This window comes from Micromonospora sp. NPDC007220 (assembly GCF_040634035.1).
GTDB classification, from domain to species: Bacteria; Actinomycetota; Actinomycetes; order Mycobacteriales; family Micromonosporaceae; genus Micromonospora; species Micromonospora reichwaldensis.
The window spans coordinates 1-115,343 of sequence record NZ_JBEYEU010000019.1 but is presented as its reverse complement, the minus strand read 5'-3'; the positions used below and the strand labels follow the sequence as shown (position 1 = coordinate 115,343).

78 protein-coding genes (1 of these 78 running past the window's edge) are annotated in these 115,343 nt (G+C 75.0%); 56 read left to right on the top strand and 22 right to left on the bottom strand.

Translation table 11 applies throughout. The features are described 5' to 3' along the window. The 7 genes from ABZ573_RS25255 to ABZ573_RS25225 all read left to right on the top strand — a co-directional run. On the top strand, nucleotides 1-13,533 hold the 3' portion of the coding sequence (locus tag ABZ573_RS25255) for an amino acid adenylation domain-containing protein (protein WP_358121436.1). The gene continues 768 nt to the left of window position 1, outside the view; the window shows 13,533 of its 14,301 coding nt (coding positions 769-14,301); the start codon falls outside the window, past its left edge; it ends in the stop codon at nucleotides 13,531-13,533. Next, nucleotides 13,533-14,516, top strand: coding sequence for an ornithine carbamoyltransferase (locus ABZ573_RS25250; protein WP_358121434.1), 984 nt, complete (start codon nucleotides 13,533-13,535; stop codon nucleotides 14,514-14,516). The genes ABZ573_RS25255 and ABZ573_RS25250 overlap by 1 nt, the downstream gene beginning before the upstream one ends. Then, complete coding sequence (locus ABZ573_RS25245) at nucleotides 14,513-15,841, top strand: MFS transporter (protein ID WP_358121432.1); 1,329 nt, start codon at nucleotides 14,513-14,515, stop codon at nucleotides 15,839-15,841. Before ABZ573_RS25250 ends, ABZ573_RS25245 begins: the two co-directional genes overlap by 4 nt. A gap of 56 nt (nucleotides 15,842-15,897) precedes the next feature. Then, a complete protein-coding gene (locus tag ABZ573_RS25240) occupies nucleotides 15,898-16,833 on the top strand; it encodes a TauD/TfdA family dioxygenase (RefSeq protein WP_358121430.1) in 936 nt (311 codons plus the stop codon). A gap of 25 nt (nucleotides 16,834-16,858) precedes the next feature. After that, on the top strand, nucleotides 16,859-17,665 hold the full coding sequence (locus ABZ573_RS25235) for an alpha/beta fold hydrolase (RefSeq protein ID WP_358121428.1): 807 nt from the start codon (nucleotides 16,859-16,861) through the stop codon (nucleotides 17,663-17,665). A 35-nt stretch (nucleotides 17,666-17,700) separates the two neighbouring features. Further along, nucleotides 17,701-18,879, top strand: a complete 1,179-nt coding sequence (locus tag ABZ573_RS25230) for a class I SAM-dependent methyltransferase (RefSeq protein WP_358121426.1) — start codon at nucleotides 17,701-17,703, stop codon at nucleotides 18,877-18,879. A gap of 237 nt (nucleotides 18,880-19,116) precedes the next feature. Continuing rightward, nucleotides 19,117-19,920, top strand: a complete 804-nt coding sequence (locus ABZ573_RS25225) for an SGNH/GDSL hydrolase family protein (RefSeq protein WP_151454649.1) — start codon at nucleotides 19,117-19,119, stop codon at nucleotides 19,918-19,920. 182 nt (nucleotides 19,921-20,102) lie between these two features. Here the strand turns inward: ABZ573_RS25225 and ABZ573_RS25220 are convergent, their stop codons facing one another. Further along, nucleotides 20,103-21,716, bottom strand: coding sequence for an RICIN domain-containing protein (locus ABZ573_RS25220; protein ID WP_358121424.1), 1,614 nt, complete (start codon nucleotides 21,714-21,716; stop codon nucleotides 20,103-20,105). 499 nt (nucleotides 21,717-22,215) lie between these two features. Here ABZ573_RS25220 and ABZ573_RS25215 point away from each other — a divergent pair, with 499 nt between their 5' ends. The 14 genes from ABZ573_RS25215 to ABZ573_RS25150 all read left to right on the top strand — a co-directional run bounded on the left by ABZ573_RS25215 (nucleotide 22,216) and on the right by ABZ573_RS25150 (nucleotide 48,092). Next, nucleotides 22,216-25,479 carry an amino acid adenylation domain-containing protein gene (locus ABZ573_RS25215; protein ID WP_358121422.1) on the top strand — a complete coding sequence of 1,088 codons (3,264 nt, stop codon included), beginning with the start codon at nucleotides 22,216-22,218 and terminating at the stop codon, nucleotides 25,477-25,479. Further along, nucleotides 25,476-26,534: a TauD/TfdA family dioxygenase gene (locus tag ABZ573_RS25210; protein WP_358121420.1), complete on the top strand. Its 1,059-nt coding sequence runs from the start codon at nucleotides 25,476-25,478 to the stop codon at nucleotides 26,532-26,534. Before ABZ573_RS25215 ends, ABZ573_RS25210 begins: the two co-directional genes overlap by 4 nt. Continuing rightward, the gene (locus ABZ573_RS25205; protein ID WP_358121418.1) at nucleotides 26,531-27,547 is read left to right on the top strand and encodes a TauD/TfdA family dioxygenase; all 1,017 of its coding nucleotides are present in this window, start codon (nucleotides 26,531-26,533) and stop codon (nucleotides 27,545-27,547) included. Before ABZ573_RS25210 ends, ABZ573_RS25205 begins: the two co-directional genes overlap by 4 nt. Continuing rightward, complete coding sequence (locus tag ABZ573_RS25200) at nucleotides 27,544-32,880, top strand: amino acid adenylation domain-containing protein (RefSeq protein ID WP_358121416.1); 5,337 nt, start codon at nucleotides 27,544-27,546, stop codon at nucleotides 32,878-32,880. Before ABZ573_RS25205 ends, ABZ573_RS25200 begins: the two co-directional genes overlap by 4 nt. Next, a complete protein-coding gene (locus ABZ573_RS25195) occupies nucleotides 32,873-33,625 on the top strand; it encodes a thioesterase domain-containing protein (protein WP_151457456.1) in 753 nt (250 codons plus the stop codon). Before ABZ573_RS25200 ends, ABZ573_RS25195 begins: the two co-directional genes overlap by 8 nt. Next, on the top strand, nucleotides 33,622-34,326 hold the full coding sequence (locus tag ABZ573_RS25190) for an alpha/beta fold hydrolase (RefSeq protein WP_132238353.1): 705 nt from the start codon (nucleotides 33,622-33,624) through the stop codon (nucleotides 34,324-34,326). Before ABZ573_RS25195 ends, ABZ573_RS25190 begins: the two co-directional genes overlap by 4 nt. After that, complete coding sequence (locus tag ABZ573_RS25185; RefSeq protein WP_358121413.1) at nucleotides 34,319-35,161, top strand: SDR family oxidoreductase; 843 nt, start codon at nucleotides 34,319-34,321, stop codon at nucleotides 35,159-35,161. The genes ABZ573_RS25190 and ABZ573_RS25185 overlap by 8 nt, the downstream gene beginning before the upstream one ends. Beyond that, nucleotides 35,158-37,977: an amino acid adenylation domain-containing protein gene (locus ABZ573_RS25180; RefSeq protein ID WP_327028793.1), complete on the top strand. Its 2,820-nt coding sequence runs from the start codon at nucleotides 35,158-35,160 to the stop codon at nucleotides 37,975-37,977. Before ABZ573_RS25185 ends, ABZ573_RS25180 begins: the two co-directional genes overlap by 4 nt. Beyond that, nucleotides 37,977-39,752 carry a condensation domain-containing protein gene (locus ABZ573_RS25175; protein ID WP_327028792.1) on the top strand — a complete coding sequence of 592 codons (1,776 nt, stop codon included), beginning with the start codon at nucleotides 37,977-37,979 and terminating at the stop codon, nucleotides 39,750-39,752. Before ABZ573_RS25180 ends, ABZ573_RS25175 begins: the two co-directional genes overlap by 1 nt. 12 nt (nucleotides 39,753-39,764) lie before the next feature. Further along, the gene (locus tag ABZ573_RS25170; protein WP_358121410.1) at nucleotides 39,765-44,741 is read left to right on the top strand and encodes an amino acid adenylation domain-containing protein; all 4,977 of its coding nucleotides are present in this window, start codon (nucleotides 39,765-39,767) and stop codon (nucleotides 44,739-44,741) included. Further along, entirely contained in the window at nucleotides 44,734-45,618 is an 885-nt protein-coding gene (locus ABZ573_RS25165; RefSeq protein ID WP_358121408.1) for an AzlC family ABC transporter permease, read from the top strand. The genes ABZ573_RS25170 and ABZ573_RS25165 overlap by 8 nt, the downstream gene beginning before the upstream one ends. Before the next feature lie 5 nt (nucleotides 45,619-45,623). Continuing rightward, on the top strand, nucleotides 45,624-45,953 hold the full coding sequence (locus tag ABZ573_RS25160; protein ID WP_132238343.1) for an AzlD domain-containing protein: 330 nt from the start codon (nucleotides 45,624-45,626) through the stop codon (nucleotides 45,951-45,953). Continuing rightward, complete coding sequence (locus ABZ573_RS25155; protein ID WP_358121406.1) at nucleotides 45,935-46,795, top strand: carbon-nitrogen hydrolase family protein; 861 nt, start codon at nucleotides 45,935-45,937, stop codon at nucleotides 46,793-46,795. Before ABZ573_RS25160 ends, ABZ573_RS25155 begins: the two co-directional genes overlap by 19 nt. A 121-nt stretch (nucleotides 46,796-46,916) precedes the next feature. Beyond that, nucleotides 46,917-48,092: a PLP-dependent aspartate aminotransferase family protein gene (locus tag ABZ573_RS25150; RefSeq protein WP_358121404.1), complete on the top strand. Its 1,176-nt coding sequence runs from the start codon at nucleotides 46,917-46,919 to the stop codon at nucleotides 48,090-48,092. A 21-nt stretch (nucleotides 48,093-48,113) separates the two neighbouring features. Here ABZ573_RS25150 and ABZ573_RS25145 read toward each other — a convergent pair whose 3' ends face one another. Continuing rightward, on the bottom strand, nucleotides 48,114-49,043 hold the full coding sequence (locus ABZ573_RS25145; RefSeq protein ID WP_151453923.1) for a diacylglycerol kinase family protein: 930 nt from the start codon (nucleotides 49,041-49,043) through the stop codon (nucleotides 48,114-48,116). 122 nt (nucleotides 49,044-49,165) lie between these two features. On the opposite strand from ABZ573_RS25145, the gene ABZ573_RS25140 reads away from it, so the two are divergent. Continuing rightward, a complete protein-coding gene (locus ABZ573_RS25140; protein WP_132238337.1) occupies nucleotides 49,166-49,486 on the top strand; it encodes a hypothetical protein in 321 nt (106 codons plus the stop codon). Further along, nucleotides 49,483-49,773 (top strand): hypothetical protein, encoded by a 291-nt coding sequence (locus ABZ573_RS25135; RefSeq protein WP_207914442.1) that lies wholly within the window; start codon nucleotides 49,483-49,485, stop codon nucleotides 49,771-49,773. The genes ABZ573_RS25140 and ABZ573_RS25135 overlap by 4 nt, the downstream gene beginning before the upstream one ends. Nucleotides 49,774-49,848: 75 nt before the next feature. Here the strand turns inward: ABZ573_RS25135 and ABZ573_RS25130 are convergent, their stop codons facing one another. From ABZ573_RS25130 to ABZ573_RS25115, 4 genes are all read right to left on the bottom strand, one after another. Then, entirely contained in the window at nucleotides 49,849-51,249 is a 1,401-nt protein-coding gene (locus tag ABZ573_RS25130) for a GH1 family beta-glucosidase (RefSeq protein ID WP_358121438.1), read from the bottom strand. Between the two features lie 25 nt (nucleotides 51,250-51,274). After that, nucleotides 51,275-52,114, bottom strand: a complete 840-nt coding sequence (locus ABZ573_RS25125; RefSeq protein ID WP_132238333.1) for a carbohydrate ABC transporter permease — start codon at nucleotides 52,112-52,114, stop codon at nucleotides 51,275-51,277. Beyond that, the gene (locus ABZ573_RS25120; RefSeq protein WP_327028784.1) at nucleotides 52,107-53,093 is read right to left on the bottom strand and encodes a sugar ABC transporter permease; all 987 of its coding nucleotides are present in this window, start codon (nucleotides 53,091-53,093) and stop codon (nucleotides 52,107-52,109) included. Before ABZ573_RS25120 ends, ABZ573_RS25125 begins: the two co-directional genes overlap by 8 nt. Nucleotides 53,094-53,159: 66 nt before the next feature. After that, on the bottom strand, nucleotides 53,160-54,458 hold the full coding sequence (locus ABZ573_RS25115; protein WP_151453920.1) for a sugar ABC transporter substrate-binding protein: 1,299 nt from the start codon (nucleotides 54,456-54,458) through the stop codon (nucleotides 53,160-53,162). 220 nt (nucleotides 54,459-54,678) lie between these two features. On the opposite strand from ABZ573_RS25115, the gene ABZ573_RS25110 reads away from it, so the two are divergent. The 4 genes from ABZ573_RS25110 (at nucleotide 54,679) to ABZ573_RS25095 (ending at nucleotide 61,159) form a co-directional block, all read left to right on the top strand. Beyond that, nucleotides 54,679-55,917: an ROK family transcriptional regulator gene (locus tag ABZ573_RS25110; protein ID WP_358121400.1), complete on the top strand. Its 1,239-nt coding sequence runs from the start codon at nucleotides 54,679-54,681 to the stop codon at nucleotides 55,915-55,917. A 174-nt stretch (nucleotides 55,918-56,091) separates the two neighbouring features. After that, complete coding sequence (locus ABZ573_RS25105; RefSeq protein WP_358121397.1) at nucleotides 56,092-58,719, top strand: discoidin domain-containing protein; 2,628 nt, start codon at nucleotides 56,092-56,094, stop codon at nucleotides 58,717-58,719. A 157-nt stretch (nucleotides 58,720-58,876) separates the two neighbouring features. Then, nucleotides 58,877-59,497, top strand: a complete 621-nt coding sequence (locus ABZ573_RS25100; protein ID WP_358121395.1) for a TetR family transcriptional regulator — start codon at nucleotides 58,877-58,879, stop codon at nucleotides 59,495-59,497. Nucleotides 59,498-59,563: 66 nt separating this feature from the next. Further along, nucleotides 59,564-61,159, top strand: coding sequence for an MDR family MFS transporter (locus ABZ573_RS25095; protein ID WP_151453916.1), 1,596 nt, complete (start codon nucleotides 59,564-59,566; stop codon nucleotides 61,157-61,159). 92 nt (nucleotides 61,160-61,251) lie between these two features. Here ABZ573_RS25095 and ABZ573_RS25090 read toward each other — a convergent pair whose 3' ends face one another. From ABZ573_RS25090 to ABZ573_RS25050, 9 genes are all read right to left on the bottom strand, one after another. Then, entirely contained in the window at nucleotides 61,252-62,175 is a 924-nt protein-coding gene (locus tag ABZ573_RS25090; protein ID WP_151453915.1) for an STM4011 family radical SAM protein, read from the bottom strand. Continuing rightward, on the bottom strand, nucleotides 62,172-63,494 hold the full coding sequence (locus tag ABZ573_RS25085; protein ID WP_358121393.1) for an STM4012 family radical SAM protein: 1,323 nt from the start codon (nucleotides 63,492-63,494) through the stop codon (nucleotides 62,172-62,174). Before ABZ573_RS25085 ends, ABZ573_RS25090 begins: the two co-directional genes overlap by 4 nt. Next, the gene (locus tag ABZ573_RS25080) at nucleotides 63,491-64,294 is read right to left on the bottom strand and encodes an STM4013/SEN3800 family hydrolase (RefSeq protein WP_327028779.1); all 804 of its coding nucleotides are present in this window, start codon (nucleotides 64,292-64,294) and stop codon (nucleotides 63,491-63,493) included. The genes ABZ573_RS25085 and ABZ573_RS25080 overlap by 4 nt, the downstream gene beginning before the upstream one ends. After that, nucleotides 64,282-65,421 (bottom strand): STM4014 family protein, encoded by a 1,140-nt coding sequence (locus tag ABZ573_RS25075; protein WP_192581343.1) that lies wholly within the window; start codon nucleotides 65,419-65,421, stop codon nucleotides 64,282-64,284. Before ABZ573_RS25075 ends, ABZ573_RS25080 begins: the two co-directional genes overlap by 13 nt. A 1-nt stretch (nucleotide 65,422) precedes the next feature. Next, the gene (locus tag ABZ573_RS25070; protein ID WP_327028778.1) at nucleotides 65,423-66,373 is read right to left on the bottom strand and encodes an STM4015 family protein; all 951 of its coding nucleotides are present in this window, start codon (nucleotides 66,371-66,373) and stop codon (nucleotides 65,423-65,425) included. 5 nt (nucleotides 66,374-66,378) lie between these two features. Then, nucleotides 66,379-67,251, bottom strand: coding sequence for an STM4015 family protein (locus tag ABZ573_RS25065; RefSeq protein ID WP_192581346.1), 873 nt, complete (start codon nucleotides 67,249-67,251; stop codon nucleotides 66,379-66,381). A 147-nt stretch (nucleotides 67,252-67,398) separates the two neighbouring features. Next, nucleotides 67,399-68,190 carry a shikimate dehydrogenase gene (locus tag ABZ573_RS25060; protein WP_358121390.1) on the bottom strand — a complete coding sequence of 264 codons (792 nt, stop codon included), beginning with the start codon at nucleotides 68,188-68,190 and terminating at the stop codon, nucleotides 67,399-67,401. 162 nt (nucleotides 68,191-68,352) lie between these two features. Further along, the gene (locus ABZ573_RS25055) at nucleotides 68,353-68,937 is read right to left on the bottom strand and encodes a hemerythrin domain-containing protein (protein ID WP_151453909.1); all 585 of its coding nucleotides are present in this window, start codon (nucleotides 68,935-68,937) and stop codon (nucleotides 68,353-68,355) included. After that, nucleotides 68,930-70,144, bottom strand: a complete 1,215-nt coding sequence (locus ABZ573_RS25050) for a hypothetical protein (protein ID WP_151453908.1) — start codon at nucleotides 70,142-70,144, stop codon at nucleotides 68,930-68,932. Before ABZ573_RS25050 ends, ABZ573_RS25055 begins: the two co-directional genes overlap by 8 nt. A 170-nt stretch (nucleotides 70,145-70,314) precedes the next feature. Here ABZ573_RS25050 and ABZ573_RS25045 point away from each other — a divergent pair, with 170 nt between their 5' ends. The 6 genes from ABZ573_RS25045 to ABZ573_RS25020 all read left to right on the top strand — a co-directional run bounded on the left by ABZ573_RS25045 (nucleotide 70,315) and on the right by ABZ573_RS25020 (nucleotide 76,301). Next, nucleotides 70,315-71,214 (top strand): alpha/beta hydrolase, encoded by a 900-nt coding sequence (locus tag ABZ573_RS25045; protein WP_151453907.1) that lies wholly within the window; start codon nucleotides 70,315-70,317, stop codon nucleotides 71,212-71,214. A gap of 194 nt (nucleotides 71,215-71,408) precedes the next feature. Further along, nucleotides 71,409-72,194, top strand: coding sequence for an ABC transporter ATP-binding protein (locus ABZ573_RS25040; protein WP_151453906.1), 786 nt, complete (start codon nucleotides 71,409-71,411; stop codon nucleotides 72,192-72,194). After that, nucleotides 72,191-72,913 carry an ABC transporter ATP-binding protein gene (locus tag ABZ573_RS25035; RefSeq protein ID WP_151453905.1) on the top strand — a complete coding sequence of 241 codons (723 nt, stop codon included), beginning with the start codon at nucleotides 72,191-72,193 and terminating at the stop codon, nucleotides 72,911-72,913. The genes ABZ573_RS25040 and ABZ573_RS25035 overlap by 4 nt, the downstream gene beginning before the upstream one ends. 26 nt (nucleotides 72,914-72,939) lie before the next feature. After that, nucleotides 72,940-73,818, top strand: coding sequence for a branched-chain amino acid ABC transporter permease (locus tag ABZ573_RS25030; protein ID WP_151453904.1), 879 nt, complete (start codon nucleotides 72,940-72,942; stop codon nucleotides 73,816-73,818). Then, the gene (locus tag ABZ573_RS25025; RefSeq protein ID WP_358121386.1) at nucleotides 73,815-74,930 is read left to right on the top strand and encodes a branched-chain amino acid ABC transporter permease; all 1,116 of its coding nucleotides are present in this window, start codon (nucleotides 73,815-73,817) and stop codon (nucleotides 74,928-74,930) included. The genes ABZ573_RS25030 and ABZ573_RS25025 overlap by 4 nt, the downstream gene beginning before the upstream one ends. A gap of 87 nt (nucleotides 74,931-75,017) precedes the next feature. Then, nucleotides 75,018-76,301 (top strand): ABC transporter substrate-binding protein, encoded by a 1,284-nt coding sequence (locus ABZ573_RS25020; RefSeq protein ID WP_327028775.1) that lies wholly within the window; start codon nucleotides 75,018-75,020, stop codon nucleotides 76,299-76,301. Nucleotides 76,302-76,367: 66 nt separating this feature from the next. Here ABZ573_RS25020 and ABZ573_RS25015 read toward each other — a convergent pair whose 3' ends face one another. Continuing rightward, nucleotides 76,368-77,588 carry an acetyl-CoA C-acetyltransferase gene (locus tag ABZ573_RS25015; RefSeq protein WP_327028774.1) on the bottom strand — a complete coding sequence of 407 codons (1,221 nt, stop codon included), beginning with the start codon at nucleotides 77,586-77,588 and terminating at the stop codon, nucleotides 76,368-76,370. A gap of 134 nt (nucleotides 77,589-77,722) precedes the next feature. Here ABZ573_RS25015 and ABZ573_RS25010 point away from each other — a divergent pair, with 134 nt between their 5' ends. From ABZ573_RS25010 to ABZ573_RS25000, 3 genes are all read left to right on the top strand, one after another. After that, nucleotides 77,723-78,490 carry an SDR family oxidoreductase gene (locus tag ABZ573_RS25010; protein WP_358121383.1) on the top strand — a complete coding sequence of 256 codons (768 nt, stop codon included), beginning with the start codon at nucleotides 77,723-77,725 and terminating at the stop codon, nucleotides 78,488-78,490. A gap of 103 nt (nucleotides 78,491-78,593) precedes the next feature. Next, entirely contained in the window at nucleotides 78,594-79,205 is a 612-nt protein-coding gene (locus tag ABZ573_RS25005; protein ID WP_121401380.1) for a TetR/AcrR family transcriptional regulator, read from the top strand. 97 nt (nucleotides 79,206-79,302) lie between these two features. Beyond that, a complete protein-coding gene (locus ABZ573_RS25000) occupies nucleotides 79,303-82,026 on the top strand; it encodes a LuxR C-terminal-related transcriptional regulator (protein WP_358121381.1) in 2,724 nt (907 codons plus the stop codon). 147 nt (nucleotides 82,027-82,173) lie between these two features. On the opposite strand, the gene ABZ573_RS24995 is transcribed toward ABZ573_RS25000, so the two are convergent. The 3 genes from ABZ573_RS24995 to ABZ573_RS24985 are packed head-to-tail and all read right to left on the bottom strand — an operon-like array spanning nucleotide 82,174 to nucleotide 85,376. Beyond that, nucleotides 82,174-83,247, bottom strand: a complete 1,074-nt coding sequence (locus ABZ573_RS24995) for a Zn-dependent alcohol dehydrogenase (RefSeq protein ID WP_327028772.1) — start codon at nucleotides 83,245-83,247, stop codon at nucleotides 82,174-82,176. Continuing rightward, entirely contained in the window at nucleotides 83,244-84,662 is a 1,419-nt protein-coding gene (locus ABZ573_RS24990; RefSeq protein ID WP_358121379.1) for an aldehyde dehydrogenase family protein, read from the bottom strand. The genes ABZ573_RS24995 and ABZ573_RS24990 overlap by 4 nt, the downstream gene beginning before the upstream one ends. Before the next feature lie 48 nt (nucleotides 84,663-84,710). Then, the gene (locus tag ABZ573_RS24985; RefSeq protein ID WP_327028770.1) at nucleotides 84,711-85,376 is read right to left on the bottom strand and encodes a TetR/AcrR family transcriptional regulator C-terminal domain-containing protein; all 666 of its coding nucleotides are present in this window, start codon (nucleotides 85,374-85,376) and stop codon (nucleotides 84,711-84,713) included. Between the two features lie 90 nt (nucleotides 85,377-85,466). On the opposite strand from ABZ573_RS24985, the gene ABZ573_RS24980 reads away from it, so the two are divergent. The 15 genes from ABZ573_RS24980 to tpx all read left to right on the top strand — a co-directional run bounded on the left by ABZ573_RS24980 (nucleotide 85,467) and on the right by tpx (nucleotide 101,479). Beyond that, nucleotides 85,467-86,615 carry an acyl-CoA dehydrogenase family protein gene (locus ABZ573_RS24980; protein WP_358121377.1) on the top strand — a complete coding sequence of 383 codons (1,149 nt, stop codon included), beginning with the start codon at nucleotides 85,467-85,469 and terminating at the stop codon, nucleotides 86,613-86,615. Nucleotides 86,616-86,629: 14 nt separating this feature from the next. Then, on the top strand, nucleotides 86,630-87,388 hold the full coding sequence (gene fabG, locus ABZ573_RS24975) for a 3-oxoacyl-ACP reductase FabG (protein WP_327028768.1): 759 nt from the start codon (nucleotides 86,630-86,632) through the stop codon (nucleotides 87,386-87,388). Nucleotides 87,389-87,423: 35 nt separating this feature from the next. Further along, a complete protein-coding gene (locus ABZ573_RS24970) occupies nucleotides 87,424-88,596 on the top strand; it encodes an acyl-CoA dehydrogenase family protein (RefSeq protein WP_151456679.1) in 1,173 nt (390 codons plus the stop codon). Further along, nucleotides 88,593-89,060 carry a MaoC family dehydratase gene (locus tag ABZ573_RS24965; RefSeq protein ID WP_151456678.1) on the top strand — a complete coding sequence of 156 codons (468 nt, stop codon included), beginning with the start codon at nucleotides 88,593-88,595 and terminating at the stop codon, nucleotides 89,058-89,060. The genes ABZ573_RS24970 and ABZ573_RS24965 overlap by 4 nt, the downstream gene beginning before the upstream one ends. Nucleotides 89,061-89,240: 180 nt before the next feature. Then, the gene (locus ABZ573_RS24960; protein ID WP_151456677.1) at nucleotides 89,241-90,053 is read left to right on the top strand and encodes a SigB/SigF/SigG family RNA polymerase sigma factor; all 813 of its coding nucleotides are present in this window, start codon (nucleotides 89,241-89,243) and stop codon (nucleotides 90,051-90,053) included. A gap of 285 nt (nucleotides 90,054-90,338) precedes the next feature. Then, the gene (locus ABZ573_RS24955; RefSeq protein WP_225852424.1) at nucleotides 90,339-91,484 is read left to right on the top strand and encodes a M20/M25/M40 family metallo-hydrolase; all 1,146 of its coding nucleotides are present in this window, start codon (nucleotides 90,339-90,341) and stop codon (nucleotides 91,482-91,484) included. 168 nt (nucleotides 91,485-91,652) lie between these two features. Beyond that, nucleotides 91,653-92,252, top strand: coding sequence for a nitroreductase family protein (locus tag ABZ573_RS24950; RefSeq protein WP_327031238.1), 600 nt, complete (start codon nucleotides 91,653-91,655; stop codon nucleotides 92,250-92,252). Between the two features lie 280 nt (nucleotides 92,253-92,532). Then, nucleotides 92,533-93,306, top strand: coding sequence for a thiamine biosynthesis protein ThiG (locus tag ABZ573_RS24945; protein ID WP_225852181.1), 774 nt, complete (start codon nucleotides 92,533-92,535; stop codon nucleotides 93,304-93,306). A gap of 14 nt (nucleotides 93,307-93,320) precedes the next feature. Then, nucleotides 93,321-93,596: a MoaD/ThiS family protein gene (locus tag ABZ573_RS24940; RefSeq protein ID WP_132238266.1), complete on the top strand. Its 276-nt coding sequence runs from the start codon at nucleotides 93,321-93,323 to the stop codon at nucleotides 93,594-93,596. Then, entirely contained in the window at nucleotides 93,596-94,330 is a 735-nt protein-coding gene (locus tag ABZ573_RS24935; protein WP_327028766.1) for an HAD family phosphatase, read from the top strand. The genes ABZ573_RS24940 and ABZ573_RS24935 overlap by 1 nt, the downstream gene beginning before the upstream one ends. Then, nucleotides 94,327-95,736 carry a glycogen synthase gene (locus tag ABZ573_RS24930; protein ID WP_151454558.1) on the top strand — a complete coding sequence of 470 codons (1,410 nt, stop codon included), beginning with the start codon at nucleotides 94,327-94,329 and terminating at the stop codon, nucleotides 95,734-95,736. Before ABZ573_RS24935 ends, ABZ573_RS24930 begins: the two co-directional genes overlap by 4 nt. Next, the gene (gene malQ / locus ABZ573_RS24925; RefSeq protein WP_151454559.1) at nucleotides 95,717-97,219 is read left to right on the top strand and encodes a 4-alpha-glucanotransferase; all 1,503 of its coding nucleotides are present in this window, start codon (nucleotides 95,717-95,719) and stop codon (nucleotides 97,217-97,219) included. The genes ABZ573_RS24930 and malQ overlap by 20 nt, the downstream gene beginning before the upstream one ends. After that, a complete protein-coding gene (treY, locus tag ABZ573_RS24920) occupies nucleotides 97,219-99,540 on the top strand; it encodes a malto-oligosyltrehalose synthase (protein WP_358121371.1) in 2,322 nt (773 codons plus the stop codon). Before malQ ends, treY begins: the two co-directional genes overlap by 1 nt. Continuing rightward, a complete protein-coding gene (locus tag ABZ573_RS24915) occupies nucleotides 99,537-100,772 on the top strand; it encodes an MFS transporter (protein WP_327028764.1) in 1,236 nt (411 codons plus the stop codon). The genes treY and ABZ573_RS24915 overlap by 4 nt, the downstream gene beginning before the upstream one ends. Before the next feature lie 179 nt (nucleotides 100,773-100,951). After that, nucleotides 100,952-101,479: a thiol peroxidase gene (gene tpx, locus ABZ573_RS24910; RefSeq protein ID WP_358121369.1), complete on the top strand. Its 528-nt coding sequence runs from the start codon at nucleotides 100,952-100,954 to the stop codon at nucleotides 101,477-101,479. 294 nt (nucleotides 101,480-101,773) lie between these two features. Here tpx and ABZ573_RS24905 read toward each other — a convergent pair whose 3' ends face one another. Both ABZ573_RS24905 and ABZ573_RS24900 read right to left on the bottom strand, forming a co-directional pair. Then, a complete protein-coding gene (locus ABZ573_RS24905; protein WP_358121367.1) occupies nucleotides 101,774-103,162 on the bottom strand; it encodes an FAD-dependent oxidoreductase in 1,389 nt (462 codons plus the stop codon). Between the two features lie 73 nt (nucleotides 103,163-103,235). Next, nucleotides 103,236-104,585: an acyltransferase gene (locus ABZ573_RS24900; protein ID WP_358121365.1), complete on the bottom strand. Its 1,350-nt coding sequence runs from the start codon at nucleotides 104,583-104,585 to the stop codon at nucleotides 103,236-103,238. A 346-nt stretch (nucleotides 104,586-104,931) separates the two neighbouring features. Between ABZ573_RS24900 and ABZ573_RS24895 the strand changes: the two genes are divergently transcribed. From ABZ573_RS24895 to ABZ573_RS24885, 3 genes are all read left to right on the top strand, one after another. Continuing rightward, on the top strand, nucleotides 104,932-107,940 hold the full coding sequence (locus ABZ573_RS24895; RefSeq protein ID WP_358121363.1) for a hypothetical protein: 3,009 nt from the start codon (nucleotides 104,932-104,934) through the stop codon (nucleotides 107,938-107,940). Between the two features lie 80 nt (nucleotides 107,941-108,020). Beyond that, entirely contained in the window at nucleotides 108,021-108,413 is a 393-nt protein-coding gene (locus ABZ573_RS24890) for a hypothetical protein (protein ID WP_151454566.1), read from the top strand. A 66-nt stretch (nucleotides 108,414-108,479) separates the two neighbouring features. After that, nucleotides 108,480-108,893, top strand: a complete 414-nt coding sequence (locus tag ABZ573_RS24885) for an SgcJ/EcaC family oxidoreductase (protein WP_132238240.1) — start codon at nucleotides 108,480-108,482, stop codon at nucleotides 108,891-108,893. Between the two features lie 117 nt (nucleotides 108,894-109,010). On the opposite strand, the gene ABZ573_RS24880 is transcribed toward ABZ573_RS24885, so the two are convergent. Next, the gene (locus ABZ573_RS24880; protein WP_358121361.1) at nucleotides 109,011-112,475 is read right to left on the bottom strand and encodes a BTAD domain-containing putative transcriptional regulator; all 3,465 of its coding nucleotides are present in this window, start codon (nucleotides 112,473-112,475) and stop codon (nucleotides 109,011-109,013) included. A gap of 381 nt (nucleotides 112,476-112,856) precedes the next feature. Here ABZ573_RS24880 and ABZ573_RS24875 point away from each other — a divergent pair, with 381 nt between their 5' ends. Together ABZ573_RS24875 and ABZ573_RS24870 are read left to right on the top strand one after the other, a co-directional pair. After that, nucleotides 112,857-113,525: a DUF899 domain-containing protein gene (locus ABZ573_RS24875; RefSeq protein ID WP_151454568.1), complete on the top strand. Its 669-nt coding sequence runs from the start codon at nucleotides 112,857-112,859 to the stop codon at nucleotides 113,523-113,525. Nucleotides 113,526-113,555: 30 nt separating this feature from the next. Continuing rightward, nucleotides 113,556-115,157, top strand: a complete 1,602-nt coding sequence (locus ABZ573_RS24870; protein ID WP_151454569.1) for an MFS transporter — start codon at nucleotides 113,556-113,558, stop codon at nucleotides 115,155-115,157. The last annotated feature ends 186 nt before the right edge of the window (nucleotides 115,158-115,343 follow it).

The following is a 115,343-nucleotide window of genomic DNA, read 5'->3' as shown; positions in this document are numbered from 1 at the left end:
AGTGGCCGGCCGTTCTCGGTCGACGCGCTGCGGGCCGCCGTGCGGGACGTGGTCGGCCGGCACGAGACGCTGCGTACCTCGTTCGACCTCACCGGCTACTCGGTGCCGCTGCAGCTCGTGCACGCCGAGGCGCCCGTCGACGTACGGGTGACGGAGCTGACCGGCGACGACGTCGAGGCGCGGCTGCGGGCGTACGTCGACGCGGAACGGGCCCGGCCCTTCGCGCTGGACCAGCCGGCGCCGCTGCTGCGGGTCGCCGCCCACCGCACCGACGAGCGGGGCTGGTGGCTCACCGTCGCCGTCAGCCACCTGGTCACCGGCGGCTGGGACCTGAACACCCTCCTGGTCGAGCTGATCGGCTGCTACGAGCGGCGCAGCGCCGGCATGGTGCCCGAGTCGCCCGAGCCGACCGCCGTCCGGTACGCCGACTTCGTCGCCGCCGAACTGGCCGCGCTCAAGGGCGGCGAGGACGAGGCGTACTGGCGGGGCATCGTCGACACCTACGCCGGCTTCACCACGCCGGACGGCTGGGGCCGCACCGACGGCCCGCGCGAGAGCCTGCGGACCCGGGTCAGCTACCAGGACCTGGAGCCGAAGCTGCGCGCGCTGGCGTCGACCCTCGACGTGTCGCCCAAGTCGGTGCTGCACGCCGCGCACCTGAAGGTGATGAGCCAGCTCACCGACCAGGGGCGGTTCTACACGGGCCTGGTGTGCGACGCGCGGCCCGAGGTGCGGGGCGCCGAGCGGGTGCACGGCATGTACATCAACGTGCTGCCGTTCGCGCACGCCCGGGGTGCCGGCACGTGGCGCGAGCTGGTGCGGTCGGTCTTCGACCGCGAGGTGGAGCTGTGGCCGCACCGGCGGTACCCGCTGCCGGCGGTGCAGCGGATGGCCGGCGCCGGGTCCCGCCCGATCGACGTCGTCTTCGACTACACCGAATTCCGCCGGGCCGGGGCGGTCGCCGACGAGTCCGTCGACTTCGAGGCCATCGCCGGGGAGGGCGGCACCGAGTTCGCCCTCCAGGTGACCGCCGCCGGCGGCTTCCTCGACCTGGTCGGCGACAGCCACGCCTTCGGTCCCGCCGCGCTGGCCCGGGTGGGGGCGATGTTCCGCGAGGTGCTGGCGGCGATGGTGGCCGACCCCGAGGGCGACGCGGTCGCCGTCCGCCTTCCGGCGGCCGAACGCGACGAGGTCGAGGGCTGGTCGTCCGGCGGCACCGCCGAGGTCGGCGGGTACGCCCCGGCGGCGTTCGAGGCGCAGGCGGCGCGGCGGCCGGACGCGGTGGCGATCACCTGCGACGGCACCCGCGTCAGCTACCGGGACCTGAACGCCCAGGCGAACCGGTTGGCGCACCACCTGCGGGAGCTGGGGGTGGGGCCGGAGGTCCTCGTCGGGGTGTGCGCCCACCGGTCGGTGGAGCAGGTCGTGGGGATGCTGGCGGTGCACAAGGCGGGTGGGGTGTACCTGCCGTTGGATCCGTCGTACCCGGCGGAGCGGCTGGCGTTCATGCTGGTTGACGCGGCGGCCCCGGTGCTGCTCACCACCGCCGAGCTGCGCGGTCAGCTCCCGGCGGCCGAGGCGGCCACCGTGCTGCTCGACGAGCCGGACGCCTGGGCGGGCCAGCCGGCCACTGACCCCGAGCCGGTCACCCACGCCGACAGTGGCTGCTACGTCATCTACACCTCCGGCTCGACCGGCCAGCCCAAGGGCGTCCTCGTGCCGCACCGGGCGCTGGTCAACCGCTCCGCGTACGCCGGCCGGCGGATCAACCGCCTCGACGAAGAAGCGGTGCTGCTCCAGAAGACCGAGATCGGCTTCGACGTCTCCCCGGCCGAGGTCTACGCGGCCCTGTCGGCGGGCGCCCGGATCGTGGTGGCCCGCCCCGGTGGGCACCGCGACCCCGCGTACCTGCGGGGGCTGATCGTCCGCGAGGGCGTCACCGCCGTCGAGCTGGTGCCGAGCATGCTGTCCGCGCTGCTGGCCGAGGGGATCGGCGGCTGCCGGTCGCTGCGGTCGGTGGCCGTCGGCGGCGAGGAGATCGCCGTCGACGTGGCGCGGGCGTTCCTGGCCGCGCTGCCCGGCTGCGAGCTGCACAACACGTACGGCCCGGCCGAGACCACGGTCGACGTCACGAGCTGGCTCTGCACCGCCGACGCCCTGGCCGGGCTGACCCGGGTGCCGCTCGGCACCCCGTTCACCAACCTCACCGTCCGGGTGCTCGACGAGCACCTGCAACCGGTGCCGGTCGGGGTGCGCGGCGAGCTGTGCATCGGCGGGACGGGGCTGGCCCGGGGCTACCTCGGGGCGCCCGGAACGACCGCGCAGCGGTTCGTGCCGGACCCGTACGGCGCGCCCGGAGCGCGGCTGTACCGCACCGGGGACGCGGCGGCGTGGCGGCCCGACGGCACCGTCGACTTCCTGGGGCGCATCGACTCGCAGGTGAAGCTGCACGGCGTACGCATCGAGCTGGGGGAGATCGAGACGGCCCTGCGCGGCTGCCCCGGGGTGACCGACGCGGTCGCCGCGGTCCGGGAGCAGGACGGCCGGCGCACCCTGGTCGGCTACCTCGTCACCGACGGCGGGCCCGCGCCCACCCCCGGTGAGCTGCGCGAACGGCTGCTGGCCGAGCTGCCCGAGGCGACGGTGCCGGCCGCGTACGTCACGATCGACGCCGTTCCCGTGGACCCGCACGGCAAGGTCGACCGGCGGCAACTGCCGGCGCCGGACGCGCGGTCCTACGCCCGGGGCCGCTACGAGCGGCCCAACGGCCCGGTGGAGTCGGCGATGGCCGGCGTCTGGTCCTGGGTGCTCGACCTCGACCGGGTCAGCGTCACCGAGAGCTTCTTCGACCTGGGCGGTGACTCGATGACGGCGGTGACCCTGGTCGGGTCGCTGCGCGCGGCCGGCCACGACGTCACCGTGCGGGACATCTTCGCGCACCGCACGATCCGCCGTCTGGTCACCGCGCTCGCCGAGGCCGACACCCCCAAGGAGGGGGCCTTTCGTCCCGTCGAGCCGTACGCGCTGATCGACGCCGCCGACCGGGCCAGGCTGCCCGGCGGCCTGGTCGACGCGTACCCGGCGACGCAGGCGCAGGTCGGCATGGCCGTGGAGATCCAGAAGGACCCCGAGAGGTCGCTGTACCACATCGTGCAGTCGATCCGGGTCGACGACGGGCGGCCGTTCGACGCCCGCGCGCTCCAGGCGACGGTCGACGCGCTGGTCGCCCGGCACGAGACGCTGCGCACCTCGGTCGACCTGACGGGCTACTCGGTGCCGATGCAGCTGGTGCGCGCGAGCGTCGCCGTGCCGGTCGCCGTGCACCCGGCCGCTGATCACGAGGAGCACCTGGCCGCCGAGCGGCGTACCCCCTTCGACCTGGACTCGGCCGCCGCGCTGCTGCGGGTCGCCGCGCACGCCGACGACGCCGGCGCCTGGTGGCTGACCCTCGCCGTGAGTCACCTGGTGACCGGCGGCTGGGACCTCAACGCCCTGCTCGCCGAGCTGCTCGGCGAGTACGCCCGGCGCAGCCGCGGCGGGGCGCCGAAGCAGGACGAGCCCCCCGCCGTCCGGTACGCCGACCACGTCGCCGGGGAGCTGGCGGCGCTGCGCTCGCCGGAGACCGCCGAGCACTGGCGGGCGGTGGTGACCGGGCGGCCGAAGCTGACCCTCCCGGACGCCTTCGGCGACCGGTCCGGCGCGGCGGCGGTCTGCCGGTACACGGTGGACGTCAACGACCTGGACGCGGCGCTCCGACGCCTCGCCAGCGACACCAACACCTCGGTCAAGGCGGTGCTGCACGCCGCGCACCTGAAGGTGATGAGCCAGCTCACCAGCGGGTCCGCCTTCTACACGGGCCTGGTGTGCGACGCGCGGCCGGAGGTGCGGGGCGCGGAGCGGGTGCACGGGATGTACATCAACGTGCTGCCGTTCCCGCACGCCCGCTCGGCGGGGACATGGCGGGAGCTGGTGCGGTCGGTCTTCGACCGCGAGGTGGAGCTGTGGCCGCACCGGCGCTACCCGCTGCCGGCCGTGGCGCGGCTGGCCGACGCCGGGTCCCGGCCGATCGACGTCGTCTTCGGCTACGTGGAGACCCGGCAGGACGGCGGCGCGGCGGCCGGGGCGCCGGGCGCTGGCACGGACCTCGTCGAGGTCGGCGGGCCCGGGGCCACCGAGTTCGGCCTGTCGGTCGGGGCGGGCGGCGGCACCGTCCGCCTGGTCAGCGACAGCCGGACCGCCGACCCGGCCGCCCTGGTGCGGATCGGGGCGATGTTCCGCGAGGTGCTGACGGCGATGGTGACCGACCCGGACGGGGACGCGGCGGCGCCGCGCCTGCCGGCCGGGGAGCGCGAGGAGATCGCCCGGTTCGCCCCGGGCCGGACCGTCGAGGTCGGCGGGTACGTGCCGGCGGCGTTCGAGGCGCAGGCGGCGCGGCGGCCGGACGCGGTGGCGATCACGGCCGAGGGCGTGTCGTTCTCGTACGGGCAGCTCAACGGCCGGGCGAACCGGTTGGCGCACCACCTGCGGGAGCTGGGGGTGGGGCCGGAGGTGCTGGTCGGGGTGTGTGCGCACCGGTCGGTGGAGCAGGTCGTGGGGATGCTGGCGGTGCACAAGGCGGGTGGGGTGTACCTGCCCCTGGACCCGTCGTACCCGGCGGAGCGGTTGGCGTTCATGCTGGCCGACGCGGCGGCCCCGGTGCTGCTCACCACCGCCGAGCTGCGGGCGCAACTGCCGCCGGTCGACGCCACGGTGGTGCTGCTCGACGAGCCGGACGCCTGGGCCGACCGCCCGCCGACCGACCCGGAGCCGCTCACCGACCCCGACAACGGCAGCGTCGTCATCCACACCTCCGGGTCCACCGGCCGCCCCAAGGGCTCGCTGCTGTCGCACCGGGCCCTGGTCAACCGGACCGGGCACGTCGGCGCGCAGGTCTACCGGCTGGACGGCGACGCCGTCGTGCTCCAGAAGACCGAGATCGGCTTCGACGTCTCCCCGGGCGAGGTCTACGCGGCCCTGTCGGCGGGCGCCCGGATCGTGGTGGCCCGCCCCGGCGGGCACCGCGACCCCGCGTACCTGTGCGAGCTGATGGCCCGCGAGGGCGTCACCACCGTCCACTTCGTGCCGTCGATGCTCCCGGCGCTGCTGGCCGAGGGGCTGGCCGGCTGCCGGTCGCTGCGGTCGGTGGCGGTGGGCGGCGAGGAGATCGGCGTCGACGTGGCGCGGGCGTTCCTGGCCGCGCTGCCCGGCTGCGAGCTGCACAACACGTACGGCCCGGCCGAGGCCACCGTCGACGTGAGCAGCTGGCAGTGCACCGCCGACGCCCTGGCCGGGCTGTCCCGGGTGCCGCTCGGCACCCCGCACCCGAACCTGCGGCTGTACGTCCTCGACGAGCGGCTCGACCCCGTGCCGCTGGGCGTGCCCGGCGAGCTGTGCATCGGCGGGACGGGGCTGGCCCGGGGCTACCTGGGCCGGCCGGGGCTGACCGCCGAGAGGTTCGTGCCGGACCCGTACGGCCCGCCCGGGTCGCGGCTGTACCGCACCGGGGACGCGGCGGCGTGGCGGCCCGACGGCACCGTCGACTTCCTGGGCCGGCTCGACTCGCAGGTGAAGCTGCACGGCGTACGCATCGAGCTGGGGGAGATCGAGACGGCCCTGCGCGGCTGCCCCGGCGTGGCCGACGCCGTCGCCGCCGTACGCGAGCACGACGGCCGCCGCACCCTCGTCGGGTACGTGCTGCCGACCCCCGGCGACGCACCGACCCCGTCCGGGCTGCGGGAGCGGCTGCTCGCCGCGCTGCCCGAGGCGATGGTGCCGGCCGCCTACGTCACCCTCGACGCCATCCCCAAGGACCCGAACGGCAAGGTCGACCGGCGCCAGCTCCCGGCCCCCGAGGCCGGCGCGTACGCGACCGGGGACTACCAGGCCCCGACCGGTGACGTGGAGGAGGAGATCGCCGGGATCTGGGCGCGGGTGCTCGGCGTGGCCCGCGTCGGCGTCACCGACAGCTTCTTCGACCTCGGCGGCGACTCGATGCTCGCGGTCACCCTCGTCGGCACGCTGCGCGCCGCCGGGCACCCCACCAGCGTGCGGGACGTCTTCGCCCACCGCACCGTACGCCGGCTGACCGCCGCGCTGACCGACGCCGACACCGACGAGTTCCGCCCGGTCGCCCCGTACGCGCTGATCGGCGCCGCCGACCGGGCCAGGCTGCCCGGCGGCCTGGTCGACGCCTACCCGGCGTCGCGCACCCAGCTCGGCATGCTTGTCGAGTCGGCCGTCAGCGGCGACCGCGCGGTCTACCACAGCGTCCTGGCCCACCAGGTCCGCGACGGGCGGCCGTTCGACGCCGGGGCGCTGCGCGGCGCGGTCCGCGCCGTGGTCGCCCGGCACGAGATCCTGCGCACGTCGTTCGACCTGGTCGGCTACTCGGTGCCGATGCAGCTCGTGCACGCCCACGCCGAACCCGACGTGCGCGTCGAGGACGGCCGGGGCGTCCCGGCCGAGCGGCACGCCGCGCTCTTCGCGGAGTTCATCGCCGTCGAACGGGCCCGCCCGTTCGACGTCGCCACCGCGCCGCTGCTGCGGGTCACCGCGCACGTGGACAGCGACGAGAGCTGGTGGTTCACCTTCACCATCTCCCACACCGTCACCGAGGGCTGGAGCAGCGCGCGGCTGGTCACCGAGGTGCTCGACTGCTACGCCGAACTGGCCGACGGCCGCACCCCGGCGTCGGCCGACGTGCCTCCCGTGCGCTACGCCGACTTCATCGCCGCCGAGATCGCCGCGCTGGAGTCGACCGCCGACCGCGAGCACTGGCGGTCGGTGTGGGACGGGCGTGCCCCGTTCACCCTGCCCGCCGGCTGGGGCGAGCCGGACGCGCCGGACGCCACGGTGGACGCCACGGTCGACTTCGCCGACCTGGACGAGGCACTGCGCGCCCTGGCCCGCGACACCGACGTGTCGGTGAAGGCGGTGCTGCACGCCGCGCACCTGAAGGTGCTCAGCCAGCTCACCGGCGAGCCGGGCTTCCACGCCGGCCTCGTCTGCGACGCCCGGCCCGAGGTGCTCGGCGCCGACGAGGTGCACGGCATGTACCTCAACACGGTGCCGTTCCCGTACGACCGGTCCGCCCGCACCTGGCGGGACCTCGTCGCCGCGGTGTTCGACCGGGAGGTCGCGCTGTGGCCGCACCGGCGGTTCCCGCTGGCCGAGATGCAGCGCGAGGCCGGCCACCGGCTGCTGCACGTCCTGTTCAACTACCAGGACTTCAGCCGCGCGACGCAGGGCGGCGACGGGTCCGGCCCGGTGATCACCGGCGCCGCCGGCGAGGGCGCCACCGAGTTCGACCTCTCCTGCTTCGCCCAGCGGGGCCGCTACGCGCTCTCCGCGCGGGCGGGACTGGTCAGCCAGGCCAACCTGGACCGGATCGCCGGCATGTACCGGGCGGTGCTGGAGGCGATGGTCGCCGACCCCGACGACGACTGCCAGGCCGTCTGCGTGCCCGGGGGCGAGCGCGACCGGCTGCTCGGCGTCACCGACCAGGGCGCCGACGAGCCGGTCACGGGCACCATGGTCGAGCTGTTCCAGGCCCAGCTGGCCCGCGATCCGCAGGCGGTGGCCGTGGTGGCCGGCGCCGTCGAGCTGACGTACGCCCAGGTCGACGCCGCCGCCAACCGGCTGGCGCACCACCTGCGCGCGGCCAGCGCCGGCCGGGAGACCGTCGTCGGGGTCTGCCTCGACCGGGACGCGGACCTGGTGCCCGCGCTGCTCGGCGTGCTCAAGGCCGGCGCGGCGTACCTGCCGCTGGACCCGGCCCAGCCTGCCGAGCGGATCGGCTACATGCTGGCCGACGCCGGGGCGCGGACCGTGGTGACGACCTCCGCGCAGGCGGAGGTGCTCGCCGGCTTCGACGGGCGGCGGGTGCTGCTGGACTCCGGCGACCTGGCCGGGCACCCGGAGACCGATCCGGGGATCGCCCGCGACCCCGACGACCTCGTCTACGTCATCTACACCTCCGGCTCGACCGGTCGGCCCAAGGGCGTCTGCGTGAGCGACGCCAACGTGCTGCGCCTGCTCGACGCCGCGCAGGAGCACTACGCGGTGGACGAGACCGACGTGTGGGCGCTGTTCCACTCGTACGCCTTCGACGTCTCCGTCTGGGAGCTGTGGGGGGCGCTGCTGCACGGCAGCCGGCTGGTGGTGGTGCCCCGCGAGGTGGCCCGCGTGCCGCAGGACCTGCTGGACCTGCTGGTGACGCAGCGGGTCACCATGCTGGCGCAGACCCCGACGGCGCTGCGCGGGCTGGTCCGGCTCGCCGCCGAGGACGCCCCCGGGATCCGGGAGCTGTCGCTGCGGGCGGTGGTCATCGCGGGGGAGAAGCTCGACTTCGCCGACCTCGCCCCGTGGGCGTCCCGCCTCGGGCTGGCCCGCACCGCGCTGGTCAACATGTACGGGATCACCGAGACCACCGTCTACTCCACCTACCACCGGATCACCCGGGCCGACCTGGCGCCCGGCGTGGGCAGCCGCATCGGCCGGCCGCTGTCCGGCGTGCGGATGTACGTGCTCGACCAGTACGGCCACCCGGCGCCCATCGGCGTGCCCGGCGAGGTGTACCTGGCCGGGCACGGGGTGGCCCGCGGCTACCTCAACCAGCCCGACCTGACCGCCCGGCGGTTCCTGCCCGACCCGTACGGCCCGGCCGGCAGCCGGATGTACCGCACCGGCGACCTGGCCACCCGGCTGCCCGACGGCAGCGTGGAGTTCCTCGGCCGCCTCGACGACCAGGTGAAGCTGCGGGGCTACCGGATCGAGCCGGGCGAGATCGAGGCGGCGCTGACCGCGCTGCCCGGTGTCGCGGAGGCGGTCGTCGTGCTGCGCGCGGACGACCCGGCCGACCCCCGGCTGACCGCGTACCTGGTGGCCGGCGACGGGGAGCCGCCGCAGGTCGCCGCGCTGCGCGAGCGGCTGGGACGCAGCCTTCCGGAGTACATGGTCCCGTCGGCGTTCGTGCTGCTGGAACAGTTGCCGCGCAACAACAGCGGCAAGCTGGACCGGCGGGCGCTGCCCGCCCCCACCGGCGCGACGCTGGCGGGCCGGGACTTCGTCGCCCCGGCCGGTCCGCTGGAGGAGCGCGTGGCCGCCGTCTGGGCCGACGTGCTGGGCCTGCCGGCGGTCGGCGTCACCGACGGCTTCTTCGACCTCGGCGGGCACTCCATCACGGCGCTGGTGCTGGCCGGCACGATGCGCGCGGCCGGGCTGGACGTGACGGTCGCGGACATCTTCCGGCACCCGAGCGTCCGGGCGCTCGGCGAGGTGCTGGCGAGCCGGGACGCGCCGGCGCCGACCGACCGCCCCGTCGAGCCCTTCGAGCTGGTTGCCCCCGCCGACCTGCCGCTGCTGCCGGCCGGGCTGGACGACGCGTACCCGCTGTCGCGGGTGCAGCTGGGGATGCTGCTGGAGATGCTGGCCGACAACGGCCAGAACCACTACCACAACGTCGTCTCGTTCCTGATCCCCGACGACGAGCCGTTCGACCTGGCGACGCTGCGGACCGCCGTCGCCGAGGTGGTGGCCCGGCACGACGTGCTGCGTACCTCGGTGGACACGAGCGGCTACTCGGTGCCGATGCAGCTCGTGCACCGCACGGTGGACGTCCCGGTCCGCACCCGCGACCTGCGCGGGGTCGCCGAGGCGGACCGGACGGCCCTGGTGCGCCGGCTCGTCGGCGAGGAGTACGCCGAGCTGTTCGACGTCGAGCGGGCGCCGCTGCTGCGGTTCACCGTGTGCCTGGAGACCGACCGGAGCTGGCGGCTGGTGCTCACCATCTGCCACGTCATCATCGAGGGCTGGAGCCTGCACGCCCTGGTGATGGAGATCCTGGACCGGTACCACGCGCGGCGGGCGGGCGCGGAACCCGACGTCACCGCCCCGCCCGGGGTGCGCTTCGCCGACTTCGTCGCCGGCGAGCTGCGCGCCCTGGACTCGGCGGCCGACCAGCGGTACTGGCAGGACGTGGTCGAGCGGCACCCGAGGTTCCTGCTCCCCGCCGCGTGGGCGCCGCCCGCGCCGGCCACCCGGGAGCCGTACACCGAGGTGGTGTCCTACGCGGACCTGGAGCCGCGGATGCGGGCCCTGGCCTCGGCGGCCCGGGTCTCGCTCAAGGCGGTGCTGCACGCCGCGCACCTGAAGGTGCTCAGCCAGCTCACCGACGAGCCGGCCTTCTACAGCGGGCTGGTCTGCAACACCCGGCCGGACGTGGTGGGCAGCGAGCGGGTCTACGCCATGTCGCTGAACACCCTGCCGTTCCCGCACGACCGGACGGCGGGCAGTTGGCGGGAGCTCGTCCAGCGGGTGCACGCCCGCGAGGCCGACCTGTGGCCGCACCGCCGCTACCCGGCGCCGGCCATCCGCACCCCCGGCCGGGGCGCCGGCCTGACCGACGTCTACTTCAGCTACCTCGACTTCACCGAGGTCGACGGCGGGCGCACCGCGCCCGTGGAGCGGATCGGCGCGAGCACCTCCGAGTTCGCGCTCGCCGTCGCCGCGGGCGCCGGCAGGCTCGAACTGAGCACCGACAGCCACGCCATGGGCCGGGCCGACGCCGCGCGGCTGGGCGGCATGTACCGGCTGGTGCTGGAGGCCATGGTGGCCGACCCCGACGGCGACCCCCGGGCGGCGTACCTGCCCGCCGGGGAACGCGACGACGTGCTGGTGGGCTGGAACGCCTCGGCCGTGCCCGGATGCGTCGACCTCGTCCCGGACCGGGTCGCGGCGCGGGCCGCCGCCACCCCCGACGCGGAGGCCGTCGACGGTACGACCTACGCCGAGCTGGACACGGCGGCCAACCGCATCGGCCACCACCTGCGCGGGGCGGGGATCGGCCCGGAGCGGGTCGTCGGGGTGCTGCTGGACCGGGGCGCCGACCTCGTCGCCGCCCTGCTCGGGGTGTGGCGGGCCGGCGGCGCGTACCTGCCGATCGACCCGGGGCACCCGGCCGAGCGGGTCGCCGCGATGCTCGCCGACGCCGGGGCGACGGTGGTGGTGACCTCGACCGGCCACGCCGACCGGCTCACCGGCGTCGAGCTGGTGCTGCTCGACCGCGACGCCGAGCGGATCGCCGCGCTGCCCGCCGACCCGCCGCCCGGCCGTCCCGACCCGGAGCACCTCGCGTACGTCATCTTCACTTCCGGCTCGACCGGCCGGCCGAACGGCGTGCAGATCACCCACGGCAGCCTCGCCAACTACCTCGGCTGGGCGGCCGAGGAGCTGATCGGGGACCGCACCGGCGGCGCCGCGCTCTTCTCGTCGGTCGCGTACGACATGGTGGTGACCAGCATCTGGGCGCCGCTGGTCACCGGGCAGCGGCTGTGGCTGCTGCCGCCCGGCGCCGGGCTGGACGAGCTGGGCCCGAGGCTGGCCGACGCCGGCCCGTTCAGCTTCGTCAAGCTGACCCCCGGCCACCTCGACCTGCTGACCCGCCAGCTCGGCGCGGAGCAGGCGGCGGCCCTGACCCCGCTGCTGGTCCTGGGCGGCGAGGCGCTGACCCGGCAGGTCTGCGACCGCTGGCACGCGCTCGCGCCGGGCAGCGTGCTGCTCAACGAGTACGGGCCGACGGAGGCGACGGTGGCCGTCAGCCGGTACCCGGTCACCGGGCCGCTGCGGGGCGACGTCGCGCCGATCGGCCGGCCGATGGCCGGGATGCGCACGTACGTCCTCGACGCCGACCTGCAACCGGTGCCGGTGGGCGTGGTCGGGCACGTCCACCTCGGCGGCCCCGGCCTCGCCCGGGGCTACGCCGGCCGGCCGGACCTGACCGCCGACCGGTTCGTGCCCGATCCGTTCGCCGCGGACGGCGGGCGGCTGTACCGGACCGGCGACCTGGGCCGCTGGCTGCCGGACGGGCAGCTCGACCTGCTCGGCCGGGTCGACGACCAGGTGAAGATCCGAGGGCACCGGGTGGAGCCCGGCGAGGTCAGGGCGGTGCTGGTGGCGCATCCGGGCGTGCGGGACGCGGTGGTGACCGTCGAGTCGACGGGCGCCGGCGGACCCCGCCTGGTGGCCTACCACGTCGGCGACGCGCCGGACCTGGCCGCGCACTGTGCCCGGTGGCTGCCCAGCCAACTGGTCCCGAGCGTCTTCGTCCCGGTGCCGGCCATCCCGCTCAACGCCAACGGCAAGGTCGACCGTCGGGCGCTGCCCCCGGTGGACCTGGCCGGGGCGGCCGACCACACCCCGCCCCGCCCCGGGCTGGAAAAGCTGATCGCCGACATCTGGGCCGGGGTCCTGGAGATCGACCGGGTGGGCCGGCACGACCGCTTCTTCGCCCTGGGCGGGCACTCGCTGCTGGTCGTACCGGTGGTCACGGCGGCCCGGCAGGCCGGAGTTCCGCTGACGCTGCGGGCGGCGATGCTCGACCGGACCCTGGCCGAGCTGGCCGCCTCGCTCGCCCCGACCGGGGCGGCGGCGTCCGTCGAAGCGGCGGATCCGGCGGTACGCGCCGGCGTGGCGCGGGCCGTGCCGGTGCTGCCGGCTGTCGAGCCGCTGCTCGCCGCCCACCGGGTGCCCGGCGCCTCGCTGGCCCTGCTCGCCGACGGCGAGGTGGTGGAGGTCCGCGCCGCCGGGCACCGCGCGGCCGGCGGCGACGCCCCGGTGACCCCGGCGACAATCTTCCAGGTCGGCTCGGTCAGCAAGCTGGTCACCGCGGTGGGCGCGCTGGTCCTTCTCGGGCGGGGGCAACTCCAGCTCGACACGGACGTCAACGCGTACCTGAAGGGCTGGCAGCTGCCGGCCGATCGACCGGTGAGCCTGCGGCAGCTGCTCTCCCACGTCGCCGGGCTGACCCCGACGGGCAGCACCGGGCACCCGCGTGGCGGCCCCGTGCCGAGCCTGTCGGACGTGCTGCACGGCCGGGGCGTGCCCACCGGTCCGGTCCGGGCGCTCGACGCGCCCGACGCGGTGGCGGTGGAGCGCAACAGCCACTTCGTGGTGGTGCAGCAGCTCATGGAGGACGTCACCGCGACGCCCTTCGCCGACCTGATGGCCGAGCTGGTCTTCGGACCGGTGGGGATGACCGGCAGCAGCTTCGACCAGAGCTTCCCGGAGACGTCCGGCCGGCCGGTGGCCGTCGGGCACGACGAGCGGGGCGAGCCGCTCCCGGGCGGCTGGCAGGTGCGTACGGACCTGGCGGCGGCCGGCCTCTGGACCACCGCCACCGACCTGGCCCAGCTCGTCAGGGAGATCCACCTCGCGTACCGGGGCGACCCGGCCCTGCTGAGCCGGGAGCTGGCGGTGGCGCAACTGACCACCGGAACGGGCGGCGTCTTCGGACTCGGCTGCATGGTGGACCGCATCGACGGGCCCGCCGGGACACGGGTGGAGTTCACCCACCGGGGCCGCATCCCCGGCTACCAGGCGCTCACCGCCGGCCGGGTGCCCGACGGCTCCGGGCTGGTGCTGCTGACAAACGGCGACCAGGGCCACGAGGTCGTGTCGCGGCTGGCGTCCGACACCGCACTGACGGAGGAAATGTGATGACGACCGTACCGAGCAGCCTTGCCACGGTCACCGACCCACCGACCCGGCAGGTGCGGCACCTGGTGTCGATCCGCGACCTGACCGACGACGACCTCTACTCGATCGTGGCGCGGGGGGCGAGGTTCGCCGCCGGCGAATCCGCCAGCCCGCTGGCCGACCGGGTGGTCGGCACCTACTTCGTGAAGACGTCGACCCGGACCCGGACCGCGTTCACCGTGGCCGCGCTGCGGCTCGGCGCGAGGACCATCCAGTACGGGCCGAACGACCTCCAGGTCAACACCGGGGAGTCCAGCGAGGACACCGGCCGGGTGCTGTCGGGCATGCTCGACGTGCTGGTGGCGCGGACCGCCGCCGACCCGGGGGAGATGCGCGACTGGTCGCGCCAGCACCGGATGGCCGTGATCAACGCGATGAGCGCCGAGGAGCACCCGACGCAGGCGCTGGCCGACCTGACCACCCTGCTGCGGCGCTTCGGCCGCATCGAGCGCCTGCGGCTGCTCTACCTGGGCGAGGCGAACAACACCGCGACCGCGCTGGCCCTGGCGCTGACCCGCTTCCCCGGCGTCGAGCTGGAGCTGCGCACCCCGGCGGGGTACGGGCTGCCGGCGGAGATCGCGGCGGTCGCGCGGGAGCAGGCCCAGCGCTGCGGCGCCCACCTCGTCGAACGGCACCACATGGACGACCTGCCGGGTGACCTGGACGCCATCTACACCACCCGGTGGCAGACCACCGGCACCAGCAAGCCCGACCCGGACTGGCGGCTGCGCTTCGCCCCGTTCCAGGTGGACCGGGAGCTGTGGCGGCGCAGCCCGCACGCGGTCTTCATGCACGACCTCCCGGCGCACCGCGGGGAGGAGGTGACCGCCGAGGTCCTGGACGGGCCGGCCAGCATCGCCTTCCAGCAGGCGGAGAACAAGCTCTACAGCGCCATGGCCGTGCTCGACTGGTGCCGGGCCACCCCCGCCGGGTCCGCGTCGTGAGCGCGGTCGGGCACCCGGCGGACACGTCCCGGCAGCCGGGCCGCCTGACCGGCAACCGCGATTTCCTGCTGCTCTGGGTCGGTTCCGGGGTCTCGGCGCTGGGCTCCCGGGCCACCTCGATCAGCTACACCCTGCTGGTCTTCTGGTCGACCGGTTCGGCCACGGCGGCCAGCCTGGTCACCTTCGCCGCGCTGCTGCCCAACCTGGTCACCCAGTTGCCGGCCGGCGCGCTGGTCGACCGCTGGGACCGCCGGCGGACCATGGTGCTCTGCAACGTCGGGCGGATCGTCGCGATCGGCAGCGTCGCGGTCGCGGTGGCCCGGGACTCGGTGTGGCTGCCGCACCTGATGGCTGTCGCGTTCGTGGAGGCCAGCCTGGGCATCTGCTACGCCCTGGCCGAACGCGCCGCGGTGTTCAACGTGGTCCCGGCCGACAGGTATGGTGCCGCGACGGCGGCGAACGAGTCGCGGGCCAACGCGGCCAGCATCCTCGGCCAGCCGGCCGGCGCCGGGCTGTACGCGCTGACCCGCTGGGCGCCGTTCGGCTTCGCCGTGCTGATGCACGTGATCTCGCTGGTCACCCTGCTGTTCGTGCGGCGGGACCTGCAGGCGCCGAAGGCGCGCGCGGACGAGCCCGGTGGCCTGCTGACCCGGGTGCGGGAGGGCTTCGTCTTCGTCTGGGGCCAGCTCTACCTGCGCCGCGCCCTTGGCCTCTTCGCGGCGAGCAACATCCTGTTCCAGGTGCTGGGCCTGGGCCTCGTGGTGATCGTCAAGAACCTGGGCGGCTCGTCAGCCACGGTCGGGATGCTGCTGATGGTGAACAGCGTCTTCGGCATGGCCGGCGCGATGACCAGCAACTTCTACCTGAGTCGCTGGGGGATCCGCCGGATCATCATGGGGGTCAACATCGCCTGGGCGGTGCTGATGCCGCTGCTCGCGCTGGCACCGGGACTCGCGCTGGCACCGGGACTCGTCGTCCTCGGCGCGATCTTCGCGTTGATCCACTACGGCGCCGGCATCAGCAACGTGGCCGGGATGTTGTACGTGCTCCAGAGCGCACCTGACCACCTGCGCGGGCGGGCCGGCTCGATCGTCATGCTGCTCAGCTCGGGAGCCAACTCGCTGGGGGCGCTGTTCGCGGGCTTCCTGCTCGACTCGACGAGCTTCACCAGGGCCATGCTGATCGTGGGCGGGGCGATGGGGGTGATCGCGGTGCTCGCGGTGCTCGGCTTCGGCGGTCGCGCCCGGGCCGAGGCGGAACGGGCGGAGGCCGCCGAGCGGGCGGGCCGCGCAACCCCGGATGGTGGCGATATGGACGGAATATAGCGGAGCGGCAGAGCCTGGGAGGGATCGCACAGCTTGGGACGGTGAGGAGCCCCGGAATGAACGAGCACGCGAGCTGGAAGCCGTTGGAGATCACCCCGGAGAGCGCCGGCTGCGCGCCGAGCGCCGAGGGACTGGTCGACCACCTGCGCGAGCTGGACCTGGCGGAGGTGCTCACGGCCGAGAAGGCGCTCGTCTTCCGTGGCTTCGGGGTGCGGCCGGAGACCCTGGACCCGGTGATGGACCTGCTGCTGCCGAGGCGACTGGCGTACGTGCACGGCAACTCGCCGCGCACCAAGGTGGGCCGCAACGTCTACACGTCCACCGAGTACCCGTCCCGGTACACCATCTCCATGCACAACGAGCTGTCGTACGCGGCGCAGTGGCCGGCCCGGCTGCTCTTCTTCTGCCAGATCGCCGCCGAGACCGGCGGCGCCACCCCCGTCGTCGACGCCGAGCTGTGGCTCGACTCCCTGGACCCGCAGCTGCGCGCCGACTTCGCCGGTGGGCTGCGCTACCAGCAGAACCTGCACGACGGCATGGGGCTGGGCAAGAGCTGGCGGGAGACGTTCGAGACCGACAGCCGCGAGGAGGTCGAGGAGTTCCTGGCCGGCGCCAACGCCACCTGGGAGTGGACCGCCGACGGACTGCGCGTGGTCCAGCTGCGGGAGTCCACCCTGCGGCACCCGGTCACCGGGGCCGAGGTGTGGTTCAACCAGGCCGACCAGTGGCACCCGGCCGGCCTGGACGACGACATCGCCCGGGTGATGACCCAGGTGATGGGCCCGGACGAGCTGCCCCAGTCGGTGACCTTCGCCGACGGCTCCCCGATCCCCGACGAGTACGTCACCCAGATCCGCGACCGGGGCCTGGAAGCGGCGGTCGACGTCGACTGGCGGGTCGGCGACCTGCTGCTGATCGACAACGTGCTCACCGCGCACGGCCGGCGCCCGTACACGGGTGACCGCCGGGTGCTGGTGGCGATGTCGGACTGAGCGGCGCGACCGGGAAGTGCCCCAGATGTCCCTGTCCCGCCCGAGCGGCGGCGATCCCTGGCTGCGGGTGTTCCGGGGCGGCGCGCACGCGGGTCTGCGGTTGGTCTGCCTGCCGCACGCCGGCGGCTCGGCCGGGTTCTTCCAGACCTGGGCGGCGCGGCTGCCGGACTCCGTCGACGTGCTCGCCGTCCGCTACCCGGGCCGCCAGGACCGGCTCTCCGAGCCGTGCGTCGACCGGATGGACGTGCTCGCCGACCGGGTCACCGAGGCGCTCACCGGTTACCTGGACCGTCCCCTCGCCCTGTTCGGCCACAGCATGGGCGCCTCGGTCGCCTACGAGGTGGCCGTCCGGCTGGAGGAGCGGTTCGGCGTCGTGCCGGAGTTCCTGTTCGTCTCGGGGCACGGGGCGCCGCACGTCACCCGGATCGACCAGCATCCCGACCACCTCGACGACGAGGAGTTCCTCGTCCGGATCGCCGCGCTCGGCGAGGTGGATCCGGTGGTCTTCCGCTCCCGGAAGCTGCGGGAACTGGTCGTACCGGCGCTCCGGGCCGACCTGCGGCTGATCCACGGCTACCTGCCGCGCGCGCCGCGGACCGTGTCCGCGCCGATCACGGCGTACCTCGGCACGGGGGATCCGGCCTGCGACCGGGAGTCGGTCTCCGCCTGGGCGGAGCTGACCACCGGCGGCTTCCGGCTGCGGGCGTTCCCCGGCGACCACTTCTATCTCGTGCCGGCGCGGGCGGAGCTGCTCGCGGACCTGACCGCGCAGCTCGCCGGCCGGCCGACCGTACCCCGTGCCGCGGCATCCGTGGCCGCGCACCTGATCTGACCGGCACCGCCGGACTCGCACCTGGAGGGCGCATCGTGACCGCACCGGACGTCGAGGCGACGCCGCAGCCGCTCGTGGACGTGGACCAGGAACGCCACGCGCGGTTCCGTACCTCCTTCGAGGCGGTGACGGACTTCGGGCGGCGGTTGCTGGCGGCCCGGTTGGCCGCCGCGGGAGTCCTGCCCGCCCCCGGTGCCGTCGCCGGCCGGGAGGAGATCCTGGCCCGGCTCGCGGTGGCTCCCGGCTACCAGCGGCTCGGCGACGCCCTGCTCGACCTGCTGGCGGACGCCGGCCTGCTGCGTCGGCAGGGCGACGGGCTCGCCGTGACCGGACGGGTCGCCGAGGCGGCCGGGTTCGCCGGGGACGACGCGGTCGACGCGGCGGCGGCGACGCTGCGCCGGGAGCACCCGGAGGTCGCCGGATACGTGCCGCTGCTGGTCGCCTGCCAGACGCAGCTCGTCGAGGTGGTGCGGGGCGACCGGCCGGCGAACGAGGTGCTCTTCCCGGGCGGCTCCGCCGACCTGGTCTCCGCGATCTACCGGGACAACGTCCAGCTGGACTTCTACAACCGGCTCTGCGCGGCGCGGGTGCGGGAGCACGTCCGGCAGTTCCTGCGGCGCTATCCGCGGTCCTACGTCCACGTCATGGAGGTGGGTGCGGGGACCGGTGGCACCAGCGGCCCGGTGCTCGACGCCCTGACGGACCGGACGGAGCGGCTGCGGTACTTCTACACCGACGTGGGGCCGGCGTTCCTGCGGCTGGGACGGCAGCGCTTCGGCGCCGACCGGCCGCACGTCGACTTCGCCCGTTACAACGTGGAGGGCGCGCCCGAGGACCAGGGCTTCGAACCCGGTTCGATGGACGTCGTCCTGGCCAGCAACGTCCTGCACGCCACCCTGCGGATCTCCGTCGCGCTGCGGCACTGCCACGCGCTGCTCAAGCCGGGCGGCATTTTGGTGATCAACGAGATGACCAGCCGCCTCGACTACAACACGCTGACCTTCGGCCTGGCCGAGGGCTGGTGGCGGCACGCGGAGGACGAGCCGCGGGTGCCGGCGTCCCCGCTGCTGGACGTGGCGGGCTGGCGCGCCGCCCTGGGCCGGGCCGGCTTCGTCGACGTGCGGGCGCACGCCGTGCCCGGGCTCGACGCCGCCGAGCAGGTGCAGACCATGTTCGTGGCGACGGCCACCGGTGGGGGCGACTCGTCCCGCTGAGGTTCCACCCCGTCCGCGTACGCCCCGACCGGGTCGCGTCCGCCGGGCCGCGCGACTCGCGGCACCGTGCGGTCGGGACCCCGGTCCGGGCGCACGCGACCCCTGCCGGCGCACGTACCGGTACGGGAACCCGGTAGGTCTTTACCGGCACCCCTAAATGTTCCGGCAAGATCTTTCGTGGACGAATATTCGGTGATATCAATCTCGCACTCGATTCCTCTACCCCCGGAGTGCGACGTGCGGAGAACCCGTCTCGTTTCCCTCGCCCTGAGCCTGGCCACGGCTCTCGGCGTCAGCCTCACCCTGTCCGCGCCCGCCCAGGCTGCGCCCGCCGACCGCTACGTGGCGCTCGGCGACTCGTACGCATCGGGCGTGGGTGCCGGCAGCTACACCAGCGAGAGCGGTTCCTGCCAGCGCAGCACCAACGCCTACCCGGCCCTGTACGCCGCGAACATCAAGCCCGCGTCGTACCGCTCGGTCGCCTGCTCCGGTGCCACCACCACCAGCCTGATCAACACGCAGCTGTCGGCGCTGAGCTCCACCACCACCCTGGTCAGCGTCACGATCGGCGGCAACGACGTCGGCTTCGGCAACATCATGTCCACCTGCGTGCTCCAGGGCACCACCCAGTGCGTGGCCGCCGTGCAGGCCGCCCAGGACAAGGCCCGGGCCCAGCTGCCCGGCCTGCTGCGCAACGTCTACAACGGCATCAAGACCCGGGCGCCCTCGGCCCGGGTGGTGGTCGTCGGATACCCGGTCTTCTACCAGCTCGGCACCACCTGCATCGGGCTGAGCGCCACCTCCCGGGCGAAGATCAACGAGGGCATCAACCTGGTCGACGACCTCACCCGCACCGCCGCCGTCGCCGCCGGCTTCAAGTTCGCCGACGTGCGGTCGCAGTTCGTCGGGCACCAGCTGTGCAGCTCCGGCACGAAGTGGCTGCACGCCCTCAACTTCGCCAACCTCGGCATCTCGTACCACCCGACCGCGGCCGGCCAGTCCGGCGGTTACTACCCGGTCTTCCGCTCCGTCGCGGGCTGACCGACGCGTTCTCCGTCCGGACGCTCCCGGTCCCGCCCCCCTCGGGGCCGGGAGCGTCCAGGGCGGGAGGACGGGCACGGTCGCCCGCGCGGCGTCCGTGCCCGTCCGACCATCCGGCGTCCCGGTCGACCGCGGCGCCGGACGGCCGGAGCGACCCCGGCGAGCGTGCCGGGGCCGCCCGGTCAGCACCGGACGATCGTGGAGTTGCTCAGCCCGACGTTGCTGATGGTCAGGTTGTCCGCGCAGGGGTTCTCGACGATCCGGCTGTTCACCAGGGTGAAGTTGCGCAGCGTGATGTCCCGGTTGCCGGGGAACTCGGTGCGCTCGGCCAGCCGGATCTCGCCGCCGCCGCTGATCGTGCCGCCGCCGGCGGCGATGTTCACGTTCTGGCAGTTCTCGATCAGGACCGCGTTGTTGCCGGTGTTGGCGATGTCCACCCGGTCGACCGTGGCGCCGCCGGACTCGGAGACGCAGAAGATCCCCCGGCCGCCGCCGCGTGCCCGGACGGTGCCCACCCGGACGTTGGTCGGGTAGCCGGAGCCCACGCGCCCGTTGCGGTTGGCCATCCGGAAGGCGGCGTACCCGGTGCCGGCGCCGGCGTTCTCGGCGTCGACGGTGGTGACCGTGGCGTTGATCGTCTGGTTGAGCAGCAGGCCCGACTCGCCCACGTCGCGGGCCGTGACGGTGCCGATGGTCAGCCCGTCCACGCCGTACGTCTCGACCGCGTGGGAGCTGGCGCCGGAGACGTACGCGCTGTCGATCCGGACGTTGCGGGTCCACTGGCTGGTGTCCCCGCGGTTGTCGATGCGGATCCCGAGCCCGCTGCGGAGCCGCATGTCGATGCGGCCGAGGACGACGTCCGTGACGTTGCGCAGGAAGATCCCGTAGAGCGGGGCGCCGGTGACGGTGAGGTGCCCGACCTCGATGTTGGTGGTGCCGCGGGAGTAGATGGGCGCCTGGTCGCCGCTGCCCGAGCCGGTGACGTCGATGGTGCCGCAGACGTCGATCGCGGTGTAGCTGGGCAGGGAGATCCGTGAACCGGCGCTCATCGAGCCGGAGCCTCGTACGACGACGCGCTGCTTGCTGGTCCGCCCGGCGCTGAGGCTGTTCACGGCGGCTTGGACGGCAGCGCGCATGTCGCTTCCGGTGTAGACCGTGCTGGCGCCGTTGCGGGCGGTCCAGGTGCCGCCGCTGAGCACCGCCTCGGCCTGGAACGCGCCGCTGCCGCAGGCGGTGCCGCCGGAGCCGAGATTGACCAACTGCCACTGCTGGTTGGCGCCGCCGAGGTCCTGGTACTGGGAGATCATCGCGCCGTCGGCGGTCGACCACTGCCACACGTCCAGCGCCTTGTTGGAGTGCCGGTTGACGAGGCGGACGTGGCCGCCGTCGGCGTCGGCGAGCCGGAAGTGCTGCCGGGTGTTGCCGCTGGCGGCGGTGTTCTGGACGAGTTGGACCCCGTCCTCGGCGCTCGGCAGTTCCAGCACCTTGCCGCTGTGCGCCGAGCGGATCTGGTGGTATCCGCCGCCCACGTCGACGAACCGCCACTGCTGCACGGCCAGGTCGTTGCGGGTGAACTGGTTGACCGGCGCGCCGTCGGCGGTGGACCAGCCCCACAGGTCCATGGCCTTGCCGCTGTGCCGGTTGACGAGGACGTAGGTGGCGCCGGGGTCGACCGTGGCCGCCGCGGCGGGCTGCGGACCGACGGCCACGGCGGCGCCGACGAGCGCCAGCGCGGCCGCGGCCACCAGGCCGAGGCGTCGACGGGTGGGATGTCTGTGCGGGTCGGGGGACGTCATGTGGCTCCTTCGGCTGGCGCGGGGCGGCGGGAGGGGTGCGCGACCACCCCGTCGAGGCCGCCAGCGATCCAATCCCGTCGATGCATAAGAGATGGTAAGCGCTTTCCCGTGCCGGCGCGAACGCCGTCGGCGCGGTCGGCCGCCGGCGGTCGGGGGAGCTGCCCGATACCTGACAGTCGTTCGGTGGCCACATCGGACCCGTTGATCGCGCGGTGGGAAGTCTGCCGTGGTGAGGCCCGTCGGGGCGCCTGATCACCCGCGGGAACGGCCGAATCTGGGATTCCATGCGGGCGCCACTCGTGTCCCGGATTCTGGGAGACATCTTGGCAGTGGAATCGGCGGTCGTGGACTCTCTCTGCGGAGAGCGATGGCTCGGTGGCTCATGGTCACGATGCGTCATTGTCTCCGGTCGTCGACCTGGCAGCGGGCGCGCGACCGATCACCGTCGGTAGTGGGGGGAATGCTCGGTGGGACGCGCCATGCCAGCTTGCGGTTCGCGGTGAGCGCACCCGCGCGCCCCGCCGGGCCGGTCCGTCGGCCCACCCCGTCCCGTCGCCCCGACGTCCGACCGCCCGCCGTCGACACCCTGCACCGGATGGTCGAGGCCCAGGTCGACCGGACCCCGGACGCCGACGCCGTGTGGTGCGACGGGCAGGTTCTCACCTACGGCGAGCTGGACGCGGCGGCCAACCGGTTGGCCGCGCTCCTCGTCGACCGGGGGGTGCGCCAGGGCGACCGCGTCGGCGTCTGCCTGCCCCGCAGTCCCCGGCTCGTGGTCGCGCTGCTGGGCGTGCTCAAGGCCGGTGCCTGCTACGTGCCGCTGGACCCGGCCTACCCGGCCGCCCGGGTCGCCTTCATGACCGAGGACTCCGGGGCCCGACTGGTGCTGACGGTGGCCGACCTCGCCGACCGGTTCGCCGACGCCGCGCTCCGTCTCGACGACCTCGACCTCGACGCCCGCCCGGCGGCCCGCCCCGGCCTGCCCGGCGACCCGTCCGACCTGGCGTACGTCATCTACACCTCCGGCTCGACCGGCCGGCCCAAGGGCGTCGCCGTCGAGCACCGCTCGGCCTCCGTGCTCATGCACTGGACCCGGGAGACCTTCACCGACGTCGAACTGGGCGGCGTGCTCGCCGCCACGTCCGTCTGCTTCGACCTGTCCGTCTTCGAGCTCTTCGGCCCGCTCTGCTGGGGCGGTCGGGTGGTGCTCGTCCGCGACGCGCTGGCGCTGGCCGCGCCGGACGCCGACCGGCTGCCCGTCGCCCTGGTCAACACCGTGCCGTCGGCGATGAGCGAGCTGCTCGCGGCCGGCGCGCTGCCGGGCAGCGTCCGCACCGTCTGCCTCGCCGGCGAGCCGTTGACCGCGGCGCTCGCCGCCCGGGTGCTCGCCCGGCCGCACGTACGCCGGCTCTGCAACCTCTACGGGCCGTCCGAGGACACCACCTACTCGACCTGGGCGGAGGTGCCGGCCGACGGGGGAGCCCCGCCGATCGGCCGCCCGTTGCCGGGCACCCGCGTCTACCTGCTCGACGCGGACGGCCGGCCGGTGCCGCCCGGAGAGCCGGGAGAGCTGTACCTGGCCGGCGCCGGGCTGGCCCGGGGCTACCTCAACCGGCCGGACGAGACCCGGGCGCGTTTCCTGGCCGATCCGTTCCGCCCGGGGGAGCGGATGTACCGCACCGGCGACCGGGTCCGGCTGCGCCCCGACGGGCAGTTGCAGTTCCTCGGCCGGATGGACGACCAGGTGAAGCTGCGCGGCTACCGCATCGAGCTGGGCGAGGTGGCCGCGCGGCTGGCCGCCCTGCCCGGCGTACGCGAGGCGACCGCCGCGGTGCGGACCGGGCCGAGCGGCGACCCGCTGCTCGTCGGCTACCTCGTCGGCGAGCGCCGCGACGACGTGCGGGACCTGCTGCGGGAGACGGTCCCCGCCCCGCTCGTGCCGTCCGCCGTCGTCTGGCTGGACCGCCTGCCGACCACCCCCAACGGCAAGGTCGACCGGGCGGCGCTGCCCGCCCCGGAGGTCGCCGTCGCCGCGATCGACGGCGACGGCGTGCCGCTGGCCGGCTCCGTCGCCACGGTCGCCGCCGTCTGGCGGGACGTGCTCGGCCGGCCGGTGGACCGGGCGGAGGCGGACTTCCTCGCCCTCGGGGGCGACTCCCTCCTGGCCGTACGCTGCGCCACCCGGCTCGCCGCCGCGACGGGCCTGCCGGTCGCCCCGGCGGCGCTGTTCGCGCACGCCACGGTGGAGGCGCTCGCCGACCACCTCGACGACCTGCGCCGAGCCGCCGGACCCGCCGCCGCGCCCGCCGGCACCGCCGCGCCCGCCGGGACCGCGACCGCCGGAGCCGCACCCGGGCCGGGGCACCCGTCGGCCGGCGGTACGCCACCCGCGGCGCCCGTGGACACGGCCCCGCTCTCGGCCGCGCAGACCCGGCTGTGGTTCCTGCACCAGCTGGACCCGGCCGACACCTCCTACCTGGTGTCGTTCGCGGTCCGGCTGCCGCCGGGGACCGACCCGGGAGCGCTCGGCCGGGCACTGCGCCGCGTGGTGGCCCGGCATCCGGCGCTGCGCACCGTCTTCCCGTCGACCCCGGACGGTCCGGTGCAGCGGGTCCGCGACGACCTCGACGTCCCGCTGGTCGTCGCCCCGCCCCGTGCCGGGGTGCCGCTGGACGAGCAGCTCGACCAGCTCGCCGCCGCCGACGCGCGTACCCCCATGGACCTCGCCACCGGCCCGCTGCTGCGCGCCCGACTGGTCGCCGCCGACGACGGGCGGGCGGCGCTGCTCCTGGTCGCCCACCACATCGTCTGCGACGACTGGTCGTTCAGCGTCATCGTGCGGGACCTGGGCCGCGCCTGCGAGGCCGAGTCGGCGGGCGCCGGGGCGGGCCCGCCGTGGCCGGCCGGTCCGGCGACCGGCCCGGCGGAACTCGCCGTGGCCCAGCGGGACTGGCTGGCCGCCCCGGCCGGCCGGGAGGCCGTGGCCGCCGTGGTCGCCGCGCTGCGCGGCGCGCCGACGGTCCTGGACCTGCCGGCCGCCGCACCGGCGCGCGCCGCCGGCACGTCGCCCCGCGCGGACCGGTCCCCGGCCGGGGCCGCCCTGCGGACCCGCATCGACGACGACACCGCCGCCGTGGTCCGCGACCTCGCCCGCGCGAGCCGCGCCAGCCTGCACATGGTCGGGCTGGCCGCCTTCGCCGCGCTGGTCGCCGCGGAGACCGGCCGCACCGACGTGCTCATCGGTGTCGCCTTCGCCGGCCGGACCAGCGTCGCCGCCGAACAGAGCGTCGGCTGCTTCGTCAACACCATGCCCCTGCGCCTGCGGCCCGGCCCGGACCGGTCCTTCGCCGACCTGGTGGACGAGGCGCGCCAGGTGACCCTCTTCGCCGCCGCCCACCAGGACGTGCCGTTCGACGTCGTCGTCGAGCGGCTCCGCCCGGCCCGGCAGCCGGGCCGCAACCCGCTGGTCCAGGTCGCGTTCGGCGTGCAGAACGCTCCGGCGGCCCGGCACGTCGACGCCTCCGGCGGCGAGTTCGTCGGGGTGGAGCTGACCCCCGACACCGCCCGGCTCGACCTGACCCTCTGGCTCGACGAGCGCCGCGACGGGCTGGCGGCGCTCTGGACCTACCGCACCGACCGCTTCGACGGCGAACTGGTCGACACGTGGCACCGCCGCTTCACCGCACTCCTACGCGGCGCGGCCGCCGATCCCCGGCGCAGCCTCGCCCGATGTGCCCACACCCTGGGGGGGAACGAGAGATGAGTGAGCAGACCCCGGTCGCGCCGGTGATCCCGCGCCGCGGCCGCGAACGGTCCCTGGTCGACGTACGCCCCGACTGGCCCGGCGGGCCCCTGCCGGCCCTCGTCCGGGCCAACGTGCCCGACGTGGACCTGGCCGCCTGGCTGGCCGGCAACCGGTCCACCGTGGACGAGCTGGCGCGCCGCGCCGGCGCCGTGCTGTTCCGTGGCTTCGCGGTGGACGGCGCGGCCGACTTCCGCACCGTCATGGCCGCCCTCTCCGACGACGTGCTCAGCTACGGCGAGCGCTCGTCGCCGCGCAGCGAGGTGACCGAGGGCGTCTACACCTCCACCGAGCACCCGGCCGACCAGCCGATCGTGCTGCACAACGAGCAGTCGTACACGGTGAACTGGCCGCTGCGCATCGTCTTCCACTGCGAGACCGAGCCTGCCGCCGGTGGGCGCACCCCACTGGCCGACAGCCGCCGGGTGCTCGACCGGCTGCGGCCGGAGACGGTCGCCGGATTCGAGCGCCGGGGCGTGCTCTACCGGCGCAACTACCTGCCGGGGATCAGCCTGCCGTGGCAGACGGCCTTCCAGACCGACGAGCGGGCCGACGTGGAGGCGTACTGCGCCCGCGCGCTGATCGACGTCGAGTGGGTCGGCGAGCAGCAGCTGCGCACCCGGCAGGTCCGCCCCGCCGTGCGGGAGCACCCGGTGACGGGGGAGCGGACCTGGTTCAACCACGCCCTGTTCTTCCACGTCACCTCGCTGCCGGCGGAGGTCAGTGCCGGGCTGCGCGCGTCGCTGGCCGAGGAGGACCTGCCCTACCAGACCGCGTACGGCGACGGCACGCCCATCGGCGACGACGTGCTGGCCGAGCTGCGCGCCGCGTACGCGGCCGAGACCCGCTCCTTCGCCTGGCGGCGCGGCGACGTGCTGCTGGTGGAGAACATGCTGGCCGCGCACGCCCGGGAGCCGTTCACGCCGCCCCGCCGCATCCTGACCGCGATGTCCGACCCGGTCGCCGCGCCCGAGCTGACCGCCGCCACCGTGACCTCCACGGGGGTGCGGTCGTGACCGGGCCGGCGCCGCGCCGGCGCGGCACCGGGGCGGTCACCTCGCCGGTGTCCCGCCGGGTGCTGGTCGACGACACGTTCGTGCTGCTGGTGGAGGCCGCCGTGCCGGACCTCGACCTGGCCGGCTGGCTGGCGGGGCGCCGCGACGAGCTGCTGCGCGACCTCGACGCCCACGGGGCGGTCTTCTTCCGGGGCTTCGAGGTGGCCACGGCCGACGACTTCAGCCGGGCCGCCCGCGCGGTCAGCCCGGACCTGCTCGGCTACCTGGAACGCGCCGCGCCCCGGCACGAGGTCGCGGAGAAGGTCTTCACCTCCACCGAGTTCAACGCCGAGCAGTGGATCCCGCTGCACCACGAGATGTCGTACTCGCACAACTGGCCCACCCACCTCTACTTCTGGTGCGCCCAGCCGGCCACCGGCAGCGGCGGCGCGACCCCGCTGGCCAGCGAGCGGGTGGTGAGCCCGCGCATTCCCGCCGAGGTACGGCAGCGGTTCCTCCGGCACGGGGTCAGCTACGTGCGCAACTACGGCCCGCACCTGGACCTGCCCTGGCAGGAGGCGTTCCAGACGACCGACCGCGCCGAGGTGGAGAAGTACTGCGCCGACTCGGCCACCGAGTACACCTGGCTCGACGGCGACGGGCTGCGGACCCGGGCCCGCCGGCAGGCGGTGGCGACCCACCCGCGCACCGGCGAGACGGTCTGGTTCAACCACGCGCACCTGTTCCACGTCTCCAACATGCCCGCCGAGGTGTCGGCCGCCCTGCTGCGCGAGTACGGGCCCGAGGGGCTGCCCCGCAACGCCTACTACGGCGACGGCGAGCCGATCCCCGACGAGGTGGTGGCCGGCATCCGGGACCTGTATCGGGAACACGCGGTGTCGGTTCCCTGGCAGCGCGGCGACGTGCTGGTGGTGGACAACTTCCTCGCGACCCACGGTCGCGAACCCTTCAGCGGCGACCGGCAGATCCTGGTCGCCATGTCCGACCTCTACCTCAACCGGAGCGTGGTGTGAACGGCTACCGTCTGTCCCCGATCCAGCGGCTGGCCTGGTCCGGGGCGCAGGACCTGGTCCGCGCCCGGGTGCTGCTCGACCGCCCGCTGGACCGGGCCCGGTTGCAGACCGCCCTGGACGCGGTGGTCGCCCGGCACGAGGCGCTGCGCCTGACCCTGGTGCACCACCCCGGGCTGCGGGTGCCGTTGCAGGACGTCGACGACGGCCGCAGCGTCGTCGTCGGCGCCCAGGGCGAGCTGTCGGTGACCGTCACCGACGACGCCCTGGAGCTGGCCGCCACGCCGTTGATCGCCGACCCGGCCAGCCTGCGGCTCGTCCTCGCCGACCTGGCCCGCGCGTACGCCGACGGCCGGCTGGCCGACGACCCCGACGCCCTGCAGTTCCTCGACGTCACCGAGTGGCAGCTGTCGCAGCGGCAGGAGGCCGACCCGTTCGGCGCACCCGCCGCGCCGGCCGCGCGGCTGGTCACCCCGCACGGCGACGACCCGGCCGAGGTCGGCACCGCGACCCTGCCCGCCGCGGCGCTGAGCGCCGCCGCGCGGGAGGCCGGCGTCGGCGTCGCGAACCTGCTCTTCGCCGCCTGGGCGCTCGCGCTGTCCCGCCGGGCCGAGCCGCCCGCCGGGGTCGACGACGCGGACCTGGTGCTGGCCCGGTGGAGCGACGGGCGGCAGGCCACCGGGACGGCCGGTGTCGTCGGCCCGCTGGGCGGCCACGCGCCGGTCCGGCTGGGCCTGCCCCTGCCGGCCGCGCCCAAGGCGCTGCTCGACGAGGTACGCGCCGCCGAGTCCGCCGCCGAGGAGGCGTTCCACCTGGTCGATCCGGTCGGCGAACACTCCGACGCGGTCGCCGGTTTCGCCGTCGTACCGGCCGGGGACCCGGCGGCCCTGGGTGGCCTGGGCGCCACCGCCGTCGAGGTCTCCGCGCCGCCCGCGACGGCCGGCCCGCAGCTGACCGCCGTGGTCGGCGACGACGAGGTGACCCTGCGGGTCGTCGGGGGCCGCTGGTTGCTGGAGGGTCTGCTGGCGATCCTGGGGTCGCTGCCCCGGGCGCTGGCCGACGGCACGCCGCTGGTGCTGACCGGCGAGGGGGAGGCCCGCTGGCTCGCCGAGGCGGCCGGCCAGCCGTCCCGCGCCGCGGTGCGCACCCTCGTCGAGCTGCTCGAGGACGGGCTGGCCGGCGCCGACCAGGACAGCCCGGCGGTGGTCGCCGCCGACGGCACGTACACCGTCGGCGAGCTGCGCGACGTCGCGGCCCGGGTCGCCGCGGGCCTGGTCGAGCGGGGGCTGCACCGCGCGCGGGTGGGCGTGCTCGCCACCCGGTCCCGGGACACCGTCGTCGCGTTCCTCGGCGTGCTGCGGGCCGGCGCGGTGTACGTACCGCTGGACCCGGCGGCGCCGGCGGAGCGGCTCGCCGCGCAGGTCCGCGCGGTCGACGCCGGGCTCGTCGTCGGCGCGGGCGGCCCGGCGGGGCTCGCCGGCGCGACCGTCGCCGAGTTGGCCGCCGGCACCGCGACGGTGGCCGTGCCCCCGGCGGCGCCCACCGATCCCGCCTACGTCATCTTCACCTCCGGCTCCACGGGCACGCCGCGACCGGTCCAGGTCCCGCACGGCGCCGCGGCCCACCTGGCGTACGCGCTCGAGGAGACCGTGTACGCGGGCAGCCGGGCCGGGCTGCGGGTGGCGGTGAACGCCCCGCTCACCTTCGACGCCTCGGTCAAGCAGCTCGTGCAGCTGGCCCACGGCCGCAGCCTGTACCTGGTGCCCGAGGACGTCCGGCGCGGCGGTGCCGAGCTGGCCGTGGCCCTCGCCGACAACCGGGTCGACGTGCTCGACCTGACCCCCTCCCAGCTGCGCATCCTGCTCGCCGGGGCCGGCGACGCCCGGCTGCCGGAGCTGCTGCTGGTGGGCGGCGAGGCGATCCCGCCGGACCTCTGGGACACCCTCGCCGCGCTGCCCGGCGTCCGGGCGGTCAACCTGTACGGGCCCACCGAGTGCACCGTGGACAGCACCGCCGCCGAGATCCGCCCCGCGACGGCGCCGACCATCGGCCGTCCGCTGCCGGGCGTCGGCGTGTGGGTCCTCGACGAGCGGCTGCGGCCGGTGCCGCCCGGCGTGGCCGGCGAACTCTGCGTCAGCGGGCCGCAGCTGGCCGACGGCTACCTGGGCGACCCGGAGACGACGGGCCGCCGGTTCGTCCGGGCCGCCCTGCCCGGCGGCCGGACGGAGCGGGTCTACCGCACCGGCGACCGGGTGCGCTTCGACGCCGAGGGGCGCCTGCGCTACCTGGGCCGGCTGGACGACCAGGTGAAGATCCACGGCTTCCGGGTGGAGCCGGGCGAGGTGGCCGCGACGCTGCGGGCGCACCCGGAGGTCGCCGACGCGGCGGTCGTGGCCCGCGACGACGACGGGCACGGCGACCGCCTCGTCGGCTACGTCCGCCCGGCCGCGCCGGCCGTCGACGTCGACCTGGACCGGGTCGCCGGGATCAACCCGCACGAGACCCGCTACCTGTACGACGAGATCTTCACGCAGCGGGTCTACCTGCGCGACGGCATCGTGCTGCGCCGGGGCGCGACGGTCTTCGACGTCGGCGCCAACATCGGCATGTTCTCGCTGTTCGTCCACGCGGCCTGCCCGGACGCGACCATCCACGCCTTCGAGCCGGTGCCGTCGGTGGTGGCGGCCCTGCGGCGCAACGTCGAGGAGTTCGGCGTGCCGGCCACCGTGCACCCGGTGGGCCTGTCCACCGCGCCGGGGCAGGTCTCCTTCACCTACTACCCGGGCTACTCGATGATGTCCGGCCAGGCCGCGTATGCCGACCCGGCGGCCGAGGTCGCCGTGATCAAGCGGTTCCTCGCCAACGAGCGCGACCGGGGCGAGTCCGACCGGGAGACCCTGCTGGAGCGGGTCGACGAGCTGTTGGCGGAGCGCTTCGACGGCGCCGAGGTGACAGTCGACGTGCGCCCGCTGTCGGAGGTCATCGACGAGGTCGGGCCGGAGCGCATCGACCTGCTGAAGATCGACGTGCAGCGGGCCGAGGCCGACGTGCTCGCCGGCATCGAGGAGCGGCACTGGCTGCTCATCGCGCAGGTCGCCATGGAGGTGCACGACGCCGTCGGCACCGACACCGAGGGGCGCCTGGACGAGCTGATCGCCCTCTTCGAGGACCGCGGGTTCGACGTGGTCACCCGCCAGGACGACCTGCTCACCGGCACCGACCGGCACACCCTGCACGCCGTGCGCCCCGAGTACGCCGCCGACCCGCGGCCCGCGGTGGCGGTCCCGGACGGCCCGGCCGCCGGCCCGCTGGAGGCCCGGTTGACCGACTGGCTCGCCCAGCGGCTGCCCGCCCACCTGGTCCCCGCGGCCGTGGTGCTCCTCGACGACCTGCCGCTGACCCGCAACGGCAAGCTCGACCGGGCCGCGCTGCCCGCGCCGGAGCTCGACCGGGCCCGGCGGGAGCCGGCCGTGGCGCCGGCCAACCGGGCCGAGGAGATCCTCGTCGAGGCGTGGCGGGAGGTCCTGGGCACGCAGTCGGTCGGGGTGACCGACAGCTTCTTCGCCCTCGGCGGCGACTCGATCCGCAGCATCCAGATGCAGGTCGCGGCGAACCGGCGCGGCCTGTCGTTCCGGCTCGGCGACATCTTCGTGCACCAGTCGATCCGGGAACTGGTCGCGCACGGCGAGATCACCCTCACCGGGCCCGGCGCCGACGCCACCGACGCCTCCGGGGCGGCGGAACCGTTCGCCCTGGTCGCCGCCGCCGACCGGGACCGCCTGCCCGCCGGGCTGGCCGACGCCTACCCGATGACCGCGCTGCAACAGGGCATGGTCTACCACTGCGAGCTGACCGGCGACCCGGCGATGTACCACAACGTCACCGCGCACCGCGTCGACGCGCCGCTGGAGGCGGAGGCGCTGCGCGCCGCGCTGGCCGACCTGGTCGCGCGGCACCCGGTGCTGCGGACCGGCTTCTCCCTCGGCACCCACACCGAGCCGCTGCAACTGGTGCACGCCGAGGTGCCGGTCGAGGTGCCGGTGACGGAGCTGACCGACGCCGACGAGGCCACCCGCCGGGCCCGCGTCGACGAGCTGGTGGCGGCCGAGCGGGTGCGGCCCTTCGACTGGGACCGGCCGCCGCTGCTGCGGCTGCACGCCGTGCGCGACGACACCGACACCTTCACCCTGATCGTGGCGGAGTGCCACGCGATCCTCGACGGCTGGAGCCTGCACCTCCTCCTCGGCGAGTTGCTGGCCGCGTACGACCGGCGCCGCGCCGGGCTGTCCGTGCCGCACCGCCCGACGTTGCCCTTCCGCGCGTACGTGGCGGCGGAACGGGAGGCCGTGGCGGACGCCGGGTCACGCCGGTTCTGGCTCGAGGGTGCCGGCGGCGTGCCGCCGCTGCTGCTCGGCGGGGCGGAGCCACGGATCACCACCACCCGGCGGGTGCCGCTGGCGGCGTCCACCACCGGCGCCGTCACCGCGGCCGCCCGGGCCGCCGGCATACCGGCCAAGTCCTGGCTGCTCGCGGTCCACCTGCGGGTGATCGGGGAGGTCGCCGGCCGGGACGAGGTGGTCACCGGGCTGGTCGTCGGCGCCCGGCCCGAGGCCGAGGGGAGCGACGCCACGCTCGGGCTGTTCCTCAACACCCTGCCGGTGAGCGCCGTGCTGGGCACCCGGTCGCTGGCCGAGCTGGCCGCCGCCGCCTGGCAGGCGGAGCGGTCGCTGATGGGCCACCACCGGTTCCCGCTCGCCGAGATCGTCCGGGCGGGCGGGGCCGGGCCCCGGTTCGACCACTTCTTCAACTGGACCCACTTCCACGGCGGCGCCGACGAGGGCGAGGGCGGCGGGGGCCGTGGCAGCCGCATCGTCGACAGCCGGGGCATCACTGTCGACGTGGCGTTCAGCCTCGCCGTCGACGTGGAGGTGGACCCGGCCACCGGCCAGCTCGCCCTGACCCTCCAGTACGACGCCCGGCACGTCGACGAGGCGCGGGCCGACCGGCTGGCCGAGGCGTACCGCCGGCTGCTGGCGACCGACCCGACGGTGCCGCTGCCCACCGTCGGACCGGCGGGTCCCGTCGTCCCCGCCCCGCGCGACGGGGACGCCCGGGACCGCTGGGCGGCCCGGGTGGCGTCGGTCTGGCAGGAGGTCGTCGGCGTGGCGCCGCGCGGCGAGCGGGCGGAGTTCCTCGCCGCGGGCGGCGACTCGCTGCGCGCACTGCGCCTGGTCACCGCGCTGCGGCAGCGCCACGGCAGCAGCATCACCCTGCCGGAGTTCGTCGCGCTGGGCAGCTACGGCGCCGTCGTCGAGCGGGTGAGCCGCGATGGCTGAGAACCCGTGGCTGGTGGTCCGGGCGCCCGTCGCCCGGCCCGCCCTGCGCCTGTTCTGCCTGCCCTACGCGGGCGGCAACGCCGGGGCCTTCGAGACCTGGCGGGCGGGGCTGCCGCGCGCCGTCGAGGTGAACGCGGTGCAGTACCCGGGCCGCCGCGAGCGGGTCGCCGATCCCGCGCCACGGCGGATGACGCCGCTGGTACAGGCCCTCGAGGCGGCCCTGGCCCCGCACCTGGACCGGCCGTACGCGGTCTACGGCGACTGCCTCGGCGCGTACGTCGCGTTCGAGCTGGTCCGCCGGCTGGAGCGACGCGGGCACCGGCCGGCCGATCTGCTGGTGGTCTCCTCGGCCGTCGCCCCGCACCGCGCCGAGGTCGAACCGGACCACTCCGGCGCCGACGACGCCACGTTCCTCGCCGAACTGGTCGCGCTGGGCACGATGCCGGCGGCCGTCGCCGCGCACCCGGAGCTGGCCGCCGCCGCGCTGCCGGCGGCCCGCGCCGACTTCGAACTCGGCCGCAGCTACCGCTACCGCGACGCCGGCCCGATCGGCGTGCCGGTCACCGCGATCCGCGGCGACGCCGACCCGCACGTCGACGACGTCGGGACGGCGGCGTGGGCCGACCTCACCACCGCCGGCTGCACCACCGTCACCGTCCCGGGCGGGCACGACCTGCTCGCCCGGGCCGACCCCGGACTGCTCGGCGCCGTCCGGTCCGCCCTCCTCGGCAAGGAGCCGTCTTGACCGTCACGTCACTGCTCTGCTTCCCGTACGCCGGCGCGGGCGCCTCGGTGTACCAACCGTGGCAGCGGGTCGCACCGCCCGACCTGGAGATCCTCCCGGTGCAGTTGCCGGGCCGGGAGAAGCGCTTCGTCGAGGAGCCGTACCGCCGGATGGACCAGGCCGTCGACGGGCTCCTCGACGAGGTGCTCGAACTGGTCGCCGGCCGCGACCGGGTGGCGCTGTTCGGCCACAGCATGGGCGCGGTGCTCGCGTACGAGATGGCCGGCCGGCTGGCCCAGGCGGCCGGGGTACGGCTGGCGCACCTGTTCGTCAGCGGCTCGCCCGACCCGTGGTCGGGCCGCGACCACACGGCCGCCGACCTGCCCGACGACGAGTTCGTGGCGCGGGTGGAGGAGTTCGCCGGCTACACGCATCCGGCGCTGGCCGACCCCGACATGCGGGAGCTGCTGCTGCCGACCCTGCGCGCCGACGTGGAGCTGCACGAGGGCTACCGGCCGGGCGGCGACAAGCGGCTCGACGTGCCGGTGACCGCGCTGCGCGGCGCCGACGACACCCTGGTGGCCGCCTCCGCGCTGGCCGGCTGGGACCGGGTCACCTCCGCCGGGTTCGCCTCCCTCACCGTCGCCGGTGGACACATGTACCTCGCCGACGATCCGGCCGAGCTGCTGGCGCTGGTGCGACGGAGGCTGGCCGGTGCCTGAGCCGACGCCGGGCCGGCTGGCCGGCCGGACCGCGATCATCACGGGCGCCGCGCGGGGACTCGGCCGGGCCTGCGCGACCGCCTTCGCGGCGCAGGGCGCCGACCTGGTCCTGGTGGACGTGGCACACGACCTGCCCGACGTGCCGTACCCGCTCGGCTCGGCCAGCCAGCTCACGCACACCGCCAAGCTCTGCGCGGAGCTGGGGGTGGCCGCGTACCCGGTCGAGGCCGACGTGCGGGACCTCGACGCGGTCCGGGCCGCCGTCGCGCTCTGCCTGGACCGGTTCGGCCGGATCGACGTCCTGGTGAACAACGCCGGCATCGCGGCGCCCTCCGGCAAGCCGGTGCACGAGATCAGCGAGGCCGAGTGGCAGCTCATGCTCGACGTCGACCTCTCCGGCCCGTGGCGGATGATCAGCGCGGTCGGCGCGGTGATGTGCCGGCAGCGCGCCGGGAGCATCGTCAACGTGGCGTCGACCGCCGGCCTGGTCGGCTACCGGCACTTCGCCGGGTACGTCGCCGCCAAGCACGGCCTGGTCGGCCTGACCCGGGCCGCGGCGCTGGACTACGCGCCGCTGAAGGTGCGGGTCAACGCCCTGTGCCCCGGCTCGGTGCGCGACGACCCGTACGTCGAGGGTCGGATGCTGGCCGAGATCGCCCGGTCGCTGGAGGTGCCGGTCGCCGAGCACGAGGAGACGTTCGTCCAGGCCCAGCCGATGAATGCGCTGATCGAGCCCGACTCGGTGGCCCAGGCCGCACTGTGGCTGGCCTCCGACGAGTCGTCGCAGGTCACCGGCTCGGTCATCACCGTCGACGGAGGATTCACCACCCGATGAGCAGCCGTCCACAGCCCACCCGACAGCACTCCGACCCGGGCCGCTCCTGCCACGCGGCGGCGGTGGCCGTCGCCGGCGACCCCGACGAGGTCGCCGCCCGGTTCGCCGCCGCGCTGGCGCGTCGGGGCCTCGACGCCGCTCGGCTCTGGGTGGACCGGATGCCCGCGTCGGCGGCCGCCGCGCGCCGCGCCGTGGAACTGGCGCGGCCGCTGCCCGCCGACGGTCCGCCGGTGCGGGCGGTGCTGCTGCGCCACGACGCCGGCGCCGACCTGGTGCTCGTCGCCCGGCGTGGCCCGCTCACCGGCCGCGCGCTGGGCGAGCTGGCCGTCGAGGCGGCCGGTATCGCGTCGCCGGCCGGGGCGGAGCCGACCGCCGGCCCGGAGCCCGGGGACCGCCCCGAGGGTGTCGCGCCGGACCCGGCCGGGCAGTCTCAGTCGGCCGGGCAGGCGGAGTCGCCGGGGACCGCCGCCGGGGAGACGGCCGGGACCGGGGCCGCGGACGACGGGGAACACGAGGGGGACACCGCCTGGCGGGGCGGGAACCCGCGCGCCGACCGGACCGCGTCGTACGCCTTCGCCGTGCCCGCCGGGACCGACCTGCTGGCGCTGACCGGCGCGGTCGGCGCGGTGCTGGCCCGCTTCGGCGGCGTGCGCCGGGTGCGGGTCGGCACGCTGCGCGACGAGGGGCCGGCGGTCGTGCCCGTGGCGGTGGACGGCACTTTGCGCGCCCTCGCGGCCCGGCCCGCCGAGCCGGCCCCGTGGCTCGTTGCCGGGCGGACGCCCGACGCCGGGCCGCCGGAGGCCGCGGTCGGCGTGCTGACCGCCGACAGTCCGGCCGACACCTACCTGCCCAGCCTGACGCCGCCGTGGCCGCTCACCCTGACCCTGCGCGGCAGCACCGTCACCTGCGACTTCCGCACCGGCGTGTGGTCCGCCGACGTGGTCGCCACGGTGGCGGGCTACGTCACCCGCGTCCTCGGCCAGCTCCTCGCCGACGGCGACCGGGCGCTGGCCGACTGCGACCTGTTCGACGACGCCGAGCGGGACCGGGTCGCGGCCCTCGGCGGGGCGGCCGTCGACCTGCCCGAGCCGACCGGCGGCATCCACGAGCGGGTGGCCGGGTGGGCGCGGGCCACCCCGGACGCCCCGGCGGTGTCCTACGGCGACGACCGGCTCACGTACGCCCAGCTCGACGCCCGCGCCGGGCGGATCGCGGCGGCGCTGCGGGCGCGGGGCTGCGGGCCGGGCACCCGGGTCGGCGTCTGCCTGGAACGCTCGGTGGACCTGGTGGCGGCGCTGCTCGGCGTGCTCAGGGCCGGCGCCGCCTACGTGCCGATCGACCCCACCTACCCGGCCGAGCGCATCCGCTACACCGTCGAGGACTCCCGCGTGACCCTGCTCGTCGGCGCCGACGGCGTGGAGGTCGACGAGCTGCTCGCCGACGACCCCGACGACCCGGCGGGCACCGGGGCGGCGACGGCCGGCCCGGACGACCCCGCGTACGTCATCTACACCTCCGGCTCCACGGGCCGGCCGAAGGGGGTCCAGGTCCCGCACCGCAACGTGCTGGCCCTGGTCGCCGCGACCCGGGACGAGTTCGGGCTCGGCCCGGCGGACACCTGGACGATGTTCCACTCCAGCGCGTTCGACTTCTCGGTCTGGGAGATCTGGGGCTGCCTGCTCACCGGCGGGCACCTGGTCGTCGTTCCGCACCTGGTGGTACGCGACCCGGCCGAGTTCCACGCCCTGCTGCGCGTGGAGCGGGTCACCGTGCTCAACCAGACCCCGTCGGCGTTCGCGCAGCTCGTCGACGCCGACCGGCGGGCCGCGCACCGGCTGGGGCTGCGCCTTGTGGTGTTCGGCGGCGAGCCGCTGGACGCCGGCATGCTGACCGGCTGGTTCGACCGGTACCCGGAGCGCGACTGCCGGATGGTCAACATGTTCGGCATCACCGAGACCACCGTGCACGTCACCGCGCAGACCATCGACCGGGGCCTGGCCCTGGCCGCCACCCGCTCCGTGGGGCGCCCGCTGCCCGGCTGGTACGTGCACGTGCTCGACCCGGCGGGGCGGCTGCTGCCGCCGGGCGCCGCCGGGGAGATCCACGTCGGCGGCGCCGGGGTGGCCGACGGCTACCTGCACCGCGACGAGCTGACCGCCCAGCGCTTCCTGCCCGACCCCTGGCGGGGCGGGCGGATGTACCGCAGCGGCGACCGGGGCCGGCTGCTCCCGGACGGGCGGCTGGAGCACCTGGGCCGGCTCGACGACCAGGTCAAGATCCGTGGCTACCGGATCGAGCTGGACGAGATCCGCCAGGTGCTGCTCGACGACCCGGATGTGCTGGCCGTGGCGGTCACGGTGGACACCGCCGACGCCCGGCTGCACGCGTACGTGGTGTTCGCCGAGGGGGCCGACCCGCCCGCCGAGCTGCGCCGCCGGGTGGCCCGGATCCTGCCCGAGTACATGGTGCCGGCCACGGTGACGCCGCTGCCGGCGCTGCCGCTCACCGCCAACGGCAAGCTCGACGCCGCCCGGCTGCCCGCGCCGGCCGCCCGGCCCCTGCCCGCCCCCCGGGAACCGGCCGACCCCGGGGCGGGGCCCGGCCGCGCCGAGCGGATCCGGGCGGTCTGGGAGCGGGTGCTCGGCGCCGAGGTGGGGCCGGAGGACAACTTCTTCGACCTCGGCGGCAACTCCCTGCTCGCGTTGCGGCTGCTGCGTGAACTGCGCGCGCAGGGCCTCGGCGAGTTCACCCCCCGCCACCTGTACGTGCACCCCACGGTGCGCGCCCTGGTCGGCGCGACCGGTACGGAGCGGTGATGGCCGACGTCGACACGCTGACCCGCCTCTGGCCCCAGGTACGCGAGGTGGCCGTCAAGGGCGGCTGCGCGTACGTGGTGGCCGAGGACTACCTCGACCCGCTGCACCTGCGCGGCCTGCTCGCCCGGGAACTGCCCGACGCCGACCTGCCCCGGCACATCGTGCAGGTCGACTCCCTCGACCCCGCCGACCTGGTGGAGCCGGACGACCGGTTCGGGGCGTACCTGCCGCCGCGCGACGACACCGAGCGCGTCCTGGTGCGCATCGCGGAACGCCTGCTCGGCATGCCGAAGCTGGGCGTGCTCGACGACTTCTACGCCGCCGGTGGCGACTCGCTCGCCGCGACGGGACTGGCCGTCGAGGCGCAGCGGGCCCTCGGGGTGGGCGTCTCCCTCGCGGCGGTGCTGCGCCACCCGACGGTGGCCGGTCTCGCCGAGGAGATCGGCCGGGCCCGGGCGGCCGTGCCGCTGCCCCGCGCCGAGGCGGCGGACGCCTACCCGCTCTCCCCGCAACAGCGCCGCGTCTTCCTCGCCCAGTCCCGCGACCCCGCGTCGGTGACCTACAACCTGCCGCTGCTGGTGCCGCTGCCGGCGGACGTCGACCGCGCCCGGCTGGCGGACGCGTTCCGCGCCGTCATCGCCCGGCACGACATCCTCCGCACCTCCTTCGGCACCGAGGCGGGCCGGCCGGTGCAGCGGGTGCTGCCGGCCGTCCCGTTCGACCTGCCGGAGATCGAGGGCACGGGGACGCTGCCGGTCGAGCCGTTCGACCTGGCCGCCCCGCCGCTGCTGCGGGCCGCCCTGCGGCGTACCGGCGACGGCCCGGTGCTGGCGCTGGACCTGCACCACATCGTCACCGACGGCCTCTCCCTGGCGTTGCTGCTGCGCGAGGTCGACACCGTCTACGCCGGCGGCGAACCACCGCCGGTCCCCGCCCAGTACGCCGACTACGCGGTGTGGGCCACCGCCGGGGAACCGCCCGGGGGCGACTACTGGCGGCGGCGCTTCGCCGAGCCGCCGGCGCCCCTGCGGCTGCCCACCGACGCGGCGCGGCTGACCGGCCGCCCGGCGACGGCGCGCGCCGGCACGGTCGAGTTCGACGTCGGGGCGGAGCGGACCGCCGCCCTGCGGGCGCTGGCCCGGCGCGAGGGCGTGACCCTGTTCCAGGTGCTGCTCGCCTGCTACGCGACCTTCCTCGCCGCGGCGACCGGCGGGACCGACGTCACGGTCGGCACCCCGGTGGCCGGTCGCGGCGCCCCGGGCCTGGACGCGACCATGGGGATGCTGGTCAACACGGTCTGCCTGCGGCACCGGGTGCGGCCGGAGGTCACCTTCCGGGAGTCGCTGACCGAGGTGGCGCACGACGTGGTCGACGCGTTCGCCCACCAGGACTACCCGTTCGACACGCTGGTCGCCGAGGTGCTGCCGGTCCGCGACCAGGACCGGCATCCGCTCTTCGACACGCTGTTCGCGATGCAGCACGCCGAGGTGGCCGCCGCCGACTTCCTGGGGCGGCGGGTCGAGTTGGCCGTCGCGCCCACCGGCCAGGCCATGTTCGACCTGGACATGCAGGTCTACGAGCGCGCGGACTCGCTGCGCGTGCACTGGGCGTACGACGCCGGGCTGTTCCTGCCCGGGACGGTGCGGGCCTTCGCCGACCTCTGGCTGGAGATCGCCGACACCGTCCTGACCGACCCCGGGGTGCCGGTCGGCGAGCTGACCGGGGCCCGCCGGGTCGCCGCCGGGGCACCCTCCACCATCGACATCGAGTTGTGAGCCGGAGAGATCATGCAGTCGCTGATGACGCGGGGCCAGCTCAAGATCGCCGCGGCGCGCCGCCCGGAGCACGCCCGCCACTGGCGTGCCGTGCTCGGCTCCGGCGCCGACCCGGTCGGCTTCCCCGCCGACCGCACCCCGGCGCCCGGCGCCCCGCCCGAGCCGGCGGCCGTCACCGTGCCGCTCGACGAGGCGGTCATCGACCGGCTCGCCCGGGCCGGCCGGGGCGGCGAGGACGCCCGCCAGGTCCTGGTGACGGCCGCGGTGGCCGCCCTGCTGCGCCGCTACACCGGCACCGACGACATGCTCGTCGGCCGTCCGGGCGAGCCGGGGCAGTTGGCCGGGATGCTGCCGTTGCGGGTGCGCTGCGCGGCGGAGAGCAGCTACCGCGACCTGGTCGGGCAGTTGCGAACGGCGGTGCCCGAGGCGGCGCGCCATGCCGACTACCCGGTCGAGTTGCTCGCCGAGGAACTGGCGGCGGACGCCGGTCCCGGCCCGCACCCGCTCGTCGACGTGGCGGTGGGGGGCGGCGCCCCGGACGGCGCCGGGGTCGGGGTGTTCTTCGCCCTCGGCGCCGCCGAGGTGACGGTCCACCACGACGCCCGCCGCTACGACGGCGCCACGGCCGAGCGGATCGGCGCCCACCTGGCGCTGTTGCTGGGTCGGGCCCTGGCGGAGCCGGACGCGCCGGTGACGGACCTGAGCCTGCTGACCGACTGCGACCGGGACGTGCTCCGGGAGGTCAACGACACCGGCGTCGGCCAGGACCCGGCCGGCCGGCCGGACGAGTGGGTCGCCCGGTGGGCCGGCGCCCGCCCGGACGCCGTCGCCGTCCGCACCGCGGCCGGCAGTTGGACGTACGCGGAACTGGAGGCCCGGGTGGCCGCGTACGCCGAGCGGCTGCGCGGCGCCGGGGTGGGCGCGGAGTCGATCGTCGGCGTGCTCGCCGAGCGCTCCCGCGAGCAGTTGGTGGCGATCCTGGCCACCCTGCGGGCCGGCGGCGCCTATCTGCCGGTCGACCCCGGTTACCCGGCGGCGCGCGTCGCCTACCTGCTCGACGACAGCGGGGCCGCCGTGGTGCTCGCCGCCGACCCGGCGCGGGTCCCGCACGGCGTGCCGGTGCTCCCGCTGCCGACGGCCGGCCCGGTGCCCGCCGCCGTCGGGTCGCCCGGCCCCGACGCGCCGCGCCACGGGCGGGACCTCGCGTACGTCATCTACACCTCCGGCTCGACCGGCGCCCCGAAGGGCGCGATGATCGAGCACCGCTCGCTGGCCAACCGGCTGGCCTGGATGCAGCGGCTGTACCCGATCGGCCCCGCCGACGTGATCCTGCACAAGACCCCCACCACCTTCGACGTGTCGGTGTGGGAGCTGTTCTGGTGGGCCCGCGAGGGCGCCTCCGTCTGCCTGCTTCCCGCCGGCGCGGAGCGCGACCCGGAGGCCATCATCGGGGCGGTCGAGGCGCACGGCGTCACCACCGCGCACTTCGTGCCGTCGATGCTGGGCGCGTTCCTCGACTACCTCGGCACCGCCGACACCGGCCGGCTGGCGAGCCTGCGGCAGGTCTTCGCCAGCGGCGAGGCGCTCGGTCCCCGGCAGGTGGACCGGCTCGCGGAGCTGCTGCCCGGCGCGACGCTGGTCAACCTGTACGGGCCCACCGAGGCCACCGTCGACGTCACCCACCACCGCTGCCGGCCCGGCCGGGAGCGGGTGCCGATCGGCCGGCCCGTGGACAACACGCGCCTGTACGTGCTCGACGAGCGGCTCCGCCCCCAGCCGGTGGGGGTGCCGGGGGAGCTGTGCGTCGCCGGGGTGCAGCTCGCGCGGGGCTACCTCAACCGCCCGGAGCTGACCCGGGACCGCTTCGTCGCCGCGCCGGAGGTGGGCGAGGAGCGGGTGTACCGCACGGGCGACCTGGCCCGGCTGCTGCCCGACGGCACGCTCGACTACCTCGGCCGCCTCGACCACCAGGTGAAGGTGCGCGGCTACCGCGTCGAGCTGGGCGAGGTGGAGGAGGCGCTGCGCGGGCACCCGGCCGTCAAGGACGCGGTGGTGGTGGCCCGCGACGGCAACCTGATCGGCTACGTGGTCGCCGACGAGCCGGTGGGCGAGGCGACGCTCACCGCCCACCTGGGCACCCTGCTGCCGGGCTACCTGGTCCCCGCCCGGGTGGTCGAGCTGGCGGAGTTCCCGCTGTCGGGCAGCGGCAAGCTGGACCGGCGGGCGCTGCCCGAGCCGGCCGCGCCCGAGCGGCCGTACGTGGCGCCGCGCACCGGGCCCGAGCGGATCCTCGCCGACATCTGGGCCGAGGTGCTGGGTCTCGACCGGGTCGGCGTGGAGGACAACTTCTTCGCCATCGGCGGCAACTCGATCCACTTCGTCACCGTGCTGGCCCGGGCCCACGCCGCCGGGGTGGACCTCACGTTCCAGCAGTTGTTCCGCCACCCGACGATCGCGGCGCTGCTCGCGGCCGGCCCGCCGGGCGCGGAACGGGCGGTGGCGCACCCGCCGTTCGCCCTGCTCGACGAGGCGGACCGGGCCCTGCTGCCGGACGGGGTGGTCGACGCGTACCCGCTCGGGCAGCTCCAGGCGGGGCTGATCTACGAGAACGAGCTGTCCCGGGGCGCCGCCCAGTACCACGACATCATCAGCTTCCTCATCAACGCGCCCTTCGACGAGGCGACGTTCACCGAGGCGGTGCGGATCCTCGTCGCGCGGCACCCGATCTTCCGGACCAGCTACCACCTGACCGGCTTCGGCGAGTACCTGCAACTCGTGCACGCCGACGCGCCGAGCCCGCTGTGGGTGGTGGACCTGCGCGACCGCGACCCGGCCGAGCAGGAGCGCTGGCACGCCGACTGGCACGCGCGCGAGCAGTCGTACCGGTTCCGCTGGCAGGAGCCGGGTCTGGTCCGCATCCACGTGCACGTCCTCGGCGACGAGCTCTACCGCTACAGCGTCAGCCAGCACAACTCGGCGCTGGACGGCTGGAGCATCACCCTGCTGCACACCCAGCTCTTCGACACCTACTACCGGCTGCTGGCCGGGGACCGACCGGACGAGGGGCCGGCCGAGAACCACTTCCGCGACTACATCGGGCTGGAACGCCGGGCGCTGGAGTCGGCGGCGGACCGCGACTTCTGGCGTGGCGTCCTCGCCGCGGGCGGGGTCACCGAGCTGCCCCGGTGGCAGCCGCCGGAGGCGCCGGCCGAGCGGCCCGTCGTCTTCCACGAGGTGGAGATCGACGACGCGCTCTCCGAGCGGCTGCTGCGCGCGGCCGACCGGTTGGCGGTGCCGCTGAAGACCGTGCTGCTGGCCGCGCACGTCAAGGTGGTCGGCGCGCTCGCCGGGGACACCGAGGTCGTCACCGGGTACGAGCAGAGCGGCCGGCCGGAGGCGGAGGGCGCCACCGGGGCGCTGGGGCTGTTCCTCAACACCGTGCCGATGCGGGTGGACCTCGGCGGCGGCTCCTGGGCCGACCTGGTCCGGGCGGTGTACCGCGCGGAGGCGGACCTGCTGCCCCACCGGCGCTACCCGATGGCGCAGATGAAGGCGGACGCCGGCACCACCGACCTGCTCTTCGAGACCGTCTTCAACTACACCCACTTCTACCTGCTCAAGCAGCTGCGCGAGCTGCCCGGCTTCGACCTGCTCGACGTGGAGGTGAGCACGGAGACGGAGTTCGCGCTGCGTGCCGAGTTCATGCGGGACTTCTTCACCGACCGGGTCCGGCTGAGCCTGCACTACCATTCGGCGGCCTTCACGCCGGAGCAGGCGGCGGGCATCGGCGAGGTGTACCGGCGGGTGCTGGCGGAGCTGGCGACCGACCCGGAGCGCGCCCACGCCGGGCTGCGGCCCGGCCTGCCCGAGCCCCGGGTCACCCCGACCCGGCGCCGCTTCGACCGGGCCGCCCCGGCGACGCGCCGGCCGACGGAGCCGGCGGGGCGGACCGCGCCGGGCACGCCGGTCGCCCGGCGGATCGCCGAGGCGTGGGCGCGGGCGCTCGACGTGCCGATGGCCGGGATCGCCGAGGAGGACAACTTCTTCGACCTGGGCGGCAACTCGCTCGCCGCGATGCGGGTGATCGCCGCGCTACGACCCCTGGTCACCCTGCGGCAGCTGATGACCACCTCCACGCTCGGGCCGCTGGCCCGCGCCGTCGAGGCGGACGCCGCGCCGGAGGACCGGCTGCTGCAACCGCTGTCCCCGCCGGACGCCGCCCACGACCGGGTCCTGGTCTGCTTCCCGTACGCGGCGGGCAGCCCGCTCGCCTTCCGGCCGCTGGCCGAGGCGCTGGCCCCGCACCGGATCGCGGTGCACGCCGTGGCGCTGCCGGGGCACGACGTCAGCCGGCCCGAGCCGCTGCTGGACCTGCCGGAGCTGACCCGCCGGGTGGCCGCCGAGATCGGGGAGCTGGGCGGCCGGCCGGTGCTGGTCTGGGGGCACTGCGTCGGCGCGGCGGCGGCGATCGAGGTCACCCGGCTGCTCGCCGCCGCCGGCCGGCCACCCGAGCGGCTCTTCCTCGGCGGCAAGCTGCTGCGCGGGCCGGAGGAGATCGACGCCAGCATCGCGGAGGTCACCGGGATGGCGCCGGCGGACGTGGTGGGCTGGCTGGTGGACCAGACCGGCTTCACCGAGCTGGACGGACTGGACGCGGGGCACGTCGACGCCCTGGTCGCCGCCTTCCGGCACGACGCCGTCGGCTCGCACCGCTACCTGCGGGACCGGGTGGGGGAGCCGCTGCCGGTGCCGGTCACGGTGGTCGTGGCCGCCGACGACCCGCTGACGGCCGGGCCGGGCGCGGCGCACGAGGCGTGGCGGCGGATCGCCGCCGACGTGGAGTTGAGGGAGATCGACGGGGGCGGGCACTACTTCTGCCGCACCCGCGCGGCCGAGGTGGCCGCTATCGTCGGCGCGACGGGTTCGGGCGCGCCGCTGGCGGCCGCCGCCGTACCGTCCGCCCGCCGTCCTGGGGAGAACCATGTCTGACCGTACGCCGACCACGCGGGACGAGTTCGTCGCCGGCGCCCGCTCGATGGTGCCGTTCCTGCTCTCCGCCTTTCCGCTGGGCGTGATCGGCGGCACCCTCGGCCTGGCCGCCGGCCTGTCCTACCTGGAGACGTTCGGCCTGGCCATGGTGGTCAACTCCGGGACCGCCCAGTTCATCGGCTTCAAGCTGATCTCGGAGGGGGCGGCCTGGCCGGTCATCGTCCTGACGACGCTGATCCTCAGCCTGCGGATGCTCATCTACTCCACGCTGCTCGCGCCGCACGTGCGCGAGCTGCCGCAGCGGTGGCGGCTACTGCTGGGCTTCGGCCTGATCGACGCGGTGTTCTTCGTGGCCTTCGACCGGATCAAGGGCGACGAGCCGGCCCGGCGCAAGAGCATGTTCTACTTCGGCGCCTCCGCGGTCATGTACGTCAACTGGGCGATCGCCACCGTGGTCGGCATGATCGCGGGGCACCTGCTGCCGGAGCGGCTGCGCTCCGGCCTGGACTTCCCGATGACCGCGGTCTTCCTGGTCGTGCTCGCCTCGGCGCTGGTCGGCTGGAAGGTCTGGACGGCGGCGGTCTCCGCCGGGGCGCTGGCCCTGCTCCTGCTCGGGCTGCCCTACAACCTCGGCCTGATCGTGGCGGCGTTCGGCGGTGCGTTCGTCGGCATGGCCTGCGAGCTGGTGAAACGGCGGTGGTTCCCGCCGAAGCCGGCGGAGCCGGGCGAGCCGGGGAAGGAACCGGCGGAGCCGGGGGAGCCGGGGGAGCCGGGCGGGCCGGGGCCGGAGTCGAGAACGCCGCAACCGCGGACCGCCGGGGCGGCGGCCGGGGAACGCCGGGCCGTCGAGACGGCCCGTGACACGGACGGAAGGTGACCGGAATGTCCATGCTGCTGCTCATCCTCGGGATGGGGCTCGCCACCTTCGCACCCCGGTACCTGCCGCTGCTGGTCTTCCGCGACCGGGTGCTTCCCGACGACGTCAAGGTCTTCCTCGGCTACCTCCCGCCGGCGCTGCTGGCGGCCATCGCCGTCCCGTCGGTGATCGCCCCGGTGGACAACCGGATCGAGATCACGGTCGTCACCGTGCCGTACCTGGTGGCGGGCCTGGTCACGCTGGTGACCGGCCTCTTCGTCGAGCGTTTCATGATCGTCTGGACGGTGGGCCTGGTGGTCTTCTTCGGCCTGCGCTGGTGGCTGGGGGCCGCGTGACGGCCGCCCACCCCGCCGGGCGCGCCCCGCTGCGGGTCGCGGCCGCCCAGGTCACCGCCGTCCCCGGCGACCTGGCCGGCAACGCGCGGACCGCGGCGCGGAGCATCGCCGAGGCGGCGGACCGCGGCGTCCACCTCGTCGTCTTCCCCGAGCTGTCGCTCTGCGGCTACGACGTCGGACTGCTGCGCGACGACATCGCGCGGTGCGCCGTCGAGGCGGGCGGCGACCCGCTCGACGTCGTCGCCGAGGCCTGCCGCACCCACCGGGTGGTGGCGGTGGTCGGCGGCTGCCGGCGACGCGCCGACGGCTGGACGATCGGCGCCCTGGTGATCGGCGCGGACGGCCGGCCCGCCGCCGCGTACGACAAGCGCCACCTGGACCGCGACGAGCGCGAGCTGTTCGTGCCCGGCCGGGCCGACTGCCTGGTCGAGGTGCGCGGCTGGCGGCTCGGCCTGGGGGTCTGCTACGACGCGAGCTTCCCCGAACACGCTCGCGCGCTGGCCCTCGCCGGCGCCGACGCCTACCTGTGCCCGGGCGCGTTCACGACGGGCGACTCCGACCACCGGCGCGGCGTGTACTTCCCGGCCCGCGCCCTGGAGAACACCTGCTACGTGCTGTTCGCCAACTTCGCGGGATCGCACGGCGACTGGGAGTTCGCCGGTCGCAGCGCCGTGTACGCTCCCGACGGTCGGGTCCTCGCCGACGCCGGCACGGGGCCCGGGCTCGCCGTCGCCGACCTGGACGACGCCGTGCTGCGCCGGCACCGCGACGCGTTGCGGATGCTCACCGACCGGGCCGCGCCCGCGCCGCCCCCGGCGGCCGTGCCCGTCCCGGCCGGGTGACCGCCCGTCCGTCGGGAGCGTCCACGCGGACGAGTCGTCGTCGGGCGCCCGCCGCCCGGGTGACGCCCGCACCTGTCCGACCCGCCGTCCCGGCGGGCAGCCCACCACGTGAGGAGAACCTGTGACCGGCACCGGCACGATCGCTGTCCACGGCGACGACGGGTTGAGCCCGGGCGGGGCGGTGTCGCCGCCGATCGTGCAGAGCGCCACCTTCAGCGCCGAGTCCGACGAGCAGTTCGCCGCCGTCGCCACCGAGACCCGGGGCAACGCCTTCTACACGCGCTACGGCAACCCGAACCACGCGCAGGTCGCCGCCGTGGTCGCCCAGCTGGAGGGCGCCGAGGCGGGCCTGGTCACCGCCTCCGGGATGGGCGCGATCAGCACGATCGCCCTGGCCCTGCTCTCCGCCGGGGACCACGTCGTCGTGCAGCGCAGCACGTACGGCGGCACGACGTCCCTGGTCACCGGCCTGCTGGCCCGGTTCGGGGTGGCCTTCACCCAGGTGGACCAGACCGACACCGAGGCCTTCGTCCGGGCGCTGCGCCCGCAGACCCGGCTGGTCCTGGTGGAGACCCCGAGCAACCCCCTGCTCGAACTGACCGACCTGGCCGCCGTCGTCGAGCTGGCGCACGCCAACGACGCGCTGGTCGCGGTCGACAACACCTTCGCCACCCCGGTCAACCAGCGGCCGACGGAGTTCGGCGCCGACCTGGTGTGGCACAGCGGGACGAAGTACCTCGGTGGGCACTCCGACGTCTCGGCCGGGGTGGTCGTCGGCTCCGCCGACCTCGTCGACCGGGTCTGGCAGACCGCCATCGTCACCGGCAGCACCCTCGGCCCCATCGACGCCTGGCTGCTGCTGCGCGGCATCCGCACCCTGTCGCTGCGGGTGGACCGGCACAACGCCAACGCCCTGGCCCTGGCCCGGGCGGTCGAGGGCCACCCGGCGGTGCGGCGGGTCCGCTACCCGGGGCTGCCGACGCATCCCCAGCACGAGCTGGCCGGCCGGCAGATGACCGGCTTCGGCGGGGTGCTCAGCGTCGAACTGCGCGACGGGCGGGCGGCGACCGGGCTGCTCGACGGCCTCCGCCTGGCCAAGCGGGCGGCCAGCCTGGGCAGCGTCAGCACCCTCGTGGTGCACCCGCGCTCGATGTGGGCCGGGATCGTTGACGCCGAGCAGTTGGCCGCCACCGGCATCGGCGAGGGCCTCGTCCGGGTCTCCACCGGCATCGAGGACACCGAGGACCTCGTCGCCGACTTCCTGGCGGCCCTCGACGCGGCGGACCGGGCGGAGTAGCGCCCGGGCCGGCCGCACGGGTCAGCGGTCGGGGCTCCCGGCCGGCGCCATCACGCGCAGCGCGTTGGCGTCCAGCCCGATCCGGATCGGCGTACGGCCGCACAGCTCGCCGTCGACCTCGACGCGCGCCGGCCGGTCGGTCTCCAGCCACAGCTCCCCGACGGCGAGGAACGGCGCGTCGCCGACGGAGCGCCGGTGCCCGGTCGCCGCGTTGCGGGCCGTGTCGCGCAGCAGTCCACGGCGGTTCGCGCCGCCGACCGGGTACGCCACCAGCAGCCGGTCGTCGGCGTCGGCGTCGGCGGCGATCGGGCGCCCGGCGTGGAAGCCGCCGTTGGCCACGTACACCTGGTGGGTCCGGAACTCGTGCCGGGCGCCCCCGGCGCGGACGGTGACCCGCAGCGGGCGGTGCCGGGCCAGCAGGGCCAGGGCGGTCAGCGGGTACGCCAGCCGGCCGGTGACCCGCTTCAGGCGCGGCGGCGTGCGTAGCATGATGTCGGCGGAGAGGCCGACGCCGACGTGGTTGGTGAACCGCATGTCACCGGCGAGGCCGAGGTCGACGTCGATCACCGTGCCGCCGGTCAGCACGTCGACGGCCCGGTCGAGGTCGAGCGGGACGCCGACGGTGCGGGCGAAGTTGTTGGTGGTGCCCAGCGGCAGCAGCCCGAGCGCCATGTCGCGGTGGGCGAGCAGCCGCGCGGCGGTGCTCAGGGTGCCGTCCCCGCCGCCCGCCACCAGCAGGTCCGGCCCGAGGTCGACGGCCGCGGCGAGGACGCGCTCGAGCTGGCCGGGCTGCTCGACGGGGTGGTCGCCCAGCAGGTGGAAGCCGGCCGCCGTCAGCCGGGCCCGGGCCCGCTCGTGCAGTTGGCGGCCCCGGCGGGAGTGGGCGTTGACGACGAGGACGGCCCGCCGGTCCCGCCGGATGGCCGCGCCCAGTTCCTGCTTCGTCCGCATGGGCCCCGACCCTATCGGCACCCGGGACGCCGGCACGAGGACGCGGGGGATCGCAGGCATAGAAGGTTTTCGACGTATTCGTTAGGGTGGCGGGAAGGAAGGTTTCCACCCCGGAGGTGTCGATGCGAACACAGGTGATCCGCGCGGTCGGCGTCCTGGCGGCGGGCGGGGTCCTGGCGACGCTGGGCGCCACCGGCGCACAGGCCGACCCGGTCGTGCCGCGGCACGCCGTGATCGTCTGCCAGAGCGCCAGCTTCTACGCCAACTACGACTCGGCGAGCGGCCCGCACGGGCTCAAGCGCACGCTGGCGTACGGCAACAAGATCGGTCACACGCCCGGCGCGCACCCCGTCTACAACGGCTGGGCCGCCACCTTCGACTTCGGGCCCAACGACTGGGGCTACGTGCGCAGCGAGTGCATCGGGGGCTACGACTCCTGGTGAGCGGGGGAGTGCCGCGCCGGCTCGGCGCGTTGCTGGCGACCGTCTGCGCCGTACTGGCGCTCACGCCGTCGGCCGGGCACGCCGCGAACGGGACGATCGGGCAACGGGAGACGGTGTGCGCCGAGGACCTCTTCGTCCGCACCGCCCCGGTCGGCGCGTGGATGGGCACCCTCTACCGCGGCCAGACGTTCCTCGTCGAGGGGCCGCGCAGCGGCGGCTACGTCTACGGATTCGCCTACGGGCACGTCAACCGGCGCGGCTGGGTGCAGGACGGCTGGTTCTGCTGACCCCGCCCGGCGGGTGACGCACGGAGCCCCGGGTGGCGCCCGGGGTCCCGTGCGGCCCGGCGGATCGTCCCCGGCTCACCGGGAGGGCGTCAGCCGTCCGGTACGCCGCCGGTGGGCGCGGATCAGGTCGGCGTAGCGCAGGCCGCTCGCCTTGAGCGTCCGGCGCTGGGTGGGGTAGTCCACGTGCACCAGCCCGAAGCGCTTGTCGTACCCGTACGACCACTCGAAGTTGTCGAGCAGCGACCAGACGAAGTAGCCGGCCAGCGGCACGCCCCGGTCGACCGCCGCCGCGCACGCCGCCAGGTGCCGCTCCAGGTGGTCGGTGCGTTCCCGGTCCTCGACGGTGCCGTCGGCGGTGACCTCGTCCCGCCACGCCGACCCGCTCTCGGTGACGAGCACCCGCGCCGGGGCGTACTCCTCGGTCACCGCGACCAGCAGCTGCTCCAGCCCGGCCGGGTACGCCTCCCAGCCCATCGCGGTGTGCACCGCGCCCGGCACCGGCACCTGCCGGGCGTACGGCGCCGGCCCCGCCGGGTCGTCGGCCACCACCTGACGGAAGTAGTAGTTCAGGCCGAGGTAGTCGGTGGGGGTGGCGATCACCGTCAGGTCGTCGCCCCGCACCGGCGGCTCGACGCCGTAGGTGGCGACCATGTCGGCCGGGTAGCCGCGTCCGTGCAGCGGGTCGAGCCACCACCGGTTGACGTGGCCGTCCATCCGCCGGGCGGCGGCCACGTCCTCGGGCCGGTCGCTCGCCGGCTCGCAGGGGCTGGGATTGAGCACGATCCCGACGGAGGCGGGCCGGGCGGCGGCGGCCCGGATCGCCCGGGTGGCCAGCCCGTGCCCGAGCAGGACGTGGTGCGAGGCGCGCACCGCCCTGGCCAGGTCCCGCTCGCCGGGCGCCATCCGGCCCTCCAGGTGCCCGATCCAGGACACGCAGAGCGGCTCGTTGACGGTGGTCCAGTCGGCGACCCGGTCGCCGAGGCGGGCGGCCACGACGGCGGCGTAGTCGGCGAAGGCCTCGGCGGTGTCCCGCTCCGGCCAGCCGCCCCGGTCCTGCAACACCTGCGGCAGGTCCCAGTGGTAGAGCGTCACGAACGGGCGGATCCCCGCCGCCAGCAGGGCGTCGACCAGCCGGTCGTAGAAGTCCAGGCCCTTCGGGTTGACCCGGCCGACGCCGTCAGGCCGCACCCGGGGCCAGGCCACCGAGAACCGGTACGCGTCCACCCCGAGCCGCCGCATGAGCGCCACGTCCTGCGGCCACCGGTGGTAGTGGTCGCAGGCCACCGCGCCGGTGTCGCCGTTGTCGACGGCGCCCGGCACGTCGCAGAAGGTGTCCCAGATGGACGGCGCGCGGCCGTCGGCGCGGACGGCCCCCTCGATCTGGTACGCGGCGGTGGCGACCCCCCAGAGGAAGTCGGGCGGCAGCGTGGACAGGTCCGGCACGGGTGGGCTCTCCTTCGGGTGTGCGGCCGTCATGGCCTCGTGTGCGGCCGTCACGGCCTCACCTGACCGCGCCGGCGGTGAGGCCGGCGACGAAGTAGCGCTGCAACGCCAGGAAACCGGCCACCACCGGGACGCTGACCACCAGCGACGCGGCCATCACCTGGTTCCAGTAGACGTTGAACTGGGTGGAGTAGCCCTGGAGGCCGACGGCGAGGGTGCGGCTGCCCTCGTCGGTCATCACCGAGGCGAAGAGCACCTCGCCCCAGGCGGTCATGAAGGCGTAGACGGCGACGGCGACGACGCCCGGCACCGCCGTCGGCAGGATGACCCGGAACAGCGTGCGGAGCGGGCCGGCGCCGTCGACCTGGGCCGCCTCGTCGAGGCCGCGGGGGATCGAGTCGAAGTAGCCGACCAGCATCCAGATCGAGAACGGCAGGGAGAACGTCAGGTAGGTGATGATCAGGCCGGTGCGGCTGGCGTACAGCTGGATGCCGGTGGCGGTGCCGAGGTTGACGTAGATCAGGAAGAGCGGCAGCAGGAAGAGGATCCCGGGGAACATCTGGGTGGAGAGCACGGTCACCGAGAACAGCCCCCGGCCGCGGAAGCGGTACCGGCTGACGGCGTACGCCGCGAAGATCGCCACGGTGACCGAGAAGACCGCCGCCACGGTCGAGACGACCAGGCTGTTGACCAGGTAGCGGCCCAGCGGCACGGTCGACCACATGTCGACGAAGGCCTGCGCGGTCGGGCGCCGGGGCCACCAGGTGAAGGCGCCCTGCACGTCCTGCAACGGCTTGAGCGCCGAGCTGAGCATGACGTAGAGCGGGACGAGCACGAAGAGCGCGAGCAGGGTCAGCACGATCCGGCGGGCCCAGCGCTCGGCGGCGGTCTCACGCATCGTTCCTCCGACGGTTGGTCAGCAGCAGGTACCCGGCGGTGACCAGCAGCAGGAACAGCAGCAGCAGCACCGACATCGCCGATCCGGCCCCGAAGTCCCAGGTCTTGAAGGAGCTGCGGTAGATGTGCAGGGAGATGAGGTTCGCCTGCTCCGGCGCGGAGCCGCCGAAGAGCACGTACGGGGTGTTGAAGTCGTTGAAGGTCCAGAGGAAGAGCACCAGCACCAGCACCAGGTTGACCGGGCGCAGCATGGGCAGCGTCACCGAGCGCAGCCGCCGCCAGAATCCGGCCCCGTCCATGGCGGCGGCCTCGTACAGCTCGCCGGGGATGTTCTGCAGGCCGGCCATGACGCAGAGGAAGGCGAACGGCCAGGACCGCCAGACCGAGACGGTCAGCAGCGCGACGAAGCTGTTCTCCCCGATCAGCCAGAACGGCCGGTCGTCGAGGAGGTGGAGCTGGTCGACCAGCACGTGGTTGACCAGGCCGGTGTCCCGCTGGAAGAGGAAGCTCCAGGTGATCACGGCCGTGTAGACGGGCAGCGCGTACGGGGTGAGGAAGAGCGCGCGCAGCACGGCCCGGCCGCGGAAGGGGCGTTGCAGCAGTACGGCGGCGGTGGTGCCGAGCACCCAGGAGAGCCCGACCGAGGCCACCGTGTAGCCGACGGTCACCCCGAACGAGTGCAGCAGCTGGGCCCCGACCGCCGAGTCGACGTCGAGCACCACGCGGTAGTTGTCCCAGCCCACGAAGGGCGCGGTGGACCAGTCGCGGATGTGGAACTGGGTCAGCTCCCGCAGGCTCATCCACGCCCCGACGAGCATCGGCACGACGTGGACCGCCAGTTCCAGCACGACGGCCGGGGCGAGCAGCAGGTACGGCAGCAGCGACCGGCGGCGCCCGGGCGACCGGCGTCGCACCGGGGCCGCGCGGCGGGCGGGCCGCTCCGGTGCGGCGACGTCCCGGGCGGACGTGGTGGTGGCCATCGTGGTCCTCTCGCTGGGTGGCCGTGGGAGGGTCGGCGTCCCTCCCACGGCCACCGGTCCGGCGGGTCAGCGCATCTGCTGCTGGGCCCGGGTCAGCTTCTGCCGGACGCTCTCCTCGGTGACCGGTCTGCCGCTGGCGGCGTCGGCGAAGAGTTCCTTGATGGCGGTGCCGACGAGGGTCTCGAAGGTGCTCTCGTCGGGCACCTGCGGCAGCGGCGCCGCCGTGGTGGCGAGGGTCTGCTGGAGCACCTTCTGCTCCGGCGCGGCGAACGCCGGGTCGCCGGCGACGGTGGCGACGGCGGGCAGCGAGCCGTACGTCCTGTTCAGCGCCACCTGCTCGGCGTCGCTGGTCATGAACTTGACGAACTCCAGCGCGGCGTCGGTGTTCTTGGTGTGCTTGAACACCGCCATGTTGATCCCCGCGACCATGCTGTTGACCTTCTTGCCGCCGGCCGGCGGGGCGGCCGGGAACGGCACCGGGGCGATCCCGTACGCGTCGGGGGCCATGTTCTGCGACTTCAGGTTGGACCCGGCGGCCTGCCAGAGCAGCATGGCGGCCTTGCCGTTGGCGAAGTCGGAGACCGACTGGTTCTGCGCGTACTCGGCGTTGCTCGGGTTGACGATCCTGTCGACGGCCATCAGGTCGACGTACCGCTTGACGGCGGTGACGTTCTGCGGGGTGTCGAAGGTGGGCTTGCCGGCGGAGTCGAACCACTCGCCGCCGTACTGCTGGCTGAAGGTGAAGGCGTGGTGGGCGTTCTCCGACGGGTTGGCGCCCTCGACGGCGAGGCCCCAGCGGTCACCGCCGGTCAGCTTGCGGCCGACCTCGGCCACCTGCTCCCAGGTGGTGGGCGGGCTGGTGACGCCGGCGTCGGCGAACGCCTTCTTGTTGTAGTAGAGGGCGTAGGCGAGGCTGTAGAGCGGCACCGCGGCCGGCGGCTTGCCGGGCGCGCCCGCGGCGGCCAGCGCGGCGGGCACGAACCGGTCCTTCCCGCCGACCTTGGCGAGGGTGGCGTCGTCGAACTCGACAAGCGCTCCGGTGGCCTGCAACGACGCCGACCAGGTGTTGCCGATGTTGACCACGTCCGGGCCCTGGCCGGAGGTGGCGGCGGTGAGCAGCCGGTTGAGCAGGTCCGACCAGGGCACCACCTCGACGTTGACCTTGATGCCGGTCTGCTGCTCGAACTTGTCCAGTTCCGGCTGGAGGGTCTGCTTGTCGGCCTCCAGGCTGGCGCCCTGGTTGCTGGCCCAGTAGGTGAGGGTCTTGCCGGCCGCGCCGGAGGAGTCCCCGGAGTCGCCGCAGGCGGTGAGGGTGGTGGCGGCCAGCACGGCCGCCGTCAGTATCGCGAGGTGTCGTCTCGACACGTTCGGCCCTTCCGTTGCACGTGGTGGGGGTCGCCGGCGTCGCGTCGGGAAACGGGGTGAGGGCGCCGGCGGACGGTGGGCGGGGCGCGCCGGCGGGGGCCGACGGCTCGACAGTTCCATCACGACTTAATGAATGTGGTCATTAAAGTGGTTGGCCGAGGGGCCGTCAAGCACGGGGTCGTACAGTCGCTCCCGAGGGCCGAGGGGATCGAGGTGGCAGGTGGAGTTGGCGCGCGCGACCAACCGGGGCGTCCGGCTGCGGAACCGGTCCGCCCTGCTGTCGAAGGTCTTCCTGGACGGCCCGCTCACCCGGCAGGCTCTGGTCCGCAGCACGGGGTTGAGCCAGCCGGCGGTCAGCAACGTGGTCGCCGACCTGATCGACGAGGGGCTGATCGCCGAGGCGGGCGCCGCCGAGTCCGACGGCGGCCGGCCCAGCATGATGCTGCGGGTCGCGCCGCGCTTCGCGTTCGTCATCGGGGTGGACGTCGGGGAGACCCGGGTCCGGGTGGAGCTGTTCGACTTCGCGATGGCCCAGCTGGCCAGCGTCGCGTACCCGCTCGATCCGCGGCGGACGGAGCCGGCGGAGGTGGCCGGGCACGTGCTGGCCGGCATCGACGCGGTCACCGCCCGGGCCGGGGTGGGCGTTGACGAGGTGCTCGGCGTCGGCATCGGCGTCTCCGGGGTGGTCGAGCAGGGCCGGGAGGCCGTGGTGCACGCCCAGTCGCTCGGCTGGGACCGGGTGCCGTTGGAGCGGCTGATCGCGGCGGGCACCGACCTGCCGCTGCACGTCGACAACGGCGCGAAGACGCTCGGCCAGGCGGAGATGTGGTTCGGCGCGGGCCGGGGGGCCCGGCACGCCGTCTTCGCGCTTGTCGGTTCGGGGGTCGGCACCGCGGTGGTGACCAACGGGGTGACCTACCGGGGCGCCTCCAGCAGCGCGGGGGAGTGGGGGCACACCACCCTGGTCTACGGCGGGCGGCCCTGCCGCTGCGGAGCCCGTGGCTGCCTGGAGGCGTACGTCGGCGCGGAGGCCGTCATCGACCGCTACCGTGAGGCCCGGGGCGGCCACCCGGTCCCGGGCGACGACGAGGAGTCCCAGCTGGCGGCCCTGATCGACGCGGCCGGCACCTCGGCCGCCGCGCGGCGGGTGCTGGACGAGACGGCCGAGTACCTGGGCGCCGGGGTGGCCAACCTGATCAACCTGTTCAACCCGGAGCGGGTCGTGCTCGGGGGCTGGGCCGGCATGGCGCTGGGCGGCCTGCTGCCGGCCGTGCGGGAGGCCGCCGGCCGCCAGGCGCTGCGCCAGCCGTACGAACAGGCCTCGATCGAGCTGGGTCTGCTGGGCGTCGACGCGGTGGCGCTCGGTGCGGCGACGCTCCCGATCGCCCGGCTGCTCACGGCCGGCGGGGTGCGGTCGGCGAATCGGCGGGTTACCGAACAAATCGAACTTCACGGATAAATAACAGCGTTATTTATCGATGTCTTGACGGCTGCGCGACGACGCCGCAACACTCGGACGAGAGCGCTCTCTCTCGTCCCGGCACCGTCCGGCGTCGCCGCCCCGCAGTGCCGCGGCCCCCTTCGTCATCCCGTCACGCCCGAGGTCCGCCACCCTCTATCGACAGGCGAAGTCATGACATCTCGCGCTACATCCGTACGCCCGACGCCGCCGCCAGGGCGACCCGCCCGGCGGCTGCTCGTCGGCCTCGCGCTGCTCCTCGTCGCGGCGCTCACCCCCGCCGCCGCGACGCCCCCGGCGCAGGCCGCCCCGAGCCTGCTGTCCCAGGGGCGGCCCGCGACCGCCTCGTCGACGGAGAACGCCGGCACCCCGGCGTCCGCCGCGGTCGACGGCGACACCGGCACCCGCTGGGCCAGCGCCTTCAGCGACCCCCAGTGGATCCAGGTCGACCTCGGCACCCGGGCCACCCTCAGCCAGGTGGTCCTGTCCTGGGAGGGCGCCTACGGCCGGGCCTTCACGATCCAGACCTCCGACGACGGCGCGGCCTGGACCACCGTGCACAGCACCACCGCCGGCACCGGCGGTACCCAGACGGTGAACGTGACGGGCGCCGGCCGGTACGTCCGGATGCACGGCACCGCGCGCGGCACCGGCTACGGCTACTCCCTCTGGGAGTTCCAGGTCTACGGGGAGGCCGGCGGCACCGCGCCGACCTGCGGCAGCGCCAACGTCGCCCAGGGCCGGCCGGCCACCGCGTCGTCGGTGGAGAACGCCGGCCTCCCCGCCTCGGCGGCGGTCGACGGCAACCCCGGCACCCGCTGGGCGAGCGCCGCCGCCGACCCCCAGTGGCTGCGGGTGGACCTGGGGGCCGTCCGGTCGATCTGCCGCGTGGTGCTGACCTGGGAGGCCGCGTACGCGCGGGCGTTCCAACTCCAGACCTCGGCCGACGGCAACGCCTGGACCACCGTGTACGGCACCACCACCGGCGCCGGCGGCAGCCAGTCGCTCGCCGTCACCGGCAGCGGTCGCTACCTGCGGGTGTACGGCACGGCGCGCGCCACCGCGTACGGCTACTCGCTCTGGGAGCTGGCGGTGAACGTGACCGGCGGCGACGCCCCGCCCGTGGAGCCCACCGACCCCCGCAACCCGAACCTCGGGCCGAACACCTTCGTCTTCGACCCGTCCACCCCGACCGCCACCATCCAGAACCGGCTGAACACGCTCTTCACCGAGCAGGAGCGCAACCAGTTCGGCCCCGAGCGCTACGCGGTGCTGTTCAAGCCCGGCAGCTACACCGCCGACGTCAACCTCGGCTTCTTCACCCAGGTCGCCGGGCTCGGCATGAGCCCCGACGACGTCAACCTCAACGGGCACGTCCGGGTCGAGGCGTTCTGGATGGGCGGCAACGCCACGCAGAACTTCTGGCGGGCCGCCGAGAACCTCGCGGTGACCCTGCCGGCCGGGGTGAGCGTGGAGCGCTGGGCGGTCTCGCAGGCCGCGCCGTACCGGCGGATGCACCTGCGCGGCGCGCAGAACCAGATCCAGCTCTGGAACGGCGGCGACGGCTGGTCCAGCGGCGGCCTGATGGCCGACACCAGGATCGACGGCCTGGTCGTCTCCGGCTCGCAGCAGCAGTGGTACTCGCGCAACAGCGAGTTCGGCAACGGCTGGACCGGCTCGGTGTGGAACATGGTCTTCCAGGGCGTCACCGGCGCCCCGCCGCCGCACTTCCCGAACCCCTCGCACACCGTCATCCCGCAGACCCCCCAGGTACGCGAGAAGCCGTTCCTCTACGTCGACGGCACCGGCGAGTACCGGGTCTTCGTGCCGGCGCTGCGCACCAACTCCACCGGCACCAGCTGGTACGGCAGGACCCCGGCCGGCACCTCCATCTCGCTCAGCCAGTTCTACGTCGTGCGGCCGGGCACCGGCGCGGCCACCATCAACGCCGCGCTCGCCCAGGGCCGGCACCTGCTGTTCACCCCCGGAGTGCACCACGTCACCGAGCCGATCCGGGTGGACCGCCCCGACACGGTGGTCCTCGGCCTCGGCCTGGCGACCATCCAGGCCGACAACGGCACCGTCGCGATGCGGGTCGCCGACGTGGACGGCGTGAAGGTGGCGGGCATCATGTTCGAGGCCGGCCAGGTGAACTCGCCGGTGCTGATGGAGGTCGGGCCGCCCGGCTCGGCGGCCAGCCACGCGGCCAACCCGACCTCGCTGCACGACGTCTTCTTCCGCATCGGCGGGCCGGGCGTCGGCCGGGCGACCAACACGTTGACCGTCAACAGCGACCACGTGATCGGCGACCACATGTGGCTCTGGCGCGCCGACCACGGCGACGGGGTCGGCTGGGCGGTGAACACCGCCGACACCGGCCTGACGGTCAACGGCGACGACGTGACCATGTACGGCCTCTTCGTCGAGCACTACCAGCGGTACCAGACCGTCTGGAACGGCAACGGCGGGCGGACGTACTTCTACCAGAACGAGATGCCGTACGACCCGCCGAACCAGGCCGCCTGGATGAACGGGGCCACCCGTGGCTACGCGGCGTACAAGGTGGCGGACGGGGTGAGCAGCCACCAGGCGTGGGGGATGGGCAGCTACTGCTACTTCAACGTCAACCCCGCGGTCGTCGCCGATCGGGCCATCGAGGCGCCGACCAGCCCGAACGTCCGGTTCACCAACATGGTCACCGTCTCCCTCGGTGGCGTGGGCACGATCAACCGGGTGGTCAACGGCACCGGCGGCACCGCCAACGCGGGCAACCAGCAGGTATACCTGACGAACTATCCGTGACCCGTACGGCGGCGGGCCCGGCCGGAGCGTCCCGGCCGGGCCCGCCCCCGCTTCCGGTGCCGCCCGGCGACCCCGGAACGGCCCCGCGAGATGGCCGGCGTCACTTCACATAATAAAACATTGCAGTACCTGCAAGATCGCTAGTAGTGTCCGGCGCGTGAATCCCGCCGGCACCGAACCCGCTCCCGGGCGGCGCGACCGCAAGAAGCGCCAGACCCGGGCCGCGCTGACCGAGGCGGCCCTGCGCCTGGTCGCCGAGCGCGGCCTGGCCCAGGTGACGGTGGAGGAGATCAGCGAGGCGGCCGACGTCTCCCCGCGCACCTTCTTCAACTACTTCGCCTGCAAGGACGACGCCCTGGTCGGCGACCAGGCGGGCGACGCGGCGCGCCTGGTGGCCCGGCTGGCCGCCGTGCCGCCCGAGGTGCCGGTGCTGACCGCGCTGCGGACGGCCCTCGACGAGGTGATCGACGAGGTACGCGCCGAGCGCGAGCTGTGGTGCCTGCGGATGGACGTGGTGGCGCGCAATCCCGCGCTGCTGCCCCGCCTGCTGGCCGGCAACGCCGAGACGGAACGCGCCATCGTCGAGGTCGTCGCGGCGCGGGTGGGCGTCGAACCCGACCACGGCTACCCGGCGCTGGTCACCGCCGTGACGGGCGCTGCGCTGCGCCACGCCATGACCCGGTGGGCCGCCCACCCCGACCGGCCGGACCTGGCCGACCTCGTCGACGAGGCGTTCGCCGCCCTCGCCGCGGGGCTGCCGCAGCCCGACCGGCCCTGACCCGCAAGCCCCTTCCGGGAAAGGTGCCCGGGAGGCCGTGAAACCCGTACCCGGTAAGGAAGGTCCATGACCGCCACCGTGCCCGCCGAGCCCCTGAAGGTCGGCGCCGGCCGCATGTCCCGCCGCGAGGTGCTCCAGGCACTCTCCGGCCTGATGGTCGGCATGTTCGTGTCGATCCTCGCCTCCACGGTCGTGGCGAACGCGCTGCCGCGCATCATCGCCGACCTGAACGGCACCCAGACCGTCTACACGTGGATCGTCACCACCGAGCTGCTGGCCATGACGGCGACCGTGCCGCTCTGGGGCAAGATGGCCGACCTCTACAACAAGAAGCTGCTGATCCAGCTCTCCCTCGGCCTCTTCGTGATCGGCTCGCTGATCGCCGGGCTCACCCCGAACGTCGAGGTGCTCCTGGTCAGCCGGGTCGTGCAGGGCATCGGCGCCGGCGGCATGACCGCCCTGGCCACCATCGTGATGGCGGCCATGATCCCGCCCCGCGAGCTGGGCCGCTACGCCGGCATCTTCGGCGCGGTCTTCGGCGTCGGCACCATCGCCGGGCCGTTGATCGGCGGCGTGCTGGTGGACACCTCCTGGCTCGGCTGGCGCTGGTGCTTCCTGATCGGCGTCCCGTTCACCCTGCTCTCCATCTTCCTGCTCCAGCGCACCCTGCACCTGCCGGTGACCCGCCGCCGCAAGGTGAAGATCGACTGGCTGGGCGCGCTGCTCATCACCTCCGGGGTCTCCACCGTGCTGGTCTGGTCGTCGCTGGCCGGCAACAAGTTCGCCTGGGCCTCGGGCTGGACGGCGCTGATGGTCGGCGGCGGTCTCGCCCTGCTGGCGCTGGCGATCTGGGTGGAGTCCCGCGCGGACGAGCCGATCGTGCCGCTGGACATCTTCCGCAACCGGACGGTCTCGCTGACCACCATCGCCAGCATCCTGGTCGGCGTGGCGATGTTCGGCGGCACCGTGTTCCTGTCCCAGTACTTCCAGCTCTCGCTCGGCAAGTCGCCGACCGTGGCGGGACTGATGAGCCTGCCGATGATCCTGGGCCTGCTGGTCTCGTCGACGGTCGCCGGCCAGCTGATCACCAAGTACGGCCGCTGGAAGCGTTACCTGGTGGCCGGCGCCGCCGTGATGGTCGTCGGCATGCTGCTGCTGGCCACCATCGACGCCGAGACCAGCATCCTGCTGCTCAGCGTCTACATGGCGGTGCTCGGCATCGGCGTCGGCATGCTCATGCAGAACCTCGTGCTCGCGGCGCAGAACGACGTGCCGGCGCACGAGCTGGGCGCGGCCACCTCCGTGCTGACCTTCTTCCGCAGCATGGGCGGCACGATCGGCGTCAGCGCGCTCGGCGCGGTGCTGGCCAACCGGGTCGCCTCGCTGAGCGCGGAGAAGCTCGGCCCGCTGGCCGGCGGCGCCCCGGGCGGGGAGGGCTCCACCGAGGTGCCCGACCTGTCCGCACTGCCCGAGCCGGTGCTGAGGATCATCCAGGACGTGTACGGCACCGCGACCGGCGAGCTGTTCCTGGTGGCCGCCCCGTTCGCGGTGCTCGCCCTGGTGGTGGTGCTGTTCATCCGGGAGAAGCCGCTGCACACCCTCAGCGGTGAGGAGCGGCGGGCCAAGGAGGAGGCGGCTGCCGTCCTGCCCGGCGTGCACTGAGCCACCCGTGCAGGGGCGGTCCGGCCTGTGCCGGGCCGCCCCTGCTCCACGTCCGGCGGCGTGCGTGCGCCGGTTCGCCGGCCCGCTCCGCGCTACGCCGGCGGAGGCGGCGCGGGGGCGGCCACCGTCGCGTGCACCGGCGCGGCCAGCGGCACCGGCCGGCGTACGGGCGGCCAGGCGGCCGGGATGCGTTCCAGGACCCCGCCGGCGAAGACGTCCCGCAGGCCGAGCGGCTTGAGGTGGACGTACCCGATGTGGCAGTCGCAGACCGCGTTGCCGCACGGGCGCGGTCGCAGGGCCGAGCGCCACGACCCGTCGTAGAGGTTGCCGATCGGCTCGTCGATGAAGTGACAGCGGCGCACGGTGCCGTCGCCGCGCACCGAGATCGCCGTCTCGCCCGCGTGGCACGGACGATCGAGCGACACGTGCGGGCGGACGCTGTAGCCGAACAGCGGATCCAGCTCCGTCCAGGTCGCCTCCTCGGCCGCGTCGTAGCGCCGGCCCTCGGCGGCGTTCACCCACAGGTAGACCTCGGCGGGCAGGGCGGCGCGCAGCGCCCGCGCCTCGGCGAGGTGCTCCGGCAGGCCGACCACCCCGACCGAGTACCGGACGCCCAGCTCGGTCAGCCGGGCGCAGCGGCCCAGGAAGCGGTCCCGGTCCACCTGGCCGGGGTGGTAGGTGGCCCAGAGGGCGGCGGCGCGCGGGTCGGCGTCGGCCAGCCAGTCCACCCGGGCGGCCAGGTTGGTCTGGATGACCACCCGGTCGACGTGCGGCAGGTGCGACAGCGACACCATCGCGTCGCGGTACCAGCGGCGGGTCAGCCCCTCGCCCCACGGGGTGAACAGCACCGACAGCCGCACGTCGGAGGTGGCCGCCACCCAGCCGGCGAACCGGTCCAGCGCCGCCCGGTCGGCGCGCAGCAGCTCCGGCGGGTCCCGCCGCTTGGCGAACGGGCAGTACGGGCAGTCGTAGTTGCAGCTCGCCAGGGGACCCCGGTAGAGGATCGCGAGGTTCACCTCGGCACGTACCCGGTCATCGCGTCGCGTACCCGGGCCGAGGTCAGCCACGGGCCGATCGCGTCGGAGCGGGCCAGCCCGGCCGGCGTCAGCCGCAGCCCGCCGTCGCCGGCCCACCCCCGCTCGGTCAGCGTGCCCAGCTCCGGGAAGTCGTCGCCCGGAAGCGCGCCGAAGCGGGCCCGGTAGGCCGCCGCGTCGACCCCCTCGGCGCGCAGCAGCGACTTGAGCAGCCACCGGCGGCGCTGCTCGGCGCCGTCGAGGGCGAACCCGAACTCGGCGAAGCGGAAGTCGTCGGCCGGGCGGGCCAGGTAGTCGTCGAGCACCGCGCGCACCTGCGACACGCCGACCGCGTAGTCGAACGAGTAGTGCAGGGACGTGGTGTAGGAGCGGGCGCCGCAGCCCAGACCCACCATGCCGTCGTCCTGGCAGCAGTAGTCCGGCCCGTCCGGGGTGGGCGCGTCGGCGCGGCGGAACTGCCGCATCGACTCCTGCCGGTAGCCGGCCGCACCCAGCGTCGCCACCGCCTGCTCGTAGAGGGCGAGCCGCTGGGCGTCCCAGTCCGCGCGGCCGTGCGCCCGCCGCCCGAGCCCCGTCAGCGGCCGCACGTACAGCGGGTAGAGGTACAGCTCCTCGGGCCGCCACGCCAGGGCCGCGTCGAGGCTCTCCCGCCAGGTGTCGGCGGTCTGCCCGTCGATGCCGTAGATCAGGTCGATGTTGAGCACCGGGATCCGGGCGTCGCGGATCGCGGCCAGGGCCGCCTCCACCTCCGTGCGGCGCTGCGGCCGGCCGGCGGCGCGGGCCTCGGCGTCGAGGAAGCTCTGCACGCCGATGCTCACCCGGGTGGTGCCGTGCGCGGCGAGCACCGCGAGCCGGTCCGGCGTCGCGGTCGCCGGCGAGGTCTCCACCGACAGCGGTACGCCGGGCAGCCGGGCGCCCATCGCGGTGGCGATGCCGAACAGCTCGGTCAGCTCGTCGGCGGTCAGGTAGGTGGGGGTGCCGCCGCCGAGTGCGGCGCGGGCGTAGCCGGCGTCGTCGCCCAGCGCGTCGGCGACCCGTCCCGCCTGCCGGCGCAGCTGCCGCAGGTAGTCGGTCACCTGCTCGGCGGGCGCGTTGGCGCGGGTGAACAGGTTGCAGAAGCCGCAGCGCATCTCGCAGAACGGCAGGTGCACGTAGAGGAAGAGCGCCTCGCGCGCCTCGGCCCGCCACACGTCCGCCAGCAGCGGGCGCGGTCGCAGCGGCCGGTAGGAGGTCTTGTGCGGGTACGCGTAGAGGTACTGCTGGTACGGCGAGCCGTCGAGGCCCGTGTCGGTGCTGGTCACCATTCCCCCGGTCGCAGGACGAAGTGGGCGTACGGGACCGTCCACACCACGTCGTGGCCGATCCGGTGGCCGGTGTGGCCGTCCTCCCCGTAGGCGGTGCCGTGGTCGGAGCAGACGATCGCGAACACCGGCCGACCCCGGCCGGTGAGCAGGGCGAACAGCCGGTCGATCCGGCCGTCGACGTACTCCAGGGCGGCGGCGTGGCTGGCCAGGTCGTCGACCTGCGCCCCGGGCAGGTGGTGCCGGTTGGGCTGGTGCAGGGCGGCGACGTTGAGGAACGTGAACAGCGGCTGCCGCGCCGGCACCCGCGGCAGCACCTCGGCCAACCGGTCGAGCTGCGCGTCGAGGCAGGTGGGGGAGGTGACCCCGAACTCCGGCTCCCAGTGCGCCTCGGCGAACAGGCCCGGCAGCACCGCCCCGAGCGGGCTGCGCCGGTTGAAGAAGCCGACCCCGCCCAGGCAGAGCGTGTGGTAGCCGACGTCGGCGAGCGCCGTGGGCAGGTCGGGCGCGTCGAACACCCAGGTGTCGGCGCCGGACGTCTCGCTGCCGGGGAACGCCGCCGCGTACAGCCGCTCGTGCCGGCCGGGGGTGACCGGGGTGGGCAGGAAGCCGGCGAAGAACGCGTGGTGCGCGGCGTAGGTGAAGCTGGCGGGGGAGTGCCGTTGCTCCCACCGCCCGCCGGGCAGGGCGCGCGCCAGGTGCGGCGTGCGCCCCCGCGCGGCCAGGTCGGCGGCGACGTCGTGGCGCAGCGTGTCGAGGGTGAGCAGGAGCAGGTCGTGGCTGCCGATCAGACTGCGCACGCGAGCACCTCCCGCCCGACCGCGCCGGCGGGCCGTGCCGCGTCGTCGCCCGGCGGTGTCCGGCCGGCAGCCGACCGCCAGCGGTCCCACCGGCCGTCGGTCAGGGCGCGCACCTGCTCGGCGTAGGTGTCCCGGCCGTCGGTGAGGACCCCCGGCAGCAGGTCGCCGAAGGCGTTGACCTCGGCCACCGCGTGGCGCCGCCAGCCGAGCAGGAACATCAGGTCGATGCCGACCTGGAGGCTGCGGGGGAAACACGCGGCCGCCCGCTCGCACGTCTCCATGGCCGCCGCCCACGCCGCCGGCCCGGCCGCCGCGCGCAGCTCGGCGAGGTCCCCGCGCGCGTTGCCCAGGTGCAGGTTGGTCAGCGGCCCCCGGGCGGCGCGCACCACGGCGTGGGTGGGCCGGCCCGCGATCGTCACCACCCGCAGGTCGACCACCCGGTCGCCGAGCCCCGCCTTGGGCAGCCACCGCTCCACGTGCAGGCCGTCGGCGGCGATCCGGTCGACCATGGCGGCGACCTCGGCCTCGTCGGTGTAGCGGCGGGGGCGCAGCGAGTTGAACAGCCCGTCCGGGGCCGCCTCGATCGTGGTGACCGCCTGCACCCGCCCCCGGGCCACGGCCAGCGCGACGACCCCGGCGGCCGACGAGCCGTGTGCGGGCTTGACGAACACGCGGCTCCAGCGGGCCGCCGCCATCGCCGCCCGCAGCTCCTGCCACCCGTGCACCGGGGGCAGCGCGGCCGGCACCGGCACCCCGGCGGCTGACAGCCGGGCGTGGCAGCGCCGCTTGTCGCACAGCACCGCGACGTCCGCCGGGTCGTTGAGCAGCTCCGCGCCGCCGGCGGCGACCCGGTCCAGGCCCCGCAGCAGCCCGGCGTACGTGTCGGCCAGGCCGATCAGCTCGCCGTGCCGCGCCGGCGAGGTGGACCGGCGCAGCAGCCGGTCCACCTCGGCGTCCTCGCCGGGCGAGTCGACCCGTACCAGCGCGCCGGCCCCGGGCGGCGCCGCGCCGGCCAGCACGTCGACCCAGGGCAGCACCTGCGGCCGGGGCAGGCCGGCGGCGAGGACCGCCCGGGTGAACAGGCCGACCCGACGGTTGCCGGGGTTGCCGACGACGGTCAGGCGCATGTCACTCCGACACCGCCGTGTAGCGGTAGCTCTCGCCGTCGTACTCCTCGGGCTCCTGCGGGTCGGAGTCGTCCACCGCGACGCCCGGCAGCGCGGCGACCAGCGACGCGGCGGTCTCCTCCGTCAGGTAGTGGTGGGACAGGTCCAGCTCCGCCAGGTGGGTCAGCGGCTGACCGGCCAGCAGGGCCGCCGCGCCCTCGTCGCCGAGCGTGCCCATCGACAGGTCCAGCCGTCGCAGCCGGGACACCACCGGCGCGGACGCCAGCGCCCGGGCGAGGTCGTCGGCGATCTCCGAGTTGCACAGGCCGAGCCGGCGCAGCTGCGGGAACCGTTCCCCGGCCAGCAGCGGGGCGAGGTCGACGACCTGCGTGTCGCCGCCGTAGTCGGAGGTGCCGAGCCACAGCTCCAGGTCGGTCAGCGCGGGCAGGTCGGAGTCGAGCACCGCGCCGACGAACGCCCGGGACAGCCCGCCGCTCTCCACCGCCAGCTCCCGCAGCCGCGCGTGCCGCACGGGGGAGAACGCGAAGTTCTCGCCGCCGCGCACCCGCAGCACCTCCAGCGCCGGGTATGCCGTCAGCAGCGCGCTGACGTCGCCCACCCTCATCCAGGAGACCTCGCACTCCTCGGAGGTGATGTCACCGAGGAAGAGCGCGCGCAGGGCGGGCAGGCGCGCCGCCGCCGCGCAGAGTTGCGCGATCGGGGCGGGATGGAACGCCGCGTAGCCCCAGGAGCCGACGACCAGGGACTCCACGGACGGACCGGCCTGCGCGACGAACCGGTCGAACGCGTCGCGGAACTCCGCCGAGAGCGAGTTCTCCGTGGTCTCGTCGTCGAAGTGCCAGTGGGCGATCCGCCACGAGACCGGGCCGTCCACCGTGGGCAGCGGCCCGTCGGCGGGGACGTCCACCACGGGACGGCCGGCGAAGTGGCGCGCGTGGGAACCGAAGGCCATCTCGCTCACTCCCCGACCGCGGTGTAGCGGTAGACGGTGCCGTCGTAGTCCTCGGCGACCTGCGGGTCGGACAGGTCGACCCGCGCCCCCGGCAGCGCGGCGACCACCGCGGCGGCCGCCTCCTCGGAGAGGTAGTGATGGTGCAGGTCGAGGTGCCTCAGGTGGGTCAGCGGCTGCCCGGCCAGCAGCGCCTTCGCGCCCTCGTCGGTCAGGGTGCCCATCGACAGGTCGAGCGCCTCCAGCCGGGGGACGACCGGCGCGCTGGCGACCGCCGCCGCGACCGCGTCGGCGATCTCGGCGTTGCACGCCGCGAGGTGACGCAGGGCCGGCAGGCCGGCGCCGGCGAGCACCCCGGCCAGGTCCTCGGCGCTCGCGTCGCCGCCGTAGTCCTTCCTGCCGAGCCACAGGTCCAGGCGGTGCAGGGCCGGCAGCTCGCACGCGCCGACGGCCCGGACTACCCCGGCCGGCAGCCCGCCGGACTCGAAGCGCAGCTCGCGCAGCCCGGTGTGCCGGACCGGCTCCAGCCGCAGGCCCTGCGCCCCGCGCACCCAGAGCACCTCCAGCGACGGGTACGCCGCGAGCAGCGGCGTGATGTCGCCGTGCATGAGCCAGGAGATCTCGCACTGCTCGTAGGTCAGGTCGGCGAGGAAGAGCGCCCGCAGGCCGGTCCACTCCCCGGCGGCCTCGACCAGCGCCTCGATCGGCAGGGGCCGCTCGTACGCCTCGCCCCACTCGCCGATCACCAGGGCGCGCACCGCGTCGGCCGGCACCTGCTCCCGCAGCGCCCGGACGAGACCGAGGAACTCCTCGGGATCCGCGTCGAAGTCCTCGACCTCCAGCCGCCAGGCGACCGCCGACGGATCGTCGGGGAGTGTCATCCCCGGGGTGAAGGGCACTGTCGGTAATCCGACGAACGACGACACGTGCGAGCTGATCACGCCTACCTCCGGTCCGACTGGTGCAGCGGCGGCGCGACGGTAACAGGTCCGCCCGACAGGATGATCAGTGCGCCGACCGCCGGTCGGTCAGAGCCCGAAGAAGTCGAGGTAGGCGTCGATCTGGTGGGCGAGCATCGGCTCTCCCGGGTGCGCCCGCAGTCCCCGGGCCCGTGCCTGGGCCAGCAGGAGCGTCTCGGCCGGCGTCATGATGATGTCGGCGACCACCGCGTGCGCCGGCAGGTCCGCCACCGCGAACGGCGGCGGGTCGTCGGGGCCCAGCCCCAGGGGCGTGGCGTTGACCGCGAGGTCGGCGTCCGCCAGTCGCGGTCGCGCGGTCGCGCCGACCCGGCCGGGGTACGCGGCGGACAGCCGCCGCCGCAGCGTCTTCAGCCGGTCCGGGTCGGTGTCGCTCAGCCGCAGTTCCGCCACGCCGGCGTCGAGCAGCGCCACCGCGATCGCGCTGCCCGCCCCGCCCGCGCCCACCACGCACGCCCGGCGGCCCCGGGGATGGTGTCCGGCCCCGGCCAGCCCGCGGACGAACCCGTCGCCGTCGAAGGTGTCCGCGGTCCACGTCCCGTCGGGCTCGCGCCGCAGCGCGTTGGCGCTGCCGGCCAGGCGGGCGCGGTCGCTGGCCCGGTCGGCGAGCTCCAGCACGGCGGCCTTGTGCGGCACGGTGACCAGCATCCCGTCCAGGTTCGCCACCCGTTGCAGCCCCCGCACCACCTGGGTGAGGTCGGCCGGCGCCGCGTGGACCGGGACGAGCACCGCGTCGGTGCCGCGCCGGGCCAGCACCGGGTTGAGCAGCCCGGGGGCGCGCACCTGGGCGATCGGGTCGCCGAGCAGCGCGTACACCCTCGTGGCGCCGCCTATCTCGGTCATGGGCGTCTCCGCGGGCAGGGGGCGTCCGGCGTGGCCGGACCGGGGCGGTGCCGACCCTACGCGACGGCGGCACCCGCCCCGGCGCGGGCACGGCGGCAGACGCGCCGCGCCCACCCGCCGGAATCGGTCGGGTGGGCGCGGTGTGCTGGTGTCGGCGGGTGCTCAGCCGCTGGACGACGGCCTGCGGATCGCGTCGCGGACGCGGTCGATGACCGCCAGCGCCGGTCCGGCCGCGAGGTTGCCCTTCGCGGACTGGGCGCTCGGGTGCGGGCGCGTCGGCGCGGTCGCCTCCGCCATCCGTACGGCGCCGGCCATCGTGCGCAGCCGGTCGGCGGGCACGTGCTGGCGCAGCAGCGGGAACTCCTGGCGTTCCTCGTAGCGGGCGTGCGTGAGCACCGCGTCGCGCAGCAGGATGATGCCGGTGTCGAAGCCCTCGGCGTCGACACCGCCGGCGATCAGGGTCTTCAGGGTCTCCTTGGCCTGACGCTCCTCGGCGAGGCGTTCGTCGACCATGGCGTCGCCGCCCCCGCCCGGCAGCGTCCGGGCCAGCGGGTGGACGACCTCCTCCTCGGCGGTCTCGTGCGCGGCGAGGAGCTTCACCAGGTCGTCGAAGGCGTCCCGGCGGGTCTCCCCGGTGCTGCCGATGACCAGCAGGAACAGCTCCTCGATCCGCGCGTGCTGGGCCAGCAGCAGGTCGACGACGTCGTCTTCGGGGCCGCGCGTGGCCGGGGCGCCGGTGTCAGGCATGGCTGCCTCCCCGCGCGCGCAGCGACTCCACCGGGTGGGGCCCCTCGGTCTCGACGCGGTACTCGTCGCCGAAGCGCTCCCGGTGCATGTCGATCACCTGCTCGCTCGGCGGCTTCTGCCCGTCGTGCAGCTGCTGCTGCATCGACTCGAAGCGCTCGTGCGCCTCCCGCACGTACCCCTCGCCGAGCTTGTTCAGGTCGACCTGGGTGGCGAGCAGGTGGCGCAGGTACTCCTTGTTCGGCTCGAAGGTCAGCGGCTCGGGCAGGCCGGCGCCGCCCACGATCTCCTCCGGCTCCCGGCCGTCGTGGCGGCGCAGCAGGTCGGCGGCCTGTTGCAGGTGCGCCAGTTCCATCTGCAGGTGCAGCTCCCACACCGCCTTGATGCGGGGGTCGCTCTCCTGCTGCATGAAGGAGTAGTAGAGCCAGCACTCGTTGTACTCGTGGGTGAGCAGCCGCTCCCACCAGTTCTCGCCCGGGTCGAGCAGCGACTCGTAGTGCGTGACGTGCTCCTGCTCGATGAGGCTGATCTCCTGGTAGAGCTGTCGCGCGATCGGCTCCATGTACTGCGGACCGACGTTCATGTAATAGAACATGACCTGCTGCTCCGCCGACAGGATGGTCAGCGCGTGCAGCTTGGAGCGGGGGTCGACGCTGTTGCGGTCGTACGGGGTGCGCACCTCGTCGAACGGGTGCCGGTGCTCGGCGACGGTGGGCCGGCCGGGCATGACCTCGGTCAGGCCCTGCACGATCTTGTCGGCCTTGCGGCGTTCCACCATCTCGTAGAGGTTGGCGTAGCGGTAGAGGTGGTCGAAGTCCTCCAGCACGCCGAACTCGTAGCTCTGCTTCAGGTACGGGTCGGGCTCGTGCCGGGCCACCCACGCGGTCAGGTCGACGGCCACCTGCTCGTAGCCGAGCGTCGTCTCCAGCACGCTCGCGGCGCCGGGCAGCAGCCAGTTCACCACCCGCTGCTGCTGGCTCTCCAGGTAGCGCACGTACGCCAGCTGCCGGCGGACCTCCTGGTCGGGGCAGTTGCGGGCGAACTGGTGCTGGAAGTTGATCGCCTCGACCTCGATGCCGTTCATGGTGATGATGCGGCAGCGGGTGTACGGATCGACCGCCTCCGGGTCGATCGGCTCCACGTTGAGTTCGCGCCAGTTGCGGATCTGGCTCTCCAGCGGGATTCCTTTGTGCTCCAACGGGTTGAACACGGCGTCTCCTTCTTCGGCCGGGGTGCCAAATGCCCTACCCCGACAGTCCGGGCGAAAACGGCCGGCCCGATTTTCCCGGGCCGGACTGGTGATTTCACCGATGCGCCGCCGTCGACACCGCCGAAGACTGATGCATGTCGATATGCCCCGTCCCGTAGGGAGTGCCCGACGTGTCATCACCAACCACCACCGCCCGTACCCGTCCCGTCGCCCGCCTCGCCGGCCTGGCCCTGGCCGCCGTCCTGGCCACGGCGGGCGCGCTGGCCGCCCCGCCGGCCGCCCAGGCCGCCGCCAACCCGTACGAGCGCGGCCCCGCCCCGAGCGTCGCCCTGCTGGAGGCCAGCCGCGGCCCGTTCGCCACTTCGTCGCAGAACGTCTCCTCGCTCAGCGTCACCGGCTTCGGCGGGGGCGTCATCTACTACCCGACCAGCACCGCCGAGGGCACCTTCGGCGCCGTCGCCATCTCGCCCGGCTACACGGCCGCCTGGTCCAGCATCGACTGGCTCGGGCCGCGGATCGCCTCGCACGGCTTCGTGGTGATCGGCATCGAGACCAACACGCGCCTCGACCAGCCGGACAGCCGCGGTCGGCAACTGCTCGCCGCGCTCGACTACCTGACGCAGCGCAGCTCCGTACGCAGCCGGATCGACGCCAGCCGGCTCGCCGTCTCCGGCCACTCGATGGGTGGCGGCGGCAGCCTGGAGGCCGCGGTCTCCCGGCCGTCGTTGCAGGCCGCGGTGCCGCTCGCGCCGTGGAACCTGGACAAGTCCTGGTCCGACGTCCGGGTGCCGACCCTGATCATCGGCGGGGAGAGCGACAGTGTCGCGCCGGTCTCGTCGCACTCGGAGCCGTTCTACACCAGCATCCCGGCCTCGTCCGAGAAGGCGTACCTGGAGCTCAACGGGGCCAGCCACTTCTTCCCGCAGACCGTCAACACGCCCACCGCCCGGCAGGCGGTCGCCTGGTTGAAGCGGTTCGTCGACGACGACACCCGCTACGAGCAGTTCCTCTGCCCCGGCCCGAGCGGCTCCGCGATCCAGGAGTACCGCAACACCTGCCCGAGCGCCTGACGCTCCCCGGGGCGGCCGTCACCCCCGGCCGCCCCACGGCGCATGGCTGCCCGGTCGGTGCAGAAACCGTCGGCCGCCGCCCAGGTCCGGGCGGCGGCCGACGAGCGTGCCCGCGAGCGTCGGAGGTATTGACGGCCCCCGTCAGAAACGTACACTCCCAGTGTAAATACTGGCGGCTGCCGGGGGGACGGGTGATGGAGCAAGGGCTCGCACTGCACCACATCGGGGTCCGCTTCGGCGGCCTCACCGCCCTCGACGACGTCTCGCTGCGGGTGCCGCCCGGCCGGGTGGTCGGCGTGATCGGTCCCAACGGGGCCGGCAAGACCACGCTGTTCAACGTCGTCTGCGGCTTCGTCCCGCCGGACGAGGGCTCCCTGACCCTCGACGGCCGGCCGCTGCGCCCGCGCCCGCACCGGCTCACCCGGCTGGGCGTCGCCCGCACCCTGCAGGGCACCGGGCTCTTCGCCGGGCTCACCGTGCTGGAGAACGTGATGACCGGGGCCACCCACACGGCCCGCGCCGGCTTCCTCGCCGCCCTGCTCGGCCTGCCCCGCAGCGACCGCGACGAGCGCCGGCTGCGCCGGCACGCCCTCGACGTCCTCGACACCCTGGGGATCGCCGGGCACGCCGACGCCGCGCCGGGCACGCTGCCCTTCGCCGTACGCCAGCGGGTCGCCCTGGCCCGCGCGCTGGCCGCGCGGCCCCGGCTGCTCCTGCTCGACGAACCCGCCGGGGGCCTGGGCGCCGACGACATCGCCGAGCTGGCCGAGCTGATCCGGGGGCTGCCCCGACGCGACACCGACCCCTGCGCGGTGCTGCTGGTGGAGCACCACATGGACCTGGTGATGTCCGTCTGCGACGAGATCGTGGTGCTCGACTTCGGGCGGGTGATCGCCGCCGGCACCCCCGACGAGGTGCGCGACGACCCGGCCGTCGCCGACGCCTACCTCGGCGCGGCGGTCGACGAGGCCGCGGCATGACCGGCGAGGCCCTGCTCGAGGTGCGCGGCCTGGCGGCCGGCTACGGCGGCGCGCCGGTGCTGCACGGGATCGACCTGACCGTGGCGCGGGGCGCCATCGCGGCGGTGGTCGGCGCCAACGGCGCCGGCAAGACCACCCTGCTGCGCGCCCTGTCCGGCATGCTCCGCCCGGCAGCCGGTCGCGTCGTGCTGGCCGGGGAGGACCTGCGCGGCGTCGCGGTGGAGCAGCTCGTGCGTCGCGGCATGGCCCACGTGCCGGAGGGGCGCGGAGTGGTCGGCGAGCTGACGGTCGACGAGAACCTGCGCCTCGGCGGGCTGTGGCGGCGCGACCGGGCCGACGCGGCCCGCGCCCTCGACGAGGTCTACCAGCTCTTCGAACCGCTGGCCCGGCGGCGGCGACACCTCGGGCACCAGCTCTCCGGCGGCGAGCGGCAGATGCTCGCCCTCGGCCGGGCCCTCGTCGGTCGGCCCCGCCTGCTGCTGCTCGACGAGCCGTCGCTCGGCCTGGCGCCGCGGGTCGTCGCCCAGACCATGGCCCTGCTGCGCCGGCTGCGCGACGACACCGGGCTGACCGTCCTGCTCGTCGAACAGAACGTGCGCAGCGCGCTGTCCGTCGCCGACCAGGGCGTGGTGATGTCCCTGGGCCGGGTCGTCACCACCGCCCCGGCCGCCCGGCTGCGCGACGACGCCAACCTGCGCCACGCCTACCTCGGCTTCTGAACCCTCGTCCCCGCAAGGGAGGACCGTTGGACCGCTTCGTCTTCCTCACCCTCGACGGCTTGTCCAGGGGCGCGGTCCTCGCCGCGTTCGCACTGGCGCTGGTGCTCATCTGGCGGGCGGCCCGGATCGTCAACTTCGCGCAGGGCGCGATGGCCGTCGCCACCGCGTACGTGGCCTACAGCGTCTCCGCCGCGACCGGCTCGTACTGGCTGGGCTTCCTGGCCGCGCTCGGCGCCGGGCTGCTCCTCGGCGCGGCGGTGGACCTGGTCGTCATGCGCTTCGTCGACCATACCTCGCCGCTCAACCCGGTGATCGTCGCGCTGGGGCTGGTGCTGCTGATCCAGGCCGTCCTCGGCATGGCGTACGGCAGCGAGTTCCTGCCCGCCGCGACGCCCTTCTCCCGCAACCCGCTGACCGTGGGCGGCGTCGCCGTCCTGTCGCCGTACGACCTGTTCGTCTTCGCGGCGGTCGCGGTGGTGGTCGTGGGGCTCGCCTGGACCTTCACCCGCACGGCGGTGGGTCTGCGGATGCGCGCGGCGGCGTTCGCCCCCGAGGTGTCCCGGCTGCTCGGGGTGAACGTCGGCGGCATGCTCACCCTCGGGTGGGCGCTGGCCTCCGGGGTCGGCGCCCTGGCCGGCATGCTGGTCATCCCCACCGAGCTGGGCCTGCACCCGCACGCGATGGACCTGGTCTTCGTCTCGGCGTTCACCGCCGCCGTGGTGGGCGGGCTGGACAGTCCACCGGGGGCGGTGGTCGGCGGCCTCGCGGTCGGCCTGCTGCTCTCCTACGTCAGCGGCTACGCCGGCAGCGACGTCACCCCGCTCGCGGTGCTGGTGCTGCTGCTGGCGGTGCTGCTGGTGCGTCCCGGCGGGCTGTTCGCCCCGGTCGCGGCGAGGCGGGTGTGAGCGCCACCCGGGCGGTGACCCCGCCGGACACGAAGGCGCGGGTCGGCCGCACCGGCCCCGCCGAGCCCCGCCTCGGTTCGACCCTGCTGCGTCACCTCGGCCTCGCGGTCGTCGCCGCGCTGCTGCTGGTGGCCGCCAGCTACGGGCTGGAGCCGTTCCGCAACTTCCAGCTCGCGACCGTGGCCGCCTACCTGTGCGCCACCGCCGGGCTGACCGTCCTCACCGGGCTCAACGGTCAGCTCTCGCTCGGGCACGGCGCGCTGATGGCGACCGGCGCGTACACCGTGGCCCTGTGCCAGAACGCGTTCGCCGACGCCGGGATGACCGGCGGCTGGCTGCTCCCGGTGTCGCTGGGCGCCGCCGTCCTGGCCGCCCTCGTGGTGGGCGCCGTGGTCGGGGTGGCCGCCGCCCGGCTGCGCGGCCCGTACCTGGCCGGCGTCACCCTGGCCGTGGCGGTCGTGGTGCCGGCGCTGACCGTCACCTTCGACGGCGTGTTCAACGGCGAGCAGGGGCTGGCGGTGCCGGTCGAGCCCCCGCCGGTGGCCCTCGGCGCGTACTTCCCCTACGAGCGCTGGCAGCTCTGGGTGACCGCCGCGGCCACCCTGCTGGCCCTGCTGCTGCTGGCCAACCTGGTCCGCAGCCGGTACGGCCGCACCTTCCGGGCGGTCCGCGACGACGAGGTCGCCGCCCGCCTCGCCGGCATCCACGTCGCTCGCACCCAGGTCCTCGCCTTCGTGGTCAGCGCGGCCGGCGCCGGGCTCGGCGGCGCCCTGCTCGCGGTCCTCGCGCAGAGCGTGTCGCCCGGGGCCTTCTCGCTGACGCTGTCGCTGTTCCTGCTGATGGCGGTCGTCATCGGCGGGCTGGGCAGCCTCGCCGGCGCGGCCTGGGGCGCCGTCCTGCTGGTCGCCCTGCCCGACCTGACGCACGCCCTCACCGAGCAGCTCACCCTGTCGCCGGCGGTCGCGCAGCGGGTCGAGGGCAACCTGCCGCTGGCGATCTTCGGGCTCACCCTGGTCGTCGTCATGATCGCCGCTCCCGGCGGCGTGCAGGGCCTGCTGTCCCGGCTGACCCGGGCGGTCTCCGCGCGCCGGACGGGCCGGCGGCGGTCCTGAGCCGCCCCGCCGGCCGTCCGCACCACACCACCCACCACCCGCACCACGACCACCACCACCCGGACCGAGGAAAGGTCGGTGTCTGACATGACACGAACGGCACGGCGCGGCCTCGCGCTCGCCACCGCCATCACCCTGCTCGTCGCCTCCGCCGCCTGCACCGGGGACGACGGTGGCGGCGGCGGGGGCACGGTCCCCGGCGTCACCGACACCGAGATCGTGGTCGGCACGCACATGCCGCTCACCGGTCCGGCGTCCGCCGGCTATTCCAAGATCGCGCCCGCCACGAAGGCGTACTTCGACCACGTCAACGCCAACGGGGGCGTGCACGGCCGGAAGATCACCTACAAGATCATGGACGACGGCTACAACCCGGCGAACACCCAGCAGGTGGTCCGCCAGCTCGTCCTGCAGGACAAGGTCTTCGCCATCCTCAACGGGCTCGGCACGCCGACCCACACCGGCGTGCTCGACTTCCTCAAGAGCAACCGGGTACCTGACCTCTTCGTCGCCTCCGGAAGCCGCAGCTGGGACCAGCCCGACCGGTATCCGGGCACGTTCGGCTTCAACCCCGACTACACGGTGGAGGGCAAGATCCTGGCCCAGCACGTGAAGACCAGCCTGCCGGGGCGCAAGGTCTGCTTCCTCGGCCAGGACGACGACTTCGGCCGGGACAGCCTGGTCGGGGTGGAGAAGGTGCTCGGCGCCGGCGCGGTGGCGGCGAAGCAGACGTACGTCACCAGCAACACCAACGTGGCACCCCAGATCGGCGCGTTCAAGGCGGCCGGCTGCCAGGTGGTCATCCTCGCCACCGTGCCCGGCTTCACCGCCCTGGCGGTCGGCACCGCCGCCCGGCTGAACTTCAAGCCGCAGTGGCTGGTCTCCAACGTCGGCGCCGACCACCCGACGCTGGCCAAGCAGCTCGGCGCCGCGGCGGGCCTGCTCGAGGGCATGGTCGGCGCCAACTACCTGCCGATGCAGAACGACGCCGCCGACCCGTGGATCCAGCTCTTCACCAAGGTCAACAAGGAGTACAACGGGGACGCGCCGTTCGACGGCAACACCGTCTACGGCATGGCGGTCGGTTACCTCTTCGTGCAGGTACTCCTCGCCGCCGGCAAGGACCTCACCCGCGAGGCGGTCACCGAGGCCGTCCGCAAGGGCGGCTACCAGGGGCCCGGCCTGGCCCCGCTGCGCTACTCCGACACCGACCACTCCGGCTACGGCGGGCAGCGGCTGACCCGGGTGAGCGGCGGGACGCAGGCCTACTTCGGGCCGACGTACGAGACGGACGAGGGCGACGGGCCGGTACGCGAGCACACCGCCCCGCCGGTGGCGCCGCCGGCCAACGGGGTGCCGACGGCCTCCTGACCGGTCGCACCCGGCACCGGCCGGGCGTGGCGCGTCGGTCTCCCGGCCCGCCACGCCCGGTCGGCGTCAGCTCAGCCGCTCGACGACCATCGCCATGCCCTGGCCGCCGCCGACGCACATGGTCGCCAGCCCGATCTCCTGGTCGTGCCAGCGCAGCGAGTTGATCAGCGTGGTGGTGATCCGGGCGCCGGTCATGCCGAACGGGTGGCCCACCGCGATCGCGCCACCGTTGACGTTGAGCCGGTCCCAGTCGACCCCCAGCTCCCGGGCGCTGGGCAGCACCTGCGCGGCGAACGCCTCGTTGATCTCGACGAGGTCGACGTCGTCGACGGACATGCCGGCCCGGCGCAGCGCCTGCCGCGACGCCGCCACCGGCCCGAGCCCCATGATCTCGGGGGAGAGGGCGCTCAGGCCGGTGGAGACGATCCGGGCCAGCGGGGTGACGCCCAGCTCCCGCGCCCGTACGTCCGACATCACGACGAGCGCGGCGGCGCCGTCGTTGAGCGGGCAGCAGTTGCCGGCGGTCACCGTGCCGTCAGGCCGGAACACCGGCGGCAGCGCCGCCACCGCCTCCAGGGTCACCCCGGCGCGCGGCCCGTCGTCGGCGGCCACCACCGCCCCGCCGGGGACGGTGACCGGGGTGATCTCGCGGGCCCAGAAGCCGTCGGCGATCGCCTTCTCGGCCAGCAGCTGCGACCGTACGGCGAACTCGTCCTGGCTGAGCCGGGACACCCCGCGCAGGTGCGCCACGTTCTCGGCGGTCTGTCCCATCGCGACGTAGACGTCCGGCAGCTCGCCGTCCTCGCGCGGGTCGTGCCAGCCCGACAGGTCGCCGGCCGCCCTGGTCGCGGTGCGCTCCAGGGCCCCGGCGAAGGCGGGATTGGTGGTGCCGGGGTGCCCGTCGGCGCGACCCCGGTCGTAGCGGGAGACGCACTCCACCCCGACCGAGAGGAAGGCGTGGCCCTCGCCCGCGCGGATGGCGTGCAGGGCCATCCGGGTGGTCTGCAACGACGACGAGCAGTACCGGTTGACGGTCGTGCCGGGCAGGTGGTCCAGCCCGAGCAGGGTGCCGACCACCCGGGCGAGGTTGTGGCCCTGCTCGCCCGCCGGCTGCCCGCAGCCGAGCATCAGGTCGTCGATCTCGCGCGGGTCGAGCGCCGGCACCTGGTCGAGGGCGGCGCGCACGATGGTGGCGGCCAGGTCGTCGGCGCGTAGGTCGCGCAGGGAGCCCTTGCGCGCGCGCCCGATCGGTGACCTGGCGGCGGCGACGATGACGGCTTCGGGCATGGGAGCGTCCTCTCCGGAGGGCGAACTATCTGCATCGACAGTGCTGTTATGTCGAGGTGCTGTCAATGGAATGTGACCTGTCCATCGACGTTCCGTCGTTGACGAGCGCCGGCCGCCCTCCTACTATCTGCATCGTGAATGCAGATTCGAGGCGACTCGCGGGCCGGGTCGCGCTCGTCACGGGCGCCAGTCGCGGCATCGGCCTGGCCGTCGCCCGCCGGCTCGTGGCCGAGGGCGCCCGCGTCGGACTGACCGCGCGACACCCGGAGGCCCTGGCCGAGGCGGTCGCGGCCCTGGGCGGGCCCACCCACGCCGTGGCCGTCGCCGGCCGGGCCGACGACGCGGGGCACCGACGGGCGGCGGTCGACGCCGTGACCGAGGCGTTCGGGCCGGTCGACGTGCTGGTCAACAACGTCGGCATCAACCCGGCGTACGGGCCGCTGGTCGAGCTGGACCTGGCGGCGGCCCGCAAGATCCTCGACGTCAACCTGGTCGGCACGCTCGGCTGGGTGCAGCAGGTCGCCGCGGGGATGGGCGAGCGCGGCGGCGTCGTCGTCAACGTCTCCTCGATCGCCGGCCGCACCCCGTCGCCCGGCATCGCCTTCTACGGGGTGAGCAAGGCCGCCGTCGACCACCTCACCGCGTGCCTGGCCGTCGAACTCGCCCCGAAGGTCCGGGTCAACGCGGTCGCGCCCGCCGTGGTGAAGACCCGCTTCGCGGCGGCGCTGCACGAGGGCCGGGAGGAGGAGGTCGCCCGGGCGTACCCGCTGGGGCGCCTCGGGCTGCCGCGGGACGTGGCCGGCGCGGTCGCCTTCCTCGCCTCCGACGACGCGGCCTGGATCACCGGGCAGACCCTCGTCCTCGACGGCGGGGTCAGCCTCGCCGGCCGGCCCGCCGGATGACCGCGCCGGGCCCGGGCCGGGGCCGGACGGTCGCCGGGTGGCCCGCGGCTAGACTCGGCGCGGCGGTACGGGCGACGTGACGGCGATGAGGAGGCGGGCGCGGATGGGCGGTGCCGAGGCGCCGGTCCGGGTCGACGGCCGGACCGCCCGGGCCGAACGCACCCGGGCGGCGATCGTCGAGGCGCACCTGGCGCTCATCTCCGAGGGGGACCTGCGGCCGACCGGCGAGCGCATCGCCGAGCGGGCCGGCATCTCGCTGCGGACGCTCTGGACCAACTTCAAGGACATGGAGACGCTGTTCGAGGCCAGCGGCGCGGAGCTGCTCCGGCAGCAGGACGCCGCCCACCGGCCGATCTCGCCGGCGCTGCCGCTGGCCCGGCGGGTCGACGCGTACTGCCGGCAGCGGGCCCGGCTGCTCCAGCTCATCGCCCCGTCGGCCCGCGCCGCCCAGATGCGCGAGCCGGTCTCCGGGCAGCTGCGCCGCAACCGCCTCAAGCACATCGCGCGGGTGCGCGACGAGGTCGAGCAGCTCTTCGCCGCCGAGCTGGAGCAGGCCGGCCCGGACCGGGACCAGGTGGTGCACGCCCTGGTGGCCGCGAGCATGTGGCCGGCCTGGTCGATGCTGCGCGACGGGCTGGGGCTGGGCGTGGACCAGGCCCGCGCGGTGATGACCCGGACGGTCGCCGCCCTGCTGGCCGACGTCGGCCCGCGCTGACGCGCGACGTGGGAAGGCGGCGCCGCCGGTCTTTCCATCGGGCTACCGATAGGTAACACTCGATTGCATGGTTACTGCATCGTCAGTGCAATTAGCCGTGTTGCGCGGCCGGGCCGACGAGTGCGCCGCGATCCGGCGCCTGCTGGGTGACCTGCCCACCGGCGGGGGAGCGCTGCTGGTCCAGGGCGAGCCCGGCTCCGGCCGGAGCGCACTCGTCGACTACGCCCACCGGCACGCCGAGGGCTGCACCGTCCTGGCCGGCACCGGGCTGCCCGAGGAGGCGGCCCTGCCGTACGCGGGGCTGCAACGGTTGCTGGACCCGGTGCTCGACCGGGCCGGCGCGCTCCCCGAACAGCAGCGGCGGGTGCTGCTGCGGGCGCTGGCCGGCGCGGGCTGCCCCGCCCACCGGCGCCTGGCGCTCTCCCTGGCCGTGCTCGGCCTGCTCGCCGCCGCCGCGCGGGACCGGCCGTTGCTGTGCACGATGGACGACGTGGACCGGGGCGACCAGCCCACCGCGGACACGCTGGCGTTCGTCGCCCGCCGGCTGCGCCGGTCGTCGGTGGCCGTCCTGCTCACCACGGCCGCGGACGTCCCCCTCGGCGGGATAGCCCGGCACCGGCTCCGCCCGCTCGACGACCGGGACAGCGCCGCACTGCTCGCCGACCGGCTGGCCGGCCGGCCGCCCGCACCGCCCGTGGCCGCCGCGCTCGCTGCGGCGGCCGGGGGCAACCCGCAGGCGCTCGTCGACCTGGCCGAGGTGCTCACCCCCGGCCAGTGCCGCGGGGAGGAACCGGTGCCCGAGACGCCCCCGCCCGACGGCAGGCTGGGCCGCGCCTACCGGGCCCGCCTGGACCGGCTGCCGGCCGACACCCGCCGCGTCCTGCTGCTCGCCGCGCTCGACGAGGACGGGGAGCCGGCCACCCTGGTCCGGGCCGCCCGGGTCGCCGGCACGGCGGTCGAGGCGCTCGCGCCGGCCGAACTCGCCGGCCTGGTCCGCGTCGAGCCGCGACGGGTGACCTTCCCGCAGCCCCTTGTCCGGACCGTGGTCCGGGCCGCCGCGCCGCTGGCCGAGCGGCGCGCGGCGCACCTGCTGCTCGCCGGCGTGCTCGACGGGGCCGGGCACCGGCTGCGCCGGGCGGGGCACCTCGCCGCCGCCGCCCAGGGGCCCGACCCGGCCCTGGCCGCCGAGCTGGAACAGGCCGCGACCGAGTGCGAGGGCGCGGGAACGGCGGCCTCGGCCGCGCTGCAACGGGCCGCCGAACTCACCGACGACCCGGCACGCGCCGCCGCCCGGCTGGTGGCCGCCGCCCGGTACGCCTGGTCGGCCGGCCGGACGCACCGGGCCCGACTGCTGCTGGGGAGCCTGCCCGCCGCCGTGGACGCCACCGAGGGGGGCCGGGCCGGGCTGCTGCGCGGCGAGCTGGAGCTGCGCGCCGGCCGGCCCCGGTCCGCGCCCGCCACGCTGCTGGCCGCGGCGGCCGCGCTGGCCGGCACCGATCGCGCGCTGGCCCTCGGCGCGCTGGTGCGGGCGGGCGAGGCCGCCTGCTTCACCGGCGACCAGTACCGCTACGCCGACGTCGCCCGGCGGGCGCAGCTGTTGCGCCGCCCCGACGACCCGCCCGCGACCGAGCTGCTGAGCGCCTACGTCGCCGGGACCGCGGCGACCCTGCGCGGCGACCACGAGCAGGCCGGGCCCGCCCTGCGTCGGGCGGTCGTCCTCGGTGGGCAGCTGACCGGGCCGGCGCTGACCCCCGGGGCGCTGACCTGCGCGGCGGCGGCCGGGCTGCTGGTGGCCGTGGACGGCGCGGCGCACCGGCTCGCCGAGCGCGCCGTCGAGCTTGCCCGCGAGCGCGGGGAGCTGTCCGCCCTGCCCCGCGCCCTGGAGTTACGGGCGGCCGCCGAGTACTGGCTGGGCCGGCACGAGGCCGCGACGGACAGCTCCCGGGAGGGGCTGCGGATCGCCCGGGACACCGGCCAGGAGAACTGGGCCGGTGTGCACCTGGGCATGCTGGCGGTGCTGGCCGCCATCCGGGCCGACCGCGACACCGCCCTGCGCCGGATCCGGGAGATCGGCGAGGACCCGGGCGCGCACAGCCGGCCCCGCGCCCTCGCGCAGTGGGCCCTGGCGGTGCTCGACCTGGTCGACAACCGGCCGGCCGCCGCCGCCGCGCGACTGGCCGCGCTGGCCTGCCCCGGCACGGGCCGGGGGCAGGTGCTGGTCCTGGTGATGGCCACCCCGTACCTGGTGGAGGCGGCCGCCGCCGTCGCGGACCGGCCGGCGGCCGGCGCCGCCCTCGCCGTCTTCGACAGGTGGGCCAGCAGTACGGCGAGCCCGTCGCGCCGGGCCCTCTCCGCGCGCTGCCACGGGCTGCTCGCGCCCCGGGGCAGCGCCGAGGCGGAGCACGAGTTCCGCACCGCCCTGCGGCTGCACCCGACGGACGCCGGCGCGTTCGAGCGCGCCCGCACCGAGCTGCTCCTGGGCCGGGAACTGCGCCGCAGCCGCCGACCGCGCGCGGCGCGCGAGCACCTGCACGCCGCCCGGGAGGCGTTCACCCTGCTCGGGGCGGCCACCTGGGCGGAACAGGCCACCACGGAGCTGCGGGCGGCCGGGGAGTCGGTCGGCCCGCCGGAGGAGTCGGCGGCGCGACTGCTGACCGGCCAGCAGCTCCGGATCGCGCGGCTGGTCGCCGAGGGAGCCACCAACCGGGAGATCGCCGCCCGGATGTTCCTCTCCACCCGTACGGTCGACCATCACCTCCGCAACATCTTCCACCGCCTCAACATCCGCTCCCGCACGGAACTCGCCCGCGCCCTCTCCTGACCCTCTTCTGCCTCCGGCCCTGACCGGCGTCGATCATGCAGTTGTGGTGCCCCGCGAAAGCCGCGAAGTGGCATCGACCGCCCACCACAAGTCCATGATCGACGCCGGTGGGGGGGCGGGGCGGGGCGGGGAGGGGGAGCCCGGGGGTCAGGGGAGGATCACGGTGCGGGCGCCCTCGCCGCGGGACATGCGGGCGAAGGCCTCGGGGGCGCCGTCGAGGGTGGTCCGGTCGGTGATCAGGTAGCCGAGGTCGAGGGTGCCGTCGAGCACGGCCCGGGCGAGCTCGGGCACGTCCCGGTCCGGGTCGGAGGAGCCGTAGACCGAGGAGCGCAGGGTCCGGGCCGAGTGGAAGATGTCCAGCGCGCCCAGCCCGACGATGTCGTCCTTGGCGCCCATGCCGACGACTGTCACCTGACCGCCCCGGCGGGTGGCGCGCCAGGCGGTGCGGATCGTGGCCGACCGCCCGACGCACTCCAGCGCGTGGTCGACGCCCCGACCCGCTGTCCGCTCCCGGACCGCCCGGCTGAGCGTCTCGTCGGCGAGCAGGAAGTCGGTGGCGCCGGCCGCGACGGCCAGCGCCTTCTTGGTCGGGGAGACGTCGACGGCGAGCACCTGGTCGGCGCCGGCGGCCCGCGCGGCGGCGACCACCGACAGCCCCACCCCGCCGAGGCCGATCACGGCCACCGACTCGCCGGGGGCCACCCTCGCCGTGCGGCGGACCGCGCCGACGCCGGTGAGCACGGCGCAGCCCAGCAGCGCCGCCGCCTCGAAGGGCAGCTCCGCGGGAACCGGGATGACGGCGGCCTGGGGCACCACCACCTCTTCGGCGAGGGCGCCGAGGCCGAGCGTGACGTGCAGCGCTTCGCCGGCCGGCGTGCGTCCCCGGGGGGCCGACGGCGACCCGGTGCGCTCGCACAGCCACGGCTCGTCCCGCCCGCAGTACCAGCAGCTGCGGCACGGCGGGGCCCAGTTCAGCACCACGTGCGCGCCGGGCGCGACCCGCGTGACGGCGTCGCCGACCGCGAGCACCACCCCGGCCGCCTCGTGCCCCAGCACCAGCGGGTACGGGGGTGCGAGCGTCCCGTCGACCATGGACAGGTCGGAGTGGCAGACGCCAGCGGCGCGGACGCTCACCCGTACCTCGTCCGGGCCGGGGGCCGGCAGTTCGATCTCCTCCACCCGCAGCGGGGCGTCGACGGCCCGGACGACCAGCGCCCTCATCGCTGGATGGCCTTGACCTGGAGGAATTCCTCGAGCCCGTGCCGGCCCAGCTCCCGGCCGAGGCCGGACTGCTTGTAGCCGCCGAAGGGGGCGAGCGGGTTGAACGGGGCGCCGTTGACGTCGACGGCGCCGGTACGTAGCCGCCGGGCCACCCGCAGCGCCCGCTCCTCGTCGGCCGACCAGACCGCGCCGGCCAGCCCGTAGCGGGAGTTGTTGGCGATTGCCACCGCCTCGTCATCGTCGTCGAACGGCATGACGGCGAGCACCGGGCCGAAGACCTCCTCCTGGGCCAGGGCGCTGTCGGGGTCGACGTCGGCGATCACCGTCGGGGCGACGAAGTAGCCCCGCTCGGGCAGCGGGGCGTCGGGCCCGCCGGCGACGAGCCGGCCCCCGTCGGCCAGCCCCCGGGCGACGTGCTCGCGGACCCGTTCCCGCTGCGCGGCGGAGACCAGCGGGCCGAGCCGGGTGGCCGGGTCGAACGGGTCGCCGAGCCGGTAGCCCGCCGCGGCTTTGGCGGCCAGGTCGAGGGCCTCGTCGTAGCGGTCGCGGTGCACGAGCAGGCGGGTCCAGGCGGCGCAGGTCTGGCCGGAGTTGAGGAAGGCGTTGCCGACCCCCACCTTGACGGCCGTGGCCAGGTCGGCGTTGTCGAGGACGATGCTGGCCGACTTGCCGCCGAGTTCCAGGGCGACCCGGGCGATCCGGTCGGCGGCGAGGTGGGAGATCCGCCGCCCGGTGGCCGTCGAGCCGGTGAAGGAGACCATGTCGACGTCCGGGTGCGCGGCGATGGCCTCGCCGACGACCGGGCCGGTGCCGGTGACCAGGTTGACCACCCCGGGCGGGAAGCCGGCCTCGTGGACGGCGTCGAAGAGCAGGTACGCCGTCAGCGGGGTCAGCTCGCTCGGCTTGAGCACCACGGTGCAGCCGGCGGCCAGGGCGGGGGCCAGTTTCGCGACGACCTGGTGCAGCGGGTAGTTCCACGGGGTGATCGCCCCGACCACGCCGACCGGTTCCCGGACCACCAGCGAGTTGCCGACCGTCTCGTCGGCCGGGGGGCGGGCCGCCAGCTCGACGTAGCTGTGCAGGACCGTCAGCGGCAGGCCGGCCTGGACCCGGGTGGCGACCTTCAGCGGGGTGCCGAGTTCCAGGGCGACGGTGCGGGCGATCTCGTCGGCCCGGGCGGAGAGCGCGGCGTGCAGCCGGTCCAGGCGGGCGGCCCGCTCGACGGGCGCGGCGTCGGCCCAGCCGGGGAAGGCGGCCCGGGCCGCCGCGACGGCGCGGTCGACGTCGGCGGGCGTGCCGGCAGGGACGGCGGCGACGACCTCCTCGGTCGCCGGGTTCCGCACCGCGACGGTCTCCCCGGCGCCGGCGGCGACCCACTCTCCGTCCAGGTAGAAGTCGGTCCGTGCGAGATCCATCGTGCCCCTCACGTACGTCGGCCGAAACTAGCAGCGCAAGTTTTGACTCTAGTACGCGTCGTCGGCCGGCGGGAGGGGCGGCAGCGGCCCGATGTGCTCCTCGTAGGTGCGCGACAGTCCGTGGATCAGCGCGTCGAGGCCCAGCGCGAAGGCGCCCTCGTCCACCCGTTGCTGGTGCTCGGCCAGCCGGTGGGCCTGGGTCAGGTGCGGGTACTGCTCCGCGTACAGCCCGGGGTCCTCGACGAAGCCCCGCGCGAACGAGCCCAGCGCCGAGCCGGCCACGAAGTAGCGCATGAGCGCGCCGACGTGGGTCGCCCGGGCTGGCGGCCACCCGGCGGCGACCAGCCCGCCGTAGACGGCGTCGGCCATGGCCAGCGCCGCCGGTCGGCGCCCCGGCCCCCGGGCCAGGTACGGCACGATGTTCGGGTGCGCGGCCAGCGCCGCCCGGTAGGAGTGTCCCCACCTGCGCAGCGCCTCGCGCCAGTCGACGCTGCCGAAGAACGACACGTCCACCTGGCCGGTGACGCTGTCGGCCACCGCGTCGAGGATCTCGTCCTTGGTGGCGAAGTGGTTGTAGAGCGAGGGTCCGCGTACCCCGAGTTCGGCGGCGAGCCGGCGGGTGGAGAAGCCCTCCAGCCCTTCGGCGTCGATCAGCGCGGCGGCGGTCTCGACGATCCGCTGCCGGCTGAGCAGCGCCTGCCGCGGCCGGGGCATCCGGTCCTCCTTCGCTCAGGGTGGTCCGTCGCAGACTCTGCCACAGCCGGGTCTGGACGGAATTAAACTTGCACCGCTAGTTTAAGCCTCATGGATCTGGAACTCTCCGCCGAGCAGGCGGCGGTCCGCCGGCTCGCCGCGGACTTCGTCGACCGTGAAGTGGTGCCGCACGCCGCCACCTGGGACCGCCGCGAGTCCGTGGATCCGGACATCGTCGGCAAGCTCGGCGACCTGGGCTTCCTGGGGCTCACCATCGGCGAGGACGACGGCGGTTCGGGCGGCGACCACCTCTCCTACTGCCTCGTGCTGGAGGAGCTCGGCCGGGGCGACTCCGCCGTGCGGGGCATCGTCTCGGTCTCCCTCGGCCTGGTCGCCAAGTCGATCGCCGCGCACGGCTCCGCCGAGCAGCGGGAGCAGTGGCTGCCCCGGCTCTGCTCCGGCGCGGCGCTCGGCTGCTTCGCGCTGACCGAGCCGGACAGCGGCTCCGACGCCGCCGCGCTGACCACCCGGGCGGTCCGCGACGGCACCGACTGGCTGATCACCGGCGCGAAGATGTTCATCACCAACGGCACCACGGCCGACGTCGCGCTGGTCTTCGCCCGCACCGGCGGCCCGGGACACCGGGGCATCAGCGCGTTCCTGGTGCCCACCGACGCGCCGGGCCTGACCCGGCGGGAGATCCACGGCAAGCTGGGCCTGCGCGGGCAGGCCACCGGGGAGCTGCGCTTCGACGGCGTACGGGTGCCGGAATCCGCGCTCCTCGGCGAGGAGGGCGCCGGCTTCCGGCTCGCCCTCGCCACCCTGGCCAAGGGCCGGATGTCCGTGGCCGCCGGCTGCGTCGGCATCGCCCAGGGTTGCCTGGACGCGGCCGTCGGCTACGCCGGGCAGCGCACCCAGTTCGGCAAGCCCATCGCCGGACACCAGCTCGTGCAGCAACTGCTCGCCGCCATCGCCGTCGACACCGACGCCGCGCGGCTGCTGGTGTGGCGGGTGGCCGACCTGATCGACCGGGGCGAGCCGTTCGCCACCGAGGCGTCGATGGCCAAGCTCTTCGCGAGCGAGGCCGCCGTGCGCGCCGCCAACAACGCGGTCCAGGTCTTCGGCGGCTACGGCTACATCGACGAGTACCCCGTCGGCAAGTACCTGCGCGACGCCCGCGTCGCCACCCTCTACGAGGGCACCAGCCAGATCCAGCAGCTGCTCATCGGACGCGCGCTCACCGGCGTCAACGCCTTCTAGAGCCAGGAGGAACCGTGACCAGATTCGCCGACCGGGTCGCCGTCGTCACCGGCGCCGCGCAGGGCATCGGCGCGGCCACCGCGCACCGACTCGCCGCCGAGGGCGCGGCCGTCGCGGTGGTGGACCTCGACGCCGTGCGCGCCCGGGCCGTCGCCGACGAGATCGCCGCCGCCGGTGGCCGGGCCGTCGGCATCGGCTGCGACGTGACCGACGCCGAAGCCGTCGCCGCCATGACCGACCAGGTGGTCCAGGCGTACGGGGGGCTGCACGTGCTCGTCAACAACGCCGGGATCACCCGCGACAACCTGCTGTTCAGGATGCCGCTGCCCGAGTGGGAGGCGGTGCTGACCACCAACCTGACGAGCATGTTCCTCTGCTGCCAGGCGGCGCAGCAGCACATGGTGGCGGCCCGCTACGGCCGGATCGTCAACCTCAGCAGCCGCTCCGCGCTGGGCAACCGGGGCCAGGTCAACTACGCGGCGGCCAAGGCCGGCGTGCAGGGCCTCACCGCCACGTTGGCCGCCGAGCTGGGCCCGTTCAACGTGACCGTGAACGCGGTCGCGCCCGGCTACGTGGCGACCGCGATGACCGCGGCCACCGCCGAGCGGGTGGGCAGCAGCCCCGAGGAGCACCAGCGGGCGGTCGCCGAGCACACCCCGCTGCGCCGGGTCGCCCAGCCCGCCGAGATCGCCTCGGTGATCGCCTTCCTGGCCAGCGACGACGCCTCGTACGTCAGCGGCCAGACCCTGTACGTCAACGGCGGCGCGCGCTGAGCCGCGCGTAGCACCGCACCGACCCCGGAGGGGACATGGACTTCGCGCTCTCGGACACCGAACGGGCCATCCGCGACACGGCCCGCGACTTCATCGCCAGGGAGGTCATGCCGCTGGAGCCGGAGCTGCTGCGGCGCGAACGCGCCCACCGGCCCGGGCTGGAGCCGGACGAGCTGCGCGAATTGCAGCTCAAGGCGCGGGCGTTCGGCTTCTGGGGGCTGGCCACCCCCGAGGCGTACGGCGGCATGGACCTGCCGGCCGTCACCCAGTCGCTGATCTGGACCGAGATCGGCCGCTCGTACGTGCCGTTCCGCTTCGGCGGCGAGGCCGACAACATCCTGTTCCGGGCCAACGAGGAGCAGCAGCGGGAGTTCCTGGTCCCGACGATCGAGGGGGAGCGGCGTAGCTGCTTCGCGATCACCGAGCCGGGCGCCGGTTCCGACGCCGCCAACATCCGGCTCAGCGCCCGCCGCGACGGCGGCGACTGGGTGCTCAACGGCGAGAAGACCTTCATCACCGGCGGCAACGAGGCCGACTTCGCCATCGTCATCGCGGTCACCGACCGGGAGAAGGGCCCCCGCAACGGCGGCGCCACGGCCTTCCTGGTGGACCGTTCCATGGGCTGGCGCTCGGAGTTCATCCAGACCATGGGCGAGGGCGGGCCGGCCGCGCTGGTCTTCGACGACGTACGGGTGCCGGAGCGGAACATCCTCGGCGAGCCCGGCCAGGGCTTCGCGCTCGCGATGGAGTGGATCGGCAAGGGCCGCTACACCATCCCCTCGCACGCGGTCGGCATCGCCGAGCGGGCGCTGCGGATGGCGATCGACCACGCCACCACCCGGCAGACGTTCGGCCGGCCCATCGGCGACAACCAGGCGATCCAGTGGATGATCGCCGACTCCGAGACCGAGCTGGAGGCGGCCCGCTGGCTCATCCTGCGGGCGGCCTGGACCGTGGACCAGGGCATGGACCCGCGGCACGCCTCCTCGATGGCGAAGCTCTACGGCGCCGGCATGGTCAACCGGGTGGTGGACCGCGTGCTGCAGATCCACGGCGGCATGGGCTACACCCGGGAGCTGCCCGTCGAGCGGTGGTACCGGCAGGTCCGGCTCTACCGGATCTTCGAGGGCACCGACGAGATGCAGCGACTCATCATCGCGCGGGACCTGCTGCGCGGCTACACCCGACTGGGAGGGCACCTGGCATGAGGACCTTCGACTCCGTCGACGAGCTGGCCGCCGCGGTCGGGGAGACCCTGGGCCCGGGGCCGTGGCAGCGCATCGAGCAGGGGCGCGTCGACCTGTTCGCCGACGCCACCGACGACCACCAGTGGATCCACCTCGACCCGGAGCGGGCCGCCGCCGGCCCGTACGGGGGCACTATCGCGCACGGCTTCCTCACCCTGTCGCTGCTGCCGGCGCTGGTGGGGCGGCTCTACCGGGTGCGGGGCGTGCGGATGGGGGTCAACTACGGGCTGAACCGGGTGCGGTTCCCCGCCCCGCTGCGGGTCGGCACAGCGGTCCGGGCCGTCGCCACCATCGCCGAGGTGTCGCCGGTGGCCGGCGGGGTGCAGCTGGTCACCGCCGCGACCGTGGAGTGCGACGCCGGCGGCAAGCCGGTCTGCGTCGCCGAGACGGTGAGCCGGCTCCACGTGGGGCCGGCGGCCTCCTGAACCACGGGCGGCACCAGCCGCGCGTGGCGGGGACCACATGGTTAGCGCCTTGTTCGGGAGTTTCTGTCGCTTTTATCCATCGGCCGTTCGGTTGATATGGCGACGGCCGTTGGTCTAGGGTGGTGGCACTGCGGTCGCCGGTACCCGGCGTCGCCGCATCTGTAGGACAGGAAGGGCAGCATGATCACCACGACGACCGCGCCGACCACCACCACCGACGCCACCACCACGGCCCCCGGTGACGAGACCCGCGCGAGTGAGCTGACCGCCGCCCTCGCCGCCCTGCCGGAGGGGCACCCCGACCGGCCGGCGCTGCGGGCGCGGGTGATCGAGGCGTGGCTGCCGCTGGCCCACCACCTCGCCTTCCGCTACAGCGGGCGCGGCGAGCCCAACGGGGACCTGGCCCAGACCGCCGCCCTCGGGCTGATCAAGGCCGTGGACCGGTTCGACGCCTCCCGTGGCGTGGACTTCGCCGGCTTCGCCATCCCGACGATCCTCGGTGAGATCAAGCGTCACTTCCGCGACCGCACCTGGAACATCCGCGTGCCGCGCCGCCTGCAGGAGCTGCGGCTGCGCATCTCCGAGGCCAACGGCACCCTCACCCAGACGCTCAACCGCGCGCCGACGGTCGCTGACATCGCCGTCCACCTCGGCGTCACCGAGGAAGAGGTCCTGGAGGGGCTCGAAGGCGCCCGCGCCTACAACGCGGTCTCCCTGTCCACCCCCATCGGCGACGGCGACAGCGCCACCGAGCTGGGCGACACCCTGGGCGCGGAGGACAGCGAGTTCGAGCTGGCCGAGCTGCGGGTCGCCCTCGGCCCGGCGCTCGCCACCCTCGACGAGCGGGAGCAGAAGATCCTCACCCTCCGCTTCTACGGCAACCTGACCCAGAGCGAGATCGCCACGCAGGTCGGCGTCTCCCAGATGCACGTCTCCCGTCTGCTCGCCCGCGCGCTGGGCAAGCTGCGCGGCCAGCTCGAGGGCAGCCGCTGACGACACCCCCGCGGCGGGCGGCCACGTAGCCGTCCGACACCCGCCTCGACGTACCGTCCTCGTCCGCCCCGCCGTGCCCGGCGGGGCGGACGAGTGCGTTTCCGGCCTGGGCGGCCCGGCCCGCCTCGTGGCCCTGTCTTCCAGGTTGCCGTGTTGGGCGCCGCAGCACCGCATCCGTGCGGTGTCGGCGACGCGCCCTGTGGTCGCCCGGGGTGGCGATGCCACCATCAGACCATGGTGGATGTCGATGTATTTCGGCGTGGGGCGCAGGCCCGGGCAGCGGTGATGACGGCGCGATTGCGCCGGTTGGTGACCTGCGAGTCGCCGCCGGGGCGGGGCCGGGAACTGGCGGCCTGCGCCGACCTGCTCGAGGCGTGGGGCGACGCCGCGCTGGGCCGGCGGGGGCGTCGTGTCGTCCTCGATGGACTGCCGCACCTGCTCTGGGCGGCCCCCGACCAACGCGTGCTGCTGCTGGGCCACTACGACACGGTCTGGCCGGCGGGCACCATCCGGGACTGGCCGTTCACGATCACCGGAAGCACCGCGACGGGGCCCGGGGTCTGCGACATGAAGGCCGGGATCGTGCAGATGCTCACCGCGCTGGAACTGCTGCCGGACACCTCGCGGGTGGGGCTGCTGCTCACCTGCGACGAGGAGAGCGGGTCGGCCACCTCCCGGCCGCTGATCGAGGAGCAGGCCCGGCGCTCCGGGGCGGTGCTCGTCGGCGAGCCGAGCACCGAGGGCGGCGACCTGAAGGTCGCGCGCAAGGGCGGCTCCGTCTACCGGATCACGGTGCGGGGCCGGGCGGCGCACGCCGGCGTCGAACCGCACCGGGGCGTCAACGCCGGGGTCGAGCTCGCGCACCACGTCCTCGCGGTGCAGGCCTTCGCCGCGGGGGAGACGAGCGTGACCCCCACGGCCCTCACCGCCGGCACGATGACGAACGTGGTGCCGGAGTCCGCGGTCCTCTGCGTCGACGTACGCGCCTGGACCCGCGAGGAGCTGCACCGGGTGGACCGGCTGGTCCGCGAGCTGACCCCCCGGCTGCCCGACGCGCGGTTGGCCGTCAGCGGCGGGATCAACCGGTACCCGCTGCCGGCCTCGGTGTCGACGCCGCTGCTGCGGGTCGCGCAGTCGGTGGCGGTGGACCTCGGGCTGCCGGCCGTACGCGGTGTCGCCGCCCCGGGCGCCTCCGACGCCAACTTCACCGGCGCCCTCGGCGTACCGACCCTGGACGGTCTGGGTGGGGTGGGGGGCCTGCCGCACGCGCGTGGCGAGTACGTCGACGTCGCGCGGATGCCGGAGCGCACCGCGCTGCTGGCCGCCCTGACGGCCCGCCTCCTCGCCACGCCCGGCCCGACCGAAGCCGCCGAGGAGCACCGGCCGCTCGGCGCGGTACCCGCCGGGCAGGGTTCGTCGACGGACGGGTGAGCCGCCCACCCGCCCCGGGCGGCGGCCGGCGGTCGAAGTTCCGCACGGTTGCGTAAACGCGCCCGGCGCCGTTGGGCGATGCTGGATCCGTCGATCACGCGGGAGGCGTTCATGGCTGGAATGACCGGTGACCCCGGACCCGACTCGCCGCTGGCGGCGGCGGGGGACATGGTGCACAACGCGCGTACCTTCGCCGACCGGATGGCCGCCAGACGCTCCATCCGGCACTTCTCGCCGCAGCCGGTGCCGATGGAGGTCATCGATGAGGCGATCCGCGCGGCGGCGACCGCGCCGAGCGGCGCGAACCTGCAACCGTGGCGGTTCGTCGTAATCACCGACGCGGCCCGCAAGCGCCGGCTGCGGGAGGCCGCCGAGGCCGAGGAGCGCGAGTTCTACGCCCGGCGCGCGTCGGCGCAGTGGTTGGAGGCGATCGCCCCGATCGGTACGGACTGGCACAAGCCCTTCCTGGAGGTGGCGCCGGTCGTGATCGTGGTGTTCGAGGTGCACCAGGGTCCCCGGTCCCCGAAGCCCTACTACGTCAAGGAGTCCGTCGGCATCGCGGTCGGCGTGCTGATCACGGCGCTGCACCACGCCGGCCTGGCCACCCTGACGCACACGCCGAGCCCGATGCGCTTCCTCAACGAGGTGTGCGAACGCCCGCCGGAGGAGCGCCCGTACCTGGTCATGCCGGTCGGCTATCCGGCGCCGGACGCGACGGTGCCGGACCTGGTCCGCAAGCCGCTGCCGGAGGTCCTGATCCGGCGGTGACGGCCCCTTCCCCGCGCCGACGCGGGCCGGCCGAATATCACCGTTCTCGTAAACAATCAATGATCCGCGCGTAATGAAGTGCCGCACGTTGGAAGATGCCGCGCTGCGCCGTGGCAACCAAGATTCTTTTCGCAACTCCTGTGACGGACCGATCGGTGATTCGCCGGCCGGCGGTGCGTCCGGGTCTTGGCGGGCTTCGGGGGCCCCGCCCCCGCCCCACCCTGGCCCGGGCTGACGCTCCCGCCGCCGGTCGTGCCCGGCTCGACCAGAAAGGGTGTACATGTCCGTGGATTCGATGGAGGTCGCTGGCCTCCGGGACGCATGGGTCAGGCTCGGCGACACGGAGCTGACCTCGCGCCTGCTCGTCGGTATCGAGCAGTACACGTCGCCGTCGGTGATCCGCCAGGTGCTCGAGGCGACCGGTTCGCAGGTCTTCATCACCACCGTGGACCCCGACAACAACCGTTCGAGTCTCCTGCTGTCCGATCTGGCCGACGAGATTCCCATCGAGCAGTACCTGTGGATCGGCACCACCTCGTTCGCCCGGTCGGCCGAGAGCGCGTGGAAGACCGTCAACATCCTGCACGACGCCTACGGCATCACCGTGTTCAAGCTGGACGTCCGCGGCCGGACCAACGAGCCGGACAACCGGGCCACCGTCGAGGTCGCCGCCCAGCTGCGCGAGCAGGGCTGGGAGGTCATGCCGTTCATCCTGCCCGACCTCGCGACCGCCAAGGAGTTGGCGGCGCTCGGCTGCTCGGCGCTGCGCGTGATGAGCGCCCCCGTGGCCTCCGGCCACGGCATCCCCGACCCCGGCCCGATCCGCCAGATCATCGACACGGTCGACATTCCGGTGGTCGTCGAGGGCGGGCTGGGCAGCGCCCGGCACGCCACCCTGGCGATGGAGCTCGGGGCGGCGGCGGTACTGGTCAACACCGCCCTGGTGAAGGCCCGGGAGCCGATGCTGATGGCGCAGGCGATGAAGCACGCCGTGGAGGCCGGTCGGCTGTCGTACCTGGCCGGCGCCATGCCCGGCGACGAGATCCCCTACTGACCGAGGAGCCGACCATGGCCGTCGAGGTGTGCATCCCGACCGTGTTCCGCAACTACACCAGTGGCAGCAAGTACGTGACCGCGGACGGCTCGACCGTCGCCGAGGTGCTGGCCGACCTCGAGGCCCGGCACCCGGGGCTGGGCAGCCGCGTGATGGGGGAGGACGGGCAGCTGCGCCGCTTCGTCAACCTCTACATCAACGACGTCGACGTGCGCACCAGCGGGATGCTCGACTCCCGCCTGCGCGACGGCGACTCGCTGACCATCCTGCCCGCCGTGGCGGGGGGCTGATGGCGTCCGGACCGGTCCCTGTCTTCGCCGGTGTGCTGTTCGACCTGGACGGCGTCCTGATCGACTCGACCGAGGCCATCCTGTCGCTCTGGCGGGGCCTGGCCGCCGAGCACGATCGGGCGCTGTCCGCGTCGGCGATCCGCGACGACGTGCTCGGCTGCTCCCCGGAACACTCGGTCTCGGCGCTCTTCGGCGACCTCGACGCCGACACGCGGGAGGAGATCCTGCGCCGGGTGCGGGTCGCCGAGACCGACCTCGCGTTCGTCGAGGTGCCGGGTGCCCGGGAGATCCTGGCGACGCTCGGCGGCGCCGGTGTCCGGCTGGCGCTGGTCACCGGCGCCTCCGCGCGCCGGGCCCGGCGGGTGGTGGCGCACCTGGGCGTCGCCGCGGCCTTCGACGCCATGGTCACCTGGGGCGAGACGGCGCGCGGCAAGCCGGCGCCGGACTGCTACCTGCTCGCGGCGCGCCGGCTCGGGCTGGCCCCGGCGGGCTGCCTGGTCGTCGAGGACGCCCCCAGCGGCGTCCGCGCGGCCTCGTCCGCCGGGGCGGTGACGGTCGGCGTCGGCGACGCGCCGGCCCTGCGGGCCGCCGGGGCGACCTGGACCGCGCCGGACCTCGCCGCGCTGAGCGTCGCCCGCGCCGCCGGCGCGGTCGAGCTGCGCCTGGCCGGCGCCCCGATCGCGGGCCTGTCCACGGTCGCGGGGCCGGCCACGCTGTCGGGGACGCGGGCGTGAGCGCCGGCCGCCCGCTGCGGGTCTTCTTCGCCACCTCCGAGGTGGCGCCCCTGGTCAAGGTGGGCGGTCTCGGGGATGTCGCCCGGGCCCTGCCCCGGGCGCTGGCCGGCCGGGGGCACGACGTACGGCTGTTCCTGCCCGGCTACGCGGGGCTGCCGGACGGCCGCCGGGTCGGCACGGTGGCGGTCGCGGCGGGCTCGGCGCGCGCCGAGTTCACCGTCGACGACCTGGGCGACCACGACGGCGTCCGGTACCTCACCCTGCGGACGCCGCAGCATCCCGACTGGCAGCGGCCCGAGGGGTACGTGGAGAAGCACCTGTCGTCCTTCGTGCTGTTCTCCCGGGCGGTCGCCGAGTTGGCCGCGCGGTCGGCGAGCCCGCCCGACGCGGTGCACTGCAACGACTGGCACGTCGGGCACGTCCCGGCGTACCTGCGCGCCCTCGACGCGTCGCCGCGGACCGTGATGACCATCCACAACCTCGCCTACCAGGGGTTGTTCCCGCACGACAAGGCCGACGAGCTGGACCTGACCCGCTACGGCACCGGCAACCTGCTGGCCCAGGGCATCCGGTATGCCGACGCGGTCACCACCGTCAGCGCCCGCTACCGGGACGAGACCCTCGCCCCCGCGCACGGGGTCGGGCTGCAAGGGTTGCTGCGGGCCCGGGGCGAGGACTACCACGGGATCCGCAACGGGGTCGACTACGACGACTTCGACCCCGCCACGGACCCGCACCTGCCGGCCCGCTTCGACGTGCACGACCTCGCGGGCAAGGCGGTGGCGAAGCGCGCGCTCCAGCAGCGCAGCGGCCTGGCGACGGATGCGGAGGTGCCGCTGTTCGCCTTCGTCGGCCGGTTGGTCGACCAGAAGGGCGTCGACCTGCTGCTGGAGGGCATCGACGAGATCGCCGCCCTCGGCCTGCAACTCGTCGTCGTCGGCGTCGGGGCCGAGTACGAGCGGTCGTTCCGCCGCGCCGCCCGCTACTACCCGCACGTCGCCTACCACCCGGACAGCGGGGAGGCGATCGCCCGGCTGGCGTACGCCGGCTCGGACGCCTTCCTGGCGCCCTCCCGGTTCGAGCCGTGCGGGCTGGCGCCGCTGATCGCGCTGCGCTACGGGTCGGTGCCCGTGGTGCGGCGGGTCGGCGGCATGGCGGAGACGGTCGCCGCGACGGGGCTCGGCTTCTCGTTCGACGGCTACCGCGCGCCGGACCTGGTCGACCTGATCGCGCAGGTGGTCGCGCGCTGGGCCGACCGGCAGGCGTGGGCGCGGTTGCGGGAGCGCGGCATGCGGGCCCGGTTCTCGTGGGACGAGGCCGCCGAGCGGTACGAGCAGTTGTACGTGCGCGCGCCGGCGCACGGGACAGGACGGGAGGACGACTCGGGTGCCGGTCAACCGACGTAGCGGGATCCTGCTGCATCCCAGTTCACTACCGGGCCGGTTCGGGGTGGGTGAGTTCGGGCCGGCCGCGATCGAGTGGCTGGACTTCCTCGCGGCCGCCGAGCAGAGCGTGTGGCAGATGCTGCCGCTCAACCCCGTCGGCGCGGACGGCTGCCCGTACCAGGCCAGCTCCACGCTGGCCGGCAGCCCGCTCTACGTCAGCGTCGAGCGGCTGCGCGACGAGGGTCTGCTCACCGCCGCCGACCTGGCGGACGTGCCGGCGCTGCCGCCGGACACCGTGGACTACCCGGCGGCGGGCGCCGTCAAGGCCGACCTGCTGGCCCGGGCGTACGCCGCCTTCACGCCGACCGCCGAGAGCGAGGCGTTCGCCCGGGAACAGGCGTGGTGGCTGGACGACTACGCCCGCTACATGACCCTGCGGGAGCGGTACGGCGGGCCGTGGACGAGCTGGCCGGCGCCGCTGGCCCGGCGGGACCCGGACGCGCTGGCCCGGCTCGACGACACCGAGCGGGACCGCCTCGACTACTACCGTTTCGAGCAGTACCTGTTCGCCTCGCACTTCACCGCCGTCCGCGACCATGCCCGCCGGCTCGGCATCGAGCTGATCGGCGACGTGGCCATGTTCGCCGGCACGGACAGCTGCGAGACGTGGGCGGCGCCGGAGCTGTTCCAGCTGGACGCGGCGGGCCGTCCGACCGCCGTGGCCGGGTTCCCGCCCGACGAGTTCAGCGCCGACGGCCAGGTCTGGGGCAACGCGCTCTACCGCTGGGAGCTGATGGCGGAGGACCAGTACGCCTGGTGGGTCGACCGGATCCGCCGGATGACCCAGCTGTACGACATGATCCGGCTCGACCACTTCCGGGGCTTCCTGCGCTACTGGGCCGTGCCGGTGGGCCGGCCGGCGAGTGCGGGGCGCTGGCGCGACGGGCCGGGCCCGTCGCTGTTCCAGGCCGTCCGCAAGGAACTCGGCGAGGTGGTGATGCTGGCCGAGGACCTGGGGCCCGCCTCGGCGGAGGTGCAGCAGCTGCGCATCGACGCCGGCATTCCCGGCATGCGGCTGCTCCAGTTCGCCTTCGCCGGCGATGAGAACCAGCATCTGCCGCACCACTACCCGACCGACTGCGTGGCCTACACGGGAACCCACGACAACGACACCACACTGGGCTGGTGGGAGGAGTCGAGCGCCGACCAGCGGCTGCGGGTGGAGCGCTACCTCGGGGGCGTACCGGACGGCATCTGCCGGTCGATGGCGCGGGCGGTCTTCGCGTCGGTGGCCGAGCTCGCCGTCCTGCCGTTGCAGGACGTGCTGGAGCTGGGCCCGGCGGCCCGGATGAACGTCCCGGGGCAGGCCGAGGGGAGCTGGCGGTGGCGGTTCCGGGCGGAGGCGCTGACCCCGGGCCTGGAGTTCCGGCTGCGCCGGCTGACCGAGACGTACGGCCGGGACCGGCGGGCGTCCACCCGACGGGCCAGGGGGTTCACCGGCTGATGGCGGCACCGACCTCCACGTACCGTCTCCAGTTCGGCCCCCACCTCGGCCTCTCCGACGCCGTCGTGCTGACCGACTACCTGGTCGACCTCGGTGTCGGCGCGCTCTACGCCTCCCCGCTGCTCGCCGCGGCGCCGGGCTCGACGCACGGCTACGACCTGGTCGACCCCACGCGCGCCGACCCGGGCCGGGGCGGTGAGCGGGCGCGCCTCGCGCTCGCCCGCCGGCTCGCCGAGGCCGGGCTCGGCTTCGTGGTCGACGTGGTCTGCAACCACATGGGCGTCGCCGACGCGGCGGCCAACCCGTGGTGGTCCGACGTGCTGCGGCACGGGCCGGAGTCCCGCTACGCCCGGTTCTTCGACGTCGACTGGTCGGCGGGGCCGCTGTTGCTGCCGGTGCTGGGCGACGACGGCGACGGCGGCGCGGCGGCCGAGGGGGAGCTGAAGCTCGCCGACGACTCGCTGGTCTACCACGAGCACCGGTTCCCGCTGGCGCCCGGCACCGGGCACGGCACGGTGGCGCAGGTGCACGGCCGGCAGCACTACCGGCTGGTGTCCTGGCGCCGGGGGGCGGCCGACCTGACATACCGCCGGTTCTTCAACATCGACACGCTGGCCTGCCTGCGCACGGAGGACCCGGAGGTGTTCGGGGCGCTGCACGCCGAGACGCTGCGCTGGGTCCGGGAGGGGCAGGTCACCGGGCTGCGCGTCGACCATCCGGACGGCCTGGCGGACCCCTCGGAATACCTGCGGCGGCTGCGGGCCGCGGCGCCCGCAGCGTGGATCGTCGTGGAGAAGGTGCTGGGCGTCGGCGAGGAGCTGCCGGCGGGCTGGCCGGTGGACGGCACCACGGGCTACGACGCGCTGGCCGAGATCTCGGGCGTCTTCGTGGCCCCGGCGGGCCGGCAGCGGCTGACCGAGGCGGCCGGCCTGACCGGCACCGCGCTGGCCGACGTCGTGCGCGAGGCGCGCGAGCAGGTCGTCGCGACGATGCTGGTCGCCGAGGCGCGACGGGTGGAGGCGCTCGTCGCGGCGCTGCTGCCCCGCTGCCCGGCGGCCGAGCGCGCGGACGCCGTCCGGGCCCTGCTGGTGGAGTTTCCCGTCTACCGGTCCTATCTCCCGCAGCACCGCTGGGCGCTGGACGAGGCGGTCGAGCGGGCCGCCCGGCGTCGGCCGGCGCTGCGGGGGATCCTCACCGCCGTCCGGGACGAGATGGTCGCCCGGCCGACCGGCCCGCTCGCGGTGCGGGTGCAGCAGGCGACCGGCCCGGTGATGGCCAAGGGCGTCGAGGACACGGCGATCTACCGGCACAACAGCCTGGTCGCGGTCAACGAGGTGGGCGTCGACCCGGGCCGGTTCGGGGTGTCGCCGGGTGAGCTGCACGCGGCGAACGCGGTCCGGGAGGCCGGCTGGCCCGCCACCATGACCACGCTGTCCACCCACGACACCAAGCGCTCGGAGGACGTACGGGCCCGCCTGGCGGTGCTCAGCGAGCTGCCGGAGGCGTACGCCGAGCGCTTCCGCCGTTGGTCCGCCCGGCAGCCGTTGGGCGACCCCCTGCTCGAACCGCTGGCGTGGCAGACCCTGCTCGGCGCCTGGCCGATCGGCCCCGAGCGGCTCTCCGCCTACCTGCTCAAGGTCGCCCGCGAGACGCGGGTGCGCACGAACTGGCACGATCCCGACCTCGACTACGAGGACGGCGTCACGAGCTGGCCCGCCCGGGTGCTCGCCGACGGGTCCCTCACGGCGGAGGTCCGTGCCTTCGTCGACCGGATCGCCGCGCCCGGCTGGTCGAACTCGTTGGGCCAGAAGCTGCTCCAGCTCGCCGGTCCCGGGGTGCCCGACGTCTACCAGGGCACCGAGCTGTGGGACTACTCGCTTGTCGATCCGGACAACCGCCGCCCGGTCGACTTCGCGGCCCGCCGGCGACTGCTGGCGGAGATCGACGCGGGACGGACGCCGCGGGTCGACGACACGGGGGCGGCCAAGCTGCTGGTCACCTCCCGGGTGCTGCGGCTGCGCCGGGACAGTCCGCGGCTGTTCCGCGGTTACCGCCCGGTCCGCGCGGAGGGCGGCGCGGCGGAGCACCTCATCGGCTTCTCGCGCGGCGGTGACGACGGCGTCGTGGCGCTGGCCACCCGGCTGCCGGTGGGGCTCGCCGAACGGGGCGGCTGGGCCGACACCGTGGTGCCCCTGCCCGGTGACGCCGACGGCTGGGTGGACGTGCTCACCGGCGCGCCGGTCCGTTCGTCGGCGCCCCGCGTCGAGGACCTGTTCGGCCGCCTGCCGGTGGCACTGCTCGTCAAGAAAAGAGGATCATGAGCGTCGACGTGGAAACCACCGGCCGGCGACGGTCGATGGCGGCCCTGCTCGGTGGGGTGGCCGCCACCAACACCTCCATGGTGGGGGCCAGCACGGCGTCCACGCTGATCGGCGCGGAGGAACTGACCGAGCTCTGGAGCGGCGTGCCGAACGCGGCCGGCGTGCTGGGTACCGCCGCCGGCACGCTCTGGCTGGCCGCGCTGATGGCGCGTCGGGGCACCCGTTCCGCGCTGTCGCTGGGCTACCTGGTCGCGATCGTGGGCGCGGCGGTGGCGGGCGCGGCGGTGGCCTCCGGGCAGGTGTTGCTGCTGATCTTCGGCATGGTGCTGCTCGGGGTGGGCAACGGCGGGGCGCAGCTGTCGCGGTACTGCGCGGCGGACCTGTACCCGCCCCGCCGGCAGGGGCTGGCCGTCGGGGTCATCGTCTGGGCGGGCACCGTCGGGGCGGTCTTCGGGCCCAACCTGATGGAACCGAGCGCCACCGCGGCCAGCCGGCTGGGTCTGCCGGACCTGGCCGGGCCGTTCCTCGTGGCGCTGCTGGCGGCCGGCATCTGCGTGCTCGCCTCCGCCGCCATGCCCCGGTCGCGGACGGCGGCCCGGCGGGGCGCCAACGATCCGACCCCGGCGCAGGTGTGGCGGCACCCGGTGGTGTCCGTCGCGCTGGTGTCCATGATCGCCGGGCAGCTGGCCATGGTCGCCCTGATGACCATGACGCCGCTGCACATGAGCAGCAACCACCACGGCCTCACGGCGGTGGGCGTGGTGCTCAGCGGCCACATGATCGGCATGTTCGCGCTGGCGCCGCTCTCCGGCTACCTGTCGGACCGTTTCGGCGGTCGGGCCGCGATCCTGATGGGCATCGGCCTGCTGGTCACCTCCGTCGTGGTGGCGTCGTGGCCGGCGGCCCACGGCAGCGGCCTCACCCGCCTGGTGGTCTCGCTCTTCCTGCTCGGCTGGGGCTGGAACCTCACCTTCGTCGGCGGTAGCGCCCTGCTCACCCAGGCACTGACCCCGGCCGCGCGGCGGGCGGTGCAGGGCCGGGTGGACGCCCTCGTGTGGGCCGCCTCGGCCGTGGCCAGCGTGGTGGCCGGGGTGGTGCTGGCGACCACCAACTACGTGGTGCTGTCGGTCGCGGCCGGGGTCGTCTCGCTGATCCCGGTGCCGATGCTGCGCCGCCGGCCGCCGGCCGAGGAGTCGGCCACCGCCCCCGAGCACGCCGACGCGGTGCGCTGACCCGGCGCGAGGCGGCACGTGCGAAGGTGCGGCCGTCGGGCGCGGCGGACGATGCTGGGTGCGGCGCGGGCCGGCGTACCGCCCGGTACCGGCCGCGCCTCCCTGGGGCCGCCGGTGCCCGGTGGGTCCCGCCGGCGCCGGCCGACCCGCCCACTCCCGCTGGACGCTAGGAGAACCTGATGACAGTCGCGTTGGAACGTGCCGGCGTCACGACGTTCCGGGGCCGCCCGGTCACGCTGCTCGGGCCGGAGGTGCGTGTGGGCGATCCCGCGCCGGCCTTCACCGCGCTGGCCAACGACTTCTCGCCGGTCGACCTGGCCTCGTCGGCCGGTACGGTGCGGATCCTGTCCGTGGTGCCGTCGCTCGACACCGGCGTCTGCGACCAGCAGACGCGGCGGTTCAACGAGGAGGCCGCCGCCCTGCCGGGGGTGAGCGTGCTGACCATCTCCGTGGACCTGCCCTTCGCGCAGGCCAGGTGGTGCGGCAACGCCGGCATCGAGGGGGTCCGGACGGCCTCGGACCACCGCGACCTGTCCTTCGGGCTCGCCTACGGCGTGGTGATCGCGGAGTTCCGGCTGCTCGCCCGGGCGGTCTTCGTGGTCGACGCCGAGGACCGCGTCGTGCACGTCGAGTACGTGCGCGAGGTCGGCGAGCACCCGCGCTACGAGGAGGTGGTCGCCGCGGCGAGGTCGGCGTCGTCCCGCTGACCCGCCCCGGGTCGCCACCCGCCGGTGCGCGCACGCGGTGGCCACGACGTCGATGCGTCGTGGTCACCGCGTGACGCTGCCCGCCACCAGGCCTGCGCCCGCTCGCGGCCATGTGCGCGTGCCCGCGCCGGGCCCTGCTCTCGCGCTTCTAGGCACGTGCGCGCGCCGGCCGCATCCCCGTCAGGTGCGCCGCCGGCGGCGTCCCCACCTCCGTCCACCGGTACAGCCCGTCGTGCGCGGCACGACGGGCCGTAGCTCGTGTGGGGTAGTGGCCTCCGCGGGTGTGGACCCGCCTCAGCCGCGGTCGCGTGCCGGGGGACGGGCCACCGGGCCGGACGGGGTGGCGACGGAGCCGGCCGGCTGCCCGCCCGCCCGCAGCACGCGCAGCATCACCGAGGGACGCATGATCGCCTGCGGCGGGTCGATCAGCCCGGCCACCCGCAGGAAGGCGTCCGTGACCCGGCTGTCCCGGGTGGCGGCGGCGTGCACCCGGGCGATGTAGGCGTTGGCCATCCGCACCTTGAACGGGCGCGGACCCTCCACCCGCGGGTGGGCCAGGTCGCCGCCGGCGGCGACCTCCCACGGGGCGTCGAGCTGCCGGGAGATGTCGGCGAAGAAGGCCCGCGGCCGGGGCGCCCCACCGCCGGCGAGGTGCCGGCGCAGGATCAGCGCCTCCAGGGCGGCGACGGTCATGCCCTGGCCGTACACCGGGTTGAACGTGCAGACCGCGTCGCCGACCACGAGCAGCCCCTCCGGCAGCCGGGACACCCGCTCGTAGCGGCGCCGGACGCTGGCCGGGAACCGGAACGAGGCCGGCTCGTCGAGGAACTCGGCGTCCCGGACGGCGTCGATGATGTCGGGCACGGGCAGCGAGGCCGCGTACGCGAGGAAGCCCTCGCGGTCGGTCGGCGGCTCGTCGCCGAGGATGCCGGTGAGCGAGAGCAGCCCGGTGTCGCCGCCCAGCGTGGCGAGGAACGCGCCGCGCGGATGGGCGGGGGTGGCCACCGGGTTGATCGAGACGTCGCCGTGGAACGGGTCGTGGGAGAAGCGGAACCGCGCGCTGGTGTAGGTGAGCCCGATCTTGATCCGCTCCTCCGGCACCGGGCCGTGGCCGAGCTCGGTCAGCCAGGCGGGGGTCCGGGAGCCGCGGCCGGTGGCGTCCACCACCAGGTCGGCGTCGATGACCTCGGCGACGTCGGCGCCGCGGTGGTGGATCCGTACGCCGGTGATCCGGTTGCCGTCGGCGGTGGCGACCGGGGCGACGACGTCGGCGTCCTCGACGAGCCGCACCCCCGACAGGGCCAGTACCCTGCGCCGCACCAGCGCCTCGATGCCCGGCCGGTAGCCCCCGACCACCAGCAGGCCGGTCTCCGCCGGCTTCAGCCGGTGGCCGTTGAAGTACCAGCGGATCCGGGTGCCGAGGTCGCCCGAGCGCAGTCCGGCCGCGGTCGCCTCGTCGGTGAAGCCGGGCAGCAGCTCCTCGATGGCCTGCTGACCCCGGGCGAGCAGGCCGTGCAGGTGCCGCCCCTGCGGTGCGCCGCGGCGCACCTCGGTCGCGTCGGCGAGCCGGTCCCGGTCCACCAGGACCACCTCCCGGTACGCCTCGGCGAGCACCTTGGCGGCGAACAGTCCGGCCATGCTCGCGCCGAGGACGACGGCCCGGCCTCTCGCGGTGTCGCTCATCGTGTGGTTCCTCTCGGTTTGCCGCCGGACGGACCTCCCGCCCGGTACAGGGGGTGCCGGTCTGCGGTCGCTCTCACTCGGCCGCTACTGCGGGGGCGGCCGGCTCGGTGCTGCGCGGCTCCCACTGCGCCGCCTCGCGGCCGGCCGGGAGCTGCTCGCGGACCGTGCTCGGCGCCTGGGCCCCCGGGTCCACGGGCGCCCGGCCCAACCACGGCCGCAGCCCCATCGCCGGGCGCTCCACCAGGTAGAAGCTCAGCGTCGCCGTCACCACGCTGGCACCGGCCACCGCCGCGGTGACGAGCCAGAAGTTGCCGGTGCCCAGCGGCGTGCCGGTCGTTCCGTAGTAGACCCACAGGTAGAAGACGTGCCAGAGGAAGACCCCGTAGGAGATCCGGCCGAGGAAGCGCAGCACGGGGTTGGACAGGGCCGCCCGCATGTAGCCGGGACGGCCCGCCGGCAGGGTCAGCGGCGCCACCAGCAGCAGGGAGATGGCCAGGTAGAGGGCGTGGTCGACCATCGCCGAGCCCAGCGGCGGGTAGTTCATGTCGTTCGGGCCGCCCAGGGGGGAGCAGGCCGTCGCGTACGCCAGCGCCGCGCCGATCCACGCTGCGCCCGGGTGCCGGATGAGGAACCGGTACGGGGCCGGCGTCCGCTCGGGCGCCACCTCGGCGACGGCGGAGAGGGTCGCCAGGATCATGCCGACCGCCAGGTAGCCCATGTACTCGGTCGGCCAGAGGTGCTGCATCGGGAAGGCGCCCATCGAGGGCAGGTGGTGGTACGCGGCGAAGCCGGCGCCGGTCAGCACCAGGGCGCCCAGTGGCACCAGCAGCCGCCTCGCGCGGGTCCCCGGGTCGGCGGCGCGTACCGCCCAGCGGCGCAACGCCCAGGCCAGCAGCGGCAGGGTGACGTAGAACGCGACCTCGGTCGCGAGGCTCCACGTCTGCTCCATGCCCGTGGGCATCGCGTTCGGCTGGTAGACGTGCAGCACGAGCAGCGGGCGCAGCACGTGCCACAGCCCGGTGACGGCGTCGGCGTTGAGCACGAGCAGCGCCGTCACGGCCAGCAACCAGTACGCCGGCAGGATCCGCAGGGCCCGCCGCCAGAAGTACGGCTTCAGCGCCATCGGCGGCCGGTCGGTGAGGGTGGCCAGCGCGAAGGGCCGGTAGAGCACCAGCCCGGAGAGGACGAAGAAGATCGGCAGGCTGACGTCCATGGTGTTGAAGATCGGTCCGGCGACCGGGTTGCCGGCCGCGCCGTACATGTCGGAGGCGATCATGCCCGTGGTCAGCGCGATGTGGGTCAGCATGACCATCACGGCGGCGACCCCGCGCATGCCCTCCAGCTCGGGGAAGAAGATCCTCGGTCGGGCCCGCTGGCCGGTGGCGGATGTCGCCCCCGGCGCGTCCCCTCGCACTGATGTCATCGTCCGCTCCTCACGCACCCGCACTGTCCGAAAAGGATCTGTTGAGCCTTGCCTCGGCAGAGCCGGGCGCCCCGGCGCGTCCGTCCGCTCCACTGTCGGATCGTGCTGCTCGGCCGGACCCGGCGCACCTTCCACCGTGCGCAACCCCGCGCCCGGCGACGGGATGAGCGCACGACGGGAGATGCGGGGCCCAGAGGGGCCGGACGACGATCCCTGATGACCAGACACCAGCGATGACCGCCGCACGTGCGGCGGACCGAAGCGGCGGAGGGGACACAGGGTGGGCGAGAAACGTGCGGCAACCGGTAGCGGAGGGCGCGGCCGAAGGGCCATCGCGGTCGGGGGCGTGGCGGCCCTGGCGGCAGTACTGGTGATCACCGGGCAGCAGACCCCCGCCGTCGCGGGCGGAGACGCGGACCCCGCGCCGGCGCCCGCCAGCCAGTCCGACCATCGGGTCACCCTGATCACCGGCGACCGGGTCACCGTCTCCCCGGACGGCGCGCGGGTCACCGTGACCGCCGCCCCGGGCCGCGCCGGCACCCGTTTCACCAGCCACCGTGCCGGCGGGCACCGCACGGTCCTCCCGGAGGACGCCCGCCCGCTGGTCGCCGCCGGGCTGCTGGACCGGCGCCTGTTCGACGTCACGGCGCTGGTCCGGGCCGGCTACGACGACGCCCGCAGCCCCGGGCTGCCGCTGATCGTGTCGCGACGCGGCGCCGATCCCGCGGCCGGTCTGACCGGGCCGGGGCTGCGCACGACCGGCCGGTTCGCCGTAGCCGGGATGAGCGCGGTGACCGTGGTCAAGACGGACGCCGCCTCGGCCTGGTCGGCGATTCGCGAGCAGCGGGCAGGCATCGAGAGGATCTGGCTGGACAGGCCGTTGACCCCGGCGCCCGTGCCGGCGCCGCCCACCGACCTGCCCCCGGCTCTGTCGGCGGGTGGCGCCGCGCCGACCGTGGCCGTGCTGAGCACCGGCGTCGACGCCGACCGGGCCAGGCCGGCCGCCCGGGTGGCGCGCCGGCAGGTCTTCGCCGGCGCGAGCACCGGTGACCGGCACGGACACGGCACCCGCACCGCCGCCGCCGTGCCCGGCGCGACGCTGCTCGACGGCAAGGTATGTGACGACGACGGCCGGTGCCCGGAGTCGGCGATCCTGGCCGGCCTGGAGTGGGCCGCCGGCCGGGCCGACGTCGTCGACCTCGGCGTCGGTGGCGCGGAGCAGCTCGGCACCGGCCCGCTCGGCCGGGCGATCGAACGGATCGGCGACCGCACCGGGGCCCTCGTGCTGGCCCCCGCTGCGGACGGGGCTGCAGGAGCGATCGCCACCCACGACGGGCCCGACGGGCGTGCGGCCGGGCTGCCGGCCGGCACGGTGACGGGCGCGGCACTGCTCGCCCAGCGTCACCCGGACTGGTCCGTGGACCGGCTCCGCGCCGCCCTCGCCGCCTCCGCGGTGGACGGTGCGCTCGACGCGGCGGCGCTGGCCCGGCGGAACGTGCTCCCGGCCACGGCCTCGCTCGCCTTCGGGGTGCAGCAGTGGCCGCACGCCGACGACCGCCCGCAACAGCGGACGCTCACCTGGCACAACCACGGCGACCGGCCCGTCGAGCTGCGGCTCGACGTCGCGCTGACCGGCCCCGACGGCACGCCCGCCCCCGCCGGGGCGCTGCGGCTCGACGCGACCACGGTGACCGTGCCGGCGGGCGGGTCGGCCGGCGTCACCGTCGCCGCCGACACCCGCCACGACGGGCCCGACGGCCGCTACACGGGCACCGTCACCGCCACCCCGGCGGGCGCGCCCGACCTGGCCGTGCGCTCGCGCGTCGAGGTGGAGAAGGAGGTCGAGAGCCACACGCTCACCGTCCGGCACCTCGGGCCGGACGGGCGGCCCACCGGCCGGGCCGAGACGATGGTGCTGGACCTCACCGGCGAGCTGAGGGCGTTGCTGTACGGCGAGGACGGCACCGCCACCACCCGGCTGCCGAAGGGCAGCTACGTCCTCGTCGGCGACGTGGTCGACTTCGGCGACACCGATTCGACCTGGCACCGCCTGGTCCAGCCGGAGTTGGCCCTCGACGCCGACGCCACGGTGACCATGGACGCCCGACGGACCGCCCCGGTACGCACCACCGTGCCCCGCCCGGACGCGCGGACCGCCATGGTCGACCTCGGCTTCAACCGGCGCGCCGAGGACGGCACCGGGTTCGGCCTCGCCCTGGCCCTCGACGGCTTCGAGGGGCTGCGCTCCGGGCAGCTCGGCCCCGACCTGCCCGCCGAGCGGATGACCGGTTACCTCCACTCCACCTGGGCGGTGCCCGGCCCGGCTGGCGACTTCCGCGACACCCCCTACACCTACGGGCTGCTCGACACCCGCCCGGGCGGCTTCTTCACCGGCTTCGACCGGAAGGTGGCCGATCGGGACCTGGCGACGGTGGACAGCCGGCTGGTCGCCCAGGTGACCGGCCGCGCGGCGACCAAGGCCCTGTTCCCCAACGCGCCCGGCGTCATCGGCACGCTGACTCCGCTGCTGCCGTTCAGGCTGCCGGCGCGTACGACGCACCTGCTGGAGGGCGGCGCCACCCTGTGGAGCGCCGCCTTCGGCGAGAACGTCCCGGGCGGGGACGGGCTACCGGTCGAGATCACGGCTTTCGGCCAGGCGAACCAGTCGTACCAGGCCGGGCAGCGGTACACCGACCGGTGGAACGCGTCGGTGCTCGGGCCGATGTTCGACTTCGCCGGTCACGCCGGCCGGCGCGGCGACACCGTCTGGTTCGGCATCCCCATGTACTCCGACCAGGACGGGCATCGGGCCGGTTCCCTCACCGACGCGGCGACGACCCGGATGTACCGCGACGGCCGCCTGGTGGCCGCCTCCGGCGCCGGGAACCTGGAGGCCGAGGTGCCGCCGGGGCCCGCGACGTTCCGCGTGGAGAAGCGGACCAGCCGACCGTCGTACTCCCCCCTGTCGACGCGGGTGGACGCGACGTGGACGTTCCGGTCGGACACCGCCGGCGAGGCCGGCGAGTCCTTCCCGCTGTGGGTCGTCCGGTACGCGCCGACGGTCGACGACCACAACGTCGCCCGCTGGGCGCCGGTGACCCTGCTGCCGGTGTCGGTGATGTCCCAGCCGGAGGCCCGCGTGGGTCGGGTCCGGCAGTTGGCCGTGCGGGTCTCCGTCGACGGGGGCCGCACCTGGCGCAAGGCCCCGGTGGTGCCGGCGGGCGACGGCGGCTACCGCGCGGTGGTGCACGCGCCGAAGGGAACCCGGACGGTGTCGCTGCGCGCCACCCTGGTCGACTCGCACGGCAACCGGCTGGACCAGACCATCGTCAACGCGTACCGGTTCGTGAAGTGATCCGGTACGACACGGGCAGGCCGGCCGCCGCTTTCGCGCCCAGGTGCGGAAGCCGGCCGGCCGGCCGGACAGGAGGAAGCATGGCAACGGTATCGAGATGGCTGTCGCTGACGCTGGCCGTCGTCCTCGCCGTCGGGGCGGTCGGCTCGGGCCCGACCGCCGCCGCGGCGGCGGCTGCGGAACCGCGGAGCTGCATAAGCGCGCCGAGCACCCCGGAGAAGAGCCCCGCCGGCCTGATGGTCCGTAGCGTGGCGACCAACGACTGCGTCGTCCTCGCGGTCATCTGGCTGATGCGCTACGAAACCACCGACACCGGCTGGCGGACGGTGCTGGATCGCTACATGGACCCCGGGTCGACGACCCGGCTCGAATTCCCGTGCCGGGCCAGCGGCACCCGGATCTACCGGTCCGTCGTCTGGGACCCGAACATGATGGCCTACCTGACCTCTCCCGAGGTCCGCATCACCTGCTGACCCGCCCACGCGGCCCGCACGTCCGGACGCCCGCGGCGTACCGGTGACACGAGGAGGAGGAACGACATGTCCGCAGGCAATGCCGCTGTCGTGAGCGACGAGACGGCCGTACGGGACGTCGCGCGGCGCATCGTGACGGCCTGGGCGGCCAACGACGCCGACGCGTTCGCGGCGATCTTCGTCGAGGACGGCACGCTCATCGGTGACGCCTACATGAAGGGCCGGGAGGAGATCCGCTCCTACATGGCCGCCGGGTTCGCCGGGCCGTACGGGGGGACCCACGTCCTCGTCGAGCCGCTCGACGTCCGCTTCCTGACCGACGACATCGCGCTGCTGGTGACCCAGGGCAGCGTGCTCCTGGAGGGGGAGACCGAGTTCGTCGCCGAGCGCGCCTTCCTCGCCACCTCCACGGTGGTCCGGGTGGACGGGGGGTGGAGCATCGCCGCCTACCAGAACTCCAAGGGCACGGCCAACCGCTGACGAGGCGTACGCAACGGCGGGTCGCCCGGCGTCCGACTGCACCCCGCACCGTCCACGGGCGGTGCGGGGTGCGTCGGTGCGTCCGGGTGACCGCCGCCCGGGCTGAGCCCCGCCCGCTCAGGCGGGGCGGGGGAGGCCGGCCACCAGCGAGCGGTAGGCCTCGGCGGGGGTCAGCGCGGTGCCACGGTCGAACTCCTCCGTGAACGCGGTCGGGCTGAGCGCGTCGCGCGCGGCCTGAGTGATCCGGTCGACGTCGCCCCGTTCGCCGGCCGGCAGCGGCGCGCCCACCGAGGCCCGCGCCATGGCCGCCGCGCCGAGCAGCCGGGCGGCGTCGCCGTGCCGGCCGTCGAGCGTCGCCGTGCCGGCGAGCCCCTCCAGCGCGAGCGCCTGCGCCCGGGGATCGCCGATGGCGGTGGCGACCTCGAACGCCTCGGCGTGCAACTCGTGCGCGTCGCGGGCGGTGCCGCGCTGCTCCGCGACGAAGCCCAGCTCGGCCAGGAGCAGTGCCCGCACCACGTCGGCGTCCAGGCCCGGCTGGCGGGTCCACGCCAGGACGCCGCGCAGCAGCTCCTCGGCGGCGTCCAGCCGGCCCTCGCGGCGGGCCCCGAGCCCGAGGCCGATCTGCGCGTACAGCTCCCCGGGCTTGAAGTTCTGTTCGGCGGCCAGCCGCAGCGCCCGCTCGTGGAACTCCCGGGCCCGGTCGTAGTCGCCGCTGAGCAGCGCGATGCGGCCCAGGCCGGAGAGCCGGTCGGAGGCCTCCAGCCACAGCCCGAGTTCCTCGGCCATCCGCAGGCCCTCCCGGTGCAGCCTGGCCGCCTCCGGGTAGTCGCCGGTCGCCTCCGCCCGCGTGGTCAGCGCGAAGGACGCCTGGAGCTGGCCCCACCGGTCGCCCAACTCGCGGAAGAGCGCCACGCTGCGCGCGCTGTCCCGGCTGGCCGCCTCCAGGTCGCCCCGGGACTGCGCGTGCCCGGCCCGCAGGCTCAGCGCCGTCGCCACCCCCCACCGGTCGCCGAGCATCTCGAACTGCGCCAGCGCGTCGTCGACCAGCTCCTGGCTGGTCGTGACGTCCCCCGTGTTGAGCAGCGCGAGGCCGAGGAAGCAGGTGGCCCGGGCCCGCCCCGCCGGGTCCTCGTCCGGCGGCCAGCCCGCCAACGCCGGGGCCACCAGCGGGGCGTGGTCGCCACCGGCCTCCAGCAGGGCGAGCCCGGCCCGCCAGCAGGTGGCCGCCGCCCTTAGCGAGGTCGGCACGGCACCGGGCACGGCGAGCGCCGCCTCGATCGACCGGCGCGCCTCGCGCAGCCGGCCGCGCAGGTACCGGTACCAGGCCAGCGCGGTCGCCAGCTCCAGCGCACCGGCCGCGTCGTCGTCGGCCAGCGCGCCGTCGAGCGCGCGGCGCAGGTTGGCCGTCTCCTGGTCCAGCCGCGCGAGCCAGCGCCGCTGCGCCGCCCCGCGCAGTTCGTCGTCGGCCCGCCGCGCCAGCTCGAGGTAGTGGCGCCGATGGCGGCGGCGCACCACCGCCACCTCGTCGGCCGCGCGCAGCCGCGCCAGGCAGTACTCGGCGACCGACTCGAGCAGCCGGTAGCGCGGCTCACCGGCGCCCTCGGTCATCACCACCAGCGAGCGGTCGACCAGCCGGACGAGCAGCCCGAGCACCTCGTCGGCGGGCAGGTCCGGGTCGGCGCAGACCGCCTCCGCGGCCTCCAGGGTGCAGCCGTCGGCGTGCGCGGCGAGGCGCCGCAGCACCACCCGCTCCGGGTCGGAAAGCAGCTCCCAGCTCCAGTCGATCATCGCGCGCAGGGTCTGCTGGCGCGGCGGGGCGCCCCGGTGGCCGCCGGAGAGCAGCCGGAACCGGTCGTCCAGCCGGGTGACCAGCCCGTGCACGCCCAGCGCGCGTACCCGGGTCGCGGCCAGCTCCAGCGCGAGCGGCACCGCGTCGAGGCGGCGGCACAGCTCGGCGACGTCACGGGCGTTGGTCGCGTCCAGGGCGAATCCGGGGGCGGCGGCGGTGGCCCGGGCGACGAAGAGCTGCACCGCGCTGGAACGGGCGAGCACCTCGGGCTCGGTGACCTCCGGGTCGGGCAACTCCAACGGGGGGACCGGCCAGACCCGCTCACCCGCCACGCCGAGCGGATCCTGGCTGGTGGCCAGCAGGCGTACGCCCGGGGCGTGCGGCAGCATCCGCTGGGCCAGCTCGGCGACCGGCTCCACGACGTGCTCGCAGTTGTCCAGGACCAGCAGCAGGGACCGGCCGCCCAGCACGTCGACGAGACGGTCGGCGGGGGTGGCCGGGGCGCCCGTCGGCCCACGGTCGGCCCCGGTGGCCTCGCGGATGCCGAGCACCGCCAGCAGCGACCCGGCCAGCGCGGCGGGGTCGTCCGGGCGCAGCGAGGCCAGCTCGACCAGCCACACCCCGTCCGGGTACGCCTCGACGAGCTGGTGCGCCGCCTCGACCGCCAGCCGGGTCTTGCCCACTCCGCCCGGACCGACGAGGGTGAGCAGCCGTTCGACGCGCAGCAGGTCGTGGACGTGTCGCACGGCCTCCGCGCGCCCGACCAGCGGGGTCAGCGGGGCGGGCAGGTTGGTCCTCGGCATCACCCGTCCCGCACCTGCCGGGCGCGGCGCGGCCAGCGGATCGTCCGCGCCGCTCGGCTCGGCGCCGCGCGGATCCCTCGGGTCGCTCCCGCCGCCCTGGCCGATCCCGCCGCCCTGGCTGTTCCTGCCGCCCTGGCCGTTCCTGCCGCTCGGGACGCCCTGGCCGCTTGTACCGCCCTGGTCGCCCTGGTCGCTTGCACCGCTCCGGCCGCTCCGGTCGCCCGAACCAAGCTGGTCGGCGAGCAGCGCCGGGTCGTGCGCCAGGATCGCCCGGTGCAGCGCCACCAGCTCCGGGCCCGGGTCCAGGCCCAGCTCCTCGGCGAGCTGCCGGCGGAAGCGGGCGTAGCTCTCCAGCGCCTCGCCCTGTCGCCCGGCCCGGTAGAGGGCGCGCAGTTGCAGGGCGCGGGCCCGTTCCCGGAACGGGTGCCGCGCCACCAGGTCGGCGAGCTCCCCGACCAGCAGCTGATGCTCGCCGAGGACCAGCCGGACCTCGGCCCGCTCCTCGACGGCCACCAGGCGCTGCTCCTCCAGCCGAGTGGCCAGCGGGCGGGTGAACGGTTCGTCGGCGAAGTCGGCCAGCACCGGGCCACGCCACAGGGCCAGGGCCTCGTCCAGCAGCGCGACCCGGGCGGGTGGGGCGGCCGTGCCGGTGGCCCGCTCGACCAGCGCGCCGAACCGGTCGGCGTCGGTCTGCCCGGGTGCGGTGCGCAGCAGATATCCGGGCGGTCGGGACACCACCGCGTCCCTGCCGCCGGCCTCCGCGTCGTTCAACGCCCGCCGCAGCTGCCAGACCTTGGTCTGTAGCGCCCCGCTGGGATTGGCCGGCCGGCGCTCGCCCCACAGGTCCTCGACCAGCCGGTCGACGGGGACGGGGCGGCCCTGGTGCGCCAGCAGGTCGGCGAGCAGGACACGAACCTTCAGATCGGGCACGGTGACCGGTGCGCCGTCCGTCGTCCAGACCGCCAACGGACCGAGGAGCCCGAAACGCATGGCGTCACCGTAGCGCAGCGCACCGACGACGGGCGGTCACGGCGCGGCGCGGCGACCGGGAGCGCACCGGGAGAAGACCGGGAGTGGACCGGGAGCGGTGGGCGGCAGAGTGGGACCGGCGACGGATCCGGCCCGGCGAGGCGAGGGAGGCGCACCGGATGTCATGGTGCGACCGCGTGCGCGTCCCGGGCCGGCCGATCCAGGTCGACCGCCAACGAGCCGGCCGGAGGGCGGGCGACACCGGCGCGGGAGCGTGCCCAGGGCTCCGGTCGGCGTCCGTGCCGTGCGACGGCCCGCGCTCCCTCCGGTACGCCGGAGCGCCCGCGCCCGTCGCCACCGCTCCCGGCAGGGGGCGTCCGTGACCACGAATGGAGAGACAGCATGAACCTGCCGACGATCGTGTCGCAGTCGGAATGGGACACCGCCCGGGAGCGGCTGCTCGCCAAGGAGAAGGAGGCGACCCGGGCCCGGGACGCGCTGGCCGCGGAGCGCCGCAGGCAGCCCATGACACGGATCCACAAGGAATACGTCTTCGAGGGCCCGGGCGGCAAGGCCAACCTGGCCGACATCTTCGACGGCCGGCGTCAGCTGATCGTCTACCACTTCATGCTCAGGCCGGGCGAGTCGCACTACTGCGAGGGATGCTCGATGTTCGTCGACAACCTCGGCCACCCCGCCCACCTGAACGCCCGGGACACCACCCTGGCGCTGATCTCCCGGGCGCCGCTGGCGGAGATCACCCCGCTCAAGGAGCGGATGGGCTGGACGCTGCCCTGGTACTCGTCCCACGGCACCGACTTCAACACCGACCTCGGGCTCACCACGAAGGCGGGGGAGGCGTTCGGGCTGAGCGTCTTCCTGCGCGACGGCGACGAGGTGTACCGCACCTACTTCACCTCGGAGCGGGGCGTCGAGGCGCTCGGCAGCAACTGGACGCTGCTCGACCTTACCCCGCTCGGCCGCCAGGAGACCTGGGAGGACACCCCGGACGGACGCCCGCAGGAGGAGCCGTACGGCTGGTGGCGGCTGCACGACGAGTACGACAACTAGGCGCCGCACCGATACGGAGGAAGGACCACGATGGATGTGAACGCGAGCGAGGCGGAACCGAGAGCGGGCCGGCGCGAGTGGATCGGCCTGGCCGTGCTCACGCTGCCCACCCTGCTGCTGTCGCTGGATCTCAACGTGCTCTACCTGGCGCTACCGCAGCTGAGCGCCGACCTGGCGCCGGACGCCGCCCAGCTGCTCTGGATCATGGACATCTACGGCTTCATGATCGCCGGATTCCTGGTGACCATGGGGACCCTCGGTGACCGGATCGGCCGCCGCCGGCTGCTCATGATCGGCGCGGCGGCCTTCGGCGTGGCGTCGGTGATCGCCGCCTACTCGAGCAGCGCCGAGATGTTGATCGCCACCCGGGCGCTGCTGGGCGTGGCCGGGGCGACCCTGATGCCCTCCACGCTGTCGCTGATCAGCAACATGTTCCGCAACGCGCAGCAGCGCACCATGGCCATCGGCCTCTGGATGAGCTGCTTCATGATCGGCGCGATCATCGGACCGCTGGTCGGCGGCGTGCTGCTCGAGTCGTTCTGGTGGGGCGGGGTCTTCCTGCTGGGCGTACCGGTGATGGTCGTGCTGCTGGTGGCCGCGCCGCTGCTGCTGCCCGAGTACCGCAACCCGGAGGCAGGGCGGCTCGACCTGTTCAGCGTGGTGCTGTCGCTGGCCACCATCCTGCCTTTCGTCTACGGCCTCAAGGAGCTGGCGAAGGACGGCTTCGGCGTCCGGCCCATCCTGGCCATGGTCGTCGGTGTGGTGGTGGGCGTGATCTTCGTGGCGCGGCAGCGCCGCCTCACCAACCCGCTGCTCGAGGTGCGGCTGTTCGCCAACCGGACCTTCAGCGCGGCCCTGGGCATCATGCTGCTCGGCGGGTCGACCATCGGTGGCATCGCGCTGCTCTTCGCCCAGTACGCCCAGCTGGTCGAGGGCCTCTCCCCGCTGCGGGCCGGGCTCTGGATGCTGCCCTACGCGGTGTCCATGCTGGTCGGTTCGATGCTCGCGCCGATGATCGCGCAGAAGTTCGCCCCGGGCTACGTGGTCGCCGGCGGCATGGCGATCGCCGCGGTCGGCTTCGCGCTGCTGAGCCAGGTGGGCACCGCCGGGGGGCTCGGCCTCGCGGTGACCGGTCTGGTGATCGTCTATCTCGGCTTCGGTCCCGGTGCCGTGCTGGGCACGGACCTGATCATCGGGGCGGCGCCGCCCGAACGTGCCGGCTCGGCGTCGTCGATGTCGGAGACGAGCACCGAGCTGGGGGTGGCGCTCGGCGTCGCGGTGCTGGGCAGCGTCGGCACCGCCGTCTACCGCAGCGAGATCGCCCCGGCCCTCCCCGCTGACCTGCCCGCGCAGGTGAGGGAGGCGGCCGGCGATTCGCTGGCCGGCGCGAGCGCGGTGACCGGGCAGCTCTCCGAGCAGACCGGGAGCGCCCTGCTCGAGGCCGCCAGGGCGGCGTTCACCAGCGGGTTCAACGTGGCCGGGTTGGTCAGCGCGGTGATCGCGGTGATCGCGGCCGTGGCATCGGCGCTGCTGCTGCGCCGAGTACGCCCGGCGGCCGAGGAACCGGTCGTCGATGCCCCGGCGGTCCCGGCCGGCGGCACCGACGAGACGCCCGCGTCGGCCCGGCGCTGACGGGTCGGTCGCGGCGCGACCGTGCGGCCGGGGTGGAGCACTCCACCCCCGCCGCACGCCGGTAGCGGAAGACCGAGCGGCCCCCCGAGCGGTGGCGGGGGGCCGGGGGGGGCCCCCCGCCCCCCGCGGCGGGGGCGGGCGGCCGGGCGGGGGGGGGCCGCCCCCCCCCCGGGGGGGGGCGCTCGG

What these genes read in the sequence shown, in the direction of transcription:
- ABZ573_RS25250 (WP_358121434.1), top strand. Translation starts at nt 13,533, where the DNA reads ATGACGACCGTACCGAGCAGCCTTGCCACGGTCACCGACCCACCGACC.
- ABZ573_RS25240 (WP_358121430.1), top strand. Translation starts at nt 15,898, where the DNA reads ATGAACGAGCACGCGAGCTGGAAGCCGTTGGAGATCACCCCGGAGAGC.
- ABZ573_RS25235 (WP_358121428.1), top strand. Translation starts at nt 16,859, where the DNA reads ATGTCCCTGTCCCGCCCGAGCGGCGGCGATCCCTGGCTGCGGGTGTTC.
- ABZ573_RS25220 (WP_358121424.1), bottom strand. Translation starts at nt 21,716, where the DNA reads ATGACGTCCCCCGACCCGCACAGACATCCCACCCGTCGACGCCTCGGC.
- ABZ573_RS25210 (WP_358121420.1), top strand. Translation starts at nt 25,476, where the DNA reads ATGAGTGAGCAGACCCCGGTCGCGCCGGTGATCCCGCGCCGCGGCCGC.
- ABZ573_RS25195 (WP_151457456.1), top strand. Translation starts at nt 32,873, where the DNA reads ATGGCTGAGAACCCGTGGCTGGTGGTCCGGGCGCCCGTCGCCCGGCCC.
- ABZ573_RS25180 (WP_327028793.1), top strand. Translation starts at nt 35,158, where the DNA reads ATGAGCAGCCGTCCACAGCCCACCCGACAGCACTCCGACCCGGGCCGC.
- ABZ573_RS25175 (WP_327028792.1), top strand. Translation starts at nt 37,977, where the DNA reads ATGGCCGACGTCGACACGCTGACCCGCCTCTGGCCCCAGGTACGCGAG.
- ABZ573_RS25170 (WP_358121410.1), top strand. Translation starts at nt 39,765, where the DNA reads ATGCAGTCGCTGATGACGCGGGGCCAGCTCAAGATCGCCGCGGCGCGC.
- ABZ573_RS25165 (WP_358121408.1), top strand. Translation starts at nt 44,734, where the DNA reads ATGTCTGACCGTACGCCGACCACGCGGGACGAGTTCGTCGCCGGCGCC.
- ABZ573_RS25160 (WP_132238343.1), top strand. Translation starts at nt 45,624, where the DNA reads ATGTCCATGCTGCTGCTCATCCTCGGGATGGGGCTCGCCACCTTCGCA.
- ABZ573_RS25145 (WP_151453923.1), bottom strand. Translation starts at nt 49,043, where the DNA reads ATGCGGACGAAGCAGGAACTGGGCGCGGCCATCCGGCGGGACCGGCGG.
- ABZ573_RS25140 (WP_132238337.1), top strand. Translation starts at nt 49,166, where the DNA reads ATGCGAACACAGGTGATCCGCGCGGTCGGCGTCCTGGCGGCGGGCGGG.
- ABZ573_RS25130 (WP_358121438.1), bottom strand. Translation starts at nt 51,249, where the DNA reads ATGACGGCCGCACACCCGAAGGAGAGCCCACCCGTGCCGGACCTGTCC.
- ABZ573_RS25125 (WP_132238333.1), bottom strand. Translation starts at nt 52,114, where the DNA reads ATGCGTGAGACCGCCGCCGAGCGCTGGGCCCGCCGGATCGTGCTGACC.
- ABZ573_RS25120 (WP_327028784.1), bottom strand. Translation starts at nt 53,093, where the DNA reads ATGGCCACCACCACGTCCGCCCGGGACGTCGCCGCACCGGAGCGGCCC.
- ABZ573_RS25105 (WP_358121397.1), top strand. Translation starts at nt 56,092, where the DNA reads ATGACATCTCGCGCTACATCCGTACGCCCGACGCCGCCGCCAGGGCGA.
- ABZ573_RS25095 (WP_151453916.1), top strand. Translation starts at nt 59,564, where the DNA reads ATGACCGCCACCGTGCCCGCCGAGCCCCTGAAGGTCGGCGCCGGCCGC.
- ABZ573_RS25075 (WP_192581343.1), bottom strand. Translation starts at nt 65,421, where the DNA reads ATGCGCCTGACCGTCGTCGGCAACCCCGGCAACCGTCGGGTCGGCCTG.
- ABZ573_RS25070 (WP_327028778.1), bottom strand. Translation starts at nt 66,373, where the DNA reads ATGGCCTTCGGTTCCCACGCGCGCCACTTCGCCGGCCGTCCCGTGGTG.
- ABZ573_RS25065 (WP_192581346.1), bottom strand. Translation starts at nt 67,251, where the DNA reads ATGACACTCCCCGACGATCCGTCGGCGGTCGCCTGGCGGCTGGAGGTC.
- ABZ573_RS25060 (WP_358121390.1), bottom strand. Translation starts at nt 68,190, where the DNA reads ATGACCGAGATAGGCGGCGCCACGAGGGTGTACGCGCTGCTCGGCGAC.
- ABZ573_RS25055 (WP_151453909.1), bottom strand. Translation starts at nt 68,937, where the DNA reads ATGCCTGACACCGGCGCCCCGGCCACGCGCGGCCCCGAAGACGACGTC.
- ABZ573_RS25040 (WP_151453906.1), top strand. Translation starts at nt 71,409, where the DNA reads ATGGAGCAAGGGCTCGCACTGCACCACATCGGGGTCCGCTTCGGCGGC.
- ABZ573_RS25035 (WP_151453905.1), top strand. Translation starts at nt 72,191, where the DNA reads ATGACCGGCGAGGCCCTGCTCGAGGTGCGCGGCCTGGCGGCCGGCTAC.
- ABZ573_RS25020 (WP_327028775.1), top strand. Translation starts at nt 75,018, where the DNA reads ATGACACGAACGGCACGGCGCGGCCTCGCGCTCGCCACCGCCATCACC.
- ABZ573_RS25015 (WP_327028774.1), bottom strand. Translation starts at nt 77,588, where the DNA reads ATGCCCGAAGCCGTCATCGTCGCCGCCGCCAGGTCACCGATCGGGCGC.
- ABZ573_RS25005 (WP_121401380.1), top strand. Translation starts at nt 78,594, where the DNA reads ATGGGCGGTGCCGAGGCGCCGGTCCGGGTCGACGGCCGGACCGCCCGG.
- ABZ573_RS24995 (WP_327028772.1), bottom strand. Translation starts at nt 83,247, where the DNA reads ATGAGGGCGCTGGTCGTCCGGGCCGTCGACGCCCCGCTGCGGGTGGAG.
- ABZ573_RS24990 (WP_358121379.1), bottom strand. Translation starts at nt 84,662, where the DNA reads ATGGATCTCGCACGGACCGACTTCTACCTGGACGGAGAGTGGGTCGCC.
- ABZ573_RS24985 (WP_327028770.1), bottom strand. Translation starts at nt 85,376, where the DNA reads ATGCCCCGGCCGCGGCAGGCGCTGCTCAGCCGGCAGCGGATCGTCGAG.
- ABZ573_RS24980 (WP_358121377.1), top strand. Translation starts at nt 85,467, where the DNA reads ATGGATCTGGAACTCTCCGCCGAGCAGGCGGCGGTCCGCCGGCTCGCC.
- ABZ573_RS24970 (WP_151456679.1), top strand. Translation starts at nt 87,424, where the DNA reads ATGGACTTCGCGCTCTCGGACACCGAACGGGCCATCCGCGACACGGCC.
- ABZ573_RS24965 (WP_151456678.1), top strand. Translation starts at nt 88,593, where the DNA reads ATGAGGACCTTCGACTCCGTCGACGAGCTGGCCGCCGCGGTCGGGGAG.
- ABZ573_RS24960 (WP_151456677.1), top strand. Translation starts at nt 89,241, where the DNA reads ATGATCACCACGACGACCGCGCCGACCACCACCACCGACGCCACCACC.
- ABZ573_RS24955 (WP_225852424.1), top strand. Translation starts at nt 90,339, where the DNA reads ATGACGGCGCGATTGCGCCGGTTGGTGACCTGCGAGTCGCCGCCGGGG.
- ABZ573_RS24950 (WP_327031238.1), top strand. Translation starts at nt 91,653, where the DNA reads ATGGTGCACAACGCGCGTACCTTCGCCGACCGGATGGCCGCCAGACGC.
- ABZ573_RS24945 (WP_225852181.1), top strand. Translation starts at nt 92,533, where the DNA reads ATGTCCGTGGATTCGATGGAGGTCGCTGGCCTCCGGGACGCATGGGTC.
- ABZ573_RS24940 (WP_132238266.1), top strand. Translation starts at nt 93,321, where the DNA reads ATGGCCGTCGAGGTGTGCATCCCGACCGTGTTCCGCAACTACACCAGT.
- ABZ573_RS24935 (WP_327028766.1), top strand. Translation starts at nt 93,596, where the DNA reads ATGGCGTCCGGACCGGTCCCTGTCTTCGCCGGTGTGCTGTTCGACCTG.
- treY (WP_358121371.1), top strand. Translation starts at nt 97,219, where the DNA reads ATGGCGGCACCGACCTCCACGTACCGTCTCCAGTTCGGCCCCCACCTC.
- ABZ573_RS24915 (WP_327028764.1), top strand. Translation starts at nt 99,537, where the DNA reads ATGAGCGTCGACGTGGAAACCACCGGCCGGCGACGGTCGATGGCGGCC.
- tpx (WP_358121369.1), top strand. Translation starts at nt 100,952, where the DNA reads ATGACAGTCGCGTTGGAACGTGCCGGCGTCACGACGTTCCGGGGCCGC.
- ABZ573_RS24905 (WP_358121367.1), bottom strand. Translation starts at nt 103,162, where the DNA reads ATGAGCGACACCGCGAGAGGCCGGGCCGTCGTCCTCGGCGCGAGCATG.
- ABZ573_RS24900 (WP_358121365.1), bottom strand. Translation starts at nt 104,585, where the DNA reads ATGACATCAGTGCGAGGGGACGCGCCGGGGGCGACATCCGCCACCGGC.
- ABZ573_RS24890 (WP_151454566.1), top strand. Translation starts at nt 108,021, where the DNA reads ATGGCAACGGTATCGAGATGGCTGTCGCTGACGCTGGCCGTCGTCCTC.
- ABZ573_RS24885 (WP_132238240.1), top strand. Translation starts at nt 108,480, where the DNA reads ATGTCCGCAGGCAATGCCGCTGTCGTGAGCGACGAGACGGCCGTACGG.
- ABZ573_RS24880 (WP_358121361.1), bottom strand. Translation starts at nt 112,475, where the DNA reads ATGCGTTTCGGGCTCCTCGGTCCGTTGGCGGTCTGGACGACGGACGGC.
- ABZ573_RS24875 (WP_151454568.1), top strand. Translation starts at nt 112,857, where the DNA reads ATGAACCTGCCGACGATCGTGTCGCAGTCGGAATGGGACACCGCCCGG.
- ABZ573_RS24870 (WP_151454569.1), top strand. Translation starts at nt 113,556, where the DNA reads ATGGATGTGAACGCGAGCGAGGCGGAACCGAGAGCGGGCCGGCGCGAG.